The sequence below is a fragment of the Salipiger sp. D13 genome (assembly GCF_003703915.1).
GTDB classification, from domain to species: domain Bacteria; phylum Pseudomonadota; class Alphaproteobacteria; order Rhodobacterales; family Rhodobacteraceae; genus Salipiger; species Salipiger profundus.
The window spans coordinates 114,633-227,169 of the sequence record NZ_RAPJ01000008.1; the positions used below are offsets into that span (position 1 = coordinate 114,633).

At 65.6% G+C, this 112,537-nt stretch carries 109 protein-coding genes and 1 riboswitch (2 of these 110 only partly in view); of the genes, 47 read left to right on the top strand and 62 right to left on the bottom strand.

Features of this window, described 5'->3' with window-relative positions:
• The 9 genes from D6860_RS18405 to D6860_RS18445 all read right to left on the bottom strand — a co-directional run.
• On the bottom strand, positions 1-1,353 hold the 5' portion of the coding sequence (locus D6860_RS18405; RefSeq protein ID WP_076622891.1) for an ATP-binding response regulator. It extends 885 nt beyond the left edge of the window; only the first 1,353 of its 2,238 coding nucleotides appear in the window; the start codon lies at positions 1,351-1,353; the stop codon falls past the left edge of the window.
• Positions 1,350-2,507: an FIST N-terminal domain-containing protein gene (locus tag D6860_RS18410; protein WP_076622892.1), complete on the bottom strand. Its 1,158-nt coding sequence runs from the start codon at positions 2,505-2,507 to the stop codon at positions 1,350-1,352. Before D6860_RS18410 ends, D6860_RS18405 begins: the two co-directional genes overlap by 4 nt.
• 5 nt (positions 2,508-2,512) lie before the next feature.
• Positions 2,513-3,238, bottom strand: a complete 726-nt coding sequence (locus D6860_RS18415; protein ID WP_076622893.1) for a LuxR C-terminal-related transcriptional regulator — start codon at positions 3,236-3,238, stop codon at positions 2,513-2,515.
• Between the two features lie 122 nt (positions 3,239-3,360).
• Complete coding sequence (gene gfa, locus D6860_RS18420; RefSeq protein ID WP_083697768.1) at positions 3,361-3,987, bottom strand: S-(hydroxymethyl)glutathione synthase; 627 nt, start codon at positions 3,985-3,987, stop codon at positions 3,361-3,363.
• Between the two features lie 128 nt (positions 3,988-4,115).
• Positions 4,116-4,763, bottom strand: a complete 648-nt coding sequence (locus D6860_RS25830) for a DUF58 domain-containing protein (RefSeq protein ID WP_128549308.1) — start codon at positions 4,761-4,763, stop codon at positions 4,116-4,118.
• A gap of 220 nt (positions 4,764-4,983) precedes the next feature.
• Entirely contained in the window at positions 4,984-7,833 is a 2,850-nt protein-coding gene (gene gcvP / locus D6860_RS18430; RefSeq protein WP_076622895.1) for an aminomethyl-transferring glycine dehydrogenase, read from the bottom strand.
• Positions 7,834-7,982: 149 nt separating this feature from the next.
• The gene (gene gcvH, locus D6860_RS18435) at positions 7,983-8,339 is read right to left on the bottom strand and encodes a glycine cleavage system protein GcvH (protein WP_017467044.1); all 357 of its coding nucleotides are present in this window, start codon (positions 8,337-8,339) and stop codon (positions 7,983-7,985) included.
• 18 nt (positions 8,340-8,357) lie between these two features.
• Positions 8,358-9,494, bottom strand: coding sequence for a glycine cleavage system aminomethyltransferase GcvT (gcvT, locus tag D6860_RS18440; protein WP_076622896.1), 1,137 nt, complete (start codon positions 9,492-9,494; stop codon positions 8,358-8,360).
• Positions 9,495-9,654: 160 nt separating this feature from the next.
• A riboswitch (glycine riboswitch) is annotated at positions 9,655-9,741 on the bottom strand.
• A 6-nt stretch (positions 9,742-9,747) separates the two neighbouring features.
• Positions 9,748-10,239, bottom strand: a complete 492-nt coding sequence (locus D6860_RS18445) for an RrF2 family transcriptional regulator (protein ID WP_076622897.1) — start codon at positions 10,237-10,239, stop codon at positions 9,748-9,750.
• Positions 10,240-10,326: 87 nt separating this feature from the next.
• Here D6860_RS18445 and D6860_RS18450 point away from each other — a divergent pair, with 87 nt between their 5' ends.
• Together D6860_RS18450 and D6860_RS18455 are read left to right on the top strand one after the other, a co-directional pair.
• Positions 10,327-10,899, top strand: a complete 573-nt coding sequence (locus D6860_RS18450) for a gamma-glutamylcyclotransferase family protein (protein ID WP_076622898.1) — start codon at positions 10,327-10,329, stop codon at positions 10,897-10,899.
• A complete protein-coding gene (locus D6860_RS18455) occupies positions 10,896-12,128 on the top strand; it encodes a DUF2254 domain-containing protein (protein WP_076622899.1) in 1,233 nt (410 codons plus the stop codon). Before D6860_RS18450 ends, D6860_RS18455 begins: the two co-directional genes overlap by 4 nt.
• A 100-nt stretch (positions 12,129-12,228) precedes the next feature.
• On the opposite strand, the gene gltX is transcribed toward D6860_RS18455, so the two are convergent.
• The gene (gene gltX / locus D6860_RS18460) at positions 12,229-13,566 is read right to left on the bottom strand and encodes a glutamate--tRNA ligase (RefSeq protein WP_076622900.1); all 1,338 of its coding nucleotides are present in this window, start codon (positions 13,564-13,566) and stop codon (positions 12,229-12,231) included.
• 102 nt (positions 13,567-13,668) lie between these two features.
• Here gltX and D6860_RS18465 point away from each other — a divergent pair, with 102 nt between their 5' ends.
• A complete protein-coding gene (locus tag D6860_RS18465) occupies positions 13,669-14,622 on the top strand; it encodes a 1-phosphofructokinase family hexose kinase (protein ID WP_076625302.1) in 954 nt (317 codons plus the stop codon).
• 182 nt (positions 14,623-14,804) lie between these two features.
• The gene (locus tag D6860_RS18470; RefSeq protein ID WP_076622901.1) at positions 14,805-15,734 is read left to right on the top strand and encodes an MBL fold metallo-hydrolase; all 930 of its coding nucleotides are present in this window, start codon (positions 14,805-14,807) and stop codon (positions 15,732-15,734) included.
• A 69-nt stretch (positions 15,735-15,803) separates the two neighbouring features.
• On the opposite strand, the gene D6860_RS18475 is transcribed toward D6860_RS18470, so the two are convergent.
• Positions 15,804-16,355 (bottom strand): 2OG-Fe(II) oxygenase, encoded by a 552-nt coding sequence (locus tag D6860_RS18475; protein ID WP_076622902.1) that lies wholly within the window; start codon positions 16,353-16,355, stop codon positions 15,804-15,806.
• Between the two features lie 126 nt (positions 16,356-16,481).
• Between D6860_RS18475 and D6860_RS18480 the strand changes: the two genes are divergently transcribed.
• On the top strand, positions 16,482-16,871 hold the full coding sequence (locus tag D6860_RS18480; RefSeq protein WP_017469924.1) for a metallopeptidase family protein: 390 nt from the start codon (positions 16,482-16,484) through the stop codon (positions 16,869-16,871).
• Positions 16,872-16,897: 26 nt separating this feature from the next.
• On the opposite strand, the gene D6860_RS18485 is transcribed toward D6860_RS18480, so the two are convergent.
• Both D6860_RS18485 and D6860_RS18490 read right to left on the bottom strand, forming a co-directional pair.
• On the bottom strand, positions 16,898-17,938 hold the full coding sequence (locus D6860_RS18485; protein WP_076622903.1) for a glycosyltransferase family 4 protein: 1,041 nt from the start codon (positions 17,936-17,938) through the stop codon (positions 16,898-16,900).
• A 5-nt stretch (positions 17,939-17,943) separates the two neighbouring features.
• Positions 17,944-19,602: an NAD+ synthase gene (locus tag D6860_RS18490; protein WP_076622904.1), complete on the bottom strand. Its 1,659-nt coding sequence runs from the start codon at positions 19,600-19,602 to the stop codon at positions 17,944-17,946.
• A gap of 147 nt (positions 19,603-19,749) precedes the next feature.
• On the opposite strand from D6860_RS18490, the gene D6860_RS18495 reads away from it, so the two are divergent.
• From D6860_RS18495 to D6860_RS18505, 3 genes are all read left to right on the top strand, one after another.
• Positions 19,750-21,249, top strand: coding sequence for an MORN repeat-containing protein (locus tag D6860_RS18495; RefSeq protein ID WP_093411831.1), 1,500 nt, complete (start codon positions 19,750-19,752; stop codon positions 21,247-21,249).
• Positions 21,250-21,350: 101 nt separating this feature from the next.
• Positions 21,351-22,514, top strand: a complete 1,164-nt coding sequence (locus D6860_RS18500) for a PhnD/SsuA/transferrin family substrate-binding protein (RefSeq protein ID WP_076622905.1) — start codon at positions 21,351-21,353, stop codon at positions 22,512-22,514.
• Positions 22,515-22,635: 121 nt separating this feature from the next.
• Positions 22,636-23,106, top strand: coding sequence for a DsrE family protein (locus tag D6860_RS18505; protein WP_076622906.1), 471 nt, complete (start codon positions 22,636-22,638; stop codon positions 23,104-23,106).
• A gap of 46 nt (positions 23,107-23,152) precedes the next feature.
• Here D6860_RS18505 and D6860_RS18510 read toward each other — a convergent pair whose 3' ends face one another.
• Positions 23,153-23,632 carry a hypothetical protein gene (locus D6860_RS18510; RefSeq protein WP_076622907.1) on the bottom strand — a complete coding sequence of 160 codons (480 nt, stop codon included), beginning with the start codon at positions 23,630-23,632 and terminating at the stop codon, positions 23,153-23,155.
• Between the two features lie 166 nt (positions 23,633-23,798).
• Between D6860_RS18510 and D6860_RS18515 the strand changes: the two genes are divergently transcribed.
• The gene (locus tag D6860_RS18515; protein ID WP_017468518.1) at positions 23,799-24,698 is read left to right on the top strand and encodes a YihY/virulence factor BrkB family protein; all 900 of its coding nucleotides are present in this window, start codon (positions 23,799-23,801) and stop codon (positions 24,696-24,698) included.
• Positions 24,699-25,041: 343 nt separating this feature from the next.
• On the opposite strand, the gene D6860_RS18520 is transcribed toward D6860_RS18515, so the two are convergent.
• Positions 25,042-26,094: an AI-2E family transporter gene (locus D6860_RS18520; protein ID WP_076622908.1), complete on the bottom strand. Its 1,053-nt coding sequence runs from the start codon at positions 26,092-26,094 to the stop codon at positions 25,042-25,044.
• 154 nt (positions 26,095-26,248) lie between these two features.
• Here D6860_RS18520 and D6860_RS18525 point away from each other — a divergent pair, with 154 nt between their 5' ends.
• The gene (locus D6860_RS18525; RefSeq protein ID WP_017469006.1) at positions 26,249-26,845 is read left to right on the top strand and encodes an exopolysaccharide biosynthesis protein; all 597 of its coding nucleotides are present in this window, start codon (positions 26,249-26,251) and stop codon (positions 26,843-26,845) included.
• 25 nt (positions 26,846-26,870) lie between these two features.
• On the opposite strand, the gene D6860_RS18530 is transcribed toward D6860_RS18525, so the two are convergent.
• From D6860_RS18530 to D6860_RS18540, 3 genes are read right to left on the bottom strand one after another with little or no spacing between them, the layout of a single operon-like run.
• Positions 26,871-27,068, bottom strand: coding sequence for a hypothetical protein (locus tag D6860_RS18530; RefSeq protein ID WP_017469007.1), 198 nt, complete (start codon positions 27,066-27,068; stop codon positions 26,871-26,873).
• An 18-nt stretch (positions 27,069-27,086) separates the two neighbouring features.
• Complete coding sequence (locus D6860_RS18535; RefSeq protein WP_076622909.1) at positions 27,087-27,935, bottom strand: metallophosphoesterase family protein; 849 nt, start codon at positions 27,933-27,935, stop codon at positions 27,087-27,089.
• The gene (locus tag D6860_RS18540) at positions 27,932-28,852 is read right to left on the bottom strand and encodes a diacylglycerol/lipid kinase family protein (protein WP_076622910.1); all 921 of its coding nucleotides are present in this window, start codon (positions 28,850-28,852) and stop codon (positions 27,932-27,934) included. The genes D6860_RS18535 and D6860_RS18540 overlap by 4 nt, the downstream gene beginning before the upstream one ends.
• A gap of 208 nt (positions 28,853-29,060) precedes the next feature.
• On the opposite strand from D6860_RS18540, the gene D6860_RS18545 reads away from it, so the two are divergent.
• A complete protein-coding gene (locus D6860_RS18545; protein ID WP_076622911.1) occupies positions 29,061-29,789 on the top strand; it encodes a CbiX/SirB N-terminal domain-containing protein in 729 nt (242 codons plus the stop codon).
• Between the two features lie 18 nt (positions 29,790-29,807).
• Here D6860_RS18545 and treY read toward each other — a convergent pair whose 3' ends face one another.
• Genes treY through glgX form a run of 3 tightly spaced genes read right to left on the bottom strand, consistent with a single transcriptional unit; the run spans position 29,808 to position 35,826 of the window.
• Positions 29,808-32,042 (bottom strand): malto-oligosyltrehalose synthase, encoded by a 2,235-nt coding sequence (treY, locus tag D6860_RS18550; RefSeq protein WP_083697770.1) that lies wholly within the window; start codon positions 32,040-32,042, stop codon positions 29,808-29,810.
• Positions 32,039-33,754 (bottom strand): malto-oligosyltrehalose trehalohydrolase, encoded by a 1,716-nt coding sequence (gene treZ / locus D6860_RS18555; RefSeq protein ID WP_076622912.1) that lies wholly within the window; start codon positions 33,752-33,754, stop codon positions 32,039-32,041. Before treZ ends, treY begins: the two co-directional genes overlap by 4 nt.
• Positions 33,751-35,826: a glycogen debranching protein GlgX gene (gene glgX, locus D6860_RS18560; protein WP_076622913.1), complete on the bottom strand. Its 2,076-nt coding sequence runs from the start codon at positions 35,824-35,826 to the stop codon at positions 33,751-33,753. The genes treZ and glgX overlap by 4 nt, the downstream gene beginning before the upstream one ends.
• A gap of 212 nt (positions 35,827-36,038) precedes the next feature.
• Between glgX and D6860_RS18565 the strand changes: the two genes are divergently transcribed.
• From D6860_RS18565 to D6860_RS18575, 3 genes are read left to right on the top strand one after another with little or no spacing between them, the layout of a single operon-like run.
• Positions 36,039-37,304, top strand: coding sequence for a flavin-containing monooxygenase (locus tag D6860_RS18565; RefSeq protein ID WP_076622914.1), 1,266 nt, complete (start codon positions 36,039-36,041; stop codon positions 37,302-37,304).
• 34 nt (positions 37,305-37,338) lie between these two features.
• Positions 37,339-37,755, top strand: coding sequence for a RidA family protein (locus D6860_RS18570; protein WP_076622915.1), 417 nt, complete (start codon positions 37,339-37,341; stop codon positions 37,753-37,755).
• 34 nt (positions 37,756-37,789) lie between these two features.
• Positions 37,790-38,467 (top strand): DUF1028 domain-containing protein, encoded by a 678-nt coding sequence (locus D6860_RS18575; RefSeq protein WP_017468435.1) that lies wholly within the window; start codon positions 37,790-37,792, stop codon positions 38,465-38,467.
• A 39-nt stretch (positions 38,468-38,506) separates the two neighbouring features.
• Here D6860_RS18575 and D6860_RS18580 read toward each other — a convergent pair whose 3' ends face one another.
• The 7 genes from D6860_RS18580 to D6860_RS18610 all read right to left on the bottom strand — a co-directional run bounded on the left by D6860_RS18580 (position 38,507) and on the right by D6860_RS18610 (position 45,994).
• Complete coding sequence (locus D6860_RS18580) at positions 38,507-39,454, bottom strand: LysR family transcriptional regulator (RefSeq protein WP_076622916.1); 948 nt, start codon at positions 39,452-39,454, stop codon at positions 38,507-38,509.
• Positions 39,455-39,475: 21 nt separating this feature from the next.
• Complete coding sequence (locus D6860_RS18585; RefSeq protein WP_083697925.1) at positions 39,476-40,075, bottom strand: ABC-type transport auxiliary lipoprotein family protein; 600 nt, start codon at positions 40,073-40,075, stop codon at positions 39,476-39,478.
• Between the two features lie 10 nt (positions 40,076-40,085).
• Positions 40,086-41,822 (bottom strand): MCE family protein, encoded by a 1,737-nt coding sequence (locus D6860_RS18590; protein ID WP_076622917.1) that lies wholly within the window; start codon positions 41,820-41,822, stop codon positions 40,086-40,088.
• A gap of 2 nt (positions 41,823-41,824) precedes the next feature.
• Positions 41,825-42,619, bottom strand: coding sequence for an ABC transporter ATP-binding protein (locus D6860_RS18595; protein ID WP_076622918.1), 795 nt, complete (start codon positions 42,617-42,619; stop codon positions 41,825-41,827).
• Positions 42,616-43,743 (bottom strand): ABC transporter permease, encoded by a 1,128-nt coding sequence (locus D6860_RS18600; RefSeq protein WP_076622919.1) that lies wholly within the window; start codon positions 43,741-43,743, stop codon positions 42,616-42,618. The genes D6860_RS18595 and D6860_RS18600 overlap by 4 nt, the downstream gene beginning before the upstream one ends.
• 188 nt (positions 43,744-43,931) lie before the next feature.
• Positions 43,932-45,374, bottom strand: coding sequence for a cobyric acid synthase (locus D6860_RS18605; protein WP_076622920.1), 1,443 nt, complete (start codon positions 45,372-45,374; stop codon positions 43,932-43,934).
• Positions 45,371-45,994, bottom strand: coding sequence for an HAD family hydrolase (locus D6860_RS18610; protein ID WP_076622921.1), 624 nt, complete (start codon positions 45,992-45,994; stop codon positions 45,371-45,373). The genes D6860_RS18605 and D6860_RS18610 overlap by 4 nt, the downstream gene beginning before the upstream one ends.
• Positions 45,995-46,130: 136 nt before the next feature.
• On the opposite strand from D6860_RS18610, the gene D6860_RS18615 reads away from it, so the two are divergent.
• Together D6860_RS18615 and D6860_RS18620 are read left to right on the top strand one after the other, a co-directional pair.
• A complete protein-coding gene (locus D6860_RS18615; RefSeq protein WP_076622922.1) occupies positions 46,131-47,369 on the top strand; it encodes an aminopeptidase in 1,239 nt (412 codons plus the stop codon).
• 189 nt (positions 47,370-47,558) lie between these two features.
• Entirely contained in the window at positions 47,559-48,878 is a 1,320-nt protein-coding gene (locus D6860_RS18620; RefSeq protein ID WP_076622923.1) for a glutamine synthetase family protein, read from the top strand.
• A gap of 63 nt (positions 48,879-48,941) precedes the next feature.
• Here D6860_RS18620 and gyrB read toward each other — a convergent pair whose 3' ends face one another.
• The 5 genes from gyrB to rpsT all read right to left on the bottom strand — a co-directional run bounded on the left by gyrB (position 48,942) and on the right by rpsT (position 56,020).
• The gene (gyrB, locus tag D6860_RS18625) at positions 48,942-51,359 is read right to left on the bottom strand and encodes a DNA topoisomerase (ATP-hydrolyzing) subunit B (RefSeq protein WP_076622924.1); all 2,418 of its coding nucleotides are present in this window, start codon (positions 51,357-51,359) and stop codon (positions 48,942-48,944) included.
• Positions 51,360-51,438: 79 nt separating this feature from the next.
• Positions 51,439-52,548: a DNA replication/repair protein RecF gene (recF, locus tag D6860_RS18630; protein WP_076622925.1), complete on the bottom strand. Its 1,110-nt coding sequence runs from the start codon at positions 52,546-52,548 to the stop codon at positions 51,439-51,441.
• Between the two features lie 37 nt (positions 52,549-52,585).
• Positions 52,586-53,704: a DNA polymerase III subunit beta gene (gene dnaN, locus D6860_RS18635; RefSeq protein ID WP_076622926.1), complete on the bottom strand. Its 1,119-nt coding sequence runs from the start codon at positions 53,702-53,704 to the stop codon at positions 52,586-52,588.
• A 165-nt stretch (positions 53,705-53,869) separates the two neighbouring features.
• On the bottom strand, positions 53,870-55,240 hold the full coding sequence (dnaA, locus tag D6860_RS18640; protein ID WP_217621340.1) for a chromosomal replication initiator protein DnaA: 1,371 nt from the start codon (positions 55,238-55,240) through the stop codon (positions 53,870-53,872).
• A gap of 516 nt (positions 55,241-55,756) precedes the next feature.
• Positions 55,757-56,020, bottom strand: coding sequence for a 30S ribosomal protein S20 (gene rpsT, locus D6860_RS18645; protein WP_017467128.1), 264 nt, complete (start codon positions 56,018-56,020; stop codon positions 55,757-55,759).
• A 261-nt stretch (positions 56,021-56,281) separates the two neighbouring features.
• Here rpsT and D6860_RS18650 point away from each other — a divergent pair, with 261 nt between their 5' ends.
• Positions 56,282-56,464: a hypothetical protein gene (locus D6860_RS18650; RefSeq protein WP_017467127.1), complete on the top strand. Its 183-nt coding sequence runs from the start codon at positions 56,282-56,284 to the stop codon at positions 56,462-56,464.
• Positions 56,465-56,538: 74 nt separating this feature from the next.
• Here the strand turns inward: D6860_RS18650 and D6860_RS18655 are convergent, their stop codons facing one another.
• The 3 genes from D6860_RS18655 to D6860_RS18665 all read right to left on the bottom strand — a co-directional run bounded on the left by D6860_RS18655 (position 56,539) and on the right by D6860_RS18665 (position 58,806).
• Positions 56,539-57,315, bottom strand: coding sequence for an enoyl-CoA hydratase (locus tag D6860_RS18655; RefSeq protein ID WP_017467126.1), 777 nt, complete (start codon positions 57,313-57,315; stop codon positions 56,539-56,541).
• A gap of 64 nt (positions 57,316-57,379) precedes the next feature.
• Complete coding sequence (gene mutM / locus D6860_RS18660) at positions 57,380-58,231, bottom strand: bifunctional DNA-formamidopyrimidine glycosylase/DNA-(apurinic or apyrimidinic site) lyase (protein ID WP_017467125.1); 852 nt, start codon at positions 58,229-58,231, stop codon at positions 57,380-57,382.
• Between the two features lie 59 nt (positions 58,232-58,290).
• The gene (locus tag D6860_RS18665; RefSeq protein WP_017467124.1) at positions 58,291-58,806 is read right to left on the bottom strand and encodes a hypothetical protein; all 516 of its coding nucleotides are present in this window, start codon (positions 58,804-58,806) and stop codon (positions 58,291-58,293) included.
• A gap of 132 nt (positions 58,807-58,938) precedes the next feature.
• Here D6860_RS18665 and ubiE point away from each other — a divergent pair, with 132 nt between their 5' ends.
• Together ubiE and ubiB are read left to right on the top strand one after the other, a co-directional pair.
• Positions 58,939-59,691 (top strand): bifunctional demethylmenaquinone methyltransferase/2-methoxy-6-polyprenyl-1,4-benzoquinol methylase UbiE, encoded by a 753-nt coding sequence (gene ubiE / locus D6860_RS18670; RefSeq protein ID WP_076622928.1) that lies wholly within the window; start codon positions 58,939-58,941, stop codon positions 59,689-59,691.
• Between the two features lie 82 nt (positions 59,692-59,773).
• Positions 59,774-61,306 carry a 2-polyprenylphenol 6-hydroxylase gene (ubiB, locus tag D6860_RS18675; RefSeq protein WP_076622929.1) on the top strand — a complete coding sequence of 511 codons (1,533 nt, stop codon included), beginning with the start codon at positions 59,774-59,776 and terminating at the stop codon, positions 61,304-61,306.
• A gap of 91 nt (positions 61,307-61,397) precedes the next feature.
• Here ubiB and D6860_RS18680 read toward each other — a convergent pair whose 3' ends face one another.
• Positions 61,398-62,084, bottom strand: coding sequence for a flagellar hook capping FlgD N-terminal domain-containing protein (locus D6860_RS18680; RefSeq protein ID WP_076622930.1), 687 nt, complete (start codon positions 62,082-62,084; stop codon positions 61,398-61,400).
• Between the two features lie 11 nt (positions 62,085-62,095).
• A complete protein-coding gene (locus D6860_RS18685) occupies positions 62,096-65,422 on the bottom strand; it encodes a flagellar hook-length control protein FliK (protein ID WP_083697772.1) in 3,327 nt (1,108 codons plus the stop codon).
• 110 nt (positions 65,423-65,532) lie between these two features.
• On the opposite strand from D6860_RS18685, the gene D6860_RS18690 reads away from it, so the two are divergent.
• From D6860_RS18690 to D6860_RS18715, 6 genes are all read left to right on the top strand, one after another.
• Entirely contained in the window at positions 65,533-65,793 is a 261-nt protein-coding gene (locus tag D6860_RS18690; protein ID WP_017466939.1) for a rod-binding protein, read from the top strand.
• Positions 65,786-66,151 (top strand): flagellar protein FlgN, encoded by a 366-nt coding sequence (locus tag D6860_RS18695; RefSeq protein WP_076622931.1) that lies wholly within the window; start codon positions 65,786-65,788, stop codon positions 66,149-66,151. Before D6860_RS18690 ends, D6860_RS18695 begins: the two co-directional genes overlap by 8 nt.
• Positions 66,152-66,355: 204 nt before the next feature.
• The gene (locus D6860_RS18700) at positions 66,356-67,666 is read left to right on the top strand and encodes a flagellin (protein WP_017467849.1); all 1,311 of its coding nucleotides are present in this window, start codon (positions 66,356-66,358) and stop codon (positions 67,664-67,666) included.
• Positions 67,667-67,749: 83 nt separating this feature from the next.
• Complete coding sequence (gene flaF, locus D6860_RS18705; RefSeq protein WP_017467848.1) at positions 67,750-68,127, top strand: flagellar biosynthesis regulator FlaF; 378 nt, start codon at positions 67,750-67,752, stop codon at positions 68,125-68,127.
• Positions 68,124-68,528, top strand: a complete 405-nt coding sequence (gene flbT, locus D6860_RS18710) for a flagellar biosynthesis repressor FlbT (protein ID WP_076622932.1) — start codon at positions 68,124-68,126, stop codon at positions 68,526-68,528. Before flaF ends, flbT begins: the two co-directional genes overlap by 4 nt.
• A gap of 11 nt (positions 68,529-68,539) precedes the next feature.
• Positions 68,540-69,742 (top strand): DUF1217 domain-containing protein, encoded by a 1,203-nt coding sequence (locus D6860_RS18715; RefSeq protein ID WP_076625304.1) that lies wholly within the window; start codon positions 68,540-68,542, stop codon positions 69,740-69,742.
• Positions 69,743-69,764: 22 nt separating this feature from the next.
• Here D6860_RS18715 and D6860_RS18720 read toward each other — a convergent pair whose 3' ends face one another.
• Positions 69,765-71,135 (bottom strand): FliI/YscN family ATPase, encoded by a 1,371-nt coding sequence (locus D6860_RS18720; protein WP_076622933.1) that lies wholly within the window; start codon positions 71,133-71,135, stop codon positions 69,765-69,767.
• An 86-nt stretch (positions 71,136-71,221) separates the two neighbouring features.
• Here D6860_RS18720 and D6860_RS18725 point away from each other — a divergent pair, with 86 nt between their 5' ends.
• The 9 genes from D6860_RS18725 to D6860_RS18765 are packed head-to-tail and all read left to right on the top strand — an operon-like array spanning position 71,222 to position 75,800.
• The gene (locus D6860_RS18725; protein ID WP_017468656.1) at positions 71,222-71,599 is read left to right on the top strand and encodes a FlgB family protein; all 378 of its coding nucleotides are present in this window, start codon (positions 71,222-71,224) and stop codon (positions 71,597-71,599) included.
• Positions 71,600-71,616: 17 nt separating this feature from the next.
• Complete coding sequence (gene flgC, locus D6860_RS18730; protein WP_076622935.1) at positions 71,617-72,009, top strand: flagellar basal body rod protein FlgC; 393 nt, start codon at positions 71,617-71,619, stop codon at positions 72,007-72,009.
• 27 nt (positions 72,010-72,036) lie between these two features.
• The gene (gene fliE / locus D6860_RS18735) at positions 72,037-72,327 is read left to right on the top strand and encodes a flagellar hook-basal body complex protein FliE (RefSeq protein ID WP_076622936.1); all 291 of its coding nucleotides are present in this window, start codon (positions 72,037-72,039) and stop codon (positions 72,325-72,327) included.
• A gap of 4 nt (positions 72,328-72,331) precedes the next feature.
• A complete protein-coding gene (locus tag D6860_RS18740) occupies positions 72,332-72,601 on the top strand; it encodes a flagellar biosynthetic protein FliQ (protein ID WP_076622937.1) in 270 nt (89 codons plus the stop codon).
• A 1-nt stretch (position 72,602) separates the two neighbouring features.
• Positions 72,603-73,316, top strand: a complete 714-nt coding sequence (locus tag D6860_RS18745) for a flagellar hook-basal body complex protein (RefSeq protein WP_076622938.1) — start codon at positions 72,603-72,605, stop codon at positions 73,314-73,316.
• A 15-nt stretch (positions 73,317-73,331) separates the two neighbouring features.
• The gene (flgG, locus tag D6860_RS18750) at positions 73,332-74,117 is read left to right on the top strand and encodes a flagellar basal-body rod protein FlgG (protein ID WP_076622939.1); all 786 of its coding nucleotides are present in this window, start codon (positions 73,332-73,334) and stop codon (positions 74,115-74,117) included.
• Positions 74,117-74,530, top strand: a complete 414-nt coding sequence (flgA, locus tag D6860_RS18755; RefSeq protein ID WP_076622940.1) for a flagellar basal body P-ring formation chaperone FlgA — start codon at positions 74,117-74,119, stop codon at positions 74,528-74,530. The genes flgG and flgA overlap by 1 nt, the downstream gene beginning before the upstream one ends.
• Positions 74,531-74,533: 3 nt before the next feature.
• Positions 74,534-75,262, top strand: coding sequence for a flagellar basal body L-ring protein FlgH (gene flgH / locus D6860_RS18760; protein WP_076622941.1), 729 nt, complete (start codon positions 74,534-74,536; stop codon positions 75,260-75,262).
• Between the two features lie 10 nt (positions 75,263-75,272).
• On the top strand, positions 75,273-75,800 hold the full coding sequence (locus D6860_RS18765; protein ID WP_093411821.1) for a flagellar basal body-associated FliL family protein: 528 nt from the start codon (positions 75,273-75,275) through the stop codon (positions 75,798-75,800).
• 32 nt (positions 75,801-75,832) lie between these two features.
• Here D6860_RS18765 and D6860_RS18770 read toward each other — a convergent pair whose 3' ends face one another.
• The 11 genes from D6860_RS18770 to D6860_RS18820 form a co-directional block, all read right to left on the bottom strand.
• Complete coding sequence (locus D6860_RS18770; protein ID WP_017468869.1) at positions 75,833-76,255, bottom strand: hypothetical protein; 423 nt, start codon at positions 76,253-76,255, stop codon at positions 75,833-75,835.
• Complete coding sequence (locus D6860_RS18775; protein WP_076622942.1) at positions 76,252-77,346, bottom strand: EscU/YscU/HrcU family type III secretion system export apparatus switch protein; 1,095 nt, start codon at positions 77,344-77,346, stop codon at positions 76,252-76,254. Before D6860_RS18775 ends, D6860_RS18770 begins: the two co-directional genes overlap by 4 nt.
• Positions 77,347-77,352: 6 nt before the next feature.
• Entirely contained in the window at positions 77,353-78,123 is a 771-nt protein-coding gene (locus D6860_RS18780) for a flagellar biosynthetic protein FliR (RefSeq protein ID WP_017467057.1), read from the bottom strand.
• Positions 78,120-80,195: a flagellar biosynthesis protein FlhA gene (gene flhA / locus D6860_RS18785; protein ID WP_017467056.1), complete on the bottom strand. Its 2,076-nt coding sequence runs from the start codon at positions 80,193-80,195 to the stop codon at positions 78,120-78,122. Before flhA ends, D6860_RS18780 begins: the two co-directional genes overlap by 4 nt.
• Before the next feature lie 222 nt (positions 80,196-80,417).
• A complete protein-coding gene (locus D6860_RS18790) occupies positions 80,418-82,652 on the bottom strand; it encodes a hypothetical protein (RefSeq protein ID WP_229743273.1) in 2,235 nt (744 codons plus the stop codon).
• Complete coding sequence (gene motA, locus D6860_RS18795; protein ID WP_076622944.1) at positions 82,649-83,518, bottom strand: flagellar motor stator protein MotA; 870 nt, start codon at positions 83,516-83,518, stop codon at positions 82,649-82,651. The genes D6860_RS18790 and motA overlap by 4 nt, the downstream gene beginning before the upstream one ends.
• 78 nt (positions 83,519-83,596) lie before the next feature.
• Entirely contained in the window at positions 83,597-84,709 is a 1,113-nt protein-coding gene (locus D6860_RS18800; protein ID WP_083697773.1) for a flagellar basal body P-ring protein FlgI, read from the bottom strand.
• Positions 84,706-85,707, bottom strand: coding sequence for a flagellin (locus tag D6860_RS18805; protein WP_076622946.1), 1,002 nt, complete (start codon positions 85,705-85,707; stop codon positions 84,706-84,708). Before D6860_RS18805 ends, D6860_RS18800 begins: the two co-directional genes overlap by 4 nt.
• Positions 85,708-85,717: 10 nt before the next feature.
• The gene (gene flgK, locus D6860_RS18810) at positions 85,718-87,178 is read right to left on the bottom strand and encodes a flagellar hook-associated protein FlgK (protein WP_017467380.1); all 1,461 of its coding nucleotides are present in this window, start codon (positions 87,176-87,178) and stop codon (positions 85,718-85,720) included.
• Positions 87,179-87,215: 37 nt separating this feature from the next.
• Complete coding sequence (locus tag D6860_RS18815; protein ID WP_076622947.1) at positions 87,216-88,511, bottom strand: flagellar hook protein FlgE; 1,296 nt, start codon at positions 88,509-88,511, stop codon at positions 87,216-87,218.
• A gap of 104 nt (positions 88,512-88,615) precedes the next feature.
• On the bottom strand, positions 88,616-89,455 hold the full coding sequence (locus D6860_RS18820) for a flagellar motor protein MotB (RefSeq protein WP_076622948.1): 840 nt from the start codon (positions 89,453-89,455) through the stop codon (positions 88,616-88,618).
• A 221-nt stretch (positions 89,456-89,676) separates the two neighbouring features.
• Here D6860_RS18820 and D6860_RS18825 point away from each other — a divergent pair, with 221 nt between their 5' ends.
• Positions 89,677-91,827, top strand: coding sequence for a YjbH domain-containing protein (locus D6860_RS18825; protein WP_076622949.1), 2,151 nt, complete (start codon positions 89,677-89,679; stop codon positions 91,825-91,827).
• Positions 91,824-92,498 (top strand): YjbF family lipoprotein, encoded by a 675-nt coding sequence (locus D6860_RS18830; protein WP_076622950.1) that lies wholly within the window; start codon positions 91,824-91,826, stop codon positions 92,496-92,498. The genes D6860_RS18825 and D6860_RS18830 overlap by 4 nt, the downstream gene beginning before the upstream one ends.
• A gap of 13 nt (positions 92,499-92,511) precedes the next feature.
• On the opposite strand, the gene D6860_RS18835 is transcribed toward D6860_RS18830, so the two are convergent.
• Positions 92,512-93,123, bottom strand: coding sequence for a sugar transferase (locus D6860_RS18835; RefSeq protein WP_017467362.1), 612 nt, complete (start codon positions 93,121-93,123; stop codon positions 92,512-92,514).
• Positions 93,124-93,342: 219 nt separating this feature from the next.
• Between D6860_RS18835 and D6860_RS18840 the strand changes: the two genes are divergently transcribed.
• Entirely contained in the window at positions 93,343-94,425 is a 1,083-nt protein-coding gene (locus tag D6860_RS18840; protein WP_254681426.1) for a polysaccharide biosynthesis/export family protein, read from the top strand.
• Positions 94,426-94,513: 88 nt separating this feature from the next.
• Here D6860_RS18840 and D6860_RS18845 read toward each other — a convergent pair whose 3' ends face one another.
• On the bottom strand, positions 94,514-94,927 hold the full coding sequence (locus tag D6860_RS18845; protein ID WP_017469128.1) for a c-type cytochrome: 414 nt from the start codon (positions 94,925-94,927) through the stop codon (positions 94,514-94,516).
• A 134-nt stretch (positions 94,928-95,061) separates the two neighbouring features.
• Here D6860_RS18845 and idi point away from each other — a divergent pair, with 134 nt between their 5' ends.
• Positions 95,062-95,589, top strand: coding sequence for an isopentenyl-diphosphate Delta-isomerase (gene idi, locus D6860_RS18850; protein ID WP_076622952.1), 528 nt, complete (start codon positions 95,062-95,064; stop codon positions 95,587-95,589).
• Here the strand turns inward: idi and D6860_RS18855 are convergent.
• Genes D6860_RS18855 through D6860_RS18865 form a run of 3 tightly spaced genes read right to left on the bottom strand, consistent with a single transcriptional unit; the run spans position 95,586 to position 97,872 of the window.
• Positions 95,586-96,173 carry a Smr/MutS family protein gene (locus tag D6860_RS18855; RefSeq protein WP_076622953.1) on the bottom strand — a complete coding sequence of 196 codons (588 nt, stop codon included), beginning with the start codon at positions 96,171-96,173 and terminating at the stop codon, positions 95,586-95,588. The genes idi and D6860_RS18855 overlap by 4 nt on opposite strands.
• On the bottom strand, positions 96,170-97,213 hold the full coding sequence (locus D6860_RS18860; protein ID WP_017468014.1) for a murein transglycosylase A: 1,044 nt from the start codon (positions 97,211-97,213) through the stop codon (positions 96,170-96,172). Before D6860_RS18860 ends, D6860_RS18855 begins: the two co-directional genes overlap by 4 nt.
• Positions 97,213-97,872 carry a Tim44/TimA family putative adaptor protein gene (locus D6860_RS18865; RefSeq protein WP_017468013.1) on the bottom strand — a complete coding sequence of 220 codons (660 nt, stop codon included), beginning with the start codon at positions 97,870-97,872 and terminating at the stop codon, positions 97,213-97,215. Before D6860_RS18865 ends, D6860_RS18860 begins: the two co-directional genes overlap by 1 nt.
• A 103-nt stretch (positions 97,873-97,975) precedes the next feature.
• On the opposite strand from D6860_RS18865, the gene D6860_RS18870 reads away from it, so the two are divergent.
• Positions 97,976-98,491 (top strand): FxsA family protein, encoded by a 516-nt coding sequence (locus D6860_RS18870; RefSeq protein ID WP_076622954.1) that lies wholly within the window; start codon positions 97,976-97,978, stop codon positions 98,489-98,491.
• 59 nt (positions 98,492-98,550) lie between these two features.
• Positions 98,551-99,075 (top strand): protein-export chaperone SecB, encoded by a 525-nt coding sequence (secB, locus tag D6860_RS18875; RefSeq protein ID WP_017468073.1) that lies wholly within the window; start codon positions 98,551-98,553, stop codon positions 99,073-99,075.
• 6 nt (positions 99,076-99,081) lie between these two features.
• On the opposite strand, the gene dnaQ is transcribed toward secB, so the two are convergent.
• From dnaQ to D6860_RS18895, 4 genes are read right to left on the bottom strand one after another with little or no spacing between them, the layout of a single operon-like run.
• Positions 99,082-99,768 carry a DNA polymerase III subunit epsilon gene (dnaQ, locus tag D6860_RS18880; RefSeq protein WP_017468072.1) on the bottom strand — a complete coding sequence of 229 codons (687 nt, stop codon included), beginning with the start codon at positions 99,766-99,768 and terminating at the stop codon, positions 99,082-99,084.
• Positions 99,761-100,351, bottom strand: coding sequence for a dephospho-CoA kinase (gene coaE / locus D6860_RS18885; RefSeq protein WP_076622955.1), 591 nt, complete (start codon positions 100,349-100,351; stop codon positions 99,761-99,763). The genes dnaQ and coaE overlap by 8 nt, the downstream gene beginning before the upstream one ends.
• Positions 100,348-101,181 carry a shikimate dehydrogenase gene (locus tag D6860_RS18890; protein WP_017467853.1) on the bottom strand — a complete coding sequence of 278 codons (834 nt, stop codon included), beginning with the start codon at positions 101,179-101,181 and terminating at the stop codon, positions 100,348-100,350. The genes coaE and D6860_RS18890 overlap by 4 nt, the downstream gene beginning before the upstream one ends.
• A complete protein-coding gene (locus tag D6860_RS18895) occupies positions 101,178-101,777 on the bottom strand; it encodes a Maf family protein (protein WP_017467854.1) in 600 nt (199 codons plus the stop codon). Before D6860_RS18895 ends, D6860_RS18890 begins: the two co-directional genes overlap by 4 nt.
• Positions 101,778-102,308: 531 nt before the next feature.
• Here D6860_RS18895 and rho point away from each other — a divergent pair.
• From rho to D6860_RS18925, 6 genes are read left to right on the top strand one after another with little or no spacing between them, the layout of a single operon-like run.
• On the top strand, positions 102,309-103,580 hold the full coding sequence (rho, locus tag D6860_RS18900; RefSeq protein ID WP_076622956.1) for a transcription termination factor Rho: 1,272 nt from the start codon (positions 102,309-102,311) through the stop codon (positions 103,578-103,580).
• A gap of 19 nt (positions 103,581-103,599) precedes the next feature.
• Positions 103,600-104,883, top strand: coding sequence for a tRNA uridine-5-carboxymethylaminomethyl(34) synthesis GTPase MnmE (gene mnmE / locus D6860_RS18905; RefSeq protein WP_017466868.1), 1,284 nt, complete (start codon positions 103,600-103,602; stop codon positions 104,881-104,883).
• Positions 104,884-104,895: 12 nt separating this feature from the next.
• Positions 104,896-106,764, top strand: a complete 1,869-nt coding sequence (mnmG, locus tag D6860_RS18910) for a tRNA uridine-5-carboxymethylaminomethyl(34) synthesis enzyme MnmG (protein WP_017466869.1) — start codon at positions 104,896-104,898, stop codon at positions 106,762-106,764.
• Positions 106,761-107,384, top strand: coding sequence for a 16S rRNA (guanine(527)-N(7))-methyltransferase RsmG (gene rsmG / locus D6860_RS18915; RefSeq protein ID WP_017466870.1), 624 nt, complete (start codon positions 106,761-106,763; stop codon positions 107,382-107,384). Before mnmG ends, rsmG begins: the two co-directional genes overlap by 4 nt.
• Positions 107,377-108,186 (top strand): ParA family protein, encoded by an 810-nt coding sequence (locus D6860_RS18920; RefSeq protein WP_076622957.1) that lies wholly within the window; start codon positions 107,377-107,379, stop codon positions 108,184-108,186. The genes rsmG and D6860_RS18920 overlap by 8 nt, the downstream gene beginning before the upstream one ends.
• Before the next feature lie 23 nt (positions 108,187-108,209).
• Positions 108,210-109,124, top strand: a complete 915-nt coding sequence (locus D6860_RS18925) for a ParB/RepB/Spo0J family partition protein (protein ID WP_017466872.1) — start codon at positions 108,210-108,212, stop codon at positions 109,122-109,124.
• Between the two features lie 60 nt (positions 109,125-109,184).
• On the opposite strand, the gene hemW is transcribed toward D6860_RS18925, so the two are convergent.
• The 3 genes from hemW to rph are packed head-to-tail and all read right to left on the bottom strand — an operon-like array spanning position 109,185 to position 111,656.
• A complete protein-coding gene (gene hemW, locus D6860_RS18930; RefSeq protein ID WP_076622958.1) occupies positions 109,185-110,342 on the bottom strand; it encodes a radical SAM family heme chaperone HemW in 1,158 nt (385 codons plus the stop codon).
• Positions 110,335-110,946 (bottom strand): RdgB/HAM1 family non-canonical purine NTP pyrophosphatase, encoded by a 612-nt coding sequence (rdgB, locus tag D6860_RS18935; RefSeq protein WP_017467990.1) that lies wholly within the window; start codon positions 110,944-110,946, stop codon positions 110,335-110,337. Before rdgB ends, hemW begins: the two co-directional genes overlap by 8 nt.
• On the bottom strand, positions 110,943-111,656 hold the full coding sequence (rph, locus tag D6860_RS18940; protein ID WP_076622959.1) for a ribonuclease PH: 714 nt from the start codon (positions 111,654-111,656) through the stop codon (positions 110,943-110,945). Before rph ends, rdgB begins: the two co-directional genes overlap by 4 nt.
• 113 nt (positions 111,657-111,769) lie before the next feature.
• On the opposite strand from rph, the gene hrcA reads away from it, so the two are divergent.
• Positions 111,770-112,537: the 5' portion of a heat-inducible transcriptional repressor HrcA gene (hrcA, locus tag D6860_RS18945; protein WP_076622960.1), read on the top strand. It continues 297 nt past the right edge of the window; only the first 768 of its 1,065 coding nucleotides appear in the window; it begins with the start codon at positions 111,770-111,772; its stop codon lies beyond the right edge, outside the window.

Below are 112,537 nucleotides of genomic sequence, written 5' to 3' on the forward strand. Positions count from 1 at the left end.
GAGGCACACGTCCGAGGGCGTCAGCGCCCGGTCGGCGCTTTCCAGCCGCGAGATGTCCAGCAGCGAGTGCAGCAGCTGCTCGATCGAGGCGAAGGAGCCGTCGAGCCGCTCGACCATCGGCGCAAATCGGGTCTCGGCGGCGCTGTCGCGCAGCGTGGCAATCAGCAGCTTCGCGGCGTTGATGGGCTGCAGCAGGTCGTGGCTCGCCGCCGCGAGGAAGCGGGTCTTGGACGACACCGCCGCCTCGGCGCGTTCCTTGGCCAGCCGCAGCTCGTCCTCGACGCGGGCCATCTCGACGAACTGCTCGCGCAGCTGGGCGTTGGCGCGGGTCAGCTCGGCGGTGCGTTCGGCGACGCGGTTCTCGAGCATCTCGGTCGCGCGGGTTTCCAGCGTCACGTCCTTGAGCTCGAGCAGCACGCCGCCGTCTGGCAGCCGGTGCGCGTGCAGGTCCAGCATCCGCCCCGTGGCGTGGCGCACCCGGCGGCGCAGGCGGCCCTGCCGCTCGAGCCGGTCGAGCCACTGCGCGATTTCCAGCGCGCCGGCCTCGGTGATGATCTCGTGGCGGGCGACGAAATCCAGCAGCCGCTGCAGCTCGGTGCCCTTCTGCAGCATCGTGTAGGGCAGCCCGAGCAGCTGCCGGAACTGCTGGTTGTACATCATCACCGCGCCCTCGGGAGAGAAGGTGCACACCCCCGAGGTCATGTTCTCGAACACCGCCTGCAGGTAGTCGGCCTGCGCGTCGATCAGGGTTTCCTTTTCCGACCGGTTGCGCCGGACGATGGCGGTGATCTCGGTGAGCAACAGCACGAGGTTCTCGGAACTCGTCCGCTGCAGGTTGATCTGGTACCAGCGGTCGCCTGCCAGCTCGAACACCAGCGACACGACCGAGGCCCCCACCCGGCTGCGCCGCGCCTGCGCCAGCGCCACGTCGAAATTGCCCTCGACGGTGACGAGATGGCGGCTCTCGGACATGGCGGCAAAGCAGTCCTCGACCGACAACCCGCGCTGCAGCCGGGCCGAGATGTCGGGCAGCAGCCGCAGGAAGATGTCGTTGCCCACCTCGAGCCGTCCGCCGGTGAACAGCGCCACGCCGCCGTCCATCGCCGAGAGCGCGTCGGCGAGGTTCTTGCGCATCCGCTCGCTGTCATCGCGGGCGTGGCGCAGCTCGTCGGTGGTACGTTCGAGATCGCGGGTCTTGGCCCAGACCTGCGCCTGCAGCGCGATGGCCGACTGAAAGGCGCCATAGGCCGAGCTGCCGACCTCGTGCTGCCGGTTGGCGCGGCGCATCAGCGCGTCGATGATCTTTGCCTGCCGGGCGACCTGTTGTTCGAGCGGCTCCTCGGGGTCGATCATGCGAACTCCCTCCGCGGCGGCTCGAAGAAGGCGACCCCCACGAAGGTCTGGTTCACGTGCACGCCGCAATGCTGCTCGCCGTAGGTGTTGAACCCGACGACACGGCGGCGGCGGAAGATCTCGCTCACCTCGCCGGTGAGCTGCTTCTGCTCGATCTCGAGCTTGCGCAGGACGCAGTCGAAGCCGAGCACGAAGTCAGGCTGCCCGTCGCGGCCGTCGCGCACGTCGAGCTCGGCCTCGAGGGTCTCGATGATCTCCTTGCCGCGCCCGAGCGTCAGGATCAGCCCGTCGTCGATCGCGCCCAGGAACGAGAGCGCATGCGCGCCCGGCGCGTCATGCACCGCGCGCACGTGGTAGTTCATGTTCTGCCGCACCAGCATCGGGTTCTCGGCAAAGACCTGCGGCGACAGCTGCTCGACCGGGCAGCCGACGATGCGCGCGTATTCCAGCGCCGCCGGCGCGCCGTTGATCTCGAGCACCAGCCGCTCGTCGGGGATGGCGTTGGTCACCACCATCTGCCGCTCGGTCGGCAGGAAATGGTCGAAACCGAGGCCACGGAACTCGAGGTCGGTCTCGAGCAGCAGCAGCAGCGCGGCGTTGGTGTGGAACTGTCCATCGTGCAGCACGAAGGTCTCGCGGAAGGCAAGGTTGTCGCCCGCCGAGCCACCGAATACCGGCACCTCGCCAAGCGCCGCCTCGAGCGTGGCGACCAGCAGATCCTCCTGTTTCGACAGCCCGTCGGCAAGGATCAGCGCCAGCCGGTTCCAGCCGGCCGTGCGCTGGAACTGCGCGGCGTGGCTGCGGACCTGCCGGGCGATGCCCTTCATCGACATCGGCTTGAGCGGCGCGATCAGCATCGAGGCGCAGCGGAAGTGCGCGCGCGGAAAGGCGAGCAGCAGCAGCGCCTCGGTCTCGTAGCCTTCGGTGGTGATGGTGCCTGCCGTGGTGCAGCCGAAGACCGGCACGCCCCCGGCGCCCGCGTCGAGCGCAGCGGCCACCTCGTCGAGCGACAGCCCGTCGGGCACCAGCGCCAGCAGGAAACAGGTGTCGTCGAGGTCGACGGCGCGCAAAGCCTCCTCGACCGCCGCTTGGGCGCTCGTCTCGCGCGAGACGGCGATTCCGACGTATCTGGGCGCCGCCCCTTCCATCGCCATTCCGGTCAGTGGCTCAGGAATGCCTGCGCATCGGCCTCGCCCGTGCCCATCGCCGTGGCCGGCTGCGCGCTTTCCACGAGCACCGCCGCCTGCGTCCGGTTCTGCACGCCGAGCCGCCGCAGCAGCGCGGTGATATGCGCCTTGACCGTGGCCTCGGCGAGCGACAGCTCGTAGGCGATCTGCTTGTTCGGCTTGCCCGCGCAGATCAGCTTCATGATCTTCTGCTGCTGCGGGGTCAGCTCGGCGAGCTTCGGGTGGGCCTCCTCGATCCGGTCGTCTGGCAGCTCGGTGATGCTGGTGCCCCGGTAGCCGGAATGGACGTATTTGCCGCCGCCCGCGATGTCGCGCAGCGCCTGCCGCAGCACCTGCGACGAGGCGTCCTTGGGCAGGAAACCGGCGGCGCCGTCCTCCATCAGCGCCTCCACCACCTGCGCCGAGGTCAGCGACGAGATCACCAGGATCGGCGCGTCGGGAAGCGCGGCCCGCAGCCGCTTGAAGCCCGAGATGCCGCAGACGTCCGGCAGCTTCAGGTCGAACATCACGAGATCGGGCGCAAAGCCGCTGTCGACCAGCTCGAGCGCCGCCCCGAGCGTCTGCGCCTTCTCGACGCGCGCCTCGGGAAAGGTGAGCTGCAGCGCGGCGGCGAGCGCATCGCTGTAGAGCGGATGGTCGTCCACGATCGCGACAGAACGTATCGCACCCTGCGACGGGGTGTCGGTCATGTCTTTCATTGAAATGTCCTCCCGCCATAAGGTTAGCGCAGGAAATTTCGTTCGCGCAATGGTGTTGTCGGGGGCGGACCCCTCCGGCGGGTTTCCGCGGGGCCGGCCCCCGGTGCCTGCCCGTCCCCGGTCTAGCGCAAAACGCCTTTCTGCTTGGCCACATGGGTAGCGATGAGATCCATCAGCGGCGGCGACAGGCAGTCGTAGGGCTCAAGCCCCAGTTCCCGCAGGCGGCCGCGGATCTCGTCCATGCGGTCCGGGTCGACCCCCGATTCGATGATCGACGACACGAAGGCCGCGAATTCCGCCGGCGCCCAGCCGGTCTGCGGCGACAGTTCCGTGTGCACGAAGTCGAGCCCGTGGAACGGGTGGCCGGTGTCCTCGATGCGGCCATACATGTGCACCCCGCAGCCCTTGCAGGCATGGCGCTGGATGGCGGCCGAGGCGTCTACGACCTCGAGCTTGTCGGCGTTCTCGGTCACCTTGAGCTTGTCGCGTCCGACCACCGCGACCTGGCTGAAGATCGCGCCCTCGGGCTTCCAGCATTTCGTGCAGCCGCAGACGTGGTTGTGGGCGGTCTGCGCCTCCAGCACGACCACCACCGGGTCACTGCTGCACTTGCACTTGAGCGAGCCGCCCGAGAACCCCGGAGTCGCCGGCTTCACGCCGTTGTCGACCTGGGGATGGATCTTCACGTGGCTGTATTTCGGCGCGGCGGTCTCCTCCTCGCCGCCGAAGAGCTTGTCGAGTATTCCCATTGCTGTTCCTCCTCCAAGGGTCGCCCCCTTCCCAGGACGCCCTGCGCGTCAGGGTGACGCCACGGCCGGATTCGGGCAATGCAGCCGTAAGTATCGGGCCATGCGGGCCCGCTTCTGCCGGGATCGGCTCAGCTTCGGCCGGGGACCGATGCCGCGAGCAGCGCCACCACGGCCTCGGGCGGCAGACCCGCGTCGACCCCGACGGTCGTCAGCCCGGGAAACGGCGGTCGCTCCGGAAGCGGGCCATCCGAAACCCGCAGGAGCCACAGGTCGTGCCGCGCGGAGAGCGCCGCCAGCCGCGCCGAGAGCCCGGCACCGGGCATCTCGAACCCCGAGGCGATTACCAGCCGCACTCCCGGAGGCTCGTCGTCGAGCGGCACGAGATCGCGGGTCATCGGCGGATCGTCGAGCCGCCCCGCAAGCGCCAGCGCGGCAGCCGCGTCATGCGCCCGCACAAGTCCGGCGATGATCCGGTCCATGGTTTCGGCGCCGGCCCCGGGCGCCACCGTCACGGGCGCCCCTGCCCCGAGGGTCAGCAGCGCCACGTCTCCGCCCGCGTCGACCGCCTGCCAGCCGAGCAGCACCAGCGCCTCGGCGGCGGCCACCGAACGGAACGCCCGGCTGCGGCCGCAGAGCATCGACGGCCGCATGTCCGCGACCAGCAGCGTGACCGGCGCGGCGTCGGCCCGCCCGCCGCCGGAGCGCGCCACCTCGCGCAGCGCCGCGAGCTCGTGGCGGCGCAGGGTCGCGCCGGGAACGTCCAGCGCGGCGGTCACGCGGACCTCCACGGGTGCCGGCAACCGGCATGTTCTGCGGCCCGGGTCATGGCTCCTCACGATTTGCGATACGGGTGCCGCCCAGTCTACCCGAGCGCCCCGGACCCCGGAACACAGACCCATGTCCTAAGACTGTCTACGACCCCGACACAGGACGCCGCCGGCCCGGAGAGCCCGGACCGGCGGCGTTTGCATGTCATCGCGATGTGGATGCCGCGCCCTATTCCGCCGCGTCGGCGTAGTCGGACATCGGCGGGCAGGTGCAGACGAGGTGGCGGTCGCCGTAGGCGTTGTCGACCCGGTTGACCGGCGGCCAGAACTTGTCGACCCGGAAGGCGCCCGGCGGGAAGCAGCCCTGCTCGCGCGAGTAGGGACGATCCCAGTCGCGCACGAGGTCTTCCATCGTGTGCGGCGCGTGCTTGAGCGGGTTGTTCTCGCCGTCGATCCGGCCCTCTTCGATGGCGCGGATCTCTTCGCGGATCGCCAGCATCGCGTCGCAGAAGCGGTCGAGCTCGGCCTTGGTCTCGCTCTCGGTGGGCTCGACCATCAGCGTACCCGCAACCGGCCAGCTCATCGTCGGCGCATGGAACCCGCAGTCGACCAGCCGCTTGGCGATGTCCTCGACCGTGACGCCCGCCGACTTGTCGAACGGCCGCACGTCGATGATGCACTCATGCGCCACCCGGCCCTCGGGCCCGGTGTAGAGGATGTCGTAGGCCCCCGCGAGGCGGGTCGCGATGTAGTTCGCGTTGAGAATGGCGATGCGCGTCGCCTGCGTCAGCCCCTCGCCGCCCATCATCAGGATGTAGCCCCAGGAGATCGGCAGCAGCGAGGGCGAGCCGAAGGCCGCCGCCGAGACCGGCCCGGCGAGTCCCCCGTCGAGCGGGTCCGAGGGCAGGTGCTCGGTCAGATGCGCCTTCACGCCGATCGGGCCCATGCCGGGGCCGCCGCCGCCGTGCGGGATGCAGAAGGTCTTGTGCAGGTTCAGGTGGCTGACGTCGCCGCCAAGATCGCCGGGCCGCGACAGGCCGACCATGGCGTTCATGTTGGCACCGTCGATGTAGACTTGGCCCCCGTGCTCGTGGGTGATCGCGCAGACCTCCTTGACGGTCTCCTCGAAGACACCGTGCGTGGAGGGGTAGGTGATCATGCAGGCCGCGAGCGTGTCGGTGTATTTCTCGGCCTTCTCGCGGAAATCCCCGAGGTCGATCGAGCCGTTCTCGTCGCATTTCACCGCGACGACCTTCCAGCCGACCATCTGTGCCGAGGCCGGGTTGGTGCCATGCGCGTTCACCGGGATCAGGCAGACGTTACGCTGCCCCTCGCCGCGCGCCTTCTGCCAGGACGCGATGGTCAGCAGGCCGGCATATTCCCCCTGCGCGCCCGAGTTGGGCTGCATCGAAAAGGCATCGTAGCCGGTGATCGTGCAGAGCTTGGCCGACAGGTCGTCGATCATCTCGGCGTAGCCCCGCGCCTGGTCCTTCGGCGCATAGGGGTGCATCCCGGCGAACTCCTTCCAGCTCACCGGCATCATCTCGGCCGCCGCGTTGAGCTTCATCGTGCACGACCCCAGCGGGATCATCGCCCGGTCGAGCGCGAGGTCGCGGTCGGCGAGACGGCGCATGTAGCGCATCATCTCGGTCTCGGCCCGGTTCATGTGGAACACCTCGTGCGTGAGGTAGTCGCTGCTGCGCAGCAGTGCCTCGGGCAGGCGGTAATCCTGCGTGCTCTCGTCGTAGCTGCGAACAAGGCCGAAGGCGCGCCAGACGCCCTCGATATGGGCCGGGCGCACCGACTCGTCGAGCGTGATGCCGATCTTGGTGCGGCCCACGCGGCGCAGGTTGATGCCTTCCTTGACCGCGGCCTGAAGGATGCCGCGCTGAAGCAGGCCGACCTCGACGGTGATGGTGTCGAAGAACGCCCCGGGCGAGACCTCGTAGCCCGCCGCCTCGAGCCCCTCGGCCAGCCGCACCGTGCGCAGGTGGATGCGCTGCGCGATGGCCTTGAGCCCCTCGGGACCGTGGAAGACCGCGTAGAACCCGGCCATGACCGCCAGCAGCGCCTGCGCGGTGCAGACGTTCGAGGTCGCCTTTTCGCGCCGGATGTGCTGCTCGCGGGTCTGCAGCGCCAGCCGGTAGGCCCGGTTGCCGAGCGCGTCGACCGACACGCCGACGATGCGGCCCGGCATCGCCCGCTTGTAGGCGTCCTTCGTGGCCATGTAGGCGGCGTGCGGCCCGCCGTAGCCCAGCGGGACCCCGAAGCGCTGGGTCGAGCCCACCGCGATGTCGGCGCCCATCGCGCCCGGCTCCTTGAGCAGGCAGAGCGCCATGATGTCGGCGGCGACGATGCCGATGGCCTTGGCCTCGTGCAGGGCCTCCATCTCGGCCGAAAGGTCACGCAGCATGCCGTGGGTGCTTGGATACTGGAAGATCGCGCCGAACACCTTGTCGGCCTCGAGCGTCTCGGGGGCGCCGACGATGATCTCGATGCCGAGCGGCGCGGCGCGGGTCTTCATCACGGCGATGTTCTGCGGGTGGCAGTTCTCGTCGATGAAGAAGGCCGGCGCCTTGGACTTGGCGACACGCTTGGCCATCGTCATCGCCTCGGCGCAGGCGGTCGCCTCGTCGAGCAGCGAGGCATTGGCGATCTCGAGCCCGGTGAGGTCGCTCACCATGGTCTGGTAGTTCAGCAGCGCCTCGAGCCGGCCCTGGCTGATCTCGGGCTGGTAGGGCGTGTAGGCGGTATACCACGCCGGGTTCTCGAAGATGTTGCGCTGGATTGCCGGGGGCGTGATCGTGCCGTGGTAGCCCTGCCCGATGAGCGAGGTCAGCACCTTGTTCTTATCGGCCACCTCCTGAAGCCGCCACAGCATCTCGCGCTCGGAGAGCGGCGCACCGAAGTCGAGCGGCTCGGCCTGGCGGATGCCCTGGGGCACGGTCTGCGCCATCAGCGCCTCGAGGTCGGAGACACCGAGCGCCGTGAACATGTCGGCCATCTCGGAGGGCGAGGGGCCTATGTGGCGGCGGTTGGCGAAATCATAGGGTTGGTAGTCGGTGGGCGAGAAAGGCATGTCGATCCATCCGGTCTCTGCGGTGACCGCGCGAGACCATCCCCCGCGTCACCTGTGCGTTAAGATCTCACGCCCTGCCCGCCCCGCCGCATGCGGGCGGCGAGGCAGGAGCGTGAGCCGTTCGGGGCGCGGGCCGTGGCCCGCAGGTCTCAACCGATGAACTTCTTGTAGGCGGCTTCGTCCATGAGCCCGTCGAGCTCGGACATGTCCTCGATCGTCATCTTGAAGAACCAGGCGTCGCCCTCGGGGTCCTCGTTGACCTTGCCGGGGTCGTCGACCAGCGCCTCGTTGACCTCGACGATCTCGCCGTCGAGCGGCGCGAGGATGTCCGAGGCGGCCTTGACCGACTCGATCACCACGATCTCGTCGTCCTTGCTCACGGTGCCCGGGTCGGGCAGTTCGACGAACACCACGTCTCCGAGCTGCTCGGCGGCGTGCGCGGTGATGCCCACCACGACGACGTCATCCTCGACCCGCAGCCATTCATGTTCTTCGGTGAATTTCATGTCGCTGTTTCCTTCCTGTCAGCGCTTGTAGCTCTGTTTCACGAAGGGCAGCGCGACCACCTCGACCGGCAGTCGCTTGCCCCGCACCTCGCCGTAGAACCGCGTGCCCGGCGTGGCACTGTCATTCGGCACATAGCCCATCGCCACGGGCCCGCCCACCGACGGGCCGAACCCGCCCGAGGTGACACGGCCCACCGGCGCACCGCCCTCGGCGGTCTCGAAGAGCGGCACGCCCTCGCGCATCGGCGCCCGGCCCTCGGGCTTCAGGCCAACGCGCAGCGTATCCGCACCGGTGGCAATCTCTGCAAGCACCTTTTCCGCCCCGGGAAAACCGCCGGCGCGGTCGCCGTCGGCGCGGCGCACCTTCTGGATCGCCCAGACCAGCCCGCCCGCAACCGGCGTCGTCGTCTCGTCGAGATCGTGGCCGTAGAGGCAGAGCCCGGCCTCGAGCCGCAGCGAGTCGCGCGCGCCAAGGCCGATGGCCTCGACCTCGTCCATCTCGAGCAGCGCGGTGGCGAAGGCCTCGGCACGGGCGGCGGGAATCGAGACCTCGAAGCCGTCCTCGCCGGTATAGCCCGACCGCGAGATCCACAGGATCTCGCCGTCCCAGTCGTGCGCGGCGCTGTCCATGAAGCGCATGTCGGCCACACCGGGCACCAGACGGGCCAGCGCCGTCTCGGCCTCGGGGCCCTGCAACGCCAGCAGCGCGCGGTCCTCCAGCACCTCGATCTCGCAGCTTTCGGAGAGATGGGCGCGCATATGCGCGATGTCGGCCTGCTTGCAGGCCGCGTTCACCACGAGGAACAGCGCGTCGTCCCAGGGCGCATTGGCGATCATCAGGTCGTCGAGGATGCCGCCCGCGTCGTTGGTGAACAGCCCGTAGCGCTGGCGACCGGGCTTCAGGCCCAGCACGCTCACCGGCACCAGCGTCTCGAGCGCGGCGGCGGCATCGGCCACCTCGCCGGATTTCGGGTGCAGCATCACCTGCCCCATGTGGCTCACGTCGAAGAGCCCGGCGGCGGCGCGCGTGTGAAGATGTTCCTTCATCACGCCCAGCTTGTATTGCACCGGCATGTCGTAGCCGGCGAAGGGCACCATCTTCGCGCCGAGCGAAAGGTGCAGGTCATGTAGTGGCGTGCGGTCAAGCTCGTCCATGCGCGTCTCACATCCCTTGTTCCCGGATGCGGCGCCTTGGCCTGACTCCGGGCATTTCCGCGCGGCCGGATTGCCACGCCTGAAACGCCCCCTCTGTCCGTCAGCCTGAGATCGTTATCCCTTCGGCGGGCACCATGTCGGCGCCACTCTCCAGAGTCAGTTCACCGCGACGGTCCTTTTGGCCTGAGAGTTTCCGGGGCGGTTGCTCCTTCGGCACCGGCAAGGCCGGTTCTCCCATCGCGATGAACAGACGCTACGATGTTTGCGGCTGGGCCGCAAGATTGCCCGGGCGCATTCCGAGCGTGCAGCGCTGTTCCGGCGCGAGAATGTCCATAAGCGGGGCATTGTCGCAGACCAGCGCGTCGAGCGTGATCGGATCGAGCGTCGCGTAGAAGGCGCTGGCCGCGTCGGTCAGCGCGATGCGCAGGCGGCAGGCGTCGGTCAGCGGGCAGGTGTTGTCGACATCGGCGAAGCATTCGGCCAGCGGCACCGGCGCCTCGAGCGCGCGGAACACGTCGCCGATGCGGATCTGGTCGGCCGGCCGGGACAGTTCGAGCCCGCCGTTGCGGCCCCGCTGGGTGTGCAGGTAGCCGAGCTGCGCCAGCTGGTTGATGACCTGCGCGAGGTGGTTCTCGGACGCGTTGCATCGCCGCGCGATCTCGGCTTTTGTGACGAGACGACCGGCATTGGCGGCACAATGCATCAGTACGCGGACGGCGATATTGGTTCTCTTGGTGACGCGCACGGGGCTGCCCTCGGTTTCGAAATGTCGCGAATTTCATACATGATCCGGCAAATGCCGGTTTGACATACATCAATCGAACGACGGAACATGATCTCCAACAGCGCTTTCTTCTTCGGATACGGCTCACTCGTGAACCGGATGACACATGGTTTCACCCCCGCCCACACCGCCCGCGCCCGCGGCTGGCGCCGCGCATGGCGGTTCACCGCGGATCGGCAGGTGGCCTACCTCACCGCCGTGCCCGACCCCGCCTGCGAGATCGAAGGGCTCATCGCGCAGGTGCCACCCGATGGCTGGGCCGCGCTCGACCTGCGCGAACAGGCCTACGAACGGCGCGACGCGGCGGGCTGCGTGCAGCACGCCGCCGACGGCGTGGACCAGCTTGCGATCTACGCCATCGCACCGCAGAACCACTTCCCGCCCGACGACGCGCACCCGGTGCTCCTGAGCTACCTCGACGTGGTCATACAGGGCTACCTGTCCGAGTTCGGCGAGGCCGGAGCCGAGCGGTTCTTCGACACCACCACCGGCTGGGAGGCGCCGATCCTCGATGACCGGGCCGATCCGCAGTATCCGCGCGCGCAGCAGCTCGACGATGCCGAGCGGGCCTTTGTCGACCGCAGGCTCGACGGGCTGCGGTGCCGACGGGTCGCGGCATGAGGCTGTCGAAAACCCTGCTTCTGGTGAAGCGGGTGGCCCGCAATCTCGCGGCACGGGTGGTCTTCGGCGCGGTGCTGGCGCTGGCGATGGCGTTCCTCTCGCCGCTGATCGAACCGCTGCTGCCGTCGCGCTGGACCGAGCAGGTCAAGCCCGATGCGGTGATCCCGATCCTGACGATCCTTGCCACCACCATGCTCACGGTGACGACCTTTTCGCTGTCGGTGATGGTGCAGGCCTTCCAGACCGCCGCGAGCCAGGCCACGCCGCGCGCCTACCGGCTGCACCTCGAGGACACCACGACCCAGACCGTGCTTGCCACATTCACCGGGGCGTTTCTCTACGCGCTGACCGCGCTGGTGATGTTCCGGGCCGACCTCTACGCGCCCGACACCGCCATCGTGATCCTCGGCGTGACGGTGCTGGTGATCGGCGCCATCGTCCTCGCCATCCTGCGCTGGATCGAGCACCTGAGCCGCCTCGGCAGCATGGACGACACGCTGGCGATGGTGGAACGACAGGCGCGCGAGGCGCTGGAACGGGCGATGCAGCAGCCCGCGTTCGGCGGCGTGCCGCTCGACGCCGACCCCGAACTGCCCGAGAGCGCCGTGCCGGTCCCCGCGCCCTCGGGCGGCTACATCCAGTTCGTCGACGTCGAGGCGCTGCACGGGATCCTCGCCGAGCGTGGCGGCCATATCACCGTGACCAGCGCGCCGGGGCAACACGTGGTGAAGGGCGCCCCGGTCGCCTGGCTGATCGAGGGCGCGGGCGAGGACCTGGACCAGATCACGGACTGCTTCACCATCGGCAGCATCCGCACGCCCGAGCAGGATTCACGCTTCGGCATCGTGGTTCTGAGCGAAGTGGCCGCGCGGGCGCTGTCTCCGGGGATCAACGACCCGGGCACCGCCATCGACGTGATCCACCGGCTGACACGGCTGCTGCACGAGATTGGCGCCCCGAGCGGTTCGCCCCCGGAGTTTCCCCGGGTGGAGCTTCCGACCGTGAGAGCCGCCGATGTCGTCGAGGACGGATTCGCGTCGCTCATCCGGGCAGGCGCCGGCCACCCGGAGGTGATCGGCGCGGCGGTCGAGGCGCTGCGCACGCTCGAAGGCGCGGATTGGCCGGGAATGGCGCAGGCGGCGCGCCGGATGCAGGGCTACGCGCTGCGCCACGTCAAGGATGCGCTGAGCGTCACTGACGACCGCGACGGGCTCGCCCACGAAATCTGACCGTCTCGATCCAGCGGCCCCCGGGGCGGAAAGATTTTTCGTCCGAAAAATCTTGCGCCCCTGCCGCCGGGCAGCCCGGGGGTGCCCCGGGCGTGGCGGCTCAGCCCTTGGCGAGCGCGCGGGCCGGCACCTTGTCGAGCAGCGGCATGACGTCGGCCATCTCGGGGCCCCGCTCGAGCCCGGTCAGCGCCTTGCGCAGCGGCATGAACAGGCCCTTGCCCTTGCGGCCGGTCTGTTCCTTCACCGCCTTGGTCCACGCGCCCCAGGTCTCGCGGGTGAACGGCCCCTCGGGCAGGATCGACATCGCCTCGGCGACGAAATCGCGGTCCTCGTCGGCCACCACCGGATCGGCACCGTCACGGAAGAGCTCCCACCAGCCGGCAAGATCCTTGCGGGTGGTGATGTTGTCGCGGGTGACCGACCAGAACAGCTCGGCCTTGTCGGCGGGCACGCCCAGCGCCGCAATATCGTCGGCCACCGCGTCGAGCGGCAGTGCGTGCAGCTTGCGCGCGGTCAGCGGGTAGAGGTCGTTCACGTCGAACTTGGTCGGCGCGGAGCCGAACTGCGACAGCTCGAAGCCCTCGGCGATCTCGTCGAGAGAGGTCCGCAGCTCGACGGGCTGGCTCGAGCCCAGCCGCGCCATCAGCGACAGCAGCGCCTCGGGCTCGACGCCCGACTCGCGCAGGTCGCGGATCGACAGAACGCCAAGCCGCTTGGAGAGCGATTCGCCCTGCGGGCCCGTGAGCAGCGAGTGGTGAGCGAAGGTCGGCACGCTGCCGCCCAGCGCGTTGATGATCTGGATCTGGGTCGCGGTGTTGGTGACGTGGTCCGAGCCGCGCACCACGTGCGTCACGCCCATCTCGGTATCGTCGACCACCGAGGCCAGCGTGTAGAGGATCTGGCCGTCGCCGCGGATCAGCACCGGATCCGAGACGCTCGCAGCGTCGATCGAGATGTCTCCGAGGATGCCGTCGGTCCACTCGATCCGCTCCTGGTCGAGCTTGAACCGCCAGACGCCGTCGCCGCGCTCGGCCCGGAGCGCCGCCTTCTCGTCGTCGGAAAGCGCAAGCGCCGCACGGTCATAGACCGGCGGGCGGCCCATGTTCAGCTGCTTCTTGCGCTTCAGGTCTAGCTCGGTCGGGGTTTCCCATGCCTCGTAGAACCGACCGATCTCGCGCAGCGTTTCGGCGGCGGCGTGGTAGCGGTCGAGCCGCTCGCTCTGCCGCTCGATACGGTCCCATGTCAGCCCCAGCCACTCGAGGTCGCGCTTGATGCCATCGACATACTCTTCCTTGCTGCGCTCGGGATCGGTGTCGTCGATCCGCAGAATGAAGGTGCCGCCGGCCTTGCGGGCGATCAGGTAGTTGAACAGCGCCGTGCGGAGGTTGCCCACGTGGATGTGGCCGGTGGGCGAAGGGGCAAAACGGGTGACGGTCATGGGGAGGCTCCTGCTTACGCGCAGGGCACTTCCCACAAGCGCGTTCATTTGTCCAGTTCCGGCCTCTTGGCGAACGCCGCAGGCGGTGCCATTGTGCCGCTCATGAAGGACATTCTGACCGTCACGCTCAATCCCGCACTCGACCTTTCCACCGCGACCGACCGGGTCATCGCGGGGCCCAAGCTGCGCTGCGATCCGGTCGCCGTCGACCCCGGCGGCGGCGGCATCAACGTGGCGCGCGTCGTGCAGGCGCTCGGCGGCCGCGCACGGGCCTTCGTGGCGCTCGCCGGCCCCAGCGGCATGCGGCTCGAGGCGGCACTGGCCGATCACGGCATCCCGCTGGTGCGGATGAAGGCACCGGACGAGACCCGCGAGAGCTTCGCCGTGCACGACCGCCACTCCGGCGAGCAGTTCCGCTTCGTGATGCCCGGGCCGCAATGGGCCGAGTCCGATGTGGCCGAGGCCCTGCAGGCCATCGCCTCGGCGGTGCCCGAGGGCGGCATCCTCGTCCTGAGCGGCAGCCAGCCGCCCGGCGTGTCGGTGGACTTCGCGACCCGTCTCTGCGAGGCGCTCGCCCCCCGCAACGCCCATGTCATCGTCGACACCTCGGGCGAGGCGCTGGCCTATCTCGCCGAGGGCACCTCCCCCGCGCCGGCGGTGCTGCGCATGGACCACGTCGAGGCCGAAGAGCTGGCCGGACGGCCGCTGGTCACGCGGCTCGAGTCGGCGCAGTTCGCCGCCGAGCTGGTGGCACGCGGCGCCGCGGAACGGGTCATCGTGGCGCGCGGACCCGACGGGTCGGTCATGGCCGGCCCCGACGGGCTGACACAGGTGAGCGCCGCCGCCGTCTCGGTGGTCTCGGCGGTGGGCGCGGGCGACAGCTTCGTCGGCGCCTATGCCCATGCCATCGCCAGCGGCGTCGGCGCCCCCGAGGCGCTGGCTCTTGGCGCGGCAGCCGCAAGTGCCACGGTCACCACCCCCGGCACCTCGCTCTGCACCTCCGAGATGGTCTCGGACCTGCTGCCGCAATGCGGCGCGAGCGAGATCCTGCAGTAACCCTGCGGGCGCGCCCTCGCGGGGCTCGATACGCCCCCCGGCCGAAGAACCGCCCCCCGGGGCGGACGGCCCATTTCGCGCAAATGTCATTTCCCCGTTTCTGGCCGGACGACAGGAACGGGCTAGGTCTGGCCCATCATCAAAGGCCGGCCCCGAGCCGAAACGACAGGAGGGAAGACCACATGACCAATCAACCGACATTCACCCGTCGCGCCGCCCTTGCGGGCGCAGCCACCATTCCGTTCGCCGCCACGGTGGCCGGCAGCGCCAGCGCGCAACCCGCGATGCAGGATGCGCAGGTGCCGCGCGTCTACCGCGTGATGCTCGGCGATTTCGAGGTCAACGTGCTGATGGCCGGGACCGCGACCCGCGAGGACCCGCATTCGATCTTCGGACTGAACGTTTCGGACGAGACCTTCCAGCAGGTCTCGGACGATGCCATGATCCCGACTGACAAGGCACAGTTCTTCTTCACGCCGACGCTGGTGAACACCGGCGCCGAGCTGATCCTCTTCGACACCGGCCTTGCGCCCGACGCGATCGTCGCGGCGGTCGAGGCTGCGGGATATTCCGCCGAGGACGTGACCCACGTGGTCATCACCCACATGCACGGCGACCACGTCGGCGGCCTGACCGGCGGCGACGGGCCGACCTTCGCCAACGCGCAGCACGTCACCGGGCAGCAGGAATACGACCACTGGTCGAGCACCGACAGCGACGCCTTCGCCAACAAGATCGCGCCGCTCGAGGATCAGTTCACCTTCATCGGCGACGACGAGAGCATCGCCTCGGGCGTGACCTCGATGCTTGCGCCGGGCCACACGCCCGGGCACATGTGCTTCATGCTCGAGAGCGGCGACCAGAAGCTGCTGCTGGCCGCCGACCTTGCCAACCACTACGTCTGGTCGCTGGCCTATCCCGACTGGGAAGTGTCCTTCGACTCCGACAAGGCGCAGGCCGCCGAGACCCGCCGCAAGGTGCTGGGCATGCTGGCCGAGGAGAAGATCCCCTTCATCGGCTACCACATGCCCTTCCCTGCCGTGGGCTTCGTCGAGACCCGCGAGGACGGCTTCCGCTACGTGCCGCACAGCTACCAGTTGATGCTGGGCTGAACGGAACGACCATGCCACGAGAAGGGCGGGTGCGGCCAGAGGGCCGCACCCGCCCTTTCTCGTCACGCCTCAGCGGAAGCCGGGCCCGTGCGCCCAGATCGTCAGCGAGTGCCGCGCGCCCTCTTCGACGGGTGTCACCCGGTGCAGCAGGAACGACGGAAACAGCGTGGCGCTGCCACGCTCGCGCGACGCCTCGACCGTGTGGGCCGAGGGCATGACCTCGAGCGCGCCGCCCCGGTAGGCATCGGCGTCGGACAGCTGCACCACCATCGTGAGCTTGCGCCGGCCCGCGAGTCGGCCGTCGCCGATGTCGGCATGCCAGCCGAAGTGCCCCTGCCGCTCGGCGCCGTAGCGGGCGACCTGCGCGCTTTCGTCGAAGCCGTCGAGATCGAAGCCGTAGACCTCGCGGTTGGCCTCGCGCACCACCTCGATGATGCGCTCCATGATCCAGCCGGTATCGGGCAGATCGTCGATCCAGACCAGATCGGCGCGCCGCAGGTTGTGGTCGCGATTGCGACCGACAAGGCGGGCGTCGGCGCTCTCGGCGGCCTTGGTGATGTCGATGATGCGGGCGCAGTCTGCCTCGGAGAAGGCGGCGGGGATCCGGTGAACGGTCAGCATGGTCGGGCTCTCGATGGAGGGAACACGCTGCCATAACGCGTCTGTCGCGCCATGCTGCGCCGAAAACGACAGGGCGGTCCGGAAACGACCTTTTCCCGCGCTCCCGCGCACGCCATATCAGGGCGCATGACCGACCCGGATATTGCCAGTTTCGAAGCCATGGCGCGCCGCGCCGTCGAGAGCTTTCCGCAGCCCTTCCGCGCCAGCGCCGAGGACGTGCTGCTCGAGGTCGTCGACTGGCCGCCCGAGGAGATCCTGCGCGACATGCAGATCCGCGACCCGCTCGACCTGACCGGGCTTTACGAGGGCATCCCGATGACCGAGCGCGCGATCAGCGCGCCCTCGCCGTGGCCTGACCGGGTGTGGCTGTTCCGGCAGCCGATCCTGGCGGAATGGCGCGACCGCGGCGACATCGAGCTCGAGGACCTCGTGGTGCATGTCACCGTGCACGAGTTCGCGCATCATTTCGGCTGGTCCGACGACGACATCGCCACCATCGACCGCTGGTGGGAGTAGGCACCCGCCCCACGCGTCCGAATGGGTCAGCCCTCGTCGATGATCGCCTGCATCCGCCGCACGAAGCGCTGCGGCCCGAGTTCGCCGAGCGCCGTCTCACGCGCGCCCTGCCCCAGCCGCTGCCGCAGCTCGGGGTCACCGATCAGCCGGTCGAGCGCCTTTGCCACCGTCTCGGGTCGGTGCGGATCGACCAGCAGGCCGCTTTCGCCTTCCGAAAGATAGCCCGCCGAGCCTGCCTCGACCGAGATCACCGGCACGCAGCCATAGGCCATCGCCTCGGCCGGGGCGAAGCCCAGCGGCTCGTCGAAGCTCGGCAGGATGCAGATGTCGGACGAGGCGTAGAGCGCGGGCATCTCGGAAAACGGGATCAGCCCACGCATGTCGATCCAGTCTTCGGCCTCGGACGACGCCTTGAGCGCGGCGAAATGCGCGCGGTCTTCCGGAGTGTCGAGCACCCGTTCCGAGCCGACCAGGATCAGTCTTGCCCGGCCCGCCCGACCGGCTTCGCGCATCGCATCGATCACGAGGTGCTGCATCTTGCGACGCTGCCCAAGCTTGGCGACGCAGAGCACCGTGACCGGCCCGTCCCCGCTGCGCGCCGGCATCGGCGGCGGTGGATCGGTCACGACGGGCCACGGCAGGTAACGCGCCCAGCGGTCAGGCGTTGCCTCCCCCAGCCCCGGATTCGCGGTGATTCGGCGGATCGGAAGGCCTTGTCGCCAGAGCAGGAAGCGGTGCGAAAGCGTCTCGTGCCGGTGCCACGGGTGCATGTCGTAGGACCAAAGCGCCGCCCCGGCGCGGCGCCCGATCTTCGCCAGCTGAACCCGCAGCTTCGCGGTGTTGCGAAGAAAGACGATGTCCGGCGAGAGCGCGTCCCAGGCCGTCTTCAGCGCAGACGTATCCGCGGGGTCGGGAAAGATCTGCGGCACCACGTGGCTGTGATCCTCCGCGCCGCCGCTACCGGAGGCCCAGACCGAAACCCGGGCGCCTGCATCGACCAGCGCCTTCGTCGCGAAGAAGAGGTTCGTGTGAAACCTCGGAACGACGAAGAGGATGGTCGCCTGCATGTCCGTCAGCTCTGATCCCGCCACCTGTTGACGATAGGATAGCGCCGGTCGAGCCAGAACGCACGCTGCGACAGTCGCGCCCCCGGTGCCGACTGGAAGCGCTTGTATTCCGAGATGTAGAGCAGGTGCTCGACCTTCTTTGCGTCTTCGCGCGCATAGCCTGCCGCAACGCAGTCGGCGATCGAGCCGTCGTCGTCCACGAGGATCTGCAGGATGCCGTCGAGCACCGGGTAGTCGGGCAGCGAGTCGCTGTCCTTCTGATCCGCGCGCAGTTCGGCCGACGGCGGCTTGGAGATGATACGCTCGGGGATAACCAGCCCTTCGGGGCCGCTCATCCATGCGCGGTGGTTCGCGTTGCGCCAGCGGCAGATGTCGAAGACGCGGGTCTTGTAAAGATCCTTGATCGGATTGTAGCCGCCCGCCATGTCGCCGTAGATCGTGGCGTAGCCCACCGCGACCTCGGACTTGTTGCCGGTGGTCAGGAGCATCTCGCCGAACTTGTTCGACAGGGCCATCAGCAGCAGGCCACGCAGCCGCGATTGGATATTCTCTTCGGTGAGATCGGGATCGCGACCTTCGAAGAGCGGCGCGAGCGTCTCGGTGATGGCGTCGCGGCCCGGGGTGATCGGCACGAAGTCGTAGTGGCAGCCCAGCGCCTCCGCGCAGGCCTTGGCGTCCTCGAGCGAATGCTCCGAGGTGTATTCCGAGGGCAGCATCACGCAGCGCACGTTCTCGGCGCCCAGCGCATCGACCGCGATGGTCGCCACAAGCGCCGAGTCGATGCCGCCCGAGAGGCCCAGCAGCACCTTGCCGAAGCCGGTCTTGCGGCAGTAGTCGCGCAGCGCGACCACCATCGCGTTGTAATCCTGCTCCATTGCGTCGGGATGGCGGGTGAAATCGCCGTCGAGCGCGCGCCAGCCGTCTTCGGTCCGCTCGAGATCGACGTGGGCGATGGCCTCCTCGAAGACCGGAAGCTGCATCGCGACCGCCCCGTGCGGGTTGAGCACGAAGGAGCCGCCGTCGAAGATCTGGTCGTCCTGCCCGCCGGTCATGTTCAGGTAGATGAGCGGCAGGCCGGTCTCGACCACGCGGGCAATCATCTTGTTGAGCCGGGTCTCGTACTTGTTGCGGTAGTAGGGCGAGCCGTTCGGGACCAGCAGGAACTCGGCACCGGTCTCGGCCAGCGTCTCGGCCACGTCCTCGTACCAGGCATCCTCGCAGATCGGAGAGCCGACACGGGTGTTGCCCACCGCGTAGGGCCCGCCGATGGGCCCGCTGTCGAAGATCCGCAGCTCGTCGAAGACCTTGTAGTTGGGCAGGTGATGCTTGAAGACCTGCGTCACCATCTTGCCGCCCCGGCAGATGACATAGGCGTTGAAGAGCTCGGTGCCCTCGACCCACGGGCAGCCGATGGCGAGCGTCGGGCCGTCGGCGCAGTCCTCGGCCAGCTGCTTCACCGCTGCCATGCAGTCGAGCGTGAAGGCGTGCTTCATCGGCAGGTCCTGCGCGTTGTAGCCCGCGATGAACATCTCGGGCAGCGCCACCATGTCGGCGCCCGCAGCCTTGCCCTTTTCCCACGCGTCGCGCGCCTTCGCGGCATTGCCCGCGAGGTCTCCGAGCGTGGGGTTCAGCTGCGCAATGGTCAGGCGGAAACGGTCGGCCATGCCCATGTCCCTTTCAGTCACGTCCTCGGCCCGACATAGCAGAACCACGCCCGAGGGGAAGCGGCCCGCGGCAAAAGAGATTGTCAGTGCAGGGGCCCTTGTTTACCTTCCGGGCACAAGGAGAGGGCATCCGGCAGGGAACGAGCAATGAAACGCGCAGGCATGAAACTTGCCGCAGCCGCCATCTGTCTGGCCATCGCCGGCAACGTGGCGGCGCAGCAGGACGGCGAAGTCGTCACCAAGCAGTTCGATGACGGCGGGGTCTACGAGGGCACCTTCCGCGACGGCCTGCGACACGGCACCGGCACCTACCGGCTGCCGAACGGCTACGAATACACCGGCGACTGGGTCGAGGGCGAGATCAGCGGCGACGGCACCGCGCGCTATCCCAGCGGCGCGGTCTACGAGGGCGAGTTCGACAACGGCAAGCCCGAGGGCGTCGGCAAGCTCGTGCTGGCCGACGGCAGCGTCTACGAGGGCTCGTGGCAGGACGGCAAGATCACCGGCAAGGGTGTGATCCAGTATGCCAATGGCGCCCGCTACGAAGGTTCGTTCCGCAACGCGCTGCACCACGGGCGCGGCGTGATGACCACTCCCGACGGCTACCGCTACGAGGGCGACTGGGTGAACGGCGTCGAAGAGGGCAACGCCAAGATCACCTACCCCGACGGCTCGGTCTACGAGGGCCGCGTCGCCAACGGCAAGCGCTCGGGCGAGGGCACGCTGACCATGGCCGACGGGCTGGTCTACACCGGCATGTGGCGCGACGGCCAGCAGGACGGCACCGGCAAGCTCACGCTGCCCAACGGTGACATCTACGAGGGCGAGCTCGTCGACGGCCGGCGCGAGGGCCAGGGCAAGGAGACCTACGCCAGCGGCGACACCTACGAGGGCGAGTTCAACAACGACCAGCGGCAGGGCTACGGGGTCTTCACCGGGGCCGACGGCTACCGGCTCGAGGGCAACTGGGTGGCCGGCCAGATCGAGGGCGAGGGCCGCGTGGTCTATCCCGACGGGTCGGTCTACGAGGGCGAGATACGCGGCGATCTCGCCAACGGCGAGGGCAAGACAACCTATCCCGACGGCGCCACCTACGAGGGCGACTGGGTCGATGGCGTCATCGAGGGCGAAGGCCGCGCGACCTATCCCAACGGCGTGATCTACGAAGGCGACTTCAGCAACGCCCGCTACAACGGCGAGGGCACGATCACCTACCCCGACGGCTACACCTACGAGGGCGACTGGAAGGACAACCAGCGCCACGGGTCCGGTACCGCGACCTACGCCGACGGGACGGTCTACACCGGCGACTTCCGCGAGGACCGTCGCCACGGGCAGGGCACCATCACCATGCCCGACGGCTTCCGCTACGAAGGCGGCTGGGTGAACGGCGTGTTCGAGGGCGAGGGCACCGCGACCTACGCCAACGGCGACGTCTACGAAGGAATGTTCAAGGATGGCAAACGCGAGGGGGAGGGAGTCCTGCGCTATGCCACCGGGGAGGAGGCCTCGGGCGAATGGGTCAACGGCGTATTGACGACGGCCACGCCGGTCGCGTCGGAGGAGGAGGCCGGGGAGGACGGCACCGTCTCCGAAGCGGGCACGGACGGCACGCAGGCGGAGGGCGAGCAGGCGGGCGGCAACTGAGCCGCCTGGCACGCGGGCTTCTCTGTCTCGCCTGCCTGTGCCTCGGTGCGGCGCTTCTGCGCCCGCTGCCGGCCGCCGCGCAGAACGGCGAGGACAACGCCGTGCGCATCGGCGTGCTGGCCTATCGCGGCTGGGACGAGGGGCAGGACGACTGGCAACCGCTCTCGCGCTACCTGACCGGAAAGCTCGACGGGAGACCGGTGCGCATGGTGCCGGTGACGCTGGGCTCGGCGGCGCTGCTGCTCGAGACCGGGGCGCTGGATTTTCTCGTCACCAATCCCGGCCACTACCTGACGCTTTCGCGAAGCTACCCGATGAGCGTGCTCGCGACCCGCGCGCGGCGGCTGTCCGACGGCAGCCGCGCCACGAGCTTCGGCAGCACGCTCTTCGCCCGGCGCGGCACCGGCCTGAACTCCTACAGCGACCTTTTGGGCGCACGGGTGGCCGCGGTCAGCCCGCGCGGCTTCGGTGGCTTCCAGACCGTCTGGTTCGAGGCCCGTGAGCAGGGCATCGACCTGCGCACCGCCCCGGCCGAGACCGTCTTTCTCGGCTTCCCGATGGACCGGGTCGTGATGGCCGTGCTTGCCGGCGAGGTCGACATCGGCATCGTGCGCAGCGGCCTGCTGGAAAGCCTCGGCGCCGCCGGGCGCATCGACATCGACGCGCTCGAGGTGCTCGACCCCGGCGCGAGCTACACCCACGCCGACCGGGTCAGCACGCGGCTCTATCCCGAATGGCCCTTCGTCGCGCTGGCACGGACCGATCCGGCGCTGACCAATGCCGTGGCGCTCGCGCTCCTGCAAAGCGCCGACAGCGGGCTGCGCGACATCTGGCGGGCGCCGGTCAGCTATCTTTCGGCACGACGGCTGCTCGACGTCTACGAGGCCGACACGGCGCCGCCGGGCGACACGGGCCCGGGCGCGGTGCCGACGGCGGCCTGGGTGACCATGGCCGCGTCGCTCGCCGGCATCGCGGCGCTGCTGCTGTGGCTGCGCGGTGCCCCCCCGGCGCCGGAGGCCGCGCCCGCGTCGGAGGCTTTGGCGGAGGACGAGGTGCAGCTCACCCGGCGGGAGCGGCAGATCCTGAAGCTCGTGAGCCGGGGCCTGTCGAGCAAGGAGATTGCCGCCGAACTGGGGGTGAGCCCCAAGACGGTCGAGTTCCACCGCTCGAACCTGCTGCGCAAGTTTCACGTGCGCAGCGCCGCGCAGCTGGTGAGCGTCGCGGCAGACCACCTGCGTCCAAGGGTCGGAAAGGGTCAGGCCTAGGGTTTTCCCGGGGCACTTCCACGCGGAAATCACGGGTATCGGCGGGCTGGTGACGCCCGCGCCCGGCATGTCACCCTCGTGGGACCGGGCCCCGGCCCGGCCATCAAGGGAGGAGAAGAACATGATCACACGCCGCATCTTTGCCGGGCTCTGCCTGGCCGCGCCGGCCGCAGCCGCGGCCCTCAAGGCGACGAAAGCCGCCGCCCAGGGCAGCGGATACGCGCCGCAAAAGGTGGTCTATCACATCAACTATCCCGGCGGCGAAGGCGACAAGGCCTATCGCGGTGCCATGCGCAACATCCAGAACCACATCAACGCCGTCGGTGCCGAAAACCTCGAGGTGAAGGTGGTTCTGCACGGCAACGGGGTCGACCTGCTTCAGCACGCCCAGGCCGACACCAAGCTGCAGACCAACGTCGGGTCTCTGAAATCCCAGAAGGTGCGCTTTCACGTCTGCAACAACACCCTCAGGGGCCGCGACATCGACTTCTCGAACGATCTTTACGACGTCTGGGACGACGACATCGTGCCTTCGGGCGTGGCGGAACTGTCGAAGCTGCAGATGGACGGCTTCACCTACATCAAGCCCTGATCGCCACATGGACGGTGCGGAGCGGCCCCCGTGTCGCCCCGCCCGTTCAGCAGCGCGGAACGCCCATGCCGATCAGCTCGGCACCGGTCAGGGTCAGGTAGCCCTGCGTCACGTGACGGGCCCGCGCGAGGAACCAGCGCGACAGGCGCGGCGGGTAGTAGCTGGCCATGCGCCGCGACCAGTAGTCGAACCGATCCGCGCGGATCGGGGCCGCGCGGTAGCTCGGGCCGTGAAATCCGAAGCGCGTTGCCGGGCTGACGCAGACGTCGCCCGCGCCGAGATAGAGCGTGCAGGCCGAGTGGCAGTATCGCCCGCGTATCTCGACCCGGTCGCCGCGAGCGCGGATCTGCGAAATCTCGTCGATGCGGGTTCGGAGCCGCCCGCCGGGATCGTCGCCGACGACATGCACGACGCCCCCGCCCCGCTCGTATTGCGGCGCCGCCCGCATCGGCAGGGCGGCCCCGAACAGCAGAATGGCGACCGCCAGCCCGTGAAAAAGGCACTTCGCAACAACAGACGATGACATGAACCCGAACCCTTTCCCGTGGCGCGGGCCACCCCGCTGCGCGGCAAGGAACGGGATTCGGTTTAAGGAGCGGTTGAGCGGCGATTTTGTCTCGATTTGTCGGGAAAATCGCGGCGCTGCACACGGCGGATTGACGCCGACCGCGCGGCACCCACAAGGTTTCGGCATGAGCGAAACGATTGCTTCCGACGCGGAAACCAAGCCGCCGCGGCGCCGCCGTGAGCGGCTGAGCCTCCGCGAGTGGCTGCACGCCCTCTGGGGCGTCTGGGTGCTGATGGACCAGCGCAACCTCGGGCTGATCGCGGCTGGCGTGGCCTTCTACGCGTTCCTCTCGCTGTTTCCGGCCATCTCGGCGGTCATCGCGATCTGGGGCTACTGGTCGGATCCGATCGTGATTTCGGACCAGATGGAACTGCTCAGCGAGATGATGCCCGAGCAGGCCTACGAGCTGCTCTCGACGCAGGTCGGCCAGCTCATCACCGCGAACCGCTCGACACTGCAATGGACCTCGGTCATCTCGATCGTGGCGGCGATCTGGACGACCCGGGCCTCGGTCGCGGCACTGATCCGCGGCCTCAACGCGGTGAGCCAGGCGCCCCACCGCGCGAACCTCTTCCGCAGGGTCGCCGTGGCGGTGTTCCTGACGACGTTGCTTGTGCTGGTGGCGCTGGTGGCCTTTGCCTCGGTGGTGATCCTGCCCGCCGCGCTGACCTTTCTCGGGCTGCCGTTCCACGTCGAGCTCGCGGTCGCGGCGGTGAAGTGGCTGGTGCTGCTGGCGGTGGTCTTCTTCGCGATCGGCCTGCTCTATCGCTACGGCCCGAACCGGCGGCAGTCGCGGATGCGCTGGCTGACCCCGGGCGCGCTTCTCGCGCTGATCGGCTGGGGGCTCGGGTCCTGGGCGCTGACCACCTACGTGCGCAACTTCGACCGTCTGAACGAGGTCTACGGCTCGCTCGGCGCGGTGGTGGCGCTGCTGCTGTGGTTCTACATCAGCGCCCTCATCACGCTGCTCGGCGCGCAACTGAATGGCGAACTCGACCGGCTGCGCGCGGCCCGCGGAAAATGATACGAATTTTTTGAAACCGCGCGGAACGCTTTCCGGGCAATCGCGTTCTTATCTCAAGGACGCCTGTACCGTCCTGTCCCTGAGCGTGCCGCGACCCTGTCCCGACTTCCCTCACGCGGCACGCACCCTACACGCCCCGCTCTCTTCCGAGAGCGGGGCTTTTTCATGAACTCATGCCGGGCCGCAGGTCCGGGCCGTGCCGTCTGGCACGCCCGGTCCGGGAGCGGGCAGCGTTCGCGCAGTCGAGAGAGAACGGGAGATGCGGGGCTCTGCCCCGTCCGCGCGCTGCGCGGACTCCCCGGGATATTTCGGGCCAGAAGAAGCGCCCGCGGAGAATCCGGGGTCAGGCGGTGCGGACCGCCCCCGAGGCGTCCGCACGATCACCCATGATGTCGAAGAGCCGCAGCAGGATCAGCGTCACCGGGATGGCGACGATGCCGCCGAGCGGGCCCCAGAGCCAGAGCCAGAAGACGAGGGCCACGAAGATCAGGAAGGGGTTGATCTGCACGTGGCGGCCGACCAGCGTGGGCGTCGCGAACTGGGCCTCGATCATGTTCAGCGTCAGGAAGCCCGCCGCCGGCGCAAAGGTCATCAGGCCGTCGAAGTTGACGACCCCGGAGAGCAGCAGGCCCGCCGCGATCGCCGCCGGCCCGAGGTAGAGGACGAAGTTCATCAGCATCGCACCGATGCCCCAGACCACAGCGCCCGGCACGCCGATCGCCATCAGGTAGGCCCCGGTGGCCACGCCGAGCGCGGCGTTCACGATCGAGACCGCCGCGAAGTAGCGCGAGACCATCCGTTCGGCGTCGGTCAGGCGTTGCATGATCATGGGCGTGTCGGCGCCACCGCCGATGCGGAACGACATCCACTGGTAGATCTCGCTGCGGGTGAGCAAAAAGAAGAACAGCGCACCGAGGAAAATCAGCATCTGCCCGAGGATCACCGGTGCCAGGAACATGGCGTCGGTCATGCTTGGTATGTCGGAGCCGCCATCGCCCGCAGCCGCACCGTTGCCGAGCGCCTGTTCGACTTCGCGGTTCATCTCGCCCAGGCCCTGTATCAGGCCGCGGTACTCGAAGAGCAGCTTTCGTATCTCGTACTTGATCGAGGGGATCTCGTCGATCACGGCGGTCACATAGGGTTCGACCATGTAGGCCAGCGCGAATATCGTGAAGAACATCATCACGATAAGCCCCAGCGCAACTGCGCCGCGTGGAAGGCCGATGCGTTCGAGCCGGTCGGCCAGGGGCGCAAAGATAACCCCCACAACCATGGCGAGGATGAGGGGGGCAAAGACGTCTTCCGCCGTCTTCAGAGCAAATAGGAGCACGCCCGCCGCTACGATCGCCGACGAGACGCGCAGCACCGTGTCGGAGACGAAAGCTGGTCGTTTCATGGCTTGTAAACGAGGCAGGCATCGAAAGGTTCCCAAGGGGCTTTCCATCGGGAGACGCCTTGCGTCCGGCGGGTCTCCGCCACATCTGTGCATTCAAGGGAACCCGCGCGCCGCGTTGCGCATTGAGCAGGGTCTGAACAGGAGCGCGAGTTTCATGGCCACAGAGAGCCCGGCCCGCCCGGTGGGAGAAATCGTAGATCGGCTGGACAGCGCGACGAACCAGCCCTCGCTCAGCGTGCATGACCTGCTGGAGGAGTTCGGGGAAAGCTCGTTCCTGCCGGCGCTGATGGTGCCGGCGCTGCTCACGGTCTCGCCGCTCTCGGGCATCCCGCTGTTTTCGACCGTCTGCGGTCTGACCATCGCCTTCATCGCGGGCCAGATGCTTCTGCGCCGGAGCCACCTGTGGCTGCCCGGTTTCATAATGCGACGCCGCATCGACGGCCCCAGGGCCCGCACGGCGGTGTCGAAGCTGAGGCGCCTCAGCGACTGGCTCGACCGTCACTCACGCCAGCGGTTCCGGGTGCTCACCGTGCCGCCGTTCCGGCAGTGGCTCTACCTGCTTTGCTTTCTTTGCGGCGCGGCGATGCCGTTCCTGGAACTCGTGCCGTTCTCGTCGTCGCTGCTCGGCACCGCCGTGATGATCATGGCGACGGCACTTCTGGCGCGGGACGGGCTGCTGGCGCTCATCGGCAGTGTCGTGATCGGCGCCGTGGCGATCGGCGTTCCGCTCTTCGCCTTCGGCGTAATCTGAGCCTCGCGACGACCGGAAGGGCCGTCTAGACCACGGCCGCCCAGTTCAGCACCAGCACCACGATCACCGCGACGGCGAGCAACACGAGAAAAAGCTTGGTCGCACTCCGCCCCTTGCGGCGGTCCTGAGGCGTTTCCGGCAGATGATCGGGCCGGTCGCTGGCGCCTGCGTCGCCCGGTCCGGCGCGCACGTCGCGGGGGTGTTCGGGGTCGCGTTCGCTCATGATCTGATCCTCCTTTGGTCAGTTCTGCGCCGGTGACAGGCGCTCTCGGGTCTTCGGGTCCACAGCCACAGCCTCGCGTGCCTCGCGCCAGCCCGTGTCTTCGAAGCGGAAACAGCGGGTGCCCGCATCACGGAAGCGACCGCCACGCGCGACCATGCGCGTGACCCGCGCGTCGGTTTCGTCGAGATCCAGCAATGCAAAATCGTTCTCCTGGCCGCGCAGGCGGGTCGAGAGCCCGGTGCCGACGTGCACCTGCAAGACCTGTGCGCCGTGCTTTCGCGACAGGAAGGGTTCGGTCCGCCAACGATGCAGGTGGCCGGAGAGCACAAGGTGCGCCCCGCATTCGGCAAGCTGCTCCAGCGCCTTGTTGGCGTTGGGCATCAGGCTCTTCTCGACGTCAGCGTCCTGTTCGAACGGATGATGCGCGAGCACCACGCGTATGCCCTCGGGGACGTCGGAGAACAGCTTGCAGGCCTGTCGCATCTGCCGCCAGCGGACCTTGCCGCGCTGCCACCGGAACCGGTCGACGGTGTTGAAGCCGACGGCCACCAGCCCGTCCTGCCGGTGCACCGGGAAGAGATCGTCGCAGATATGATCCCGGTAGTGCCGCCAGGGTCGAACGAAGCGTTGCCAGAGGTTGTCGAGCGAGACGTCGTGATTGCCAGGCACCGCCAGCCAGGGAGCCTCGAGACGCGCGAGGAAAGCCTGCGCCGCGCGATACTGGCTGCGTCGCGCCCGCTGGGTGAAATCGCCCGTCACCGCGACCAGATCGGGCTCGGCGTCGTTCACGGCGGCGATCAGGGGGTCGAGCAGCTCGGCGTCGGTGCGGCCGAAGTGCAGATCCGAGATATGCGCGATGCGGATCATTCTGTGGGCTCGTCTTCCTCCGGAACCATGACGCGAAGCGGCACGTCGCGCAGGCGAATGCGGATCGGCGTCTGCATCAGCGCCTTCTCCCCGTCGCGGGCCACGAGCGTGTGCCTTCGGTTCATGTGAATGGTGATGTCCTTGGCGGTCTCGAGGTCGAAGTCCGCCCCCTTCTGGGCCGCGCCCCCCGCCAGCTTCAGCGCCGTCCGCATGAGGTCGAAGCGGCTGGTCCCCTTGGCGGTGAAGAGCGCGAACTTGCCGTCTCGCACGGCGTCCACGCCGTCGAGGTTGAAGCGTTCGAGCTGGTAGGCGCTGTTGCCGACGAACAGCAGTGGCGTGCGCAGCCGCATTTCGCGGTCATCGAGCGTGATGCGCAGCTTCAGCGGCTTGCGGAAACCGAAGAGCGCCAGCAGCACCGACCAGTAGGCCGCCATGCGCGACCGGCCCCAGCGGCTGTAGATGCTCTCGCGCCGAAGCAGGATCAGCGGGTAGACCCCGAGGCTGGCGTTGTTGAGAAACACCTCGCCGTTCACCTCGCCCAGCGGCATGTCGCGGAGCTTGCCCGTGGCGAGGGCGGTGATCGCGCCTTCCATCTCCTGCGGAATGTTCAGGCCCCGCGCGAAATAGTTGAAGGTGCCCTGGGGGATCACCCCCATCGGCTTGCCCTCGGCATGGGCGGCAGAAGCGACTGCTGCGATGGTGCCGTCCCCACCTGCGGCCACGAGGATGTCGGCCCCGCTGCGACGCAACCCGTCGCGCGCGACCTCTTCCAGGTCGCGCTGGCCGTCGGGCACGATGATCTTGGCCTCGAGCCCGGCGTCGTCGAGCAACGCCGCGATGCGCGCGCGCCGGTCGCCTTCGGCGTGATCGCCGGACTTCTCGTTGAGGATGACACATACTGAGCGGAGCGCAGGCACCGTGATCTCCTGTCTGAACCCATGATCAACGTCGCCACGGACACAGGGTTCCCTCGCCCGGGAAAAAGGCAACCGCCCGTGCGATGAGAGAAAATCCGCGCGGATCGGGGCGACGGGAGATGCCGAATCGAATAGCGTACCTATATGTCGCCCTACCGCGTCGTTCTCCCCGCACGACCCGAAGACCTGTGAAAGGAGACCCGCCGCCATGGCCCGAAGCCCAGAGCCTGCCCGCACCGCTGTAATCGTTGCACATGGCAGCCCGTCCGACCCAGAAAGCCAGGAATCGGCGCTGAGCGCGCTTGCGTCCCGCGTCGACGCGCGGATGGACGGCTGGCACGTCAGCAGTGCGACGCTGGCGGCCAAGGGGCGGCTCGAAGCCGAGGTCGAGGCGCTCGGCAAGCCGCTGATCTACCCGTTCTTCATGGCGCGCGGCTGGTTCACCGGGCAGGTTCTGGCCAAGAAGGCCCGGGAAATGGGGGTCCGGATGCTCGACCCCTTCGGCGTGGAAGCGGGTCTCGTTCAATGCGCGCAGCGCGAACTTGGCAAGGTGCTGGCGGAACGTGGCTGGAAGGCCGAGGAAACCGCGCTCGTGGTCGCCGGGCACGGCAGCGCGGTCTCGCGCACCAGTGCCGACAGCGCCTATGAGTTCGCCCGCGCGCTGCACGCCGGCATGGGGTTCACCATCACGCGGACCGGCTTCGTCGAACAGCCTCCGTTCATCAAGGACGTGGCGCAGGGTCTTGGCCAGGCAGTCTGCCTTCCGTATTTCGCGCAGCAATCGGGTCACATGGACGACGATGTGCCCGCCGCGCTGGCCGCCGCCGGCTTCGATGGACCGATGCTGCCGCCCTTAATCTCGTGGACCGACACGCCGGCGCTGATCGCCGAGAGCATCGCGCGGCAGGGCGAGATGTTCGAAACCTCCGCCCCCTGACCGCGCCTGCCGGGCGCGTCAGCCCGGCACGGCCTCGGCGGCTTCGATCCCTTCGACATCCAGCACGACCGGTCCCTTGCCCGCGACCGGCGCGCCGTCGCGCATGAACCGCAGGTCGACACGCCTGTCGCCAATGCGGCGGCTCAGGTGGATGACGCCACCCTCTTCGCGCACCGTGCAGTCGGCGGTCAGGAAGAACTCCGGATCGGCCGCGCGCAGGGCCAGAAGCCGGCGGGTCAGCGCCAGCTTGTCGCGCCCGAAGGACGTCGTGGGCGGCTCGGGATCGAGCGGGTCGCGGTTGTCGGGATCGGTCAGGGCGAAGCTGCCGATCTCGGTGCCCTGGTAGACATCCGGCACGCCGGGCACGAGGCATTTCAGAGCCTGTTGCACCAGCGATAGCCGTTCGCCCGCCGCCACGATGCGCGCGAGCGCCGGAGGCACCTCGCGCCGCCAGTCGGCGAGCAGCGCCTGCCCGAAGGCCGCGGCCTGCCGTTCGGCGGCCTCGTCCGGCTCGGTCCATGTGCTGAGCTGGCGGGCCTCGCGCAGCGCCTTCTCGAGGTGCGCCGCGAGACGCGCGTCGAGATCGTCGCGCTCGGGCTGCCACATCGCCACGGCGGTCTGCAGCACGTACCAGCGCACATGGGCCTGCGGCGCGCCGGTGGTGGCATGGGGCGCAGCGGCCTGCCAGAGCTGCCGCAACGCCTCGCTGTCATGGGTGAGCGCGATCAGCCGGGCACGGGCGTCCTCGGCGCGCTTGCTGTCATGGCTCGACGACAGGCTCAGCGCCTTCGGCCAGCGCGCCTGCCGGTCGCTGCACCATGCGGCGAAGGCTTCGGCCGAGAGCGGCGATGCGTCGGGTTCCGAGCCCACCTCGCACTCGGCGAGATTGCGGGTGTAGCGGAAAAAGGCGGTGTCCTCCTGCGCCTTGGCAACCACCGCACCGGTCACCTGCTGGAAGCGGCGCACGAAGCCGTAGGTCTCGGGGCCCTCGGGGCCGTCGAAGAGCGTGCGCAGGGCATCGAGCGTGCCGGTGTCGTCGAGCAGCTTCGCCGCGCGCTCGAAGCTGTGGCGCAGCAGGGCCTCGTCCTCGGCGCGCGCGCCGTCGGGGGTCACGTAAGAGCGATATTGCGGGAACACCATCAGCAGCGCGCGGATCGCGGCGCTGAGATCGGCGGCGTCGCGCGGGCGCGCCTCGCGCTCGGCCAGCGCCTTTTCCGCGCGGGTGGTCATCTCGACCAGCTCCGCCCGCAGATCGGTATCGAGGATCAGCGCCCGGGTCTCGAGACACATGTCCTCGTAGTCGCCGGTGATCCCGGTCGCCTCACGCCAGAAGCGGTCGAGCGCGTCGCGGCCCTCGGGATCGGTGAGCAGCCGGGAGATCCGGTCCGAGACCTCGTAGCCGGTGGTGCCCTCGATCGGCCAGGAGGTCGGCATCTCCTCGTCGCCGGTGAGGATCTTCTCGACCCAGACAGGGCAGTCCGGACCGACTTCCTCGCGCAGGCGGCGCATGTATTCACCCGGCCAGGCCAGCCCGTCGACGTGGTCGATGCGCAGACCCTGCACCAGCCCCTCGCGCACAAGCGCGACCGGCAGCGCCATCATCGCCTCGAAGACCTCGGGGCGCTCGATCTGCATCCCGATCAGCGTGGTGACGTTGAAGAAGCGCCGATGTGTCAGGCGGCGGCGTTCCCGCTCCCAGAAGCGGAGTTGCCAGTGCTGCCCCGCCATCATCGTATCCCAGTCGTCGATCTCGGCGGTGCCGGGCGCAAGCGGCAGCCAGCCGCCCTCCCACTCGAGCCGCTCGTCGGCGCGATTCACGTGGAACGCGCCGTCGGCAAGCATCGTGTCGTAGCGTTCGGGCAGGATCGGCAGGATCAGCCCGTAGCTCCAGTCGATGTCGAAATAGTCGGCATAGCGGCTCTCGGCGCCATATTTCAGCGCGTCGAACAGCCACGGGTTCTCGACGCTCAGCACCGTGTGGTTCGGCACGAGGTCCAGCACGATGCCGAGACCCAACGCCTGCGCGTCGCGGGCGAGCCGCTCGAAGCCCTCGCGACCGCCAAGCACCGGGTCGATCTCGGACGGATCTGCCACGTCGTAGCCGTGGGTGCTGTCGCTCTCGGCGGTGAAGATCGGCGACAGGTAGAGCTGGCGCGCGCCAAGGTCCGCGATGTAGGGCAGGAGCGCGCGGGCACGGTCGAAATCGACGCCTTGGCGCAGTTGCAGGCGATAGGTGGCGGAAAGCGGGGTCATGATCGGATCCTGACAGCGATGGCAAACGGGTCGGCGAGCGGATCGCCGAGCGCGAAGTCGGGGTCGTCCACGGGCGCGGCGCCGGACGCGGGCGCGCCAAGGGCAAGCAGCATCTCGATCTCTCCGCCCTCGAACGGCCAGCGCACGTGATACGCCTTGTCGCCGTGGCGCGTGACCTGCCCCGGCCCGGTGTCACCCGACCGCAGGAGCGGCACGATCCGCGCCCGTCTCAGCGCGAGAAGCTCCTTGGTCAGCAGCCACCAGCGTGCGGCACGCTCGGCATCGGGCGCGGGATAGGGGCAGGCAAGGTCCATCGCCCGCGGCCCGGCTGGGTCGGGCATGCGGCTGACGTCGTAGTCCAGCCGCCCGAGCTCGCCGGCGCGCCCCTTGCGCACGGCCTCGCGGCCGTCCTCGTCGGGAGGATCGCAGAAGAAGGGAAACGGCGCCTCGCTGCCCTCTTCCTCGCCCATGAAGAGCATCGGCAGGAACGGCATCAGCAGCAGCGCTGCGTGGATGACGCGGCCGGTCTCCTCGCCCACGAGGGTCAGCAACCGCTCGCCGTTGGGCCGGTTGCCGATCTGGTCGTGGGTGTGGTTCGAGTTGACGAAGGCCGTCCACGGCAGATGCGAGGCCGGGGCGCCGCGCGGGCCATGGCCGGGAATGTCCTGCCCCTCGTCGACCTGCCCGTGCGCGAGGGCATGGGCGAGATGACCGAAGGGGTCGTCGGCGAAACGCTCGTAGTAGCCCTGCGTCTCGCCGGTGAGTGCGACATGCAGCGCGTTGTGCCAGTCGTCGTTCCATTCGGCGTCGAAGCCCTGCTCGCGCAGGTGCGGCAGGTTGCGCTCGTCCTCGCAAACAAGGTGGATCGGCCGGCCCCGGTCGCGGGCCCGCAGCGTGTCGCGCAGCTCGAGCATGAAATGCCGCTCCGACTCGTCGCGGATCTGGTGGACGGCATCGAGGCGGAAGCCGTCGAGCCGGTAGTCCTCGATCCAGCCCAGCGCGGACTCGAGGAAGAAGGCGCGCACCTCGGGCCGGTGGAAGTCGATCCCGTCACCCCAGGGGGTGGGCGTGTCGGTGTAGAATTGCGGCGCGTAGCTCGGCAGGTAGTTTCCGAACGGCCCGAAGTGGTTCATCACGAGATCGAGCAGCACCATGATGCCCTGCTCCTGCGCCGCACGGACGAAGGCGCGCATCTCGTCCGGCGTGCCGTAGGCCGGATGCGGCGCGCGGTTCAGCACGCCGTCATAGCCCCAGCCGCGAGCCCCCTCGAACTGCGAGACCGGCATCACGTCGAGCGCCGTGATGCCCAGCGCGGCCAGCTCCGGCAGGCGGCGCTGCGCCGCGGCAAAGGTCCCTTCGCGCGTGAAGGAGCCGATGTGCAGCTCGAAGATCACCGCCTCTTCCAGCGGCCGCCCGGCCCAGGGGCGGCCCCAGTCGAACCGCGCGGGATCGACCGTCAGCGAGGCGCCGTGGACCGTGTCGACCTGCCGGCGCGAGGCCGGGTCGGGGCGGTCCTGCCCGTCGACGCGGAAGACATAGGGCATGTCGGGGCCGGCCTCGGTCTCGAGCGACCAGCGACCGTCGGGCCCGGGCTGCATGGGCTGCGCACGCCCGTCGAGCACCAGCGCGACCTCCGTTGCCGCAGGTGCCCAGAGGCCGAAGTGCCAGCGCCCCTGTTCCAGCGGAGTTGCGCCCCACACCGGCAGGCTCATTCCGACGGCTCGCCGTTCTGGAAGATGGTCACCGCCTGCCCCGAGATCGTGACCTTGCCGCTTGCAGCCTCGTTGCAGGTCACCGGTGTGCAGGCGCTGTCGATGCGCTTGTGCCAGTCGCCCTCGGGCAGCGTGAACTCGCAGTCGTCTCCGGCGTTCGCCACGATCAGCAGGTCGGGGCAGCCCTCGCGGGTGTGCTGCAGACCGGTCACCGGCAGACCTTCATCCTGCCAGTCGCCGTCTTCCATCTCGCGGCCCTCGGGGTGCCACCAGACGCTTTCCGTCGCCTCGGGGCGCGGCCAGAAACCCTCGGGCGCAAGATGGCCGCGCCATTCGCGACGGAAGGCGATCAGGCTCGCCACCGCCTCGACCATCTCGGGGCGGGCGCCTTCCCAGTCGATCCAGGTGATCTCGTTGTCCTGGCAGTAGGCATTGTTGTTGCCGTTCTGGCTCTGCCCCATCTCGTCACCCGCGAGCAGCATCGGCACCCCGTGCGAGGCGAAAAGCGTGGTGAGCATCGCCTTGGCGCGGCGCAGGCGGGCCCCGTCGATCTGCGGGTCGTCGGTCGGCCCCTCGACGCCGAGATTGTGCGAGAGGTTGTGGTCGTGGCCGTCGCGGTTGTCCTCGCCGTTGGCCTCGTTGTGCTTCTCGTTGTAGCTGAGCGTGTCCCACAGGGTGAAGCCATCGTGCGCGGCAAGGAAGTTGACCGAGGAGGTCGCCGGGCGGCGCGAATGGTTGAACTGCGTCGGGCTGCCCATGAGCCGCTGCGCCAGACGCGGCAGCCGGCCCGGATCACGCCGCCAGAAGGCGCGCGTGTCGTCGCGGAACTTGTCGTTCCACTCGCGGAAGGGCCACGGGAAGCCGCCTACCTGGTAACCCTCGTCGCCGATGTCCCAAGGCTCGGCGATGAGCTTCACCTGGCTCAGCACCGGGTCCTGACGCAGCGCGTTGAAGAAGGCGCCCTCGCGTTCGAAGCCCGCCGGTTCGCGGCCCAGCGTCGAGGCAAGGTCGAAGCGGAAGCCGTCGACATGGCAGACCTCGACCCAGTAGCGCAGGCTGTCCATCACCATCCGCAGCACCATCGGGTGCGCGATGTTCAGCGTGTTGCCGCAGCCGGTGGTGTCGAAGCAGTGGCGCTTCTCGTCGGCCAGCAGGTAGTAGCTGGCGTTGTCGATGCCGCGGAAGCTGAGCGTCGGGCCCCACTCGTTGCCCTCGGCGGTGTGGTTGTAGACCACGTCGAGGATCACCTCGATGCCGGCGTCGTGGAAACGCTTCACCGCCTGCCGGACCTCGCGCACGTCTTCGGACGCAAGGTAGTTGCGGTTCGGGGCGAAGAAGCCGAGCGTGTTGTAGCCCCAGTAGTTGCGCAACCCGCTCTCGACGAGCCGCTGGTCCTGCACCATGGCGTGCACCGGCAGAAGCTCGATGGCGGTCACCCCCAGCTTCTGCAGGTGTTCGATGATCGGCTCGGAGGCGAGCGCCTTGAAAGTGCCCCGGTCCGCCTCGATCACGCCGGGATGGCGCATGGTCATGCCGCGCACGTGCGCCTCGTAGATCACGCTGTCGGACCACGGGGTCGCCGGATGGCTCTCGGCCTCCCAGTCGAAATCGGCTTCGGCGACGATCGACTTGGGCATGAAGGGGGCGCTGTCCCGCTCGTCGAACTCTAGATCCGAGGTGCCGACCGGGTAGCCGAACAGCGCCTCGTTCCACTCGAGCGTGCCGCGAAGGGCCTGCGCGTAGGGGTCGAGCAGCAGCTTGTTGGGATTGAAGCGATGCCCATCTTCCGGCGCGAAGGGGCCATGGACGCGGTAGCCATAGGCCTGCCCCGGGCCGATGCCCGGCAGGTAGCCGAACCAGATACCGCCCTCGCTGCGCGGCAACTCGAGCCGGGCAAGCTCGCTGATGCCCTTGTCGTCGTAGAGACAAAGCTCCACGGCCTCGGCATGGTCCGAGAAAAGGGCGAAGTTCGTGCCTTCGCCGTCGGGGCGGGCGCCAAGCCACGCCGCTCGGCCTGCGGTCACGTCGAAGGATACGTCGCGGGGATCGGCCCGAAGGGACTTGTCGAACATCTGTGCTCTCGGAAACAGGTTGCAAAAATGCGGCACGGTCTGCCCGCACTACAGCTAACGCTGCAGCTGCATCACGGTTCCCTGCTGCACTGCAGAACGCCAATGGCGGAATTGCATCGGAAAAGCCGAAGCAGGGCCGACGCAAATTTTAATTTATGAATGAAGCGGAATGCCGGATGACTGTCGGACGCGGTCACGGGAAGGACAGGGCAATGGCAACGGAACGGATCGACACGCTCGTCATCGGCGCGGGACAGGCCGGCATCGCCATGAGCGAACACCTCGGACGGGCCGGCGTGCCGCATCTCGTGCTCGAACGCAGCCGCATTGCGGAACGCTGGCGCTCGTGTCGGTGGGACTCGCTCGTCGCCAACGGGCCGGCGTGGCATGATCGTTTCCCCGGCATGACCTTCGATGGCGACGGAGAGGCCTTTCCGGGCAAGGAGGCCGTGGCCGACTACTTCGAGGATTACGCCCGCCAGATAGATGCGCCGGTGCGCTGCGGCGTCGAGGTCACGCGGCTCACCCGGCTCGAGGGGCGCCCCGGCTTCCGCGCCGAGACCTCCGACGGGGTGATCGAGGCGCGCTCGGTCGTGGCCGCCACCGGTCCGTTCCAGGTGCCGGTGATCCCGCCCGTGGTCCCCGAGACCGAGGGCCTCACGCAGATCCACTCCGCCGCCTACCGCAACCCCGACGCCCTGCCCGCGGGGGCGGTGCTGGTGGTGGGCGCGGGTTCGTCCGGCGTGCAGATCGCCGACGAACTGAACCGGGCCGGGCGCGAGGTCTATCTCTCCGTGGGCCCGCACGAACGCCCGCCGCGCCGCTATCGCGGACGCGATTTCGTCTGGTGGCTCGGCGTGCTCGGCAAGTGGGACATCGCCGCCCCGGCGCCCGGCACCGAGCACGTCACCATCGCGGTGAGCGGCGCCAACGGCGGGCGCACCATGGACTTCCGGCAGCTCGCCGGCGAAGGCATCACGCTGGTCGGACGGACCGAGGCCAGCGACGGTCGCACCGTGCGCTTCGCGCCCGATCTTGCCCGCAACATCCGCGCCGGAGACGACAGCTACCTGCGGATGCTCGACGAGGCCGATGCCCATGTCTCCCGCAACGGCCTCGACCTGTCCGAAGAGCCCGAGGCGCGCCGCCTGTCCCCTGATCCCGCCTGCATGACCGAGCCGCTCGAGAGCCTCGATCTCGAGGCGGCAGAGATCCGCACGATCATCTGGGCGACCGGCTACCGGCAGGATTTCGACTGGATCGAACTCGACACTTTCGATGCCGACGGCCGCCCCGTCCACCAGCGCGGCGTGTCGGCGGAACCGGGGCTCTACTTCCTCGGCCTGCCGTGGCTCTCGCGGCGCGGGTCGAGCTTCATCTGGGGTGTCTGGCACGACGCCCGGCACATCGCCGACCAGATCCTCATACAGCGCAATTACGCCACCTACGACGAGGCAGCCCGGCGCGCCGCCGAGTGAACCCGTCCGCCACGGAACCAGTCACGGAGACCCTATGGCCCACACCCGCATCCGCCCCTTCAACACCCGCGACACCTACCCCGAGCAGAGCCTCGACAACGACCTTTCGCAGGCGGTGGTCACGCAAGGGGGCCGCATCGTCTGGCTGCGCGGCCAGTGCCCGCAGAACCTCGACGACGCCAAGAACATCGACAGCCACGATCCCGTGGAGCAGACCCACAAGGTCATGCAGAACATCGTGCAACTCATCGAGGAGGCCGGCGGCTCGATCGAACATCTCGTGAAGGTCGTCGTCTACATCACCGACGTGCGCCACCGCGAGGCGGTCTACCGGACCATGGGCGAATACATCAAGGGCGTGCACCCGGTCTCGACCGGGCTGGTCGTGCAGGCGCTGGCGCGGCCGGAATGGCTGGTCGAGATCGACGGCACGGCGGTGATCCCGGACTGAGCCGCCGGTACACACGACAGGCAACGGAGACAGAATGACCTTTTCCCTCGTGGCGCGCTGCGCCGAGACCGGACAGTTCGGCATTGCCATTTCCTCGTCCTCGCCGGCGGTGGCGGCCCGCTGCGCCTTTGCCCGCGCCGGTGTCGGCGCGGTCGCCTCGCAGAACGTCACCGACCCCAGGCTGGGGACGAGCGCGCTGGACCTGATGGAAGCAGGCCGCACCGCCGCCGAGGCCATCGCCGCGCTGCAGGCCGAAAGCGATCACATGGCCTATCGGCAGGTGCTGGCGATCGACGCCACGGGCAGCAACGCCATCCACTCCGGGCCGAACTCGCTGGGGATCTGGACGCAGGCACAGGGCCGCGACGTCGCCTCGGGTGGCAACCTGCTTGCCAACGATGGCGTGCCGGCGGCCATTGTCGCGGGCTTCGAGACGGCATCGGGCGCGCTCGGAGACCGGCTGATTGCCGCGATGCGCGCGGGTGTCGCGGCCGGCGGCGAGGCCGGGCCGGTCCATTCGGCAGGCCTGCTGATCGTCGACCGCGAGGCATGGCCCTACGCCGAACTGCGCTGCGACTGGATCGACGAGGGCTGCCCGATCGAGGCCATCGCCCGCGCCTGGGAGGTCTACGCGCCGCAGGCGGACGACTATGTCACCCGCGCGCTCGATCCCCGGGCGGCGCCGTCATACGGGGTGCCGGGCGACGAGTGATCGCGCCGTTTCACGCCGAAACAGGGTCGAAATGAGACTCTACCCCCGCCGTCTCGGCGCGTCCGACGGGGCGACCATGCCCGGCACGTAGCTGTCGGAAATGAGATCGCGGCAATAGTCCACGAAGGTCGTGACCAGCCGCGTCGGACGTTGCCGTGCCACGCGCAGCAGCCCCATCGTCATGCCCTGCGGCGCCCCGGCGATGCGCACCGCGACCACGTCACGCCCGTCCATCGCCACCGAGTTGCGCGGCCGCGCGTTGGCGATGCTGTAGCCGAAGCGGTTCGCAACCATGGTGCGCAACACGTCGAACTGCTGCAGCCGGGCGGCGATGCGCGGCGTCAGCCCCTCGCGGGCGAACAACCCCATGAAATAGTCCCGCGACAACGGCAGATCGAGCAGGATCAGCTCCTGCTCCGCCAGCTCCGCGAGCGTCACAGCCGCCTGCCCCGCGAGCGGATCGGTCTGCGCCACCATCGCGTAGGGCGCAAGCTCGACGAGCGGCTCGAAGTCGAAACCGTCAGGCACCTCGAGATCGTAGCTCAGGGCGACATCCAGTTCGGCGCGCTCGAGCCTGTGCAGAAGCTGCGCGTGATCGGCCACCTCCGGCGCCACCCGCACGCCGGGATGATCGGCAGCGAACCCCTGGGTGATCGCCGGCAGCACCATCGGCGCAAAGGTCAGCAGGCAGCCGACGGAGAGCGTGCCGCCGAGCGTGTCGGTGACCTCGGACGCGGTGTGATAGAGCCTGTTCGCCTGCTCCACGAGCCGCTTTGCCTTGGTCAGCAACTCGCGCCCGGCGGGCGTGAGCGAGAGCCCCTGCGCGTGACGCCGCAGGAAGAGTTGCGCGCCGAGTTCGGCTTCGAGCTGCGAGATCGCCGCCGAGATCGACGGCTGCGAGATGCTGATGCGCTCGGAGGCCAGCGTGATCGACCCGGTTTCCGCCGTGGCGATGAAATACTCGACCTGTCGCAGGGTGAACCGCATGCCCTCTCCTGCCTCAGCCGCTCATGTCTCGGCGATGACCCAGGGCAGCACCTCGGCGATAAGCGCCGCGGTGGCCCGGTCGAAGGCCGCGACGAGGCTGTCGGGCCCGGTGTCCGCCGACTGTTCCACGGCATCGAAGGTGCGGCTTGCGACCACGCTGGCATCGCGCTCGCGCACGAGCCGCAACATCAGGCGCACCCGCACCTCGGCGGCCTCGCTCCCGGCGACGGGTTCGGCCTGGAAATCGGTGAGCTCGCCCAGCAGCGCGTAGTCACCGACGCTCGCCAGCGGCTGCCGCCCGACCGAGGTGAAGGCCCCGGTCTCGGCGAGGCTGCGCAGCAGCAGCGTGCGCAGCATCACGGGCGCCGGATCGGCCCAGCGCACATCTGGCAGATATTGTGCCTGAAGCCGCGCGGGGCGGACCATGATGCGTTCCGTCGACAACGCCCCGCTGGCGATGGGCTCCTCGACCACCAGCTCGACGTTGCGCCGCCGCGCGGTGGTCTCGATGCCGGGGGTGCGCAGCTCGTAGATCTCGAGCGGGCGCGCGGCATCGTCGAGCGCCGAGAGGGCACCGCAGCCGGCGGTGGCAAGAACGAGCGGCAGGAGGGTCAGGCGCATCCACATGGTGTTACCTTCGGTATTCCGGAGCACGGGGGTCAAGGAAGAAGCGGCTCGGGTCGCGCCGGATCTGGCCGATGAGCGCGTCGAGGTTGTCGATCAGAGCGCGGGTCTCGACGGCGAGGCGCCCGAACTGCGGCAGCGCCGTGGCGGCGAAGTCGCGCACCGCCGGCGAGGCCGCGTCGACCGTGCCCTCGATCCCGGCAAAGGCCGCCTCGGCCGACCGGCTGGCCGAGCGCAGCTCCTCGGCCACGGCGGGGATCTCGGCGGCGACATCGCCCACCGCCGCCTCGAGCGTATCGAGCGTGCTGCGCAGGCTCGCGGCGATGCCGCCGATCTCGTCGTTGAGCACGGTGTCGGCGCTGTCGAAGGCCCGCTCGGCGGCGCCCAGCGCGCGGTCGCCGGTCTCGAGCGTGCCGTTGATCGCCGCGAGCGTATCGTTGGCGTTGGCGAAGGTCTCGCGCGCGTCGGCCAGCGTCTGCACCGCGTCCGAGGCCAGCCCGTCGAGTCTCCCCGAGGCCGAGGAAAGATCGCGGCCCACGGTGTCGATGGTGGCCGAGGCCTGCGCGGTCGCCGCGCGGATGTCGTCAAAGATCGCGGCGAGATCGGTGTCGGCGGTCTCGCCGATGCTGCGGATCACCTCCGTCGCCTCGGCGGTGGCGGTGCGCAGCTCGGCGATCAGCGCGCTGGCGTCTTCGGCCAGCATCCCGTCGAGCCGCTGCGCCGCGCTGTCGACACTGCCGGCGGTCTGGTCGAGCGAGGCGATGAGCGTGTCGACGCGCGCAAGGGTCTCCTGCGCCTCCGCCAGCCGCGCGGTGGCGGTACGCCCGGTCTCGGAGAGAGTCTCGGCCAGTGCCTCGGCACTGTCGGCAAGCGCCGCGAAACGCGTCTCGATACCAGTGACAGAGCCGCTCATCCGCTCGGTCGCGGGCCCAAGCGTGCCGGTGATGTAGGCATCGGCCGCGCCCAGCGTTCCCTCGGCCCGGTCGAGCGTCGCACCGCCGCGCGCGACCACGCCACGCGTCTCTTCCGACAGCGCGTTGATCGAGGCGAGCGCCTGTTCAGCCTCGTCAAGCACCCCGCCGAAATCGCGGCTGACCCCGTCGAGCGTGCTGTTGAACCGCTGGATCTCGCTCGCGAAGGTCGAAACCGCCCCGGTGACGCCCGAGAAATCCTCGAGCGCATCCCCGAAGGAGATCGACGACTGCTCCACGTTGGCAAGGATGTTCTCGATCCGCTGGCGGTTCTCGCCCCCCATCAGCTCGCGCAGGTCACGCACGAGATCGAGTGTCTCCGACAGGATCTCGGGCGCGTCCTGTGTCAACGATTGCAGCATCGAGCGACCCGCCTCGATCATCGGAACGCCCTCCTGCGCGTCGCGCAGCAACGGTGCCTCGGGAGTGCCGCTCGAGATGCCGACATAGGCGACGCCGGTCACGCCCTGCGCCTCGATGGTGGCCACGCTGTCGGTGCGCACCGGTGTCTCGGCGCCGATCTCGACCCGCACGCGGATACGGCCATCGTTCGCAGGGGACAGCGCGACGCTGACCACCTGCCCCACCGGCAGGCCGGCAAAGCGCACGTCGGAAGCCGCGCTCAGCCCCGACACCGAGTCGAAATCGACGTCGTAATAGGCGAACTGCCGGTCGAGCTCGACATTGGCGAACCACAGGAAGAATCCCAGCAGCCCCAACAGGCCGAGGATCGCGAAGGCACCGACGAGAACGTAATTCGCGCGCGTTTCCATGGTCAGTCACCTTCCTTGTCGCGGGGGCCGTTCGCCTCGAAGGCGGCACGGGCGCGCGGCCCGGTGAAATACTCGTGCACCCAAGGGTGATCGACCTCCTGCATCTGCTGCAAGCTGCCGGTGACGAGAACCCGCCGCTCGGCCAGCACCGCGATACGGTCGCAGGTTGCACGCAGCGTGTCGAGATCATGGGTCACGAGAAAAACCGTCAGCCCCAGAGACTTGCTGAGATTGCGGATGAGCGCGTCGAAGGCCGCCGCGCCGATTGGATCGAGCCCGGCGGTCGGCTCGTCGAGAAAGACGATCTCGGGGTCGAGCGCCAGCGCCCGCGCCAGTCCCGCCCGCTTGCGCATCCCGCCGGACAGCTCGGACGGATACCTGTCGCCCGCGAGGTACCTGAGCCCCACCATCGAGATCTTGAGGTCGGCGAGGGCCGCGCGCACGTCGGGTGCGAGGCCGGGGATCTTCTTCAGTGGCACCTCGACGTTCTCGCGAACCGTGAGCGACGAGAACAGCGCGCCGTCCTGGAACATCACGCCCCAGCGCTCGTCGAGCGTTTCGCGGGCGGCGGCCGGACCGCCCAGAACGTCGACGCCAAAGACCTCGATCCGCCCGGCGGAGGGCCGTTGCAACCCGGTGATCGACCGCAGCAGCACCGACTTGCCGGTGCCCGACCCGCCCACAACGCCAAGGATCTCGCCACGGTAGACATCGAGGTCGAGCCCCTCGTGCACGACGTTGGCCCCGAACTGGTTGCGCAGGTCGCGCACGCGTATGACCACCTCGGGCGCGCTCACAGCCCCACCTGCGCAAAGAAGATGGAGAACAGCGCGTCGGCGACGATCACAGCGAAGATGGCTGTCACCACCGCGTTCGACGTCATCCGCCCAAGGGACTCGGCGTTGCCCTGCACCTGCATCCCCGCGTGGCAGCCCACCACGCCGATGATGAGCGCGAAGACCGGCGCCTTCACCAGTCCGACGAAGACATGCGACACGTCGGTGTCGGCGATGAGCCGCGCCCGGAACATCGACGGCGAGATGCCGAGGTCGATCCACGACATCAGCGCGCCGCCGATTAGCCCCATGACGTTGGCCACCAGCCCGAGGATCGGCAGCATCAGCAGCAGCGCAAGGATGCGCGGCACGAAGAGCACCGTCGCCGGGTCGAGCCCGAGCGTGCGCATGGCGTCGATCTCCTCGCGCATCTTCATCGAGCCGATGGCGGCGGTGAATGCCGACGCCGTGCGGCCCGCGACGATGATCGCGGTGAGCAGGATGCCCAGCTCGCGCAGGATCGAGATGGCGATGAGATCGACCACGAAGACCTCGGCCCCGAACTGGCGCAGCTGCGCCGAGCCCTGGAACGCCAGCACCACGCCGATCAGGAACGCCATGAGCCCGACGATGGGCACCGCGCGCAGGCCGACGTCGTCGGCATGGGCGACGAGCGCGGTGAAGCGGAACTCGCGCGGGTGGGTCACGACGCGCCAGAGCGCCACGAGGAACAGGCCGAGATAGGCCAGCAGGTCCCGCAGGAAGGCCGCGCCGGTGGCGACCCGCCGTCCGGTGGCCTCGAGCAGCGCGATCAGGCCACGGTCACGCTCGGCCGGGGTCTCGGGGGCCGGCAGGGCGGCGCGGACGGTGTCGAGCAGCAGAAGCGCCTCGTCGCCCGCGTGGCGCAGCCGGGTGGTGCCGCCGCGCTGCGCGATCTGCGCCTCGAGCTCGGCCAGCGCCCACGCGCCCGCCGTGTCCATCCTGTCGACACCGGCCATGTCCACCACGAGATCACCCGCCCCGCGCGCCGGGGCGAGGCTGTCACGCAGCGCGGTGACCGTGTGCACCGTCAGCGCGCCACCCAGCGTCAGGACGCCGGCCGCGCCGTCGCCGCTGAAATCGCTGGTAAAACCCTCTTCGCTCATCGGGGTCGTCTCTGTCTGGTCCTGTCCACTTCCGCCCATCCTGACCCGGTCCGGGCGGGCTCGCCAGAGCGTCGCCGGGACCGTGCCGAAGTCTTCTTGCGGGTGCGGCATGATAGGCGCGTTTTGCAGCGCAGGCGATGACTTGCACCGGGAAAGCGGCCCCCTGCCCTGCGGCAGATCGTGGCGGGTCAGCGAGCGCAGACCAGAAGGCCGGCCACGTCGAGATGGATCTCGAGGTGATCCGCCAGCGCGTCGAGTGTCGTCTCTACGCCGGCGTCATAGCCGCCTTCGGACGCCACACCGAAGCCCCCGAGCCATGCCGCACGGAAGGCATCGTCGCGGAACATGCCGTGCAGGTAGCTGCCCTGCACCCGCCCGCAGGCGCTCTCGGCGCCTTCGGGACGCCCCTCGACATGCGCGAAGGGGCGCGCCCGGTCGGGCCCGTCGCTGCGGCCGATGTGGATCTCGTAGCCGTGGAACCCCTGGCCCGTCGCGGCATGGGTGGCGCGGGTCTCGGTCAGCCGTTTCTCGGCGGTCATCACGGTGTCGATGTCGAGCAGGCCGAGCCCGGCATCGGTGCCCGCGTAACCCTCGATACCCTCCGGATCCGAGACCGAGCGCCCGAGCATCTGGTAGCCGCCGCAGATGCCCAGCACCCGCCCACCGCGCCGGTGATGGGCGGCAAGGTCCACGTCCCATCCCTGCGCCCGCAGGAACGCGAGGTCGCCACGCGTCGATTTCGTGCCCGGAAGGATCACAAGGTCGGCATCCCCCGGAATGGCCCGCCCCGGCCCGAGCATGGTGAGCCGCACCCCCGGCTCCTGCGCCAGCGGGTCGAGATCGTCGAAATTCGCGATCCGCGACAGGCAGAGGCACACCACGTGCAGCCCCCCTGCCCGCACCGGCGCATCGACGTCGAGGGCATCTTCGGCGGGCAGCTTCCACGCATCGCGGAACCACGGCAGCACGCCGAAGCCGCGCCAGCCGGTGTGCGCCTCGATCATCGCGTAGCCGTCATCGAAGAGCGACGGGTCGCCCCGGAACTTGTTGACGAGAAAGCCGCGCACCAGCGCCGCGTCGTCAGGGTCGATCACCGCCTGCGTGCCGACGATCTGCGCGATCACGCCGCCCCGGTCGATGTCGCCCGCCAGCACCACCGGCACGCCCGCCGCGCGGGCAAAGCCCATGTTGGCGATGTCGCTGCGACGCAGGTTCACCTCGGCCGGGCTGCCGGCACCCTCGACGATCACCAGCTCATGCGCGGCCGACAGACGTTCGAAGCTTTCCAATACCCGCGCCATGAGCTGCGGCTTCAGACCGGCATAGTCCCGGGCCCGGGTGGTCATCAGTCTTTGCCCCTGCACGACCACCTGCGCGCCGACGTCGGTCTCGGGCTTCAAGAGCACCGGGTTCATGTCGGTGTGCAAGGGCAGCCCGCAGGCCAGCGCCTGCAACGCCTGCGCCCGACCGATCTCGCCGCCGTCCGCCGTCACCGCCGCGTTGTTCGACATGTTCTGCGGCTTGAACGGTGCGACCGACAGCCCGCGCCGCCGCGCCGCCCGGCAGAGCCCGGCCACCAGCATCGACTTGCCCACGTTCGAGCCGGTGCCCTGGATCATCAGCGCCGTCATGCGAGACCCAGCCGCGCGGGCAGCGCGTCGCGAGTCTCGTCGGTGAACCGGAACACCTGCCACCCGCGCGCCTCGGCCGCCGCGATGTTCTCGGCCACGTCATCGACCAGCAGGATGCGGTCCGGCGGCAGGCCCGACCACGCCTCGATCCGGGCGAAGAAGGCAGGGTCGGGCTTCGCCGCGCCCACCCGGCCCGAGCAGAAGACCGTCTCGACATGCGCGCCGTAGCCCATCGTCTCCTCGATGTAGGCGGCCCGGTGGGTCTCGTTGTTGGTGCCGATCACGTGGCGCGCGGGATGCGCCCGCAGCCAGCCCAAGACTTCGGGGTCCGGGTAGGCATCCTTTTCGAACCAGTAGTCGAGAAACGCCCGGCCCGTCAGCGGGTGGCCGCGCGCCTCGAGCCAGTCCGAGACATGCGCCAGAAGGTCGATCCGGCCGCGCAGGATCTCGTCCACCGTGTCGCCGGCAAAAAGGTCGGTCTGCAGGCTGTCCCGCGGAATGCCGAGGTCGGATTCCAGCGTGCGCGTCCAGACCGGGCGGCCGTTGACCATGTTGGCGTTCAGCACGCCGTCGAAATCCCACACGATCAGCGACGGGGTGTTCTCTGTCTCCTGCGGCATGGCGGGTCCTCCTGACAGGCTCTCTGTAACCGCGCAGAGCGCTGCTGCGCCACCCCGTGCCCCGAGGTTTGCGCTTGTTCGCCGCGGGGCGCATGTTACCTCCGAACCGATACAGCCCCGAGCGCAGGAGACACGCATGACCGACAGCCCCATCGACCCGACCCTTCTCGAGCGCCTTGCCGAGGTCTCGGTGCGCACCGGCCTCAACCTGCAGCCGGGGCAGGAGCTGGTGCTGACCGCGCCGGTCACCGCGCTGCCGCTGGTGCGCGCCATCACCCGCGCCGCATATGCCGCCGGCGCATCACTGGTCACGCCGCTGCTGACCGATTCCGAGGTCACGCTGGCGCGCTTCGAGACAGCCGGCGACGAGACCTTCGACCTTGCCCCCGGGTGGCTCTATTCCGGCATGGCCGAGGCTTTCGACCGGGGCGCGGCGCGCATGGCGATCGTCGGCGAGGACCCGATGCTGCTGTCCGAGCAGGACCCGGCCAAGGTGTCGCGCGTGGGCAAGGCGACCTCGACCGCCTACAAGCCGGCGCTCGAGAAGATCTCGACCTTCGAGATCAACTGGACGATCTGCGCCTGGCCGGGCGAGAGCTGGGCGGCGCGCATGTTCCCCGACCTGCCCACTGGCGACGCGCAGGCGAAACTCGCCGACGCGATCTTCTCGGCCTCGCGGGTGAACACCGACGACCCCGTCGCCGCCTGGGACGAGCACAACGCCACGCTGCGCGCCCGGACCAGGTGGCTGAACGAGCAGAGGTTCTCGGCGCTGCACTTCCGCAGCCCCGGCACCGACCTGACCGTCGGCCTTGCCGACGATCACGAGTGGCACGGCGGCGCGTCCGAGGCGCAGAACGGGGTCGTCTGCAACCCGAACATCCCCACCGAAGAAGTGTTCACCACCCCCCACGCGCAGCGCGTCGACGGCACCGTGTGTTCGACCAAGCCGCTGTCGCACCAGGGCAGCCTGATCGACGGCATCGAGGTGACCTTCAAGGACGGGCGCATCGTCGAGGCCAAAGCCGACAAGGGCGGCGACATCCTGCGCGAGCTCATCGCCACCGACGAGGGCGCCGCGCGCCTCGGCGAGGTGGCGCTGGTGCCGCATTCCTCGCCGATCTCGCAATCGGGCCTGCTGTTCTACAATACCCTCTTCGACGAGAACGCCGCCTGCCACATCGCGCTCGGTCAGTGCTACTCCAAGTGCTTCCTCGACGGCGCGTCGCTGACCGCCGAGCAGATCGCGGAGAAGGGCGGCAATTCGAGCCTCATCCACGTCGACTGGATGATCGGCGGCGCCGAGACCGACATCGACGGGATCACCGCCGACGGCACCCGCGTGCCGGTGTTCCGCGCCGGCGAATGGGCCTGAACTGACGCCCGGATCCGAAACGATGCGCCTGCCCGAAACCGGGCGGGCGCGCCCACCGGCGACGGCCTGATGCCTATCTGTGCAGGTATCGCCGTTGGCGGGGCCAGAGGGCCGAAACTGCGGGACGAGGGCGTCAACCGGGGCTAACGTGAGGCAACTTTTGAACGGCCCCAAGGACTTCGCCCCAAGATGACCCTCTCTGACGATCCCGAGCTCTCTGCCCTGAAAGACATGCACGTGGGGCTCTTCGACCTCGACGGGCTTTTCTGCCACAAGCTCATGAGCGGCACGAAGGCCGGCAAGCTCGCGGTGACCGGCTACAGCTTCTGCGACGTGATCCACGCGTGGGACAGCGCCGAGCAGCAGTGGGAGGACGACCGGACCTACATCGACCGGCCCGCGCGGATCTTTCCCGAGACGCTGCGGCGCTGGCCGTTCAGCCTCGATGCCGGCATCGTCATCGCGGATTTCACCGGGGACTACGGCGAGAACTCGCCGCGCAACCAGCTTCTGAAGCAGCTCGCCCGTGCCGACGCCATGGGCTTCGGCGTCACGGCGGCCTTCGAATACGAGTTCTTCCTGCTCGACGAGACCGCCGACAGCCTGCGGGCCAAGGGCTACCGCAACCTCGAGCATTTCGCGAAGGCCAACCGCACCTACTCGTTGCAGTCGGCGGCGGCCTACGGCGATCTCTTCGACGGGCTCAGGAGTTGCATGGAGACGCTTGACATCGGCATGGACAGCCTGCACACCGAGCTCGGGCCCGGCTGCTTCGAGGCTCCGCTGGCCGTCACGAGCGGCATCAAGGCCGCCGATGACGCCGCTCTCTTCCGGAACTTCGCGCGGGCCTATTTCGCGCGGAACGCGCTTACGACGGTCTTCATGTCGAAGCTGTCGCCCGACCTTTCGGGACAGTCCGGGCATTTCCACATCTCGCTTCGCAAGGGCGACGCACCCGCCTTCGCCGACCCGGACGCGCCCGACGGGCTGTCGATCGAGGCGCGGCATTTTCTCGGCGGCCTGTTGCAGCTCATGCCCGAGATGCTGGTCTTCACCGCGCAGACCGTGAACGCCTACAAGCGGCTCGTGCCCGGCGCATGGGCGCCGACATGGGCAAGCTGGGGCGTGCAGAACCGGACGGCGGCGGTGCGTATCATCAACGACACCCCCGAGGCCACGCGGATCGAGTTCCGCGTTCCGGCGGCGGATTCCAATCCGCACGCTGTCATGGCGTTCTGCCTTGCCGCCGGTCTGTGGGGGATCGAGAACGCGGTGGAACCGCCCGAGCCGCTTTCGGGCAGCGCTTACGAGGCCTCCCCCGCCCCCGCCGCGCGCTTTCCGCGCGACCTCGTGGAGGCCACCGACCGGCTCGAGGCCAGCGACATGGCCCGGGAGCTTTTCGGCGACGCCTATGTCGATCACTTCGTCCGCTCGCGCCGGCACGAGGTCTCGGACTACCTGCGGCAGGTCACCGACTGGGAAGTCCGGCGCTATCTCGAACTGTTCTGACGAACAGGAAAAGGGCCCGCGCTTCCCGGCTGCGGGCCCTTTGATCTTGGTCTGCGGACAGCCTCAGAAGTCGAGGTTCTCGACGCTCAGAGCATTCTGCTGGATGAAGTCACGACGCGGTTCGACTACGTCGCCCATCAGCTTGGTGAAGATGTCGTCGGTCTCGGCCACGTCGTCGACCTGCACCTGCAGGAGCGTACGCGCGTCGGGGTCGAGCGTGGTTTCCCAGAGCTGGCCCGGATTCATCTCGCCCAGCCCCTTGTAGCGCTGGAGGCTGAGACCTTTCTCGCCCTCTTCGAGGATCGCCTCGAGCAGGCCGAGCGGGCCGTAGATCACCTGCCGACGGTCCTTGCGCTCGAGCACGGCCGGGCTGGAGTAGATCGCCTGAAGCGCCTGCGTGAAGCTGCCGGTCTTGCGCGCCTCGCCCGAGCGCAGCATCGGACCGTCGAGCGTGCGAACCTCTTCGACGCCGCGCAGGATCCGCGCGAGACGAATGCCCCGATCCTGCGTGATGCGGCCCTGCCAGCCCTTCTCGTATTCCACCGCGATCAGGTCGAGCCGCGCAGCAACCTTGTTGGCGACGCCCTGCAGGTCGGAATCCACGGCACCGGGCACGAAGGCCCCGGCCACGGCTGCCTGTTCGAGGATGTGACGCGGGTAATGGGTCGGGAAGGCATCGAGCACGCGCTTGAGCTGCCGTGCCTCGTCGATCACCCGGATGAGATCCTGCCCGGTGATGACCTCGCCGCTGCCAAGGCTGAGGTGCGCGCCCTCCACCCCCTGGTTGATGAGGTAGTCGTCGAGTGCGGCCTGGTCCTTGACGTAGACCTCGGACTTGCCGCGCGCGACCTTGTAGAGCGGCGGCTGCGCGATGTAGAGGTAGCCGCCCTCGATCAGCTCGGGCATCTGCCGGTAGAAGAACGTCAGAAGCAGGGTCCGGATGTGCGCACCGTCGACGTCGGCGTCGGTCATCAGGATGATCTTGTGGTAGCGCAGCTTGTCGATGTTGAACTCGTCGCGGCCGATGCCGGTGCCGAGCGCCATCACGAGGTTGCCGATCTCCTGGCTGCCGAGCATCCGGTCGAAACGCGCGCGCTCGACGTTCAGGATCTTGCCCTTCAGCGGCAGGATCGCCTGCGTGCCACGGTCGCGACCGGTCTGGGCCGAGCCGCCGGCGGAGTCACCCTCGACGATGAACAGCTCGGTCTTGGACGGATCCTTTTCCGAGCAGTCCTTGAGCTTGCCGGCAAGGAAGTTGACGTCCATCGGGTTCTTGCGGCGGGTCAGCTCGCGGGCCTTGCGCGCAGCCTCGCGCGCCATCGCCGCCTCGACGATCTTGCCGACGATCATCTTGGCCTCGTTCGGATGCTCGCCAAGCCATTCCGTCAGCTTTTCGTTCATCATGTTCTCGACCGCCGGGCGCACCTCGGAGGACACGAGCTTGTCCTTGGTCTGGCTCGAGAACTTGGGGTCGGGCACCTTCACCGACAGGACGCAGGTCAGACCCTCGCGGGCATCGTCGCCGGTAAAGTTGATCTTCTCGCGCTTGGCGAGGCCGTTGTCGGCGGCGTAGCGTGTCAGCGAGCGGGTCAGCGCACCGCGGAAGCCCGCCATGTGCGTGCCGCCATCGCGCTGCGGAATGTTGTTGGTGAAGGGCAGCACCATCTCGTTGAAGCTGTCGTTCCACCACATCGCGACTTCGACGCCGATGCCGTCCTTCTCGCCGACCATGTAGATCGGCTCTTCCATCATCGGCTGCTTGGAGCGGTCGAGATACTTCACGAACTCCTTCACGCCGCCGTCGTAGTGCAGCTCGGTCTTGAGCGGCTCGGCGGGGCGTTCGTCCTCGAGGATGATGCGCACACCCGAGTTCAGGAACGCCAGCTCGCGCAGGCGCTTCTCAAGGGTTGCGAACTCGTAGTCGAGGTTGCTGAAGGTCTCGGTCGAGGCGAGGAAACGCACCTCGGTCCCGGTCTCGCCCTCGGCGTCGCCGACCTCGCGCAGGTGCTCGACCGTCTCGCCGTGGCTGAACTTGGCGTAATGCTCCTTGCCGTTGCGCCAGATGCGCAGCTCGAGCCACACCGAAAGCGCGTTGACCACCGAGACGCCGACGCCGTGCAGACCGCCAGACACCTTGTAGGAGTTCTGATCGAACTTCCCGCCGGCGTGCAGCTGGGTCATGATGACCTCGGCTGCCGAGACGCCCTCTTCCTGGTGCATGTCGGTCGGAATCCCGCGCCCGTTGTCGCGCACCGAGACGGAGTTGTCGGCGTGGATCTTCACCCGCACGAAGTCGGCATGGCCGGCCAGAGCCTCGTCGATGCCGTTGTCGACGACCTCGTAGACCATGTGGTGCAGGCCCGAGCCGTCATCGGTGTCACCGATATACATGCCGGGGCGCTTGCGCACCGCCTCCAAGCCTTTGAGAACCTTGATGGAATCCGCGCCGTATTCCTGCGGAGCGCCTGCCGGTTCGGCCATTGAGCCATCCTCTGTCTTGTTTGTGGATTTTATAGGTGAGAAGCGCTGCCTTGTCACGCGGATGACACAAGATTTGGGGTTAGCCGGACTGCTTTTCAACAAACGATTGGCCCGCCTCGTCGCGCACCAAGAGACGCTGCGCGCGGGCGCCCAGTTCCTCGAACAGTTCCGGGCCGGTGCCGGTCATCCACGCCTGCGCCCCGAGCGCGCAGATCTCGTCGTAAAGCGCCGCGCGGCGGCCTGCATCGAGATGCGCAGCGACCTCGTCGAGCAGGAGGATCGGCGGTGCGCCGACCTCCGACGCGAGCGCCCGGGCGTTGGCCAGGATCAGCGAGATCAGCAGCGCCTTCTGCTCGCCGGTCGAACAGTCCGACGCAGGCACGCCCTTGGCGGCGAAGACCCCGTGCAGGTCGGCGCGATGCGGCCCCGTGAGCGTGCGCCCGGCGGCCATGTCGCGGAACCGCCCCTCGGCCAGCGCGCTGCGCAGGTCATCGACGCCATCGGGAATCTCCGCCTCGGTCGACACCAGCGCGAGCTCGGCCGCCGGGAACTGCGTCTCGGCCCCCTCCTGCGCGCGGGCGAGCCGATCCAGCGCGGCCTGCCGGTTGAACTGGATCGCGGCGCCGCTCTGCGCCATCTGCCCCTCGAGCGCGGCATACCAATGGGCGTCGCGCACCTGGTCCTTCAGCAGCCGGTTGCGTTCGCGCATGGCCTTTTCGTAGGCCAGCGACACCTCGGCGTGATCGGGAAAGAAACTGAGCGTCATGCGGTCGAGGAACCGCCGCCGGCCCTCGGGCGACTCGATCCACAGCCGGTCCATCGAGGGGATCAGCCACAGCACCCGGGCGATGCGGCCGAGCGCGGTCTGCGGCGCCTGCTTGCCGTCGATCTCGACCTGTCGCGCGCCTCCGGCTTCGGACCGGATGTCGATCTCATGAGTGCCGTCGGGCCCGCGCAGCAGCGCCGAGATCTTCCAGCCCAGAGCCTCGGGTCTCCGGGTCATCTCCTGCGCCGAGGCGCGGCGCATCCCCCGCCCGGGCGAGAGCATCGAAATCGCTTCGATCAGGTTGGTCTTGCCGGCGCCGTTCGGGCCGTAGATCGCGACGGGCCGCGCGTCGGTGTCGACGACGGCCCGCCGGTGCGACCGGAAGTGCGAGAGCGCGAGGCGTTCGAGGCAGAGAGCGGTCACGGTCCGCTCCGGGTATGTGCTGCGATCCGGGGCCGGGTCACACGCGCATCGGCATCACGACGTAAACGGCGCTGGTGTCGTTGCCTTCGCGCATCAGGGTCGGGTCGCCGGACGAGTTGAACATGAAGACGGCGTTCTCGCGGTCCACCTGGCTCGCGATCTCGAGCAGGTATTTCGCGTTGAAGCCGATCTCGAGCGGCTCGTCGCCATAGGCCACGGCAAGCTCTTCCTCGGCGGCGCCGCTGTCCGGGGCGTTGACCGAAAGCACAAGACGGTCTTCGTCGATCTGCAGCTTCACCGCACGCGACCGCTCGGACGAGACGGTGGCCACGCGGTCGACCGCCTTGGCGAACTCGCTCGCGTCGACCTCGAGCCGGCGGGTGTTGCCCGACGGGATGACGCGCGAGTAGTCCGGGAAGGTGCCGTCGATCACCTTGGAGGTGAGCGTGATGTTGGGCGTGGCGAAGCGCACCTTGGTCTCGGAAACCGAAACCTCGATCTCCATGTCGTCGTCGTCGAGCAGCTTGCGCAGCTCGCCCACGGTCTTGCGGGGCACGATCACGCCGGGCATGCCCTCGGCGCCGTCGGGCAGCGGCGCGTCGATGCGGGCGAGACGGTGGCCGTCGGTCGCGACGCAGCGCAGCATCCGCCCCTCTTCGCTGTCGGCGATGTGCATGTAGACGCCGTTCAGGTAGTAGCGCGTCTCTTCGGTCGAGATGGCGAATTTCGACTTGTCGAAGAGCCGGCGCAGCGTCTCGGCCTTGGCGGTGAAGTTCGTCGCGTATTCCGACGAGGCCATCACCGGGAAATCCTCTTTCGGCAGGGTCGCGAGGTTGAAGTGCGACCGGCCCGCCGCGACGCTCAGCCGCTGCGAGGCGCTGTCTTCCGACAGTTGCACCAGCGCGCCGTCGGGCAGCTTGCGCACGATCTCGTGCAGCGTGACCGCCGAGACGGTGGTTGCCCCCGCGCGTTCGACCTGCGCCGGCGCGCGGTCGAGCACCTCGATATCCAGATCTGTGGCGCGGAAGGTGACGGTATCGCCCTCGGCCTCGATCAGCACGTTGGCGAGGATCGGAATCGTGTTGCGGCGCTCGACAACGGATTGCGCCTGACTGACTGCCTTGAGCAGCGTTGCCCGTTCTATGCTGACTTTCATCGCCTTATTCCCTCCGCCAAGCCGGAGGCGCACCCTAGCGCCTCGTCCTGACTGGTCCAACCCTGTTTCAACGATTGATCGACCGGTTCGAAACCGTCGTCAAGGTCACGGGGCCGCACCGTGGCGACCCCGTTCCGATTTGTTTCGCGTTGTTGTGAGACGGTCTCAGGCTTCGAGCGCGCGACGCAGCAGCTCGATGTCGTCGGCGATCTGGCTGTCCTGCGAGCGCAGCTCCTCGATCCGCTTCACGCCGTGCATGACCGTGGTGTGATCGCGCCCGCCGAAACGACGGCCGATCTCGGGCAGCGACCGGGCGGTCAGCTGCTTGCAGAGATACATCGCCACCTGCCGCGGCCGCGCGAAGTTGCGCACCCGCTTGGGCCCGATCAGGTCGGACAGGCGGATGTGGTAGTGCTCGGCCACCTTGCGCTGGATCTCCTCGATCGAGATCTTCCGGTCCGAGGCGCGCAGCACGTCCGACAGGCAGTCCTGCGTCAGCTCCATGGTGATCGGCTGACCGACCAGCGAGGCAAAGGCAAAGAGCCGGGTCAGCGCACCCTCGAGCACCCGCACGTTGGTCGAGATGCGGTGCGCGAGGAACTCGAGAATCCCGGCGTCGAGCTGCAGCGCGGGGTATTGCTGACGGTAGGTCTCGACCTTGGATTGCAGGATGCCGAGGCGCAGCTCGTAGTCGGTGGGATGCAGGTCGACGACAAGGCCCGACTGGAGCCGCGAGCGGATGCGGTTCTCTAGGTCCTTGATCTCGTCCGGGGCACGGTCGGCCGAGATGATGATCTGCTTGTTCTGGTCCACGAGCGCGTTGAACGTGTGGAAGAACTCTTCCTGCGTGGAATCCTTGCCGGCAATGAACTGCACGTCGTCGACCATGAGCACGTCGACCGAGCGGAACAGCTCCTTGAAGTCCATCATGCGGCGCTCGCGCAGCGCCTGGACGAAACGATACATGAACTGCTCTGCGGAGAGGTAGAGCACGTTCAGGTCCGGGCGGCTGGTCTTCAGCTCCCACGCGATGGCGTGCATCAGGTGCGTCTTGCCGAGACCCACGCCACCGTAGAGGAACAGCGGGTTGAAGGTGACCTGCCCGCCCTCGGCCACGCGCTTGGCCGCGGCATGGGCCAGTTCGTTCGGCTTGCCGACGACGAAGCTGTCAAAGGTGAAGCGGCCGTCGAGCGGGGCGCCGGGCAGCACCTCGCTGCTCGCGGCGGCCGGCGCCGCGGACGCCTGCGGCTCCTGCTGCGGCTGGACCGGGCGCGGCTGCGGACGCACGTCCGAGTTGGCGACCTGGAACTTCAGCCGCCGCACATCCGCATCCACCGTCGACAGCTTCGCCAGAAGAAGCTCGCCGAAGTTCTGCGAAACATAGGTGCCGATGAAATTGGTCGGAACGTTGAAGACGGCAATGCCGCCCGGTTCCAGCCCCTGGAATTCGATCGGCTCGATCCAGGTCTTGTAGTTGTTGTGACCGATGGTGCTGCTCAACTGCTCTTGCAATGCGCCCCATTGTTCCTTTGTCATCTGTCCCCGCTCCGAAAGCCTGTGCCTTGCGCTCATCCTGTGTCGTGCCCGGGCGCACTGCGCGAAACGCCCGTGCGAGACATGTGGCCTGGCAATACAAAGCGGCCTCATGCCCGAAGGCATGAGCTGAGATGGCACGCATCTCGTGGTCGGAAACACGGCATCGCCACCTCACTCCCCAAGCAAGGCCCACGACAGCGTCATCCGCGCTTTGTAAATGTCGGACTGGCAGGGCAAACGCCCCTGTTTCGGCAGCCGTAGCAGCAGCACACCGAAGCCGCGGAATCGGCGTCACGAAAGAAACATGTGACCCCGGGCCGCTTGCCTGTCCCCCCAAGCAATGACTCGCTCGGTGAAATTAGCAAGTCTGCGCGAAGGGCGGCAACCGAACTTCAAACTTGACTCTGAGGAATCCCGAAAAGAATCTCTCGGCTCAATATGAAGCGATTACAAACGACAAAGGCGCCACATATTGTGGCGCCTTCATCATATACATATTCTTGAAGCTGTGTCTTTTCAGCCAAGCGCCTTCACGCGCGACGCCAGTCGCGAGACCTTCCGCGAGGCGGTGTTCTTGTGGAACACACCCTTGGTCACGCCGCGCATCAGCTCGGGCTGAGCGGCGCGCAGGGCAGCTTGTGCGGCTTCCTTGTCACCCGATGCGATGGCCTCTTCGACCTTGCGCAGGTAGGTGCGGATGCGCGAACGGCGGGCTTTGTTGACGGCAAAGCGCTTCTCGTTCTGACGTGCGCGCTTCTTGGCCTGGGGCGTATTTGCCATGATGATCAGTCCTGTGTGTCTGTGACGTATCGTCGGTATCCGGGGGCGCAATGACGCTCAGACCCGGATTCCTGTCGCCGGACCGATTCTTGCCTGAGCGGGCATCACGCGCATGTAGCGGTGCCCTATAAATGGAAAGCGGCCCGATGCAAAGCCCCAAACCGGACGACCCAAGGCAGGTGGTCGAAATTCCGCCGGGAAAAGGCTATATAAGACGTCCTGCCAAGGCAGGAGAGTTCATCCTGAAGGGAGGAATCAGACATGGACGCCATCAAGATCACGGAATACGCGCAGGCCCTTTATCGCGCACATGGCGACCGGGCCGAGGCCGAGGCCGCCCGCAAGGCCCGCGGCTGCGAGGAAAAGGGCGACGCCGCCCAGGCCGAGGATTGGCGCGCCGTCCAGGCAGCCGTTCGCAGCCAGAGAGGCGCGCTGCAGAAATAGGCGGTCCTACCGCCAAAATGCAAAACGGCCCGCCGGTGGGCGGGCCGTCGCTATCCTTGGTCAGCGTCGCCGGCTCAGCGGTCGCGGAACTGCGCGGTGCGCTTTTCCTGGAAGGCCGCCATGCCTTCCTTCTGATCTTCCGTCGCGAAGAGCGAATGGAACAGGCGGCGCTCGAACAGCAGACCCTCGGTCAGGGTCGTCTCATACGAGCGGTTCACGGCCTGCTTCGCGGCGATGGTCGCGACCATCGACTTCTCGGCGATCTTGTCGGCGGCCTGGCGCGCCTCTTCCATGAGCTTCTTGGCCGGCACGACGCGGCTCACGAGCCCCGAGCGCTCGGCTTCCTCGGCATCCATGAACCGACCGGTCAGGTGCATGTCCATCGCCTTGGACTTGCCCACGTAGCGGGTCAGGCGCTGGGTGCCGCCCATGCCGGCAATCACGCCAAGGTTGATCTCAGGCTGACCGAACTTCGCGGTCTCGGTGGCGATGATGAAGTCGCACATCATGGCCAGCTCACATCCGCCGCCCAGCGCGTAGCCCGATACGGCGGCGATCACCGGCTTGCGGACCCGCCCGACGGCCTCGATCGCGGGCTCGAAGAAATCGCCGAGGAACATCTCGACGAAGCTCTTTTCCGACATCTCCTTGATGTCGGCCCCTGCGGCAAAGGCCTTGGCCGAGCCCGTCAGGATGATGCAGCGCACCTTGTCATTCGCATCCGCCTCGATCAGCGCCTTCGAAAGCTCGGCAAGAAGCTGCGCGTTGAGCGCGTTCAAGGCATCCGGGCGATTGAGTGTGATGGTGGCGACGTGGTCCTCTACTTCGACGATGATCGTCTCATAGGCCATGACTGCGGGCTCCCGTCCGTTAGCGTCAAAACGCAGCCTTACCAGCTTGCGCACCCCGATCAAGTTATCTTTGGCACCTCGGACAGTAGAAGGTCGACCGCCCGGATTGCACGACCCGCTGCACCGTCCGGTCGCAGTCGGGCGTCCGGCAGGGCGCGCCCTCGCGCCCGTAGACATCGAAGTTGTGCTGAAAATATCCAAGCTCCCCATCGGCTTGGCGGAAATCGCGCAGGCTCGATCCGCCGGCGGCAATGGCCTCGTCGAGGACCTCCCGGATGATAGGAACCAGTGCAGCGATCCGCTTCGCGGCGATACGGCTGACGCGGCGTCTCGGGTCGATGCCTGCCCGGTAAAGCGCCTCGCAGACATAGATATTGCCCAGCCCCGCGACGATCTTCTGGTCGAGAAGCGCGCTCTTGATGGGCATCGACCGGCCCGCCAGAGCGGCCACGAGGTGGGATTCGCTGAAGCTGTTTCCAAGCGGCTCGGGCCCGAGCGCCGCGAGCAGCGGGTGCTCTTCTGCCTGCGCGGTCGGCATCAGGTCCATCGCTCCGAACCGCCGCGGATCGTTGAAGGTGATGCGCGCGCCGCCCGCCATGTCGAGCACCACGTGGTCGTGCTTTTCCGGCGCGGGATGATCGTGAACGAAATGGCCCAGCGCATCGCCCGAAACCAGCATCCGCCCGCTCATCCCGAGGTGCACGAGCAATGTCTCCCCGGTGTCGAGGTCGGCGAGGATGTACTTCGAGCGTCGGCGCAGCTGGTTCACCCGCGCCCCGGTGAGACGTTCCGCCATACGCTCGGGAAACGGCCAACGCAGGTCCGGCCGGTTCACCGCCGCCCGCGCGATGACCTGGTTTTCCATCACCGGCGCAAGCCCGCGACGGACGGTTTCGACTTCAGGCAATTCGGGCATGTGCGGTCTCCGGTTCGGAACGGCGCCGGGAGGAAACCCCCGGCGCCGGATAAGAAGTGTCAGCGTTCAAGCTCTGTCCGGGCGCGATATAGCACGGCTTCGACATCGTCGAAGTGATCCCAGACCTTTGCGGTCCGTCCGTCGCGAAAGCTCATCACCCATTTTTCGTTAGCCCGCGAGAGCGACACGAGATCCTCCCACCGGTGACGGCTGAACAAGGGAACATAGGTCATCACCCAGAGTTCTTCGGCACTCCAGCGCAGCCGGAGGAACCACGGGCTCGCGAAGAACCACGCCATGCCGAGGCACAGAGGAAGAATCGCGACCCGCGACCCCAGGTCGAACCAGGTGACCGGCGGAGCGGTCGGAAAAATGATCTTCGCCACCACGAAGAGAAAGAGCGCCGCAAGCGGAGTCGCCATGATCCGCAGGCCAAGCGAGATACGGCTTTCCCGCCATCCGTCCGGAAGAGCGCGCGACGCGGCTTTGCCCGAACGCGCAAATCGCGACAGGATGAGTACGACCGGGACCCCGACCAGCACTCCGATGCCAAGTCTGGCCAAGACCTCGAGCATGCTTCGGGCCCCTTCCAACGCAGTGTCCAGGGGGCCTCGGAACCGCGTCAGGCGGTCACGGACGCGTTGCCCGTCATTGCAGCGGGGCCCCCGCGCCCTATAAGGAGATGCAGACACAGAACGGCAAGGCCCATGAGCGACGACACCCAGAAAACAACGCATTTCGGCTTCACCGACATTCCCGAGACCGAGAAGGCCGGACGCGTGCAGGGCGTGTTCAACTCGGTCGCATCGAAATACGACGTGATGAACGACGCCATGTCGCTCGGCATCCACCGCGTGTGGAAGGATGCCATGATGGACTGGCTCGCCCCCCGACCCGGGCAGCGGCTTCTTGACGTGGCCGGCGGCACCGGCGACATTTCCTTTCGCTTCCTCAAGCGCGCGGGCCATGGCCATGCGACGGTGCTCGACCTGACGGAACCGATGCTTGTGGCTGGCCGCCAGCGTGCCGAGGCCGGGGCCATGTCCGACCAGCTCGACTGGGTCGTCGGCGACGCGATGTCCCTGCCCTTTCCGGCGAACAGCTTCGACGTCTACACGATTTCCTTCGGCATCCGGAATGTCACCCGCCCACAGGAAGCCCTGAACGAGGCGTTTCGCGTGCTGAAACCCGGTGGCCGGCTGATGGTCCTCGAGTTCTCGCAGATTCCGAACGACATGATGCAGAAGGTCTACGATCTCTATTCCTTCAACATCATTCCGCGCATGGGCCAGATGATCGCGAACGATCGCGACAGCTACCAGTATCTCGTCGAGTCGATCCGCAAGTTCCCCGACCAGGAGACGTTCCTTGGCATGGTGCGCGCGGCGGGATTCGAGAACGCCAAGTACCGCAACCTGAGCATGGGAATCGCCTGCCTGCACTCCGGCTGGAAGATCTGAATGCCCACACCCCACCGCCGCTCCTTCGCCTTGCGTGCCGCGCCGGCCGCATCGACATCCCCGGCCACGGAGAGGTCCTGACATGCGCGGTCCGCACAATCTCTGGCGCCTGATCCGCACCGGCGCAACGCTCGAGCGCACCGGCGCCATGGGTGTCGTTCTCGACGCCTTCGACGCGCCGCGCCCGATCCGCATTGCCTTCCGAACGCTGGTGTGGCCGTTCAAGCGGCTCGGCATCGAGGGCGATGCCTCGATGCCGCCCGCCACGCGCGCGCTCTCCGCGCTGGGGCCGGCCTACATCAAGTTCGGGCAGATCCTTTCGACCCGGCCCGACGTGGTCGGGGTCGACATCGCGAACCAGCTGCGTGTGCTTCAGGACAAGCTGCCGCCCTTCGGCGTCGAGCAGGCCCGTGCCCAGATCGAGGCCGAGCTTGGCGTGCCGCTCGACGAGTGCTTCTCGGAGTTCAGCGAACCCGTCGCAGCAGCGTCCATCGCGCAGGTGCACAAGGCCCGGCGCGCGGATACCGGCGAGACGGTTGCGGTCAAGGTCCTGCGCCCGGGGATCGAACGGGCCTTCCGCACCGACATCGACGCCTTTTACTTCGCCGCCGACGTGATCGAGACGCTTTCGCCGGCGTCGCGTCGCCTGCGCCCGCGCGACGTCATCACCCATTTCGAAAGCGTCGTCATGGGGGAGCTCGACCTCCGGCTCGAATCCGCATCGGCAAGCCAGTACGCCGCGAACACCGAGGACGACGAGGGCTTCCAGCTGCCGCGCATCGTTTGGGGGCTTTCGGGCCGTCGCGTGATGACGATGAGCTGGGCCGAGGGCGCCCCGCTGGGCGACAACGATGCCATCGACGCAGCTGGCCATGACAGGGTCCTGCTCAGCGAGCGGGTGCTGCAGCTGTTCCTGAACCATGCGCTGCGCGACGGCTTCTTCCACGCCGATATGCACCAGGGCAATCTCAAGGTCGCGCCGAACGGCGACATCATCGCGTATGATTTTGGCATCATGGGCCATATCGACGAATACACGCGCCGCGTTTACGCCGAGATTCTCTATGGATTCATTCGTCGTGACTACAAGCGCGTCGCAGAGGTGCATTTCGAGGCAGGCTACGTCCCGGCCGACCGAGACGTCGACGAGTTCGCGCGGGCCCTGCGCGCCGTCGGCGAACCGATCTTCGGCATGGATGCGACGCGGATCTCGATGGCACGGCTGTTGTCCTACCTCTTCGAGGTGACGGAACGCTTCGGGATGCAGACGCGGACCGAGTTGATCCTGCTGCAACGCACCATGGTGGTCGTCGAGGGCGTCGCGCGCTCTCTCAATCCGCACATGAACATCTGGAACGTCGCCAAGCCCGTGGTGGAAGATTACATCAAGACCTCGATCGGGCCGCGCGCGGCGATCCGCGACCTCGTCCAGACCGCACAGGTGCTCGGTCGCTTTGGCCCCCGACTGCCCGGCCTCGTCGAAGCCGCCCTGATCCAGCAATCGGACGGGGTGTTCAATTTCAAGCCAAGCCCTTGGCCCACAAGGATTCTCTGGGGAAGCCTCGGGGCGCTTGTCGGCGTGGCGATCACAGTGGCGTGGCACCTCTGGAGCTGAAAGGCCATCGGATGCGCGGGTGAAGGGGCCATGTGCCCTTTTTCATTCTCTCGTCCGCACGTTCGACTATAGCGATACGCTGGGATAGCACTCACTCTGTCGAGCCAGAGCGCAGAGCTGTCACGTCGAGCGAGTTGACCTCGGTGCCGTCGGACAAGGTCAGCAGGATCGCGTCGCCTTGTTGACGGACTTCGAGGATCGGGTTGTAGGCCTGCACGTTGTCAGTACCTGAAAGTTCGCCGCCGATATAACTCTCGACGGTGAAAGCATAGATACCATCCGGGACGGTTGCTCCATCGCCATCCGTGCCAGCCCAAGAGACGACCGTCTGCGACATGTCCAACGGCATCGTTCGCACGACATTGCCCTCGGCGTCACGCACGACCAGCTTGGCGCTCTCGGCACCGTCTGCAAACGCTGGCCTGAGCGTGATCGGCGCGCCATTAAACCGGACGGGCGCCTCGGCGAGCGCCTCGTTTCCGATCCAGGACGCCATCGCCTGAAACGCATTGTCCGTAATCTTTGTCGTCATGTCCTTGAGCAGATCATTGGTCAGCACCTGTTGCTCCACAGAAGAGAACATCGCGAGCTGGGACGCGTATTCGCCCGCGTCCACGGGGTTGAGAGGATCCTGATTTTCCATCTGAGTGGTCAGCATCTTGAGAAATGTCTCGAAATCCGCGCTGATGATCGAACCACTTCGGGTTTCGGTGTCATTGCCCGCCCCCTGCGCCGAAGGCTGGCCGGTTGACTGTGGTGGAATTGATCCGGTTTCCATTAAGGTTCTCCCTAGATTCGGATATCGAGACCGGGCGCCGAGACACCAAGCGGTTCCAAGGATGCGCTCGGCGGCTCCTGCGAAATATCCCCGCCATCGTCCCGCAGGTTTGCAGCGCTGCCACTGTCTCGCTGCTCGGTCGGGCTGTCGTCGAAACTGAAACTAGACGATTCATATCCGAGATCGCTCAGTGTCCGGGCAAGTTGGTCGATATTGCGCCGCAAAAGGTCGAGCGTTTCGGTCCGCTCTGCCGAGATGTTGAGAATAAGCCCGTGCTCACCATGCGTCATGCGGAACCGCAGATGGCCGAGCTCTTCCGGTCTGAGCTTCAACTCAACGACCTCTTCTTCGCCTCTATCCACCTGCGGCAGTACCTCGGACAACTGGCGAATAAGGGAGGCACTCTGACCACTGCGCACTTGAGACGAAGACGTTTGATTCGCCATGGATCCCGCGGAGGGTGACGGTAAATCGCCTTGAACTGGAGTGCCCTGGACTCGGAAGTCGGTTTCCTCTTCCATCGAGAGCCCAAGAGATGAAAGAGCGGATGCTCCCGCTTCAGCCGAAGCCAGACCACCTTGACTACTTCCAGCGGACTTGGGGTTTGCCGAATATTGCGAAGAAGATGCCATCGGCTCCGTAGCGTCTTTCGCCTGAGCTCGGGGCTCCTGCCTTTCCGAACCATCGTTCTGGACGGACCTAGGTGACCTGGCCGCTCGTCCTTCGTACCCGATGTTGCCACTCAACAATCTAGGCCCATCCTCCGCCTGACCTGCAACACCTTCATCGGCCCGAACTGCTTTTCGGTACTGATCCGAAACGGGTCTGGAATAATCCTCTCCCGCTCGACCCTCGCTCTGTTGTGAATAGCGCACGGATTCTTCAGTATCGGCTGATGGAAACTTGGGGAGCGCGCGCCGAACCTCGACGGCGAAGCCCGCGCCCTTCGTATTCCCGAAGAATTGGATATCGGTGACCGCACCTTTCGTATCCTGCGCGCTTCCATCTGAACGCATGATCCTGTTGAAACTCTCGCCACCATGCTCATTGCTCAGGTTTCGTGAGAGTTCGCGGTCAGGTATGGCTTTCTGCTCGTCCGCTCGCAGAGGTTTAACGAATGTCGAGAGCTCTGGCTCTGGGGCTTCTTTGGCCGGAAAACCGGTTCCCACGAGCCGCTCTCGTAGCTTGACCTCGACATTCTCCGACCCTCTCCCTTCGCGCACCAAAACCGACTGCCCGATCTCGTTGTCAATGATACCGGTATGCTCCTTTAGGTCGGCGCTTCGAGTGTCACTGCCCAAGCCTACGGGCCACAAGGATCCTTTGCCCATCGCGGGCTTCTCGACTACCTGAGGCATTGCCGAACTATCGAGTTGAAGCGACCGGGAGAATTCCAGTGTATCACTCGATTGAGGGAATATGAGCGGTTTTTTTGGGGATCTGGCCGCATATGTCATGCCTACAAAATCTGGCTGTTCGGGAAGTATTGGGGACCTCCTCGCCTTGGGTCCAGTAGTAGCGAAGATGTAGTTATTTTCTGCTCCAATTGACCCAGACGCAAAATTCACACGCCCTTCATTTTCTGAAATGGATGCAGGATTATGCAGTTGAGATGGGTTTGCAGAGTTGTAGTATTTCTGCGTCTTCTCACTGACCTTCGCGATCAGCTCTTCTTGAGTTTTTGACTCAATGTAATCACCCTTACCCTGTGCCATATATGGTGAAGAAGCTATGTCATAACCTCCTTCCTGCGGCCTTACCTGAACAGCAGCTTCTACTGTCTGGGACGTCAATGACTGGACTGAATTAGGCGGTCTCCTCTTGGTAGAAAACTCACCCGGATTATTCCCATACTTTATTTCTGGACCCACTGAATTCATTTCAAAATTAATAGTTCTATTTCTGACTCTTGATCGCAGCGTTCCTCGCAACTGACTGTGTTCCTCAGTGGAAAAATCAGGATTCGGAGTAGGCTCCGCTCTGCCTGAGGGGAGGGCGTGTTCCTTAAATTTCATTTCTTGCGGGTTCGTTGCGTTCAGCCTCTTTATCGAGACCAAAGGCTCCGTTCTCTCGGAGGCACGTGTTTCAAAGCCGGCGCGCGTAATGGCATCAGCGGTTGACTTATACATTTTTGCTTCAGAATGAACGGGGTAACGATGTTCGATGGGCTTCAGTTCGTGAATACTTTCCCTCGCTTGGTCGTGCGGTGGATTCCTCAAAGTCCGGTGCTCCAAATGATGCCCAGACAGAGGCGTCCGAGGTCCTGCGTTTCCTTCGGGCACTATCAGCCGTCGGCGGGATGAGCGCTCGACTTCGTCCCTAGGAACGTTGCCACTTGCCATCGAGTCGGCAGCGCTCGTCGCCCGCTCCTCCCCTCCAAGTGTCATGTCGCGATCGGATCCGACCGCGAGCGAGACGGAAAATTTCCGAGCCGCATCTTCCGTCAAAGCAGTGTCATGGGCGCGGTATTCGCGAAACGTTCCAAGGTAAGGGTTACCAGAAAAAGGAATCGAAACCGGAGACCTCTCGCCAGACCAGTTTTCGGCAGTCGCAGCTACAGCGCCCCCGCCAGTAGCGGTAACATGCATCACCGTAGCTGCCGGGGAATAACGCATGTCAGTCTTCGAGCCGACTGACCGTTTTGCGCTGGCGGCAATGTCTGTGCCACGGCTCGATATCGCTTTCGATGGTATAGCTGCCTTCCCTGCAAAGGTCTGAGTGGCAGCCTGCATATCGTCGGATTGGCCGACAAATGTTCTTGAAACATCGTCACGTAGCATTTTCCCTGGTCGTGTCGGCAACTCTTCCAGTCGAATCTTCAAGGCGCTTTGATCCGATAAGACACCCTTAGCAACGCTATCGCCCTGAGAGGGCGCGTTGCGAGATTCTATCCTTCCCCCTCGCGGCGCATCCAGCGAAACAAGCGTCGAAACTTGCTCAAGTTCCTTGCTGGTTCCGTCAGACGCCGACGAAACTTCTCCGTCTTTGGGAGCCGATTCCAAAGCACCCCCGGTGGCGTTGATTTCGTCTTCACCCGCAAGGGGCTCTTGGGCGCTGATCGTCCGAGACCGATCCGACACATTTTCCGCGCTCCATCCGGACATTACTTCGTCGTCCGCTTCAAGCAGTTCCTTGCTCGTCAGTCCTGATGCGGCATCGGCTTCCGAGGTCTCAGGCAGCTGGTCAATGACATCATTCTGACCTGAAACGGAATTTTCCTCGGACAGCTCATCAAACACATCGCCGAACGTGATCGTCAATGCTTCTGTTTGGGTATCTCCGTCCTTGTCCCTCGCAAGAAACGAGCTGCCGAGAAATTCGCTCAGTTGGCTAAGCATGATGACTCCGGAATTCTTCCTTTGATCGCAACTTAGACCCAACTTCCTTACCGGTTCTTTACACAGCTACGCTTCAATCGACCTGGATAGATCGAATTGGAGACACTCGAATGAAGATTGCAGCTACTCCACCGCCGGGCCACACGAGCCCCCTGCAGAAGGCGGCGATTCAACTTGAAGCGGCCTTCCTCGCAGAACTTCTCAAATCCGCCGGCGTTGGAGAAAGCCGGGACAGTTTCGGTGGCGGTATCGGTGAAGATCAATTCGCCTCTTTTCTGCGACAGCAACACGCCGGGTCACTTGCCCAAGCCGGCGGGATCGGACTTGCCGAATCGATCTTCAACGCGCTGAAGGAGCGCCCCGATGGTTGATGCGCCGCCAAGTCCGAACGAACTGCTCCAAACCTTGAGCGTGCTACTGGATCGGGAGCGCGAGGCCCTTCTAGAAGGAGAGCTCGCCACGATTCCAGAAATCATGGCCGAAAAGTCTAGGCTCATAGATAGCCTGGCCGGGGTCGAGATCGATCGGATCGAAGCGGTGCGTCCGCTTCATCTCAAGCTTCGCCGCAACCAGGCGCTTTTCGATCAGTCCCTTGCCGGTATTCGCAGCGTCGCCAAGCGGCTCGGTGGTCTGCGCGATGCCGGCAAGCTGATGGAAGTCTATGACGTAACCGGTCGACGGGCCCGGATCGGTTCCGCGGAAAAGGGACGCCTGGAGCGCAGGGCATGAAAGGATTTGAACCAAATCAGCCCAAACCCGGCCAGTCGACTTAGCGCGACGTTAGGATTTCTGGGGGCATGTTCTGCCATGCACCCGGACAGGGTGGCGCAGGGGTCAACACCCGATCTGCATTCGTCAGAAAGACGTTCAGTACGCCGGTTCCGGCAAACGAAACGCGGCGCAAAGCGCCGACCGACTTCAAGGACGAATTCCATGTCAAGCATCCTGACGAACAACGGCGCCATGGTGGCGCTTCAGACCCTCAAATCCATCAACGGAAACCTCGCAACTACGCAGAGCGAGATCTCGACCGGCAAATCGGTGTCCAGCGCCAAGGACAACGCCGCCGTCTGGGCCATCGCCAAAACGATGGAAGCCGACGTGAAGGGCTTCACCGGCATCACCGACAGCCTCAACCTCGGACAGTCGACCGTCGCCGTCGCACGCTCCGCAGCAGAAACGGTGACGGAGCTGCTGACCGACATCAAGGGCAAGATCGTCAGCGCCCAGGAAGAGAACGTCGACCGCGCCAAGATCCAGACCGACATCGACGCCCTTCGCGACCAGATCGGTGCCGTCGTGGGTGCTGCCCAGTTCAATGGCCTGAATCTCCTTTCGAACACCGATACGACCGAGGGTTCCGGGGGCATCAACGTTCTTGCTTCGCTCGACCGTTCGTCCAGCGGCGTGACCGCAAGCGACATCCGCGTTGCCAAACAAGATCTTGGCACGGGGGCAGAAGACTGGTCGGTGGGCACCGAACTCGCGGCCGGCAACGTTGCAGCTACGGCAATCAGCGGCGGTATCGACAACGCGACCGCGGTCAATCTCGTGAACAACACCACAACCCTGGTGATCGACACGGCCACTGCTGGCACCGGCGTCCACATCGAGATCGCAGCTGGCACCGCCACCAACGGTCTCGACGGCATGAATGGCACGGACTACGAGCTCGGCTACATCGCGCGCGATGGTGACACCCAGGAAGACGTCGCAAATGCCATCGCAACGGCCTTCAACGACAAGGTCCAGGGCCTCAAGGATGCCGGGACGCTTGCAAGCACATCGACGCTCGGGGCCGCCGTGACGACCGCTGCAGATGGCGTCGCGACGATCACCTTCACGTCGCACAGCACGTCGACCGGCGCGGACGATACGATCTCGCTTCAGGCATTCCAGACCAACGGCGCGCAAATCGGGGGACGCCTGGAGGCACTGAACGACATCGACGTGACCACGCAAAGTGGTGTCGATACCGCTCTGACCGACATTGAGGGCCTGCTGCAGACGGCCGTCGACTCGGCCTCCGCCTTCGGTTCGGTTCAAGGTCGGATCGAGACCCAGACCGACTTCATTACGAGCCTCACCGACTCGCTGAAGTCCGGCATCGGCACCCTCGTCGATGCCGACATGGAAGAAGCCTCGGCCCGCCTTCAGGCTCTTCAGGTCCAGCAGCAGCTGGGTGTTCAGGCCCTTTCGATCGCCAACCAGGCACCGCAGCAGCTTCTGTCGCTGTTCCGCTAAAGGCAGAACGTCGGAGGTCGGCTCGTCCGGCCTCCGGTACCCTGATCCGTTACCCCCTAGAAACAGAGTCAGAAGGTTCTGCCGTGAACGCCCAGACCTTGGCGCAGCGCGCCTACGCAGGAAACGCTCTCAGCACACGCACCGATCGGTCCATAGAGTACGAACTCTTCGCGCGTGTGACACATCGCATCAAGGCCGCCGCCGAGGCTGGCCCCAATGCCTACCCAAGGCTTGTCGAAGCCCTGCACGAAAATCGCAAGCTTTGGACCATGCTTGCAATCGACGTAGCTGATTCAGGCAACAAGCTTCCGCCTGAACTTCGTGCCCAGATCTTCTACTTGGCCGAGTTCACACAAGAGCACACCGGCAAGTTGCTTGCCCGCAAGGCACGCCTCGCGCCACTGCTCGAAATCAACGCTGCCGTCATGCGTGGCCTCAGCGGTGGAAGGGCCAAGAGATGAGCGGCCTCGTCCTCAAGCTCGGGCCCCGCGAAAGGGTTCTCATCAACGGAGCCGTCATCGAAAATGGTGATCGGCGGACCCGTCTTTCGATCACGACTCCGGACGTGAACATCTTGCGGCTCCGAGACGCGATCCACCCAGACGAGGCCAACACCCCCGTGAGACGGCTGTGCTATGCGGTCCAACTTGTCCTAACGGGTGACCGTGCGGCAGCCGAGACGAGGCGCCAATTGCTGCGCAATATCGAAGAACTGAGCCGCATCCTCACGGATCACGACAGTCGCAGGCTACTTGCGGAAGCGACGGGTGCCCTGCTCGATAGTCAGTTCTATCAATGCCTCAAGGCGCTCCGCGCCCTAATCCCACGAGAGGATCGGCTTCTTGCCGCGTCACGATCATGAGCGTCACTCCTATGATCGCCGGTACCGGAATGGTTGGCTGGCAAATGTTGCAGAACACGCTCGCGAACCAGCAGCGCGCCTTTGAAAGCAGCGCGGAAATTCGTCGCGAAGGCCACTACTTTCGCGAGAACGTCGGCTCGGTCGAGACTCCGGAAGACCTTGTAAGCGACCGGCGCTTGCTACGGGTGGCGCTCGCTGCCTTCGGGATGGAAGAGGAAACAGACAACAAGCGCCTGATCCAAAAGGTCCTCGAAGAAGGGACGGGAGACAGCACGTCATTGGCCAACCGGCTGAATGACAGCCGCTATGTTGCATTCGCAGACGTGTTCAATTTCGAGGTTTCCGTCGAGAGCCGCACACAGGAGGAGGGATTCGCAGCCCCCATTTTGGACGCATATGAAACCCGGGTACGGTCTGAGCTGCAGAAAACGCTGGCCGAGCCACAGTATGCGAACGATCCGGTTTATGCGGCTCTGTTCAAGGCAGAGGTCGAAGAGAACATTGGCACCGCGCGAACCTATTTCGAGGGGACGATCGGGACTATTACGTCGGCCGATGAACTTCTCGAAGACACCGATCTTCTTAACGTAGTACTAAAAGCCTTCGACATCGAAGATCGCCGTGACAGTCATACACTTCTGCGCCGCGTTCTGGAGGAGGGAACGGAACGCCCCGAAGCGCTCGCCAACGTGCTCGGCGACAGCAGGCTCATCAAGCTGTCCGAGGCGTTCGGCTTCGACCAAACAAGAACCTCGACCGCGCTGCAAAGAGAGCCCTTCGCTTCGAACATCGTCGATCAATATCACCGCCAGGCGTTCGAGGACGCGGTCGCGAAGGTCGATCCAGCCATCGGTACAGCTCTACGGTTTCAAGGGGCGCTTCCCGAACTCGCGGAAAGTGATATTTCTGAAAACGCCAAGTGGTACAATGTTCTTGGAAGTACCACGATGAGAACGGTGTTCGAGAGAGCCCTGAATTTGCCGGACGGCTTCAGCCAGATCGACATCGACAAGCAAGTCGACGTTCTTCGGGACAAGCTCGACCGACGTTTCGGGGTCAAGACATTCTCTGAACTGCAATCCGAGGATACACTAAACCGTATCATCCACGGCTTCCTCTTGCAGGATCAAATCGCAAACAGCGCCGGGATCGGATCCAGTCAAGTCGCCCTGACCCTGATCGGCAATATAAGACAGTCCAGCCTTTCTGCCTGAGCTGTCCGGGATGGGTTCAGGGTCATCTTGCCTTCGAAAGTCGTGTTCTCTGCGGGCTTGCCGATTTGGCCGCTGCCCCGGACCGGCGCAGGATCAACCGAAGCCGATTGAACGCGGCATCGACCCCGTTCGGAGAAGCCTCTCCAACGAAGGCATCAAGGTCAGGCCAGGCCTGGATCGCCTGGTCCAGGATCGGGTCCTCTCCCTCTCGATACAGGCCCGCACGGATCATCGTTTCGGAGCGCGCATAGGCTCCAAGCAGGTGACGGGCCTGCAGCAATATCTCGTTCTCCTCCGGGCTAGCTGCTTCGGGCAGGCTGCGAGACACCGAGCGCAGCACATCGATCGCCGGGAAGCGGCCCCGCTCGGCGATTTCACGACCGAGGACGACGTGACCATCGAGAACGCCGCGGAGAATGTCGGCGATGGGCTCGTCCATATCCGAGCCTGCAACGAGAACGCTGAAAAGAGCTGTGATATCGCCCCCGCCAGGTAACCCCGGCCCGGCACGTTCTGCAAGGCGCATGATCTGATGTGCTGTCGAAGCCGGAAAGCCTCGCAGAGCTGGCAACTCCCCGGCTGCGACAGCTACCTCACGATGCGCCTCGGCAAATCGCGTGATCGAGTCCGCGAGAAGCAGCACGTGGCGCCCCTGATCCCTGAAGTGCTCTGCAATGGTCATGGCCGAAAGCGGACAGCGCCTGCGCTCGAGCGGCGATCTGTCCGAAGTCGCCGCGACGACCACGCTGCGCGCCATCCCTTCGGGCCCGAGGACTGAATGCACGAAATCATGCACCTCCCGCCCTCGCTCCCCGACGAGCGCAAGCACGACAACATCGGCAGACATGCCGCGCGCGAGGGCCGCCAGAAGTCGCGATTTGCCCACGCCGGACCCGGCGAAAAGGCCCACCCGCTGGCCCCGCACAACCGGCAGCAGCGTATCGAACGCCGCGAGGCCGGTCTGCAGCCGCCCCCCGAGGCCGCGCCGCTGCGCTGCGGGAGGCGGGCTGGCGCGGAAGGGGCGCCGTCTTGGCCCGGGATTGAGCGGATGCGCATCCAGAGGTTGACCGTAGGGGTCGATGACCCGACCGATCCAGCTATCGGAGGGCGCCAGGGTCGGCGCGCCCAGCACCGCCACGCGATCCCCTTGAGACACGCCATCAGCACCCTCGTCGGGTAGCATAGCGACGAGGTCTTCTCGAATGCGAAGCACTTCGCCCTCGAGAACCTCGCCCGCACGGTAGAGCTTCATGCGGTCGCCGATGCACGCCTCATGGGCGAGGCCGCTCACCCAGATGACGGTGCCGTCAACGGAGCGTACGCGTCCAACTGCACGAACCGGCTGAATGCGCGCGATGCGCGACCGCAAGCCGGCGATCTCTTCGTTGTCCATACGTGCGCATCCTTCATCACCTTCAAACCATTTCTAAAGGAATCACCGTTAAGCCTTGATTGAAGCCAATCGAGGGAGAAGCCCCGATGTTCGAAAATCTCGACGTCTTCCGCACCGCGATGCAACTGGCCCGCCACGCCGGACTGCAACAGGCCATAAGTGCACAGAATATCGCGAATGCCGACACCCCCGGATATCGCGCACTGGAGATTCCCAGATTCGCGGACACGTTGAACCAGGCGATGACCACGCAAAGGGCCACCCGGCCGGAGCACCTGAACGGGCAGCGGGAAGCGACCCTGCCCGAACCCGGTGAAAGACGCGGCAGCATCGACCCGAATGGAAATACCGTGTCGCTCGAATCCGAGATGGTGACCGCGTCCGGTGCCGCGCGCGCTCAGAACCGTGCCCTGTCGATCTACCGGTCAAACCTCAATATCCTGCGCGCCAGCCTTGGCCGCTGATCAGCGGAGATCCAGCCATGAGTGCCTTTTCAGATGCCCTTTCAGTTTCTTCCAGCGGCTTGCGCGCCCAAGCGACACGCCTGCGGGTCGTTTCCGAGAACATCGCAAATGTCGATACGCCCGGATACCACCGCAAGACGCTGTCGTTCGAGCCGACCGGACACTCTCGGGATGCCGTGCAGCAGGTCGAAGTCGGCCACGTAAGACTCGACCGAAGCGACCTCGAACAAGTCTACGACCCGAACCATCCGCTCGCCAACGAGTCAGGCTTCTACGATGGCACGAATGTCGACCTGATCATCGAGCTCGCCGATGCCCGAGAGGCCCAGCGCAGCTACGAAGCCAATCTCAAAATGTTCGAACAGACCCGGCAGATGTCCAGCAACCTCATGGATCTTCTGCGCCGATAACCTTCCCCCGCGACAATGGAGACCAGAATGGACGTCCGATCGCTTTTCGCCGCTCAGAAATACGCGGCCCAGCGCCCCGCCATGCAGCCGCAGCCCGAGGCCGGCGGCATCCGTGCCACCTTTACCGAGGCGGCGCACTCTTTCACCGATACGCTCGCCGAAGCCGAGACCACGGCCACCGAAGCGATGACGGGCGATGCCGATCCCCATGCGCTCGTACAGGCGCTCGCCCAGTCAGAGCTTGCCGTGGAGACGGTGGTCGCCGTGCGCAACAAGGTCGTCGAGGCCTATCAGGAAATCCTGAGGATGCCGGTCTAGGCTGATGCTTACCGAAACCGTCTTCTATGACACGCTGCGTCAGGGGCTGTGGATCGCAACCGTCACGTCGGTCCCGATCCTGACTGCGGCACTGGTCGCCGGCGTGGGTGTGGGGCTTTTCCAGGCCCTTACCTCCATCCAGGAAATGACGCTGACCTTCGTGCCGAAGCTCATGGCCATCATCGTGGTCTTCTGGCTCTCGATGAGCTTCATGACCGAGACGCTCGTCAGCTTCTTCCAGGGCCGTGTCATCCCGATGATTACCGGAGGTTGAAATGGGGCTTACCGACTATACCACGCTTTCACGCCAGCAGGGGCTGATGCGCGAAATGCGAATGATCGCGAACAACATCGCCAACCAGGCCACCACCGGCTATCGGCAGCAGGGTGTGATCTTTTCCGAGTATGTCCGAAGGACCGATGAGGCGGGCATCGTATCGATGTCCGCGGCACAGGTGCGGGACAGCTCCTTTGCCCAGGGCGGACTGACCCGAACCGGCGGACAGCTCGACCTTGCCATCGAGGGCGACGGCTTCTTCCTCGTCCAGACGCCGCAGGGCGAACGGCTGACGCGAAACGGCGCCTTCGCAACCAGCTCGGCCGGAGATCTCGTGACCCAGGACGGCCACCCGGTGCTTGATTCAGGCGGGGCTCCCGTCTTCATTCCGCCCGACGCCACCGATCTTGCCATTGCCCAGGATGGCACGCTCAGCAGCAACGGTGCCCCGATCGGCCAGATCGGCGTCGTTTCTCCGCTCGACCGTGGGGCCATGATCCGCGAGGGCGGCGTCCTGTTCCGTGCCGACCAGGGGTATGAGCCCACGCAGGCGCCGAGGGTCATGCAGGGGTTCGTCGAGAGCTCGAACGCCGATCCGATCCTGCAGATCGCCCGCATGATCGAGGTCCAGCGCGCCTACGAGATGGGCCAGAACTTCCTGCAGCGCGAAGACGAGCGCCTGCGCGGCGCCATCAAGGCAATCATCACCTGAGGAAGGAGAGCGACCATGCGCGCCCTGAAAATCGCCGCAACCGGCATGAGTGCCCAGCAGATGCGGGTCGAAGTCATCTCGAACAACCTGTCGAACATGAGCACCACCGGCTACAACGCGCGCCGCGCCGAGTTCGCCGACCTGCATTACCAGCAGCAGGCACGGGCCGGCACGATCAGTGCCGCTGACGGCACCATGCTGCCCACCGGAGTACAGCTGGGGCTAGGCGTGCGGCCGGCCGCCGTGACGATGAAACTCGCGCAGGGGGCGGTCTCCGCGACCGGAGGCGACCTCGACATCGCGATCGAGGGCAAGGGATACCTCGAAGTCACGCTGCCAACGGGCATCCCGGGCTACACCCGCGACGGCGCCCTCAAGCGCGATGGCGACGGGCTGATCGTGACCTCGGACGGGCTGCCCGTCTCACCTGAAATCGTCATCCCCGAGGATGCAACGAGCATCTCGATCAACGCCGAAGGCGAGGTCTACGCTTACTTCCAGGACGCGGTCGAAGCGCAGCGGCTTGGCCAGTTCACCATGGTCGGTTTCACCAACCCCAAGGGGCTCGAAGCGATCGGGAGCAACATGTTCACCGAAACCGAAGCATCGGGGCCGCCGATCCAGACCACCGCGGGCCAGGACGGTCTGGGCACCTTCCGGCAAGGCTATCTCGAGGACAGTTCGGTGGACCCCGTGTACGAGATCACCGAACTGATCGAGGCACAGCGTGGTTACGAGCTCAACTCCAAGGTGATTTCTGCGGCGGACCAGATGCTTGGCACGACCGTGCAGGTGCGCTGATGCGATTGCTGCTCCTTCTGCTCGCCGCACTGCCGGCGCAGGCCGAAACGGTCGTCACCACCCGCACGATCCGCGCGCTCGAGGTGGTCGCGCCGGACGCGGTGCGCCTCGATCCCGCGCAGATCGACGGCGCGCATGGCGCGCTCGCGCAGGTGGTCGGGCAGGAGGCGCGCGTCACGCTCTATCCCGGGCGCCCGGTAATGCGCGGCTCGGTCGGAGAACCAGCGCTGATCGAACGCAACCAGGTCGTCGAACTCATCTTCTCGCGCGGGCCGGTGCACATCGTGACCGAGGGTCGCGCGCTTGCGCGGGGCGGCGCCGGTGAACGGATCCGCGTGATGAACCTGTCCTCCCGGACCACGCTTTTCGGCCGGGTGACGCCCGATGGCGCCATCGCCGTCAACAACGAGTGAGCCATGACCTTCCGACCAGTCCTGATCTGCCTCATGCTCCCGGCGCTTGCCTGCGCCCGGCTCGATCATCTCGGCAAGCCTCCGAGCTTCACGCCTCAGACCGAAAGCGTCGAACGTGTGGCCATGGCCTACTCCGGTCCGCCCGCCATCGCAGTGCCTGATCGGCCCGCAGACCGGGCATCGCTCTGGAGCGGAACAAAAAGCTCGCTGCTCGGTGACCGGCGCGCCATGAAGACCGGGGACATCCTGACCGTCGTCATCGAGATCAACGACCAGGCGAGCATCTCGAACAGCACCGCGCGATCGCGCTCCGGGTCGGAGTCCCTGGCCATTCCGCAGCTCTTCGGGATTCCCCAGCGGCAGGATCCACGCCTGCCCGCCGGCGCCAGCCTCGCGAATGCGGTGGATCTCAACAGCCAGGCGGCCTCGGGCGGCGATGGATCGGTCCGCCGAAGCGAACAGCTGACCCTCCGGGTCGCCGCGACGATCACAGACGTGATGCCGAACGGCGTTCTCGCTATCCAGGGCGCCCAGGAAGTCCGGGTGAATTTCGAGCTCCGTGAGCTTCTGGTGTCGGGCTACGTCCGCCCCGAGGACATCACGCGCCAGAACGAGATCACCTACGACAAGATTGCCTCCGCGCGGGTGTCCTACGGCGGACGCGGGCAGATCACCGATGTGCAGCAACCCCGCCTCGGCCAGCAGGTGCTGGACGCGATCCTGCCTTTCTGACGAGGAACTGATGAGGAAACTGCTCCCGATCCTGCTTGCCCTGCTCGGTACCGGCGCCGGCATCGGTGCCGGCATCCTTCTTGCGCCTGCCCATGAAACGCCCGCAGAAGACACCGTCGGCCATGCCTCCGACGATCAGGGGGATGACCATGACGCCCCGGCTGCGGACCACGCGGGCGCGGATGCCCATGAAGCCTCGGACGAGGCACGCCGTAATGCGGAGTACGTGAAGCTCAACAACCAGTTCGTCGTTCCGGTCGTGAACGGTGAACGGGTCCAGTCCCTCGTCGTGATGTCGTTGAGCCTCGAAACCACCCCCGGCGGCACGGAACAGGTCTACGCACGCGAGCCCAAGCTGCGGGATCTTTTTCTTCGGGTATTGTTCGATCATGCGAATATCGGCGGGTTCGAGGGCAATTTCACCGACGTCCAACGGCTCGACATCCTGCGGCGGTCGCTCCTCGAAGCCGCTCGGAACGTGATGGGTGGCGAGGTTCTCGACGTCCTGATCACGGAAATCGCCCGGCAGGACTCTTGAGTTTTGAGTCCGCTCCGATCAAGCCTCCAGCGCTAGTCAGGCAACCGCGCCGACAGACGCGACAGCGCCTCCAGACTGGCTTCATCGGCCGCGAGGCGCGCGCGTGCACGCGCGACTGCCTTGCGATGCGCCAGGTCCTTCGCTGCCTCGTCCCGTGAAAAGGCCGCCTGCGCTGCATTCATGCTGTGCGCCTGCCTGGCCCGCGCCATGGCAATCTCCTGGTTCAACTGCCCCCTCCGTCCGGCCAGCCAGCCCTGCCAGAGCGTGTCCGCACCGGTGAGCCGCCGCGCGCTTAGATCCTGTTCCGCAGTGAACACCTGCATCCGCAGCGCATCGATCCGATCCTTCTCCGCCTGCAGGCGCGCTTCTTCATCAAGATCCCGACGATACTGCTCCAGCGCTCGTTCGCGCAGGAGCGTCGTGACCCGAAGCAAGCCGTCGATCTCGTCGGTCATCGCGTGAAACCTTTGTTCTTGCGCATCTTCCTGCGCATCGTCTCGGAGAAACGGATGGCGGCGGCGACCGGCCTGTAGTGGTCTGGTGTGATCTGGTTTCCGATCTCCGTCGTGGCGTAGAGGGCGCGGGCGGTGGGTGGATCGGAATGGATCGGCACGCCGGCGTCTTCCGCGACCTCCCGGATCTTGCGCGCCACCTCGTCCACGCCCTTGGCGACGCAGACCGGTGCCTCACCTGTAAGGCGGTCCCATTTAAGCGCCACCGCGTAGTGGGTCGGGTTCACGATCACAACATCCGCGCCGGGCACATCGGACATCATCTGGTTGAGGGCAATCTCCTGCGCACGGGCCCTGCGATGCTGCTTGAACATCGGATCGCCCTCGGCCTCCTTGTACTCGTCCCGCAGCTCCTTTTGCGACATGCGGTTGCGGCGGAGATGCTCGGCCCTCTGCCAGAGGAAATCGATCGCCCCGAGCGCCACCGCCACGAGGGCCGCGATACCGAGCAGCCTCAGGATCAGGGTCACGAGCAGAAGGCTGGCTTCGCGCGGCGAGGCCCGGGCGGCTCCCACGATTTCGTCGAGCCGGGACGCAAGGAACACGCCAAGCAGAACCGAGTAGAGCAGGAGCTTGGTCAGGCTCTTGGCAAACTCGAACAATCCACGGCGTCCGAACTTGTTCTTCGCATTCTCTATCGGTGACAGGCGGCTGGCTTTCGGCGAAAGTTTCGAGCCCGTGAACACGAGGGTCCGGGTCGCGAAAAGCGTCAGCAGAACCGCAACCGCAGGCGCCGCGAGCCATGGCAGGATCGGTTCGAGAACCGCCGCCAGAATGCTGCCATGCGGGGCTGCCGCAGCGCCGTTGAAGAACAGAGGAGTCAACCGCTCCGGGCGCTCAATCAGGGGCAGAAGCGCCTCGCCGAACTGCAGAATCGTGTTTCCACCCACCGCCAGCCCGGTCAGCAGCATCCCGAGATAGGCCGCGGCAGTCAGCATGTCCGGCGACCGCGGTATCTCGCCCTTTTTGCGGGCATCGTCGAGCTTGCGCTGCGATGGTTCGTGGGACTTTTCTGCGCCGTCGTCTTCCGCCATGCCGGGTTACCGGAACGGTTGGCCGAGGAAGGTCTGAACCGCCCCGAGCCAGACCGAGAGCATCACGGGCGCCGTCAGAAGCAGCAAGGCCACCGATCCCAGTGTGATGACCGGCGCGCCGACGAAGGCGACCATGAGCTGCGGCATCGCCTTGTTTATGAAACCCAACGTCAGGTTGTAGAGCGCCGAGAGGATAACGAAGGGAGCGGCAAGCGCGAAGGCCAGAGAAAAGCAAGACGCGACCTGCCCGAGACCTGCCTGGGCGATCTCGGCCGGGTCTGGAAACGATAGCGGCGGCAGAATATCGAATGACATCAAGACGTAGGCGACGATCCTCACATGAAAGCCGGTCGTGACGAGCAGGGCGAGCGCCGCGACCATGAGGATATGGCCCAGGGCCGGCATCGGGTCGGCAGCACTGTTGCCGAGCAGTTGCGCAAGAGACGTGGACTGCGCGGCGATGCTTCCCGCCGTCTGCAGCGCATGGACGAAGAGGCGCAGCCAGAGCCCCATCACCAGCCCGTTCACGCTTTCGGTCAGTATCGCGCGGAGCACCAGAGCCGGGCTAAGGTCCGGTATCTCTGCCAGATGGACCGCTGCCGGGACCACCGCCGTGGTCAGGACAAGCGCCAGCACGATCCGCACCCGTATGGAAAGCCACGCCTCGCCCAGCACCGGCACCACCGCGAGCATCGCCGCGATCCGCAGGAACACGATCAGGACAATCCCGGCAAGCCCCCCCGCAAGGTCGAACATTTCCAGGGGGAGCCCGATCATGCTGCCACCACGCCGACCAGGGCGGGACGCGCCTCGATTCCGATTTCCTCGAATGAGAGAACCGGATTGGCGATCCCCTTCGCGGACAGGATCGTGCGCAGGAACCTCCGCCGCCGTGCGCTTGTCACGAGTGCAGGAAACAACCCCCGGTTGCCGGCTTCGCCGATCTCTTCGGCGACGCCCTTGCTGAGACTTTCGAACATCTCGGGAGGCAACGCAACATCGAGCCCACCGCGTGCGCCTTCCACCTGGTAGGTCGAGAACGTGTCCTCCCATTCCGGAGCCAGCTGGATCAGTGGAATGGTACCATCGGTCCGACGCAACCCGGCGACCAGTTGGAACCCGAGCCGCTGGCGCACATGCTCGCATATCGTTTCCGGCTGGACCTGCTGGCCCCTCATCTCCGCGATCGCTTCAAGGATCAACGGCAGGTTGCGGATGCTGACCTGTTCCTCGAGCAGAAGGCGAAGCACCTGATGCAGGACATCGATCTGAACCTTGTCCGGAATGAGCTCGTCGAGGAGCTTGCGGTTCGCCTCGGCCCTTGCGGCATTGCTGAGCGAGACCATTTCGTCGAGCAGCCGACGCAGTGCCTTGAGAGTCAGCAAGCGGCCAAAATTGCGTTTGATCACCTCGAGAAGATGGGTTGCAAGCACTTCGGTCGGGGTGACGATGGTCGCACCGGTGATCGCCGCGCGGTCCTGATCCTCGGGCCGGATCCAGCGCGCGGGCGCACCGTAGACCGGCTCGGTCACGTCGCGACCGGGCGGAAGGCTCGTGCGATCCTCCGGCATCAGCGCAAGCACGAGGTCGGGGTTCAGTTCACCGCGTGCGACCTCGACCCCATGTATCCGGATGACGTATGTGCCCGGCTCGAGCGCCGCGGCGTCGGTCAGGCGTATCTCGGGGAGGATGATGCCGAAACTGGACGCCACATGCCGGCGCATGTTGGAAATCCGGACATCCAGGCCCGTCCCGGGATCGAGGACCATGTTCACGAGGTCCGGCGCGAACTCGACGTGGGTCTCATCCACGTCGAGAACATCCCCGATCGGACGCTCGCGCGGGGTCTCTTCTGGAGGCGAGGTGTTTTCGGGTTCGGAAGGTTGCGCCTGTTTGCGCGCCATGAAGACCGCGAGACCACCCAGAACGCCCGCACCCAGAATAAAGGGAAGGAAGGGCAGACCCGGCACGAGTGCAAACAGCGCCATCAGCACGCCCACCGTGCCAAGCGCCGCCGGATGTCGGGCAAGCTGCCCCGCGACTGCTGCGTCGGTGGCCCCGATGGCGCCACCACGGGCGAGCAGCAAACCCGAGGCAATCGAGATGATGACCGACGGAATCTGCGAGACGAGACCGTCGCCAACCGTTAAAATCGCATAGGTTTCAAAGGCATGCGACACGGCCATCCCGTGCCCGAAGATGCCCATGACCATGCCCATCACGAGGTTCAGAAGCGTGATCAGCAAGCCTGCGACCGCGTCCCCCTTCACGAATTTCGACGCACCGTCCAGTGACCCGAAAAAGGTCGTTTCCTGCTGTTCACGATCCCGCCGCGCCTTGGCTTCCGCGTGATCGATCGCCCCCGCCGACATGTCGCTGTCAATGGCGAGCTGCTTGCCGGGCATGCCGTCGAGCGCGAAGCGCGCGCCCACCTCCGCCATGCGCGCGGCACCTTTCGTGATCACGGCGAAATTCACGATCATCAACACGCCGAAAACCACGAGCCCGAGGAATACGCTGCCGCCCATGACGAAATTCGCAAATCCCTCGATCACATCGCCGGCCGCGCCGGTGCCCGTGTGGCCCTGGCCGATGATCAGCTTCGTCGAACTCACATTGAGGGACAGCCGAAGCATGAGCGATGCGAGAAGGATCGTCGGGAACGCCGAGAAATCGAGCGGCCTCTCGATGAACAGGGTCACCGTGAAGATGAGGATGGCAAGACCGAACGATGCCGCGAGTCCCACGTCGAGGATCCACGAGGGCATCGGCAGGATCATCATGACGATGACGGCCATGAGCGCCACGGCGAGGAGCACGGTCGGCTTGAAGAACGATGCTTTAATCATCGATCTGGCCCCCAGTCCGGGGCATGCCCGGCCTGCGACTCACCGAGCGGAAAGATGACTCGGTGCCCGGGCCCGGGATACGCCTCAAGGTGCTCTTGCCTTCCGGCTGGCTGCACATGGCCGCGTCAGGACGAAGAAAGACCATTCTGATCTCGCATTAATCGCAATATTCCGGTCTGACGCTAGAACGGAGTCCCTACTATTTCGTAAGTTCTTCAGGAATCACTCGTCACCGAGGTGCGTCTCGTCGAGCAGCTTGCGCAGGGTGTCTCGCGCTTCACTGCTGGCGCCGGCAAGGGCCTCGGCCATCGACAGGCTGGGCGCATCTCCCGGATCCGGCACACTCGTCTCGACGACGGCGGCCGTTCTTCCGATGGGATCGTTGCGCCCATCCAGCAGCGGCCAAGCCCCGGCCAACCAGGCCGCCTCTTCGGACTGTTGCTCTTCTCCGAGCGAGGCATATGCCGAGGTCGCATATTGGTAGTCTCCCATCAGTTCCCTGGCCCGTGCCCGCAACCTCAGGGCGTCCTCCCCCTGCAGTCCGACGATTGCGATTTCTGCCTGCTCCGGTTCCGAACGCGCGAGGTGAACCCGCGCCCTGAGGAGCCTTGCTTCGCGCGAAGCAGGGTCCACCCCACCAAAAGACAGCCAGCGCTCGGCCGGGTCCGGAAGCTTGAGGTCAAGTAGACGGCGCGCGATCGCCAGCGCTGCCTCGGGCCGTACAATTCCGTCGAACGTCTCTGTTCCGGCAACCACCTGCTTCAGAAAGTCCGTTTCAGAAGCCGCGTCTTCCACAATAAGCAACGCATCCGACGCCGCTTGCTCACGAAGATCCAGTGGGTGGTCGGTGTCGGTCCTGAGCACACGAAATGCATCGTCGTAGCGACCACTTGCGGCGAGCGCCCGGACTTGCGCGAGCCAGAGCCTGGATCCCTGATCCGTACCCCTCAATTCGGTCGCATAGGCCGCAGCGAGGTCCCCCATCTTTGGATCGATCCTCTCCCCCTCGCGCACAGCAATCTCGATGCTGTCGGCCACCGCATTGGCGGCATTGGAGCCGGTTCCGTCGGCAATTCGCTTCAGTTCTTGCCGTGCGGTTCCAACGGCACCCCCAAGCTTGTCCACTTGCGCGGCACTGAACGCCATCTGCTCATCGGACTTGCCAAGCGCTCGCGAAAGCCTGCCCAGCAGACTACGCGCGGCGTCCGGCGCGCCTTCTTCCGCGAGCCTGATTGCAAGCCGTGGCCCAAGCGATGTTCGTAGATGCAACGGAAGCGCTTCGAAACTTCGCAATACCGCGTTCGAATTGACCTCTGCTTCCTTTGGCAGCGTGGCTGACCCGAGAAGCGCCCAAAGGGCTGCGTGCCCCTCGCAGTTCGATTGTCCGGCAAACACGCCAACCCTATCGATCTCCCCATCGACGATGCCGGCGAGGGCAAACAATCCGGGGTCCGGCGGTTCGGGGAGGAGGTCGAGAAGCGCACGCGCCTCGGCGCCGAAGCCAAGATAGACGTAGGCCTTGGCAAGCGTCACCGCAATCTCGTCGTCGAGGCGATCGAATTCGCCGAACAGTTTGCCTCGAAGCTCCGGTATGCCTTTCCGCAAGGTGTCGTCGTCTCCCCAGGAAGCAAGATCCAACACAGAGGCCGGAATGCAGACGTCTCCGCCGATGCGGACACGCGTTTCACGATCATTGGAAGTTCGGGATGCAATCTTGGCATCGATGGTGACCGTCCTATTCTCCGACACCGGTAGCGGCGGCTCTTCGGAAACTGCTCCCTTGTCCGGAACGAGCGAGATCGAAATGGCGGGATCGAGCAGTCCGTCCGTGGCAGCGCGCGCCAATTGCTCCGCAAGCATCCGCTCGAAATCTCCCTCCTGAGAGCTCAATGGTACGTTCTGCACTGCCAAGGCCTGACTTTGGCCATTCGCCCGAAATCGCGGGACAAGCATCGACTGCTCGAGTCGTGGGCCGATTCCCGGATCGGGGCCAAGGCGAAGCTCGGATAGCACCTCGTGATCAAGATCCACGGTACTGGCGTTTCTGGCCTGCTCAGTCTCTGCCAGATCGCCTTCGAGCGGCTCGACAACACCGATGGCATCGCGAATATCGATGACCAACATGTCGTCTTGATGCAGAAAGCTGTCGGCGCTGCAGCGACAGGCCAACTCGATCGACACGCCATCTCCGTTGGGAAGGGGCGTGACCTCGGATATTCTTTCCGTATTGATGCGATCGAAGACGCTGGAGACATCGAGATCGAGCCCCCTCGCATCAAAGGTGACGGCAAGCTTTCGACGTTCCGGGCGATCAACCCGCCATCGCAGATCCGAGGGCATATCGAAAACGAGACGCGTGAAATCATCATGTTCGCCAGACCGGAGCACGACACTCTGGGCAAGGCCGACGCACGGTAGAAGAGCAAGAAGCATCGCCGCCAGCGTGATCCGTCTCATGCTGCTGCCTGCTTCACGCTTTTCAGAGCTTCCTCGAGATCTACAAAGCTTGGGCGAATGTGCGCCGGTGTATTCTGCCGCCCGACCTCGATGCAGATGTTGGTTGCATGGTTGTGCAGGTTCGCCACCAGAACCTCGCGGATAAGCTGGTAGAAATGCAGGTCGTCTTCGACCACGGTTTTCACCTTGTTCGCGAAGGGTCCGAAAAATCCGTATGCCATGAAGACGCCGAGAAAGGTGCCGACCAAGGCACCCCCGATCATCTTGCCCAGAACCTCGGGAGGTTGATCGATCGAGCCCATCGTCTTGATCACGCCTAGAACCGCTGCGACGATACCTAGTGCAGGCAAACCGTCGGCCATGCTCTGCAAGGCATGGCTGGAATGGAGGCGATGGTGCTCGAGTTCCTCGATGCGCTTGTCGAGAACCTCTTCCACCTGGTGAGGATCATCGTAGTTCATCGACATTGACCGCATGGTATCGCAGATGAGGTCGATGGCGATCTTGTCCCCCTGGATCTTCGAGTATTTCGAGAAGATCGCAGACTCTTGAGGGGACTCGACGTGCTCTTCGATCGCGACAGGACTTTGTCTTGCTAGCCGGATCAGTTCGAACAAAAGACAAAGCAGGTCGCGATAGTCACCGGGCTTCCACTTCGAGCCCTTGAAGACCTTTCCGATATCCTTGACCGTGTGCTTGACGACGCCGATGTCATTTCCGATCAGAAAGGTCCCAAGCGCGGCACCACCGATGATCATGAGTTCGAAGGGCAGCGCCTTGAGGATGATCGCCATCTTGCCCCCGGCAAGAATATATCCTCCGAAAACCATGACGAAGATGACGATGATCCCGACGATTCCCAGCATTGGGAGACTCCTTCACCAACCTTTGGTGCATCGTATGTGGCAGCAGTTAGGAAAAGCTTGTGCAGACTGCTGAAGCGCTCACATCACGAGGAATTCCGCGTGAAGCGCACCCGCCGCCTTGATGCTCTTGAGGATGTCGATCATGTCGCGGGGAGACACCCCGAGCGCATTCAACCCAGCGATAACCTCTGACAGCGATGTGCCGCCGGGAATTTCCGCCAGCCCGATTCCCGGCTCCTTGACGATGTCTGCGTTGGTCCTCGGGACAATGACCGTTTCCCCTGCCGCAAATGGATTTGGCTGCACGGTGATCGGGGCTTCTTCGATGCGGAGGGTCAGGTTTCCTTGGGAGACCGCGACGCGCGAGAGTCTCACGTCTTCCCCCATCACAATCGTTCCGGACCGCTGATCGACGACCACACGGGCCCGACGCTCCGGTTCGACCGCAAGGTTCTCGATAGCGACTACGGCCCTGGCAGGAGACGAGGCCCCGGTTCGGCGCAGGTTCACGGAGACCGTTCCGGCATCGAGCATCTCGGCAGCGCCGGAACCGACGCGTCGGTTGATCGCAGCCTCGATCCTTGCCGCTGTCGTGAAATCCGGTTCGCGCAGCGCAAGACGAAGCGAAGAGAGCTCACTGAACTCGAAATCGACCTCGCGTTCGATCCGCGCACCGGACGGAATGACACCGGCAGTCGGGACCCCTTGGACAACCCTCGCCGCGTCTCCCTCGGCGCCGACCCCGCCAGCGATTACCGTGCCCTGCGCCACGGCATAGATCTGTCCGTCCGCCGCATTCAGCGGCGTCATGATCAACGTCCCGCCAAGAAGGCTCTGCGCGTCACCAATTGCTGAAACGGTAACATCGATCTGGCTTCCGGTGCGTCCGAAAGCGGGCAGCCGGGCGGTCACGAATACAGCCGCCACGTTTCGAGGGCGAAACTGTTCGCCGGTGACGTTGACGCCAAGTCGTTCCAGAATGTTCTGCATGATCTCTTCGGTGAAGGGCGCGTTTCGCAGACCATCGCCCGTTCCATTGAGACCGACGACGAGCCCGTAGCCGACCAGGTCGTTGGCACGCACGCCATCCACCTCTACAAGATCCTTGATGCGCACCGCCTGTGCCGCAGCATGTGACGGCCAGTGGATCAGGCCGAGACAGAGCGCGAAGAGGATGGTTCGGATCATCACATGTACTCCACCAACGACAGGCGCGACGAGCGGACCGTGATCGCATAGAGGCTTTCAAGTTGCGCCCGCGTGTTTTCGTACCGGGTCGCCGTTTCGAATTGGTCCGCGCCGACCAGCTCGAGGCGCGCCATGCTGGTGGCCGTTCGCTCTGCGGAGTTCCGTGCGGTCGCCTCTTCGATACGATTCTCGACCGCTCCAAGACCTGCGCGTGTTTCTACCATCCGCGCCTCTGCGCCCTGAAGTTCCAGGGCGGCGTGCGAAATCAGAGCCGTCTTCGTCTCCGCCGTGAGTGCCAGCGTTTCGTCGGCCGCCAAGGCGGCCTTCGCAACGGATTTCAGCGTCTCGCGAAACACCTGGTCGTCGGCACGAATATCGAGGCGGGCGCTCTCGTTTTCGCTCAGGCGCAGTGGCGCGAGCGAGGTCGTGGAACCGCGATAGGCAATGGTTTCGAAACCCCCGCCGGGAGTATCGAACCAGGTGTCCAGCTTCGTCTCGATACCGACGACCGTCGTTTCCCCCGCGAGCAAGGCCTGCAACTCTGAAAGCATCTCCTCGCTGTCGATCAGCGGTGGGGTATCCGTCGCGGTCCCCGAGAACAGAAATCGACCGCCGACCGATCTGTTCAGTCCGTTGATCATCTGGTCCAGCGCGCTTGCCGCGTTTTCCGAGAGCGTTCTGAACATCTCATCGTTCGGGGTCAGTTCGACCGATACCAGCACTTGCGACAAGGTCCCGCCACGGTCCTGGATTTCCTCGAGCGTGGTCTGCATCGTTCCTGCCAGATGCGACGCCTCGGACGTGTTCAAGCGGAAGGTTTCAAGCTTGGCGAGTGTCCGGTCGATTGCGATGAGCCCCGAGACATCACCGCCAAGATGAGCTGCGGGATCGCGGACGAAACCAGAGGCGATCTCGACCCCAAGCGTGTCCAAATCACGGTTGAGCCGGGTGTGGGCGGTGCGCAGAAGAAGTGCGCGCGCGAGGTCTCCGACGGTATCCATTTTCTTCTCCTCAGATGCTCAACAAGGTCTGCATCAGGTCATCGACCGTGCTCATGACCCGGGCATTCGCAGCGTAGTGCTGTTCGATCTGCATGAGATCCTGCAGCTCGGCATCGGTATCCACGCCTTTGGAGAGTTCGAGCTCTTTCAGGGCGGTGTGCCGGGCGCTGGTGAAGCTTTGCTCGCCGTCGGCACGAACGCGGGCCGCCGAGACTGCGGCAATGAAATCGGTGACGTGGCCTCCGAAGCTGGAGGCCCCGGATCCGAGGCTGGAAGACCCCGGTACATCCAGGTCCGACAAGGCGTCGGAATAGCCCAGCAAACGCGATGCGTCGCCCACAGCGCCCTGCGTCGCCGCCCCGAGACCATCCCGCAGCCGCCAGACTTCGGTGCCTTCGGGATCGACGAGGGCATTGAGGGAGATGCGGCCGGCAAGCCCAGGCTCGTTTGTCGGATCGAAGGCCAAACCGCCATCCGTGAAGAGCCCCGGGTCGCCGGTGCTAAGGGTTCCGTCGGGTCCGCCGGGTCCAAAACGTTCGACCAGATCCCGCGCTACGCCATCCAGCACGCCTTGCATGTCCACGGCGACGGTATCTCGAATCTGAAGCTGCGCCCCAAGCGTTCCGCCTCCGAGCAGTCCGCTGTTGCTGCTGTTGATCGCCTTCCCGTCGATGGTCAGCCCTGACAGGAAACCGTTCTCAAGCGTGGTGTAGGCCGTGACCGGGTCGTGCGGCTGAAACCCGATCTCGACCGGATCGCGGTGTATCGAAGGATCGAGCAAGACGGTTCCCGAGCCCGCGTAGAGCGCCAGAGCGCCGTTGTCACGGGCAACTGCGCGCAGGGGAACGATCGCGGACATCTCGTCGATCACGCGTTGCCGCTCGTCCATCAGCGACGACGGGTCGCCGCCGCGGGTCGCACCGTCGGCGATGGCGGTGTTGAGGTCGCGAACGCGCGCAAGCCCTGTATTGAGCGAAGAGACCTGCGCAGAGACGGAACGGTCGGCGTCGGTGCGCGCGGCCTGTATGCTGTCGCTGATCGTGTTCAGGGTCGTGGCGAAACCCTGCGCGGCATGAGCAACGGTTTTGAGCCTCTGGGTCGAAGAGGGGTCCGAGGCCGCCGCCGTCAGAGCGTTTTCAAAGGCGGCATACATGCTGTTCAGGGACCCCGGCGCATCGCTTTCGCCGAGCAGCGTCTCGATCCGTGTCGCAAAGGACTGCATGTCGTTCGCAAAACCGGATTGCGCATCCGAGAACCTCCGGTCCGCGATGACGGCGGCGTCGGTGTTGCGCACGACACCACCGATCATGACGCCTCCGGAGGTGCCCGCGGCACGAGAGGAAAGTTCGAGCGTACGCCGACCGTAGCTCTCGGTCGTCGCGTTGGCGATGTTCGAGGCAACCAGCGTCGCGGCGCGGCTGTTCGCGGTGAGGCCGCTCAATGCGTTGGACAGGGCTCCGGAGAGTGACATTCAGCGGCCTCCTTCAGGCGGCTGGTCCCGGGAAGGATCAGCGTTTGATGTTGGTGGTTTCCTGCAGCATCTCGTCGACGGTCTGGATGACCTTCGCGTTTGAGGAATAGGCCCGCTGCGTCTGGATCATGTCCGTCAGTTCCTGGGCCACGTCGGTGGCCGACTCTTCGCGCGCAAAGGACTTGATGTCGCCCGTCGGCCCGTCGCCCGCATCCCAGAGGAAGAACGGCCCGCTTTCCGGCGAGGGCCGGAAGGTCTGGTTGTCCATGGCGATCATGCCGTTCGGGTTCGGCAGGTCGGCCAGCGGGATCTGGTAGAGCACGCTGCTGACCCCCGTGTCATAGAGCGCGCTGACGTAGCCGTTCTCGTCGACCTCGACCGAGACCATGTTGCCGACCGGCGAGCCGTCCTTGGAGATAGAGATCGGTGCGAAGCTGTCGGAGAGCTGCGACAGGCCCGTGTTTTCGCCCACGGCACCGATATCGAATTCGATCGGCCCCCCGGCGACGTCGACCGACAGCAGGCCGGTGGTGTCGTCATAGGCGCCGCCGGTCACGGTCGTGACCGATGCGATGGTGCCCCCCGCAGTGCGGGAGTCGTCGAAGGTGATGACGTATTCGCCGATGACCGCATCGTCCTGCGCGGAGTCGGTCATCACGACCGTCCATTCGTTCGACATCCCGGTCGCCGGCACCGTCGGCGTGAAGGTCAGCGAAATGTTCTGCGAGACGCCGAGGTTGTCGAAATACTCCACGGACAGGTTGTAGGGGTCACCGCTCTGGCCGGTTTCGGTATCGGTTGCAGGAAGGTTCAGCGCCATGGACACCGCCGTGGTCGGATCCCCCGTGAGGCTCAGGCTGAACTGCACGGGCTCGAGGCCATCCGTCGTGTCACGCGGGTAGGAAGGGATGGACCCGTCGAGGTTCGCGGGCCAGCCCATCAGGTAATAGCCGGCCTCGTTCGCGAGGAAGCCGTTCTCGTCCAGGCGGAAGGAGCCGGTGGACGTCAGCAGCAGCTCGGCATCGCCGGTTGCCGCGAATTGCGAGGACGAGACGACCGGAATCATCCCGCGACCGCGCACCGCGAGATCGGTCGGGTTGCTCGTGGTGACCAGCGATCCACGCTCGTCGACGAGCCGGATGTTCTCGGCCTGGACGCCGCCCGCCGTGTAGCTGCGGCCGCCATTTGTCATAACCAGTGAATTGAACTCGGTCTCGGCACGGCGGTAACCGTAGGTCGACGCGTTCGCGATGTTGTCGGAGATCGCCGCGAGCCGGCTTGCGTTGGCCGCAAGGCCGGACACGCCTGCGTTAAGGGACGAAGAGATGGTCATGGACACGCCTTTCTGCTGTCTCGATCAGGTCTTTCTCGACAACGGATAGGGATCCGGGCTTAACACCGCGCTAACAGATAAAATGCGCATCATCCCGGCGCCGGTCAGCCCTTACGGAGGAACACGATCTCGAGCCGCGTGTTGCGAGGATCCATCGGATTGCGTTCGGCGGGCTCGCGGTCGGCATGAGCCGTCACGCGACTCACGCGAGTCTTCGGCAGGCCGTCCGCCAGAAGCAGCCGGCGGAAACTGTCCGCGTGATCGGAGGACACCTCCCACGACGGGTCACGCGCCAGGACCACGGGATAGGCGCTCACGTGTCCCTCGATCGCGAGCGGGTTCTTCACCATCCCGGACACACGCACGATGACGCCCGCAAGCGAGCGCAGAAGCTCGGTCGGGTCGCCATCGGGCGTGAACAGCCGCGCCTCGGCGGTCTCGAAAAGCTCGACGACGAGCCCCTCGTCGGTCACCCGCGTCACGATGTGGCGCAGCAGGCCGTCGTCGACCATGCTTTCGCCACCGCGCCCCATGAGCAGCTCCTCGACCTCGCGGAAGGCCTCGTCGTTTCCGGCACCGTCATCGCTTTCGGCGCTCGGCGTCATCGCACCGCTTGCGCGGTTCTGTGCCATCGGCCGCAGGCTGGTCGCGCCGGTGCCGACGCGGGGCAGGGTATTCTCGCTGAACACGCTGTCGCCGCCAAGCGATCCATCGCCACCGCCCGAGACACGGCTGATCGCCACGGTCGGACTGAAGTAATCCGCGAGCCCCTTGCGCTGCTTCTCGGTCGTCGCGTTGAGCAGCCACATCAAGAGAAAGAATGCCATCATCGCCGTCACGAAGTCGGCGTAGGCGACCTTCCAGGCACCGCCATGGTGCCCGTCCCCGCCCGAGACCTTCTTTCGCTTGATGATGATCGGCGCAACATTGCTGTCGACAGCCATCTCCACCACCTGTTTCTTACACCCCGGCAATGGTGCTAGCGCGGCAGCGGTTACGCTTGGCTTAACAATTCAAAATGTAGCCTTAACGGGCGTCCCGTGACGTGCCGTTTATCCCACAAATCCACCACCGCTGCCTCTCCGCGGCAACCGCGCGAATGGACAGGCGCGTGAAATCCGACTAGCCCTGTTCAGGAGGATCCTTTGCATCACGAGGTCATTTCATGCGCGCGGGGGCAGCACATCTGAAGCGACGCATCAGGCTCGGCACATTGGCCGCGCTCTTCGCCAGCGTCTCGGGGCCGGCACTGACCGAGGGGCTGCCGTCGTTCAACCTCTACGGCGCGCCGGGCCTGATCGACATGCCGAGCGCCGAGATGGCGCCCGATGCGACCCTGGGTTTCACCTACGGGCGGATCGGGGACAGCAACCGGGGCTCGATGATCTTCCAGATCACGCCGCGGCTGATCGGCACCTTCCGCTATTCCGGAATCCAGAACTTCGACCACCCCGACGCGGTGGACGGGGTCTATTACGACCGCAGCTTCGACCTGCGCTACCAGATCTTCACCGAAACCGACATCCGCCCCGCCATCGCCGTTGGCCTGCAGGACTTCATCGGCACCGGTCTCTACAGCGGCGAATACGTCGTCGCCACCAAGACCCTGTCGCCCGGCCTCAAGGTGAGCGCCGGCCTTGGCTGGGGGCGGCTCGCGAGCCACAACCCCGTGACCACCATCGGCACGCGTCCGGCCTACGATGTGTCGCAAGAGGGCGGCACGGTCAGCTACGATCGCTGGTTCCGGGGGGACATCGCGCCGTTCGGCGGCATCAGCTACGCGCCGAACGACAGGCTCAACTTCACGCTCGAGTATTCCTCGGACGGATACGACCTCGAGACCCGGCGTGGCGGGTTCGAGCACAGCTCGCCCTTCAATTTCGGGGTCGTCTACCGGTTCAAGAACGACACGCAACTTTCGCTCTACTACGCCCACGGCACCACGCTCGGCGCGCAGGTCACCGTTGCCCTGAACCCGAAGACGACCGGCATTCCAGCCGGCAACGAGACCGGGGGCCTGCCGGTCAAGCCGCGTCCGCAGGGATCGGCCAGTGATCTCGGTTGGACCACCCAGCTCGCGGCGGCCGAGGCGAGCGTGCAGCAGAGGCTTGTCAGCAGCCTCGACCGCGAGAAGCTTCTGGTCGCCGGTTTCGAGCTTCAGCCGCGCAGCGCGACGCTGCGCCTTGAGAACCCGACCTACGGCGCCCCGGCGCAGGCCATCGGCCGCGCCGCCCGGGTGATGACCCGGATCATGCCGGACTCGGTCGAGGAATTCACCATCGTTCCGGTCGAGAACGGGATGCCGATGTCGGCGATCACCCTTCAGCGGTCCGACCTCGAGGCGCTCGAGAACGATGCCGCCGTCGAGATGCTCGCCCGGACCCGGTTCCGCGATGCCGTCGGGCTCGCGCCAGCCCCAGACCTCTCGGAGCACCCGAAGTTCACTTGGGCGCTCACCCCCTATTACTCCTACTCCAGCTTCGATCCGGACAATCCGCTGCGCATCGACCTTGGCGCCGAGTTGAGCGGCAGCTACGAGATCACGCCGAACGTGGTGCTCTCGGGCTCTGTCCGGAAGAAGGTGGTCGGCAACCTCGACACGATCGAGCGGGTGGACGAATCCAAGCTCCCGCGCGTGCGGACCGACTACCGGCTCTATGCCGCCGAGGGCGATCCGCTGATCAACCGGCTGACGCTCGACCTCTACGGGCGTCCGGGCCGCAATCTCTACAGCCGCCTGTCGCTCGGCTATCTCGAACAGATGTATGCGGGCGCCTCGGCCGAGCTCCTGTGGAAGCCGGTTGCAAGCCGTCTCGCACTGGGGGCCGAGGTCAACTACGTGCGCCGTCGTGACTACGACGGGATGCTGGGCATCCAGGAAAACGTCACCATCGACCCGGTCTCGGGCATCCAGCGCGAGATCCCGGACGTGAACGGGCATGTCTCGGCCTATTACGCCTTTGGCAACGGGTTCCACGGGCAGGTCGACGTCGGCCGCTACCTTGCCGGAGACTACGGCGCGACGTTCACCGTGAGCCGCCAGTTCGCGAACGGCTGGCGGGTGGGCGCCTTCGCCACGCTGACAGATGTCTCGAGCGAGGAGTTCGGCGAAGGCTCGTTCGACAAGGGCATCATGCTGACGATCCCGCTGTCGGTCGGTATCGGCACGCCGACGCGCACGACCAACAGCACCACCATCCGTTCGGTGCAGCGTGACGGCGGCGCACGGCTCAACGTGTCGAACCGGCTCTACGAGCAGGTCCGCACATGGCACGAGCCCGACGTGGCAAACACCTGGGGAAGGTTCTGGCGATGACACTCCGCATGATCAAACCGCTCGCCCTGGTGCTCGGCCTTGGCGCGGCGCTTTCCGCCTGCAGCAACGAGCCGTATTTCACCAACCCGGTGACGAACCTCTACGACGTGCTCTTCAAGAGCGGCGAGGGCGCGCCGGCGCCGATCACGCAGCAGCAGATCGTCCAGACCCTGTCGGCGACCGAGCTCCCGGTGGCCTTTCTGAACATCGAGAAGCGGAAATCGCAGTCGCTTCTGGTGCGGATCGAGCAGAACCCGCCCTATGACACCTTCGCCACTTCGACCCGGCAGGCGGTGACCATGCGGCACGGCATGATCACCGGCACGCGCGGGCTGGGCGGCGACCTCATGTCGACCGACGAGGGCCCGCTGCTCGCGCAGGTTCGATCGCGCCAGACCGGTCATGTGACCCACATCCAGCGCTTCCTGACGCCCGAGGACGTGACCGAAGTCATCACCTATCGCTGCGGCGTCGAGGCCGACAAGCCGGTGAACGTCGAGATGGGGCTGGTGCGCGGCACGGCGGTCGAGGTCATCGCCGCCTGCGAAAGCCCCGAGGGTCCGCCGTTCGTCGACTACTATGTCGTGGGGCAGGGCGGAGACATCGTTGCCTCGCGCCAGTGGCTCGGCAGCGAGATCGGCTACGTCGCCATGCACATGCTGCGGCGCTGAGCCGCCGGACCGCTCAATGCAGCGAGATGCGGCGCAGCACGGTCGCCGCCATCAGCTTGAGATCGTAACACAGGCTGCGCCGCCGGGCGTAGATCAGGTCGAGATGCGCCTTGCGCGGCACGCAGCGGCGGCAATAGACCTCTTCGGTCTCGTCCTTGCTGGAGCACGGCGTCAGCAGCCGCTCCTCGGTGCGGTGAAACGCGAGAGTCGCAAGTCCGGTCACGCCGGGGCGCGATTTCAGCACCTGCCCGTAGAGCGCCGGAAACATCTCGGTGTAGCGCCGCAGCGGCGGGCGCGGCCCGACGAAACTGATGTCCCCGCGCAGGATGTTCCAAAGCTGGGGCAGCTCGTCGAGCCGATGGCGCCGCAGGAACCGCCCCGTGCGCGTGATCCGCGCGCTCTTGTCTCCACCCGACACGCCCCGATCCGACGCATCCGGCCGCATGGTGCGGAATTTCCAGAGCAGGAACCCCTCGTCCACCGTCTTCATCCGCTCCGACAGGTAGAAAACGGGCGCCCCGTCGAGGACCAGGATCGCCAGCGCGATGACGAGAATCACCGGGAAGAACACGACCGAAAGCGCGAGCGCGGCGAAGATGTCGAGAAGACGCTTTGCCGGTGTCATCGGCCACCGTCCCGTGGGCCGGAGAAATTGTTGGCGAGTTCCTGCCGGAGCCCCTCCGATTGCGGTGTTGGCGTCACGCGTTTTGGTCCATTTGTGTTTTCGGGCGACAACGGGCTGTCTATCATCGTCAACAAACGCTAAGAAAGCTCAATATGGCAGAACGAATTTCCGGGGGGATCTGAGTTGTTCCGGCTACAATCCATTTGGGGCGCGCTTGCCGTGGTCGCGCTGATTTCGGGATGCACCCTTCCGCGCGGCGCTGCCCTGCAATCCGAGGTGGTCAGCCAGTCCGCCTCCGAAAGTCCCACTTTCCAGGTCGTATCGGTTACACGCGCCAACATGCCCGCGATCTCGTCCTGGCCGCGCACCGGATGGGACAACGAATACGGCTGGCCGGCAACGTCCGAAGGCTCGAATTCGCACGTCATCCAGACCGGCGACAAGGTGGACATCACCATCTGGGACAGCCAGGAAAACTCTCTTCTGACCAACGCGACCGAGAAGTCGACGGTGATGAACGCGGTCGAGGTCGGCCCGAACGGCGCGGTCTTCGTGCCTTACGTGGACCAGGTATTCATCCGGGGTCTCACGCCGCAGATGGCGCGCGGCCGCATTCAGGACCGTCTCGCGCAGATCGCGCCCTCGGCGCAGGTGCAGCTGAGCCTCGTTCAGGGCCGCAGCAACTCGGTCGAGCTGGTCGGCGGCGTTCAGGCGCCCGGTGCCTACCCCATGCCCTCGCGCAACTACAAGGTGCTCGGCCTCATCGCCGATGGCGGTGGCATCTCGCCCAGCATTCGTAACCCGCGCGTGCGTCTGATCCGGGGCGGCACCACCTATGAAACCTCGGCCTCGCAACTTCTTGAGAGCGGGCGGCGCAACGCGCTGCTGCGCCCCGGCGACACCGTCATCATCGAACAGGACGACCACAGCTTCACCGCGCTCGGTGCCTCGGGGCAGGAAGATCTCATCTACTTCCCCAAGGACGACCTGAGCGCGCTCGAGGCGATTTCGCTCATGGGCGGCCTCGCGGACTCCCGCGCCGACCCGAAGGGCATTCTGGTGCTGCGCGAATACAGCGTCCGCCACCTGCGGTCCGACGGCAGCGCGCCGAAGATGCAGCAAGTGGTGTTTACCTTTGACCTGACCTCGGCCGACGGGCTCTTCGCCGCACGGAATTTCCGGATCAATCCGAACGATACCGTGCTTGCCACGGAGTCGCCGATCACCATGGCGCAGACGGTCTTCAGCCTCGTCGGAACTGCCTTCGGACTGACACGGCAGGCCACAACGCTGGCGAACTGATCGTCTAAGTTATTGTTTATAAAAGAAAGGGCGCATCTTCGGATGCGCCCTTTGTCGTCGTCATGGCCCTTCCCGATCTTGCCGGGTCCTAGTCCGAAAGCGATGCGAGATAGGCGTAGACGTCCGAAGCCCCCTCGCGCAGCTTGAAGGTCATGCCCGAGCGCGCGCCGCCATCGTCGAGATACTCCTTCAGGAAGGCGGTCGGGTCCTGCACGTAGGCCTCGAAGGTCTCTTCGTCCCAGGTCAGCCCCTTTTCGCCAGCCGCCACGATGTCATCGCGGTAGCGGAAATCCTCGACGCTGCCCGCCTGGCGCCCGATGATGCCGTAGAGGTTCGGACCGGTGCGGCCGCCCTTGACGATGACCTCGCCGGCATCATCGACGATCGAGTGGCAGGCCCGGCAACGCTTGCCGAACACCTCTTCACCCTCGTCGGCATCCTGGGCATGTGCTGCGCCCGCAAGCATCACTGCGGCGATCGCCGTGGCTATCCTGAAGTTCATGTGTCGTCTCCCGTGACAGATTGGTAGGGCGACGGTATCCCGCACCGGAAAGGCCGCCAAGCGCGACCCGGCGGGCTGCGACCAATTGCCAAGGCACGCTTGACGCCGTCGGGACATGAGGGGAGATAGGCGTCATGGACAGCATTCCCGCATGGATCGACGGTGTTCTCACACCGGTGGACAAGCTCGAGGCGCATCGGCGCGGACTGCGGCACAAGGCCGTGTCGGTCTTCGTTCTGCGCGGTGACAAGGTGCTTTTGCAGCGCCGGGCGCTGGGGAAATATCACACGCCCGGGCTGTGGGCGAACACCTGCTGCACGCATCCGCACTGGGACGAGAGCGGCTTGGACTGCGCGCGCCGGCGTCTTGTCGAGGAACTCGGGATCTCCGATCTCGACCTGCAGCCACGCGGCACAGTGGAATACCGGGCCGACGTCGGCAACGACATGATCGAGCACGAGGTCGTCGAGATCTTCGTGGCAAGGGCAGGGGACACGCTCGTGCCGCGCCCGAACCCCGACGAAGTGATGGACACCGCGTGGGTTTCCCTCGACGATCTGCACCGCCAGACCGGGGAGACGCCCGAGCGCTTCACTCCGTGGATGCGCATCTACCTTAAGGAGCATGCGCGGCAGATCCTCTCGGGGATCGAGCCGCGTTAACGACGCTTGCGCAGGTAGACGTAATAGGCGCCGGTTCCGCCATGCCGCTGGTGCGCCTCGGAGATCTGAAGCACCGCCTGTGAGACCCCGGGGAGCCGCAGCCATTGCGGCACCTGCGTCTTGAGAATGCCACGGCGCCGGGGCATCGGGTCGTGCGGGTCCTCCCGCGTGCCCTTGCCGGTGATCACCAGAACGAGCCGCAAACCCCGCATCTGCGAGGTGAGGATGAAACGCACCAGCGTCGGATGGGCCTGGTCAAGCGTCATGCCGTGCAGGTCGATCCGTGCTTCCGGAACCAGTTTGCCGCGCTTCATCCGGGTGAAGTTCTTGGAATCCATCCGCACCGGCTCGCCCGAAAGACGTTCGGCCGTGGTGCCCTTGTAGTCGCGCTTTTCGGGCGCGGGAGCCTTGGCGCTGCCGATGTCGAAGGAGGGCAGGGGATCACGCGGCGGAGGGCTCTTGCGCAGCGGGGCCTCGCGGTCTTTCGGCGGTGGCGCCGCGTTGCGGCCCGGCAGGCGTTCGGCGGTCTGCGCCACCTGCCGCCAGAGCTCGAGCTCGTCCGGTCGCAGGCGGCGTCGGCTCATAGAACCGATTCCGGCAGCAGCGCATAGGCGCGCTGGATCGGCAGCAGCACCACGAGGCGCCCTGCATCCTTGATCTTTCCCGCCTCGGAGCCGGCCTCAGCGCCGGTGCCAAAGAAGATGTCGGCACGCTGCGCGCCCTTGATGGCCGACCCGGTATCCTGCGCGATCATCAGCCGCCGCATCGGCTCGGCCCCGTCCTTTTCGATCCAGACCGGCGCACCAAGCGGCGTGAAAGCGGGGTCGACCGCGATCGAGCGCATCGCGGTGATCGACCGGTTCATCGCGCCGAGCGGACCACGCTCGGGCGGAACCTCGTTGACCTCGCGGAAGAACACGTAGGAGTCGTTGTGAAAGAGCAGCTCCTCGCCATCGAACGGGTTGCCGCGCACCCACGACTTGATGCCCTGCGCCGAAACCTCGTGCTCGGTCATCGTGCCGCGGCGGATCAGCTCCTTGCCGATCGAGCTGTAGGGATGGCCGTTCGCGCCGCCGTAGCCAACCCGGAGGTGGCTCCCGTCGGGCAATCGAACCCGCCCGGATCCCTGAATCTGCAAGAAGAAGAGCTCTACCGGATCGTCGACCCAGGCGATCTCGAGGTCGCGACCCTCCATCACGCCAGACGTCAGGATCTCGCGCCGGGTGAGCCACGGCCGCGTGACCTGCGCCTCGGGCGGCATCCGGTAGAGGGGGTAGCGATAGCGCGGAGAGGGTTCGAGCGCGCCGTCGAGTTCCGGCTCGAAGTAGCCGGTAAACAGCCCGTCGCCGCCGGATTTCATCATCACCGGACGGAAGAAAAGCTCAAAGAAATCACGGGCATCGGTTGTTTCACGTGCAACAGCACAAAGGCTCGACCAATCCGGGTCGCGCATGTCGCCGCAGGTCTCCAGGAAGACCGCAAGAGCCGCGGCATGGTCGTCATCTGCCCAGCCGTCGAGATCCTCGAAACCGAGGATCTCGTAAGTGGTATCCGTCTCCGCCGCGCTCATGCTGCCTGCCAGTACCATGCCGGCCACGCATGCGGCACGGACCCTGCGCCACATTATTCGTCGGTCGCGACCAGCTGCCAGTTCGGGTCGTCGCTGCCCATGCGGCGTGCATAGGTCCAGACGTCCTTCTGACGCTTGACCGCGGTCGCGCTGCCTTCGATCACTTCACCTTCGGAGTTCTTCACGACCGAAGTCAGCTCGCCGACGTATTTCACGGTGATTTCGGCCAGCCGCTCGGTTTCGTCGAAGGTCGCGTCGACGAGGTTCATCTCGCGGACACCGACGAACTCGGCCTCGATCGTGAGACCCTGCTGGCGGCGCGCCTCGATCACCTCTTCGAAACTTTCGTAAAGCTCGTCCGAAAGAAAGCCCTTGAGATCCGAGATATCACCGTTGTCGAAGCTCATGAGGATCATCTCGTAGGCGCCTCGCGCGCCCGAGAGGAATTCGCTCACGCTGAAGGACGGCTCGGCCCGCTTCATCTTGGCAAGTGCTTCGGCAGCGGGGCTGTTTTCGGGGACATGGTCGATGATGTCCCGGTCCGGGCCGCCCTCGATCACCTCGAAATCGGGTTTCGCCGTGTCACGCTGACTTTGGGCGGGCGCCGGAGGTTTCTCGAAACCGTCCCGCGTTCCCAAAACGCTGCGCAGGCGCAGGATCAGGAAAATCGCGATCCCGGCAAGGACCAGAAGTTGGACGATCGGCGTGTTCATCGGCACCTCATGCGCGCAAACGTGGAATTTCTCGTGTTGCATTCCTATGTAGGTGCTGGGTTCCGGCAAGTCTACCGGCGCCCGGACGCAAGGGAGACCCATCATGTGGCTTTTTCTGGCATTTCTTCTGGTGCCACTCATCGAGATCGCGCTTTTCATCCAGGTCGGGGGGCTGATCGGCCTGTGGCCGACGCTGGCCATCGTCGTGATCACCGCGATCGTCGGCACCGCGCTTGTCCGCTCGCAGGGGCTGCGCGCGCTGGGGGAACTGCAGGGGTCGTTCTCGCGGCTCGAGGATCCGACGACGCCGCTCGCGCACGGTGCGATGATCCTGCTTGCCGGCGCGCTGCTGCTGACGCCGGGGTTCTTCACCGACGCCGTGGGCTTCGCGCTTTGCACCCCGCAGTTCCGCTCGGCCGTGCTGCGCTACCTGTCCTCGAAGGTGACCGTCCAGCGGTTCGAGATGGGCGGCCGCCCGCCGCCGCGCGCGGATATGGGCCGCGGCCCGTCGCGTGGCCCGCGTGCCCCCAAGGACGGTGACGTGATCGAAGGCGACTTCACCGAAGTCCCCGACGACAAACGCCCCAATCATCCCGGTTCCGGCTGGACGAAGCATTGAGACGCCGCCTGCCGCCTGCTATTGCAGGTCAAACCTGTTTCGAGGAGTGAGAGAACCCCATGGCAGAAAACCAGCAAGAGAACGGCGCGACGGAATCCGCAGGCGCGGCCGCACCGGTCAAGATGAACGTGCTCGCGCAATTCGTGCGTGACCTGTCCTTCGAGAATATTCTCGCCCAGAAGGGCAGCCAGGGCGAAGTGCAGCCCGACGTTCAGGTTCAGGTGAACCTCGATGCGAAGAAGCGCAGCGCCGATCACCAGTACGAAGTGGTGATGAAGCTCAAGATCGAGTCCAAGTCCAAGGGCACCGACACGACGCTTTTCATCCTCGAGATGGATTACGCCGGCGTCTTCCACGTCGAGAACGTTCCCGAAGAGCAGCTGCACCCTTTCCTGCTGATCGAATGCCCGCGGATGCTGTTCCCCTTCGCGCGCCGCATCGTGTCGGACATCACCCGCGACGGTGGCTTCCCGCCGCTGAACCTCGAGATGATCGACTTCGTGCAGCTCTATCGCAACGAGATCGCCCGCCGTCAGAAGCAGCAGGCGGCGACCGGCGGCGGCGAGCAGAAGCTCGACGCCTGATCGGCGTCAGCCGCGCGTCCAGAGCGCGTTTTCTCCGAGTTTTTCGACAAAGGCGGCGTGAGCCGCCTTTTCTTCGTCTGTGATCCGCGAGGGCAGCGGAGTCTCGCGCCGCGTGGGGCGCCAGTCGTCTCCCGCGCCTCCGGATCCGCTCGAATGGACCTGGTTCAGGACAAGGTCGGGCTGCTTGCCCCCGATCAGCTCGAGATACACTTCCGCGAGGATTTCGCTGTCGAGCAAAGCGCCGTGCAGCGTCCGCGACGAGTTGTCGATGCCGAACCGGCGGCACAGCGCATCCAGCGAGGCCGGAGAGCCGGGAAACTTGCGCCGCGCGATGTCGAGCGTGTCGATGGCGCAGTCGCGCGGCAGAAGCGGGCGCTTCGACCAGCCCAGCTCGGCGTTGAGGAATTTCACGTCGAAGGCCGCGTTGTGGATCACAAGCTTCGCGTCGCCGATGAATTCGAGAAATTCGTCGACGATCTTCACGAAGACCGGCTTGTCGCGCAGGAAATCGTCGCCCAGCCCGTGGACCTGGAACGCTTCCTGCGGCATCGACCGCTCGGGGTTGATATACTGGTGATAGGTCTTGCCCGTCGGCACGTGGTTGAAGAGCTCGACCGCGCCGATTTCGACGATGCGGTCGCCGGTTTCGGGCTCGAAGCCGGTGGTTTCGGTGTCGAGAACGATTTCACGCATGTCGCCGCCTTTCGATGTCTTCCAGCACGGCCCGCACCTGGGCCCGCGCGTGCTCTATCGTATCCGTTTCGATCACGAAATCCGACCGCGCGCACTTTTCCGCGTTCGGCATCTGCCGGGCGAGGATACGGTCGAGATCCTCGGCGTTCATCGTGCCGCGCGCGAGCACCCGCGACCGCTGTAGATCCGGCGGAATGTTCACGCAGGCCACGGCGTCCATTTCGGTCTCGGATCCGGTCTCGAACAGCAGGGGGATGTCGAACACGCAGATGGTGTCGGGGTGATTTTCCGAAAATCTGGCGCGATCTTCGCGCACGAGCGGATGCACCACGGCCTCGATCCGGCTCAGCGCCGCGCTGTCGCGGCCGATGATGTCGCGCAGACGGTCGCGCGAGACGGCGCCATCCTCGATTGCCTCCGGAAACAGCGACCCGATGGGCTCCACTGCCGCGCCACCCTGCGCATACAGGCGATGAACGGCGGCATCCGCGTCCCAGACAGCGCAGCCTTCCTCCGCGAAGAGCGCTGCGGTCGTCGATTTTCCCATGCCGATCGAGCCGGTCAGCCCAAGCCGGAAGATCATCGCAGAATCGCGGCGCGCGTGGCCTCGTCGACCTCGGGGCGCTGACCGAACCACCGCTCGAACCCGGGCACGGCCTGGTGGATGAGCATCCCCAGCCCGTCGACCGTCGTGCACCCCTGTTCTTCCGCCACGCGAAGAAGCCGCGTCTGCAACGGCGCGTAGACAAGGTCGGTCACCACCGCGCCCCGCCGCAACCCGTCGAGCGGCACCCGGAGTTCGGGTTTTCCGACCATCCCGAGAGACGTGGTGTTCACGACAAGCGCCGCATCTTCGAGAACGTTGCCCGCCTTGACCCATTCCACGACCGAAAGACGCGATCCGAAGTCCTCGCGAAGCTTCTCGGCCCGCAACTTCGTGCGGTTCGTGATGCGAATTTCCGGCACGCCGCTGTCGAGAAGCGCAGCAACGACCGCGCGCGCAGCTCCGCCCGCGCCAAGAACCACGGCCGGCCCGGCCTTGGGGTCCCAATCCGGCGCGCCCTGCCGCAGGTTTTCGAGAAACCCGTAGCCATCGGTGTTGTCGGCATGAATGCCGCCATCGGCGCGAAAGATGATCGTGTTCGCGGCCCCGATCAGCGTCGCGCGGTCCGAAACCTGGTCGGCGATCTCCATCACCCGCTCCTTGTGCGGGATGGTGACGTTCGCGCCGACGAAACCAAGCTTCGGAAGCATCCTGAGAGCGGATTCAAAGTCTTCGGGCGCGATGTCCATCGGGATGTAATGCCCGGGTAGCCCGTACTTGCGAAGCCAGTGCCCGTGCAGTTGCGGCGAGCGTGAGTGCGCCACCGGGTGCCCGATGACGCCGGCGAGCGGAATGCGTGTGTCAGTCATGCGGCAATGATCTCCCGGACGGACAGAAAGGCAAGAAGTTCAAGCAGGGGCAGGCCGAGAATGGTGAAGTGATCCCCCTCGATCCGCGCGAAAAGACGAACGCCTTCTTCCTCAAGCTTGTATCCGCCCACCGAATGGCGCGCGCTTTCCCAGTTACGCGCGAGATAGTCGTCGAGATAGGCTTCCGAGAACTCGCGCATCACCAGACGTGCGACCCCGACGTGGCGCCAGATCGGCTCTCCGTTCTCGTAGATCACCGCGCCGGAGTAGAGGTGATGACGCTCGCCGCGCAGACGCATGAGCTGGGCGCGGGCCTCTTCCGGGTCGCGCGGTTTGGAGAAGACCTCCTTTCCCAGCGCGAGGATCTGGTCACAGCCAAGAACGAAGGCGCCGGGGTTCTTCTGCGAGACGCGCCGCGCCTTATACTCGGCCAGCGCGTCGGCCATGTCGCGCGGCCCGGCCCCTTCCTGGGCAAGTGAGTCGCGGATCGCGGATTCGTCGATCCGCGCGACCTCGATTCGGTGCGGAACGCCCGCTGAAGTGAGCAAATCGGTCCGGATCTGCGAGCCGGAAGCGAGGATGAAGGGCGTGGACATGTGGAAAAACCTGTCGACATCTGCAGGGTCTTGTCAGGGGATGGTTCTGCGGAAAATCCCGATCACATGCAAGCCGGTGGAAAACCCGGCCCTCCCAGGTCGATTCGTGCCGATTCCAGCACATGTGGGAAAGAATAAGTCCGAGCTGCGGGGGACTCACCCCGCGTCTGACTTCTACCAAAGTTGTCCATAGGTGCGAGTTGATAGTTAACTTGCCATCAGACAACGAAAAATCTCGATTCATGTTTTGTTAAGAAATCTCTATCTACAAAGTTATCCACAAGATGATCAGGATGGGACAACTTCGGGGACAGACCGATAATCCACCGAAAATCGGCGCACAAACTCTTCATCATCCTTTCTATCTTTAAACTTGAGAGTGGCTCCGCCCGCTCATCTCGGGAAAATCACCGGCAAGATTGACTCAAGCTTCCCGGATGACTAATTCCCTTCTCCAACGCCCGTCCGGGTGTGTGTATTTCCCAGAGACAGCCAGTACGGGGCCGCCAGCTCGGCCCGGAAGGATCCATTATGAGCAACGAGACGCTCAACCTCTCCGATCTGAAGGCGAAGAGCCCGAAAGATCTGCTCGCGATGGCCGAAGAGCTCGAGATCGAGAACGCTTCGACCATGCGCAAAGGGGAGATGATGTTCCAAATTCTCCGCGAGCGCGCGGACGAAGGCTGGGAGGTCTCCGGCGACGGGGTGCTCGAGGTGCTTCAGGACGGCTTCGGCTTCCTGCGCTCGCCCGAGGCGAACTATCTGCCGGGCCCGGACGACATCTACGTATCGCCGGACATGATCCGGAAGTACTCGCTGCGCACTGGCGACTCCGTCGAAGGGGAAATCCGCGCACCTGATGGCGAAGAGCGCTACTTCGCGCTCGTCGACGTCGCGAAGATCAACTTCGAGGACCCCGACCGAGCGCGTCACAAGATCGCCTTCGACAACCTCACGCCGCTCTATCCCGACGAGCGGCTCAAGATGGAAATCGAAGACCCGACGATCAAGGACAAGTCCGCCCGGATCATCGACCTCGTCGCACCGATCGGGAAGGGGCAGCGCTCGCTCATCGTGGCGCCGCCGCGGACGGGTAAGACCGTCCTGCTGCAGAACATCGCCAGCTCGATCGAGAAGAACCACCCCGAGTGCTACCTGATCGTCCTGCTGATCGACGAGCGCCCGGAAGAGGTGACCGACATGCAGCGGTCGGTGAAGGGCGAGGTGATCTCCTCGACCTTCGACGAACCCGCCACACGGCACGTTGCCGTGTCCGAGATGGTCATCGAAAAGGCCAAGCGCCTGGTCGAACATAAACGAGATGTTGTTATCCTTCTCGATTCGATCACTAGACTTGGTCGTGCCTTCAACACCGTGGTGCCGTCGTCGGGCAAGGTTCTGACCGGTGGTGTCGACGCGAACGCCCTTCAGCGGCCGAAGCGTTTCTTCGGTGCCGCACGGAACATTGAAGAGGGCGGGTCTCTGACCATCATCGCGACCGCGCTGATCGACACTGGCTCGCGGATGGACGAGGTGATCTTCGAGGAGTTCAAGGGCACCGGCAACTCCGAGATCGTCCTCGACCGGAAGATCGCGGACAAGCGCGTGTTCCCGGCCATCGACATTCTCAAGTCGGGCACCCGGAAAGAGGACCTGCTCATCGACAAGAGCGACCTGCAGAAGACCTTTGTCCTGCGGCGTATTCTCAACCCGATGGGCACAACCGACGCGGTCGAATTCCTGCTGTCGAAGCTGAAGCAGACCAAGACCAACTCGGAATTCTTCGACTCGATGAACAGCTAGAGCCGGCCAGGAGGCAGGTTTGGACACCATCTTCGCCCTTGCGAGCGCGCCGGGTAAAGCCGGCGTCGCCGTCATTCGTGTTTCCGGGCCCGAGGCCTGGAGCGCGGCTGAACGGCTGGGCGGTCGTCTTCCGGGAGCCCGGCAAGCCGTAGTGCGGAAACTTCGAGACGAGACCGGGCAGGTGTTGGACGAAGCACTGCTTCTGCTTTTCGCGGAGGGTGCAAGCTTTACGGGCGAAGCCGTGGCAGAGTTTCATCTCCACGGCAGCCTTGCGATCCAACGCGCCGTTCTGCGTGTGCTCGGGGAAATGGACGGTTTGCGTCTTGCCGACCCGGGGGAGTTCACACGACGAGCGCTCGAGAATGACCGTCTCGATCTGACACAGGTCGAAGCGCTGTCCGATCTCATCGAGTCCGAGACCGAGAGCCAGCGTCTTCAGGCATTGAAGGTGTTTTCGGGTGCTTTGGCCGAGAAGGTCGACGATTGGCGAAGTGACCTGATCCAGGCGGCCTCTCTGCTCGAGGTGACTATCGACTTCGCCGATGAAGAGGTTCCGGTCGATGTCGCAGATCCGGTCTCGGAGTTGCTACGAAAGGTGTCCTCTGCGCTCCAACAAGAGTTGGCCGGCCTCGATGCCGCCGAACGTATCCGCACCGGTTTCGAAGTTGCCATCGTCGGTGCGCCGAACGTCGGCAAGTCGAGCTTGCTCAACGCGCTCGCCGGGCGGGATGCGGCCATCACATCGGAAATCGCGGGGACGACCCGCGACGTGATCGAAGTTCGGATGGAGATCGCCGGTCTGCCCGTCACCTTGCTCGATACGGCCGGCCTGCGCGAGACCCAGGACCCCGTCGAGAAAATCGGGATCGAGCGCGCGCGTGATCGCGCATCTGCCTCGGACTTGCGGGTCGTCCTGACCGACGAGCGGGGCACGCCCGATATCGTGATTGGACAGGATGATATCGTTCTGAGATCGAAGGCCGATATCGCCGGAGATCCGGATGGATTGTCTGCGAAGACAGGGCAGGGGATCGACCGGCTCATCGCGTCGATTGGGGACAAGCTGTCGGAGCGGGTTCAGTCAGCTGGGCTTGCGACACGGGAACGGCATCGTGTCGCCTTTCTCGAGGGTGCGTCGGCGATTTCGCGCGCTGAAGGTCTGCTCCTGCATGGTCAGGATTGCTATGATTTGGCCGCAGAGGAGTTGCGGGTTGCGATTCGCAGCCTTGAGCTTCTGATTGGGCGGGTGGATGTAGAAAATCTTCTAGACGAGATTTTCTCGAATTTCTGCCTCGGAAAGTAAGGAGTGTTTCACGTGAAACAACGCGACTTCGATGTCATCGTCGTTGGTGGCGGCCACGCCGGGACCGAGGCTGCTGCCGCTTCGGCGCGGATGGGCGCCCGCACCGCACTCGTTACCCTGACGGAAGCCGGGATCGGCGTCATGTCCTGCAACCCGGCGATTGGGGGGCTCGGCAAGGGCCATCTCGTTCGTGAAATCGACGCCATGGATGGTGTCATGGGGCGTGTCGCCGACCAGGCGAGTATTCAATATCGGCTTCTCAACCGTCGAAAGGGGCCTGCTGTGCAAGGGCCCCGCGCCCAAGCCGATCGTAAGCTTTATCGCAATGCCATGCTGAGCGAGATGAAAGCGACGCCGAATCTGACGATCGTCGCGGGCGAGGTCACAGACCTCATCATGAACGATCAATGCGTCGAAGGCGTTGTCTTGGCTGATGACACGAGACTTGTTGCCGGAGCCGTCGTTCTGACCACCGGTACATTTCTTCGTGGAGTCATCCATATCGGAGACAAGTCGCGACCTGGAGGCCGCATGGGCGACAAGCCCTCGGTGCGACTGGCGGAGCGGATTGACGCGCTCGGCCTGGAACTCGGTCGTCTGAAAACTGGAACTCCACCGCGGCTTGATGGAAGAACCATCGACTGGACCCAACTTGAGGAGCAGCCCGGTGATGAAGATCCGGTCCTGTTCTCTTTCCTTTCAAAGGCGCCTGCGGCTCGGCAGGTCAGCTGCGGTATCACCCACACCAACGAACGAACGCACGAGATCATTCGCGAGAACCTGGATCGGTCGGCGATGTATGGCGGACATATCGAGGGAATTGGGCCGAGGTACTGCCCGTCCATCGAGGACAAGGTGGTTCGCTTCGCTGAGAAGACGTCACACCAGATCTTTCTCGAGCCCGAGGGCCTGGACGATCACACCATCTACCCGAACGGCATTTCGACATCGCTTCCGGAAGACGTCCAGCTCGATTACGTCCGCTCGATTGCAGGGCTTGAGAAAGCGGAAATCCTGCAGCCGGGATACGCCATCGAGTATGACTTTGTCGATCCGCGGTCTCTTGACCTGCGCTTGGCCGTTCGATCTGTCGAGGGGCTTTATCTCGCCGGGCAGATCAACGGGACGACCGGATACGAAGAGGCCGCCGCTCAGGGCATGGTTGCGGGGCTTAACGCCGCGCGTGAGGCGTCTGGAGAAGATCCCGTCCACTTTACACGCGCAGAATCCTATATCGGCGTCATGATTGACGACCTGACATCGCGGGGGGTTTCCGAGCCCTATAGGATGTTCACCTCCCGTGCCGAATTCCGGCTGTCCTTACGTGCTGACAACGCCGATCAACGACTGACCCCGAAGGCGATTGAACTTGGTTGTCTTTCCGACCAACGGCGCGACGCGTTCCTTGAGAAGAGCGAGAAGCTCGAGAGCGGGCGCGCAACTTTGGAGGCAACGCAATTTGCGCCGCGGGATCTGATCGGCATGGGTATCCAGGTCTCGGCCGATGGTCAGAAGCGGAATGGCTTCCAGCTACTTGCGTTCCCGGACGTGGACATGAAAACGCTTCAAAAAGGGACCGAGGCGTTCGACGATATCAAGCCTGAGATTGCTCGACAGCTGGAGCGAGATGCGCTGTATGCGAATTACATCGCGCGTCAGCATCGCGATGTCGAGGCACTGCGCCGGGACGAAGCTATGACAATTCCGCGGGACTTTGATTTTAGCCTTATCGAAGGCCTGTCCAACGAGCTCAAGCATAAGCTTATGTTGGCGCGCCCGGACAACATGGCGCAGGCCGGCAAGGTTGATGGGATGACGCCTGCAGCGCTGTCGCTCGTCCTGCTTAGGTTGCGTCGCCATGGGCAGGCAAAGACTGCATGAGCGTTCTGGATGATCGGCTACCGACGCTTGATGTTTCACGTGAAACACTGGCGCGCCTTCGGAAACTTTCGGACCTCCTGAATAAATGGTCTCCGAAGATCAACCTTGTCGCAAAGGGAACGCTTGAGGCAAGTTGGGACAGGCATGTCCTGGATTCAGCTCAGGTCTTCGATATTCCCAAACAACGCGAGGGGCACTGGGTGGACCTCGGGGCAGGGGGCGGCTTTCCCGGTCTCGTGGTGGCAATTCTTGCGACCGAACTGGCGCCAAACCTTCGCGTTACGCTGGTCGAAAGTGACCGTCGGAAATCTGTGTTTTTGCGGACCGCGCTTCGGGAAACCGGTGTGAAGGCTGATGTCATTGCGGACAGGATCGAACGCATTGACCCGTTGAATGCGGATATTCTTAGTGCGCGTGCGTTGGCCGATCTTTCGACGCTTCTGTCATTCGCGGATCGTCATCTGGCCCCGAGTGGTGAGGCTGTGTTTCTCAAGGGAGCCAACTGGGAAAAAGAGGTCGCAGAGGCGCAGGAATCGTGGAACTTCAGCTTCACTAAGCGTAGAAGCATTACAGACCCCAACGCAGTCGTTCTGTCTATCGGAGCTCTCACTCATGTCTGACTCGTCGCGCCCCGGCGGCCCGAAGATTATTGCAATCGCAAACCAGAAGGGCGGCGTGGGAAAGACCACGACCACCATCAACCTCGGGGCCGCTCTGGCCGAGAAGAACCTGAATGTCCTGGTGGTCGATCTGGACCCGCAGGGCAACTCGTCTACGGGTCTTGGGATCGAGCCGACAGATCGCCAATACACGGCGTATGAGCTTCTGCTCGATGATGTTCCGATGGAGGATGTGATCCTCAGGACAGAGCAGCCGAACCTCGACCTGATCCCGGCGACCGTCGATCTAAGCTCGGCGGATATCGAGCTTGTGGCGAATGAAAAGCGGAGCTTCCTTCTGCGCGAGGCGTTGCGTCAGGCTGCGATGAACGCTCTGAATTACGATTACGTCCTGATCGATTGCCCCCCTTCTCTGAACCTCCTGACGGTGAACGCGATGGTTGCCGCGCACTCGATTCTGGTGCCGCTTCAGAGCGAGTTCTTCGCGCTCGAGGGTTTGTCGCAGCTCATGCTGACGGTTCGGGAAGTCCGCCAGAGCGCGAACCCGGACCTGCGGATCGAGGGGGTCGTTCTGACGATGTATGATGCGCGGAACAACCTGTCGCGTCAGGTCGAGGACGACGCCCGCGAAAACCTTGGAGACCTTGTGTTTTCGACGGTGATCCCGCGCAACGTGAGGGTGAGTGAGGCGCCGTCCTTCGCGATGCCCGTGCTGAGCTATGACGCGCAGTCCAAGGGTGCGCTTGCGTACCGGGCGCTGGCGGACGAGTTGCTGCAGAAGAACGCCAAGATCGCCGCCTGAAAGACAGAAAAGAAAGAGCAGAAATGGCAGAGAAAAAGGAACCTCGCCGGGGACTCGGCCGCGGCTTGTCGGCGCTGATGTCGGACGTCGACATCGCACCCGCACAAGACGCTGAAACCGAGACCGCCAAGAGCCCCGACAGAATGATTCCCATCGAGAAGATCGTCCCGAACAAGGACCAGCCGCGTCGTACGTTCACGGACGAGCAGCTCAAGGAGCTGTCGGATTCGATCCGCACCAAGGGGATCCTGCAGCCGATCATCGTGCGTCCGTCGCCGGGCGATCCGGGCATGTTCGAGATCGTCGCCGGCGAACGCCGCTGGCGCGCGGCGCAGCTGGCGAAGCAGCATGAGGTTCCCGTCCTCGTCCGCGATCTTGACGATCAGGAGATGCTCGAGGTCGCGATCATCGAGAACATCCAGCGCGCCGATCTGAACTCGATCGAAGAGGCGGCCGGCTACAAGCAGCTGATGTTCAAGTTCGGCCACACGCAGGAAAAGATCGCGGAAGCGCTCGGCAAGAGCCGCAGCCACATCGCAAACCTTCTTCGGCTTCTCAACCTTCCGGAGAGCGTGCAAGAGCATGTTCGAAACGGGGCGCTGAGTGCGGGGCACGCGAGAACTCTTGTGACCGCTCAAGACCCCGAAGCGATGGCGCAGCAGATCATCACCAAGAAGCTTTCCGTGCGCCAGGCAGAAGCGCTTCTGCGCTCCGAGGGAGACGCGTCGAAGCCCAAGATGCGCCCGGCGGCGGCATCCGCAGCGACTGCGGAAAAGGATGCGGACACGCGGGCGCTCGAGGGCGACCTGTCTGCCGCGCTTGGTATGAAGGTGACTGTAACGCACAAGCCGGGCGGCGAGTCGGGAAAGCTGACGATTGCCTACGAGAGCTTTGACGAGCTGGATTCCCTGTGCAGCGTCCTGAGCGCCGCGCGCTGAGCGTCACCTGACATCGAAACAAGACCTGAAAGCGGGGCCGAGCGTATCGGCCCCGCTTTTTCAGTCCGCGAGAAGCTCTGTCACGAGTGCGTTGAGAACCAGTCTCCCGCGCAGTGTCGCACCGAAACGGTCCTCCGTGCGCCAGATGAGGCCAAGGTCCTCGAAATCCGAAAGCGGCATGGCATCGGACCACGCGCCTCCGATACGGCGGGTTCGGTCGATATCTAGGCCCTCCGATAGCCGTAGCCCCATCATGAGGTATTCGCCCCAAATATCTTGTGGGGTTAGAATATCTCGGCTCTCTTCGCCGCTGCTACCCTCTGCATCCGCGATCCACGCGCCCGGCAAACGCTTTGCCACGGTGGCGTATCGCTGACCGTCGAGCGTGATCCTGCCGTGGGCGCCGGGGCCGATACCGACGTAGTCGCCCCCGCGCCAGTAGACGAGATTGTGCCGCGACATGGCGTCAGGGCGCGCGTAGTTCGAGACTTCGTAGGCCTCGAAGCCGGCCGCGCCGCAGATGTCGCGCGTGGCAAGGTAGAGGTCCGCGCCGAGATCCTCGTCTGGCAGTCCCTTGAGGCCGCCGGCCTGCGCACGGTCCCAGAAGGCGGTGCCTTCCTCGATGGTGAGCTGGTAGAGCGACAGGTGGTCGCCGGCGAGGTCCAGAGCCTCGCGAAGCTCGCTTTCCCAGTCCTGAAGGGTCTGACCCTGCCGCCCGTAGATCAGGTCGAAGCTGACCCGGTCAAAGGTCGCTCGCGCGATCTCGAGCGCTTTCAGCGCCTCGTCGACACCGTGCAGGCGACCGAGCTTGCGCAGATCGTCGGGCCGCAGCGCCTGCACCCCGAGCGACACCCGGTTCACGCCGGCCCTGGCGAAACCTTCGAACTTCTCCGCCTCGACCGAGCGGGGGTTCGCCTCGAGCGTGATCTCGATGTCATTGGCCCAGGCCCACTGCTCGCGGGAGGCACGCAGGATCGCGTCGACCGTGGAGGGCGCCATGAGCGAGGGCGTGCCGCCACCGAAGTAGATCGAGCCAAGCACGCGGCCCTCGGTTCCTTGGGCATAGCGCCGCAACTCGGAGACCATCGCCCTGGCCCAGCGATCCTGGTCGACATGGCTCACGACATGGCTGTTGAAGTCGCAATAGGGGCACTTGGCCTCGCAGAAAGGCCAATGCACGTAGAGGCCGAAGCCACCGTGGCGCCATTCCTCAGCCAAAGCAGCCCGTCACGAACTTCTTGAACGCATCGGCGCGGTGGCTGATGCGGTTCTTTTCCCAGCGATCCATCTCGCCGAAGGTGATGTCGTAGCCGTCGGGCTGGAAGATCGGGTCGTAACCGTGGCCCTGGTCGCCCCGCATGGGCCAGACCACGCGGCCGGGCATCTCGCCGGGGAAGACGTCATCGCTGCCGTCGGGATAGGCCAGCACCAGCGTGCAGCAGAAGCGCGCAGTCCAAGGCTCGGGCTTGCCGCTGTCGACCAGCGCCTTGTGGGCCTTTTCCATCGCCATGACGAAATCGCGACCCGAGCCGGTTTCGGCCCAGTCCGCGGTATAGACACCCGGCGCACCGTCCAGCGCGTCGATGGCGATGCCGCTGTCGTCGGAAAGGGCAGGGAGGCCGGTAGCCTTTGCGGCGGCATGGGCCTTGATCCGGGCGTTCTCGACGAAGGTGGTGCCGGTCTCTTCGGGCTCGGGCAGGCCCTTTTCGGCGGCACCGATGACGGTGATGCCGTAGGGCTTGAGAAGATCGGTGATCTCTTCGAGCTTGCCCTTGTTGTGGGTCGCGACAAGCAGCGTGTCGCCTTCGAACTTGCGGGTCATGCCACGGCTGCCTTCTGCGCTGCGACCAGCTCGGCGGTGCCGGCCTCGGCAAGGTCCATCAGGTTTGTCATCTGATCGCGCGAGAAGGTCGCGCCCTCGGCGGACATCTGCACCTCGATGAGCTGACCGTCGCCGCGCAGGATGAAGTTGCCATCGACACCGGCTTCGCTGTCCTCGGCATAGTCGAGGTCGAGCACCGGCTGCCCGGCGTAGATCCCGCAGGACACCGCGGCCACGGGCGAGACGAGCGGATCGCTCACCACGTCGCCGGCCTTCATCAGCTTGTTCACGGCAAGCCGCAGCGCGACCCAGCCACCGGTGATCGCGGCGCAGCGGGTGCCGCCGTCGGCCTGAAGCACGTCGCAGTCGACGGTGATCTGGCGTTCGCCGAGCGCGACGCGGTCGACACCGGCACGCAGGCTGCGGCCGATCAGGCGCTGGATCTCGACCGTGCGGCCGCCCTGCTTGCCCGAGGTGGCCTCGCGCCGCATGCGCGAGCCGGTGGAGCGCGGCAGCATGCCGTATTCCGCCGTCACCCAGCCCAGCCCCGAGCCCTTGATGAAGGGCGGCACGCGCGGCTCGAGCGAGGCGGTGCAGATCACGTGGGTGTCACCGACCTTGATCAGGCAGGAGCCTTCCGCGTGCTTGGTCACGCCCGTTTCGATTGAAACGCTGCGCATTTCGCTTAAATCTCGTCCTGACGGTCTCATCGGCGCCCCTTTCTCGCTTGCGGTCGGGATACTGATGCCTCGCCATTCCCGCAACCCCGATTGACGGCACGAGACGGGCGCCTTTAATGACCGGAGGTCGTGGAGATGCAGGAATGAAGGAAGGCAGACAGGTTCTCGAGGAAATGAACGATCGCTCGCGCGAGGTGTTCCGGAAAGTCGTCGAGAGCTACCTCGAATTCGGCGAGCCGGTCGGTTCGCGCACGCTGACCCGCTCGCTGAGCGAGAAGGTGTCGGCGGCGACCATCCGCAACGTGATGCAGGATCTCGAGTATCTCGGCCTGCTCGACAGTCCGCACGTCAGCGCCGGCCGTATCCCGACGCAGATGGGGCTGCGGATGTTCGTCGACGGGCTTCTCGAGGTGCGCGATCTCGACCTGTCCGACCGCGAGAAGCTGGACGCGACACTCGGGCCCGACAGCGACGACGTCGGCGGGGTGCTCGACCGCGTGGGGGCGGCGCTTTCTGGTGTGACGCAGGGCGCCTCTCTGGTGCTGACGCCGAAGCACGAGGCGCCGATCAAGCATATCGAGTTCGTGAGTCTCGGGCATGACCGCGCGCTGGTGGTGCTGGTGTTCGCCGACGGTCATGTCGAGAACCGCCTGTTCCGCCCGCCGCCCGGTCAGACGCCGAGCTCGATGCGCGAGGCGGCGAACTTCCTCAACGCGCTGATCGAGGGCCGCACGCTGAGCGAGCTGCGCTTCGTCATGGCCGAGGAGATCAAGCGCCGCCGTCGCGAGATCGACAGCCTGGCCGCCGACCTGATCGAGGCCGGTGTCGCCAGCTGGGAGACCGATGCCGACAACTCTGCCCGGCTGATCGTGCGCGGACGCGCGAATCTGCTGGGCGCGGAGTCGGAGGTC

Coding starts and splice junctions, on each gene's coding strand:
- D6860_RS18410 (WP_076622892.1), bottom strand. CDS start 2,507: ATGGCGATGGAAGGGGCGGCGCCCAGATACGTCGGAATCGCCGTCTCG.
- D6860_RS18415 (WP_076622893.1), bottom strand. CDS start 3,238: ATGAAAGACATGACCGACACCCCGTCGCAGGGTGCGATACGTTCTGTC.
- gfa (WP_083697768.1), bottom strand. CDS start 3,987: ATGGGAATACTCGACAAGCTCTTCGGCGGCGAGGAGGAGACCGCCGCG.
- gcvP (WP_076622895.1), bottom strand. CDS start 7,833: ATGCCTTTCTCGCCCACCGACTACCAACCCTATGATTTCGCCAACCGC.
- gcvH (WP_017467044.1), bottom strand. CDS start 8,339: ATGAAATTCACCGAAGAACATGAATGGCTGCGGGTCGAGGATGACGTC.
- gcvT (WP_076622896.1), bottom strand. CDS start 9,494: ATGGACGAGCTTGACCGCACGCCACTACATGACCTGCACCTTTCGCTC.
- D6860_RS18450 (WP_076622898.1), top strand. CDS start 10,327: ATGATCTCCAACAGCGCTTTCTTCTTCGGATACGGCTCACTCGTGAAC.
- D6860_RS18455 (WP_076622899.1), top strand. CDS start 10,896: ATGAGGCTGTCGAAAACCCTGCTTCTGGTGAAGCGGGTGGCCCGCAAT.
- gltX (WP_076622900.1), bottom strand. CDS start 13,566: ATGACCGTCACCCGTTTTGCCCCTTCGCCCACCGGCCACATCCACGTG.
- D6860_RS18465 (WP_076625302.1), top strand. CDS start 13,669: ATGAAGGACATTCTGACCGTCACGCTCAATCCCGCACTCGACCTTTCC.
- D6860_RS18470 (WP_076622901.1), top strand. CDS start 14,805: ATGACCAATCAACCGACATTCACCCGTCGCGCCGCCCTTGCGGGCGCA.
- D6860_RS18475 (WP_076622902.1), bottom strand. CDS start 16,355: ATGCTGACCGTTCACCGGATCCCCGCCGCCTTCTCCGAGGCAGACTGC.
- D6860_RS18480 (WP_017469924.1), top strand. CDS start 16,482: ATGACCGACCCGGATATTGCCAGTTTCGAAGCCATGGCGCGCCGCGCC.
- D6860_RS18485 (WP_076622903.1), bottom strand. CDS start 17,938: ATGCAGGCGACCATCCTCTTCGTCGTTCCGAGGTTTCACACGAACCTC.
- D6860_RS18490 (WP_076622904.1), bottom strand. CDS start 19,602: ATGGCCGACCGTTTCCGCCTGACCATTGCGCAGCTGAACCCCACGCTC.
- D6860_RS18495 (WP_093411831.1), top strand. CDS start 19,750: ATGAAACGCGCAGGCATGAAACTTGCCGCAGCCGCCATCTGTCTGGCC.
- D6860_RS18505 (WP_076622906.1), top strand. CDS start 22,636: ATGATCACACGCCGCATCTTTGCCGGGCTCTGCCTGGCCGCGCCGGCC.
- D6860_RS18510 (WP_076622907.1), bottom strand. CDS start 23,632: ATGTCATCGTCTGTTGTTGCGAAGTGCCTTTTTCACGGGCTGGCGGTC.
- D6860_RS18515 (WP_017468518.1), top strand. CDS start 23,799: ATGAGCGAAACGATTGCTTCCGACGCGGAAACCAAGCCGCCGCGGCGC.
- D6860_RS18520 (WP_076622908.1), bottom strand. CDS start 26,094: ATGAAACGACCAGCTTTCGTCTCCGACACGGTGCTGCGCGTCTCGTCG.
- D6860_RS18525 (WP_017469006.1), top strand. CDS start 26,249: ATGGCCACAGAGAGCCCGGCCCGCCCGGTGGGAGAAATCGTAGATCGG.
- D6860_RS18530 (WP_017469007.1), bottom strand. CDS start 27,068: ATGAGCGAACGCGACCCCGAACACCCCCGCGACGTGCGCGCCGGACCG.
- D6860_RS18535 (WP_076622909.1), bottom strand. CDS start 27,935: ATGATCCGCATCGCGCATATCTCGGATCTGCACTTCGGCCGCACCGAC.
- D6860_RS18545 (WP_076622911.1), top strand. CDS start 29,061: ATGGCCCGAAGCCCAGAGCCTGCCCGCACCGCTGTAATCGTTGCACAT.
- treY (WP_083697770.1), bottom strand. CDS start 32,042: ATGACCCCGCTTTCCGCCACCTATCGCCTGCAACTGCGCCAAGGCGTC.
- treZ (WP_076622912.1), bottom strand. CDS start 33,754: ATGAGCCTGCCGGTGTGGGGCGCAACTCCGCTGGAACAGGGGCGCTGG.
- glgX (WP_076622913.1), bottom strand. CDS start 35,826: ATGTTCGACAAGTCCCTTCGGGCCGATCCCCGCGACGTATCCTTCGAC.
- D6860_RS18565 (WP_076622914.1), top strand. CDS start 36,039: ATGGCAACGGAACGGATCGACACGCTCGTCATCGGCGCGGGACAGGCC.
- D6860_RS18570 (WP_076622915.1), top strand. CDS start 37,339: ATGGCCCACACCCGCATCCGCCCCTTCAACACCCGCGACACCTACCCC.
- D6860_RS18575 (WP_017468435.1), top strand. CDS start 37,790: ATGACCTTTTCCCTCGTGGCGCGCTGCGCCGAGACCGGACAGTTCGGC.
- D6860_RS18580 (WP_076622916.1), bottom strand. CDS start 39,454: ATGCGGTTCACCCTGCGACAGGTCGAGTATTTCATCGCCACGGCGGAA.
- D6860_RS18585 (WP_083697925.1), bottom strand. CDS start 40,075: ATGCGCCTGACCCTCCTGCCGCTCGTTCTTGCCACCGCCGGCTGCGGT.
- D6860_RS18590 (WP_076622917.1), bottom strand. CDS start 41,822: ATGGAAACGCGCGCGAATTACGTTCTCGTCGGTGCCTTCGCGATCCTC.
- D6860_RS18600 (WP_076622919.1), bottom strand. CDS start 43,743: ATGAGCGAAGAGGGTTTTACCAGCGATTTCAGCGGCGACGGCGCGGCC.
- D6860_RS18605 (WP_076622920.1), bottom strand. CDS start 45,374: ATGACGGCGCTGATGATCCAGGGCACCGGCTCGAACGTGGGCAAGTCG.
- D6860_RS18610 (WP_076622921.1), bottom strand. CDS start 45,994: ATGCCGCAGGAGACAGAGAACACCCCGTCGCTGATCGTGTGGGATTTC.
- D6860_RS18615 (WP_076622922.1), top strand. CDS start 46,131: ATGACCGACAGCCCCATCGACCCGACCCTTCTCGAGCGCCTTGCCGAG.
- D6860_RS18620 (WP_076622923.1), top strand. CDS start 47,559: ATGACCCTCTCTGACGATCCCGAGCTCTCTGCCCTGAAAGACATGCAC.
- gyrB (WP_076622924.1), bottom strand. CDS start 51,359: ATGGCCGAACCGGCAGGCGCTCCGCAGGAATACGGCGCGGATTCCATC.
- dnaN (WP_076622926.1), bottom strand. CDS start 53,704: ATGAAAGTCAGCATAGAACGGGCAACGCTGCTCAAGGCAGTCAGTCAG.
- dnaA (WP_217621340.1), bottom strand. CDS start 55,240: ATGACAAAGGAACAATGGGGCGCATTGCAAGAGCAGTTGAGCAGCACC.
- rpsT (WP_017467128.1), bottom strand. CDS start 56,020: ATGGCAAATACGCCCCAGGCCAAGAAGCGCGCACGTCAGAACGAGAAG.
- D6860_RS18650 (WP_017467127.1), top strand. CDS start 56,282: ATGGACGCCATCAAGATCACGGAATACGCGCAGGCCCTTTATCGCGCA.
- D6860_RS18655 (WP_017467126.1), bottom strand. CDS start 57,315: ATGGCCTATGAGACGATCATCGTCGAAGTAGAGGACCACGTCGCCACC.
- mutM (WP_017467125.1), bottom strand. CDS start 58,231: ATGCCCGAATTGCCTGAAGTCGAAACCGTCCGTCGCGGGCTTGCGCCG.
- D6860_RS18665 (WP_017467124.1), bottom strand. CDS start 58,806: ATGCTCGAGGTCTTGGCCAGACTTGGCATCGGAGTGCTGGTCGGGGTC.
- ubiE (WP_076622928.1), top strand. CDS start 58,939: ATGAGCGACGACACCCAGAAAACAACGCATTTCGGCTTCACCGACATT.
- ubiB (WP_076622929.1), top strand. CDS start 59,774: ATGCGCGGTCCGCACAATCTCTGGCGCCTGATCCGCACCGGCGCAACG.
- D6860_RS18680 (WP_076622930.1), bottom strand. CDS start 62,084: ATGGAAACCGGATCAATTCCACCACAGTCAACCGGCCAGCCTTCGGCG.
- D6860_RS18685 (WP_083697772.1), bottom strand. CDS start 65,422: ATGCTTAGCCAACTGAGCGAATTTCTCGGCAGCTCGTTTCTTGCGAGG.
- D6860_RS18690 (WP_017466939.1), top strand. CDS start 65,533: ATGAAGATTGCAGCTACTCCACCGCCGGGCCACACGAGCCCCCTGCAG.
- D6860_RS18695 (WP_076622931.1), top strand. CDS start 65,786: ATGGTTGATGCGCCGCCAAGTCCGAACGAACTGCTCCAAACCTTGAGC.
- D6860_RS18700 (WP_017467849.1), top strand. CDS start 66,356: ATGTCAAGCATCCTGACGAACAACGGCGCCATGGTGGCGCTTCAGACC.
- flbT (WP_076622932.1), top strand. CDS start 68,124: ATGAGCGGCCTCGTCCTCAAGCTCGGGCCCCGCGAAAGGGTTCTCATC.
- D6860_RS18715 (WP_076625304.1), top strand. CDS start 68,540: ATGATCGCCGGTACCGGAATGGTTGGCTGGCAAATGTTGCAGAACACG.
- D6860_RS18720 (WP_076622933.1), bottom strand. CDS start 71,135: ATGGACAACGAAGAGATCGCCGGCTTGCGGTCGCGCATCGCGCGCATT.
- D6860_RS18725 (WP_017468656.1), top strand. CDS start 71,222: ATGTTCGAAAATCTCGACGTCTTCCGCACCGCGATGCAACTGGCCCGC.
- flgC (WP_076622935.1), top strand. CDS start 71,617: ATGAGTGCCTTTTCAGATGCCCTTTCAGTTTCTTCCAGCGGCTTGCGC.
- fliE (WP_076622936.1), top strand. CDS start 72,037: ATGGACGTCCGATCGCTTTTCGCCGCTCAGAAATACGCGGCCCAGCGC.
- D6860_RS18740 (WP_076622937.1), top strand. CDS start 72,332: ATGCTTACCGAAACCGTCTTCTATGACACGCTGCGTCAGGGGCTGTGG.
- D6860_RS18745 (WP_076622938.1), top strand. CDS start 72,603: ATGGGGCTTACCGACTATACCACGCTTTCACGCCAGCAGGGGCTGATG.
- flgG (WP_076622939.1), top strand. CDS start 73,332: ATGCGCGCCCTGAAAATCGCCGCAACCGGCATGAGTGCCCAGCAGATG.
- flgA (WP_076622940.1), top strand. CDS start 74,117: ATGCGATTGCTGCTCCTTCTGCTCGCCGCACTGCCGGCGCAGGCCGAA.
- flgH (WP_076622941.1), top strand. CDS start 74,534: ATGACCTTCCGACCAGTCCTGATCTGCCTCATGCTCCCGGCGCTTGCC.
- D6860_RS18765 (WP_093411821.1), top strand. CDS start 75,273: ATGAGGAAACTGCTCCCGATCCTGCTTGCCCTGCTCGGTACCGGCGCC.
- D6860_RS18770 (WP_017468869.1), bottom strand. CDS start 76,255: ATGACCGACGAGATCGACGGCTTGCTTCGGGTCACGACGCTCCTGCGC.
- D6860_RS18775 (WP_076622942.1), bottom strand. CDS start 77,346: ATGGCGGAAGACGACGGCGCAGAAAAGTCCCACGAACCATCGCAGCGC.
- D6860_RS18780 (WP_017467057.1), bottom strand. CDS start 78,123: ATGATCGGGCTCCCCCTGGAAATGTTCGACCTTGCGGGGGGGCTTGCC.
- flhA (WP_017467056.1), bottom strand. CDS start 80,195: ATGATTAAAGCATCGTTCTTCAAGCCGACCGTGCTCCTCGCCGTGGCG.
- D6860_RS18790 (WP_229743273.1), bottom strand. CDS start 82,652: ATGAGACGGATCACGCTGGCGGCGATGCTTCTTGCTCTTCTACCGTGC.
- motA (WP_076622944.1), bottom strand. CDS start 83,518: ATGCTGGGAATCGTCGGGATCATCGTCATCTTCGTCATGGTTTTCGGA.
- D6860_RS18805 (WP_076622946.1), bottom strand. CDS start 85,707: ATGGATACCGTCGGAGACCTCGCGCGCGCACTTCTTCTGCGCACCGCC.
- flgK (WP_017467380.1), bottom strand. CDS start 87,178: ATGTCACTCTCCGGAGCCCTGTCCAACGCATTGAGCGGCCTCACCGCG.
- D6860_RS18815 (WP_076622947.1), bottom strand. CDS start 88,511: ATGACCATCTCTTCGTCCCTTAACGCAGGCGTGTCCGGCCTTGCGGCC.
- D6860_RS18820 (WP_076622948.1), bottom strand. CDS start 89,455: ATGGCTGTCGACAGCAATGTTGCGCCGATCATCATCAAGCGAAAGAAG.
- D6860_RS18825 (WP_076622949.1), top strand. CDS start 89,677: ATGCGCGCGGGGGCAGCACATCTGAAGCGACGCATCAGGCTCGGCACA.
- D6860_RS18830 (WP_076622950.1), top strand. CDS start 91,824: ATGACACTCCGCATGATCAAACCGCTCGCCCTGGTGCTCGGCCTTGGC.
- D6860_RS18835 (WP_017467362.1), bottom strand. CDS start 93,123: ATGACACCGGCAAAGCGTCTTCTCGACATCTTCGCCGCGCTCGCGCTT.
- D6860_RS18845 (WP_017469128.1), bottom strand. CDS start 94,927: ATGAACTTCAGGATAGCCACGGCGATCGCCGCAGTGATGCTTGCGGGC.
- idi (WP_076622952.1), top strand. CDS start 95,062: ATGGACAGCATTCCCGCATGGATCGACGGTGTTCTCACACCGGTGGAC.
- D6860_RS18855 (WP_076622953.1), bottom strand. CDS start 96,173: ATGAGCCGACGCCGCCTGCGACCGGACGAGCTCGAGCTCTGGCGGCAG.
- D6860_RS18860 (WP_017468014.1), bottom strand. CDS start 97,213: ATGTGGCGCAGGGTCCGTGCCGCATGCGTGGCCGGCATGGTACTGGCA.
- D6860_RS18865 (WP_017468013.1), bottom strand. CDS start 97,872: ATGAACACGCCGATCGTCCAACTTCTGGTCCTTGCCGGGATCGCGATT.
- D6860_RS18870 (WP_076622954.1), top strand. CDS start 97,976: ATGTGGCTTTTTCTGGCATTTCTTCTGGTGCCACTCATCGAGATCGCG.
- secB (WP_017468073.1), top strand. CDS start 98,551: ATGGCAGAAAACCAGCAAGAGAACGGCGCGACGGAATCCGCAGGCGCG.
- dnaQ (WP_017468072.1), bottom strand. CDS start 99,768: ATGCGTGAAATCGTTCTCGACACCGAAACCACCGGCTTCGAGCCCGAA.
- coaE (WP_076622955.1), bottom strand. CDS start 100,351: ATGATCTTCCGGCTTGGGCTGACCGGCTCGATCGGCATGGGAAAATCG.
- D6860_RS18890 (WP_017467853.1), bottom strand. CDS start 101,181: ATGACTGACACACGCATTCCGCTCGCCGGCGTCATCGGGCACCCGGTG.
- D6860_RS18895 (WP_017467854.1), bottom strand. CDS start 101,777: ATGTCCACGCCCTTCATCCTCGCTTCCGGCTCGCAGATCCGGACCGAT.
- rho (WP_076622956.1), top strand. CDS start 102,309: ATGAGCAACGAGACGCTCAACCTCTCCGATCTGAAGGCGAAGAGCCCG.
- rsmG (WP_017466870.1), top strand. CDS start 106,761: ATGAGCGTTCTGGATGATCGGCTACCGACGCTTGATGTTTCACGTGAA.
- D6860_RS18920 (WP_076622957.1), top strand. CDS start 107,377: ATGTCTGACTCGTCGCGCCCCGGCGGCCCGAAGATTATTGCAATCGCA.
- D6860_RS18925 (WP_017466872.1), top strand. CDS start 108,210: ATGGCAGAGAAAAAGGAACCTCGCCGGGGACTCGGCCGCGGCTTGTCG.
- rdgB (WP_017467990.1), bottom strand. CDS start 110,946: ATGACCCGCAAGTTCGAAGGCGACACGCTGCTTGTCGCGACCCACAAC.
- rph (WP_076622959.1), bottom strand. CDS start 111,656: ATGAGACCGTCAGGACGAGATTTAAGCGAAATGCGCAGCGTTTCAATC.